Annotated in this window: 106 protein-coding genes, 2 tRNA genes and 4 pseudogenes (1 of these 112 only partly in view); 47 read left to right on the forward strand and 65 right to left on the reverse strand. The window is 68.2% G+C overall.

The features are described from left to right. The 3 genes from trpC to ABZ863_RS16765 all read right to left on the reverse strand — a co-directional run. On the reverse strand, nucleotides 1–747 hold the 5' portion of the coding sequence (trpC, locus tag ABZ863_RS16755; protein WP_358536134.1) for an indole-3-glycerol phosphate synthase TrpC. Its footprint begins 63 nt before the window's first position; only the first 747 of its 810 coding nucleotides appear in the window; its start codon is at nucleotides 745–747; the stop codon falls past the left edge of the window. Between the two features lie 154 nt (nucleotides 748–901). Beyond that, nucleotides 902–1,480, reverse strand: a complete 579-nt coding sequence (locus tag ABZ863_RS16760; protein WP_358536136.1) for a Trp biosynthesis-associated membrane protein — start codon at nucleotides 1,478–1,480, stop codon at nucleotides 902–904. Beyond that, complete coding sequence (locus ABZ863_RS16765; protein WP_358536138.1) at nucleotides 1,473–3,041, reverse strand: anthranilate synthase component I; 1,569 nt, start codon at nucleotides 3,039–3,041, stop codon at nucleotides 1,473–1,475. The genes ABZ863_RS16760 and ABZ863_RS16765 overlap by 8 nt, the downstream gene beginning before the upstream one ends. A 94-nt stretch (nucleotides 3,042–3,135) precedes the next feature. On the opposite strand from ABZ863_RS16765, the gene ABZ863_RS16770 reads away from it, so the two are divergent. Then, nucleotides 3,136–3,753 carry a TetR family transcriptional regulator gene (locus ABZ863_RS16770; protein WP_358536140.1) on the forward strand — a complete coding sequence of 206 codons (618 nt, stop codon included), beginning with the start codon at nucleotides 3,136–3,138 and terminating at the stop codon, nucleotides 3,751–3,753. Nucleotides 3,754–3,765: 12 nt separating this feature from the next. On the opposite strand, the gene ABZ863_RS16775 is transcribed toward ABZ863_RS16770, so the two are convergent. After that, complete coding sequence (locus ABZ863_RS16775) at nucleotides 3,766–4,668, reverse strand: MBL fold metallo-hydrolase (protein WP_358536142.1); 903 nt, start codon at nucleotides 4,666–4,668, stop codon at nucleotides 3,766–3,768. A gap of 190 nt (nucleotides 4,669–4,858) precedes the next feature. Between ABZ863_RS16775 and ABZ863_RS16780 the strand changes: the two genes are divergently transcribed. From ABZ863_RS16780 to ABZ863_RS16800, 5 genes are all read left to right on the forward strand, one after another. Further along, entirely contained in the window at nucleotides 4,859–5,176 is a 318-nt protein-coding gene (locus ABZ863_RS16780; protein WP_358536144.1) for a hypothetical protein, read from the forward strand. Continuing rightward, the gene (locus ABZ863_RS16785; protein WP_358536146.1) at nucleotides 5,176–6,825 is read left to right on the forward strand and encodes an alpha/beta hydrolase; all 1,650 of its coding nucleotides are present in this window, start codon (nucleotides 5,176–5,178) and stop codon (nucleotides 6,823–6,825) included. Before ABZ863_RS16780 ends, ABZ863_RS16785 begins: the two co-directional genes overlap by 1 nt. A gap of 101 nt (nucleotides 6,826–6,926) precedes the next feature. After that, on the forward strand, nucleotides 6,927–7,511 hold the full coding sequence (locus ABZ863_RS16790) for a hypothetical protein (protein WP_358536147.1): 585 nt from the start codon (nucleotides 6,927–6,929) through the stop codon (nucleotides 7,509–7,511). A gap of 76 nt (nucleotides 7,512–7,587) precedes the next feature. Next, a complete protein-coding gene (locus ABZ863_RS16795; protein WP_358536149.1) occupies nucleotides 7,588–7,872 on the forward strand; it encodes a hypothetical protein in 285 nt (94 codons plus the stop codon). Between the two features lie 163 nt (nucleotides 7,873–8,035). Then, on the forward strand, nucleotides 8,036–9,304 hold the full coding sequence (locus ABZ863_RS16800; protein WP_358536151.1) for a glycosyltransferase 87 family protein: 1,269 nt from the start codon (nucleotides 8,036–8,038) through the stop codon (nucleotides 9,302–9,304). 140 nt (nucleotides 9,305–9,444) lie between these two features. Here ABZ863_RS16800 and hisI read toward each other — a convergent pair whose 3' ends face one another. Genes hisI through ABZ863_RS16815 form a run of 3 tightly spaced genes read right to left on the reverse strand, consistent with a single transcriptional unit; the run spans nucleotide 9,445 to nucleotide 11,231 of the window. Further along, the gene (gene hisI / locus ABZ863_RS16805) at nucleotides 9,445–9,816 is read right to left on the reverse strand and encodes a phosphoribosyl-AMP cyclohydrolase (protein ID WP_358536153.1); all 372 of its coding nucleotides are present in this window, start codon (nucleotides 9,814–9,816) and stop codon (nucleotides 9,445–9,447) included. Next, nucleotides 9,813–10,586, reverse strand: a complete 774-nt coding sequence (gene hisF / locus ABZ863_RS16810; protein ID WP_358536155.1) for an imidazole glycerol phosphate synthase subunit HisF — start codon at nucleotides 10,584–10,586, stop codon at nucleotides 9,813–9,815. Before hisF ends, hisI begins: the two co-directional genes overlap by 4 nt. 9 nt (nucleotides 10,587–10,595) lie before the next feature. After that, on the reverse strand, nucleotides 10,596–11,231 hold the full coding sequence (locus ABZ863_RS16815) for a TetR/AcrR family transcriptional regulator (protein WP_358536157.1): 636 nt from the start codon (nucleotides 11,229–11,231) through the stop codon (nucleotides 10,596–10,598). 84 nt (nucleotides 11,232–11,315) lie between these two features. Between ABZ863_RS16815 and ABZ863_RS16820 the strand changes: the two genes are divergently transcribed. The 3 genes from ABZ863_RS16820 to ABZ863_RS16830 all read left to right on the forward strand — a co-directional run bounded on the left by ABZ863_RS16820 (nucleotide 11,316) and on the right by ABZ863_RS16830 (nucleotide 14,155). Beyond that, nucleotides 11,316–11,699, forward strand: coding sequence for a nitroreductase (locus tag ABZ863_RS16820; RefSeq protein ID WP_358536159.1), 384 nt, complete (start codon nucleotides 11,316–11,318; stop codon nucleotides 11,697–11,699). Nucleotides 11,700–12,016: 317 nt separating this feature from the next. Then, entirely contained in the window at nucleotides 12,017–13,759 is a 1,743-nt protein-coding gene (locus tag ABZ863_RS16825; RefSeq protein WP_358536161.1) for a hypothetical protein, read from the forward strand. A 9-nt stretch (nucleotides 13,760–13,768) separates the two neighbouring features. Then, a complete protein-coding gene (locus tag ABZ863_RS16830; protein WP_358536163.1) occupies nucleotides 13,769–14,155 on the forward strand; it encodes a PPOX class F420-dependent oxidoreductase in 387 nt (128 codons plus the stop codon). A 45-nt stretch (nucleotides 14,156–14,200) separates the two neighbouring features. On the opposite strand, the gene priA is transcribed toward ABZ863_RS16830, so the two are convergent. The 5 genes from priA to ABZ863_RS16855 form a co-directional block, all read right to left on the reverse strand. Continuing rightward, nucleotides 14,201–14,938, reverse strand: a complete 738-nt coding sequence (gene priA, locus ABZ863_RS16835) for a bifunctional 1-(5-phosphoribosyl)-5-((5-phosphoribosylamino)methylideneamino)imidazole-4-carboxamide isomerase/phosphoribosylanthranilate isomerase PriA (RefSeq protein ID WP_358536165.1) — start codon at nucleotides 14,936–14,938, stop codon at nucleotides 14,201–14,203. Between the two features lie 35 nt (nucleotides 14,939–14,973). Further along, on the reverse strand, nucleotides 14,974–15,603 hold the full coding sequence (gene hisH, locus ABZ863_RS16840) for an imidazole glycerol phosphate synthase subunit HisH (protein ID WP_358536167.1): 630 nt from the start codon (nucleotides 15,601–15,603) through the stop codon (nucleotides 14,974–14,976). 9 nt (nucleotides 15,604–15,612) lie between these two features. Further along, nucleotides 15,613–16,770 (reverse strand): MFS transporter, encoded by a 1,158-nt coding sequence (locus ABZ863_RS16845; protein ID WP_358536168.1) that lies wholly within the window; start codon nucleotides 16,768–16,770, stop codon nucleotides 15,613–15,615. 166 nt (nucleotides 16,771–16,936) lie between these two features. Continuing rightward, nucleotides 16,937–17,944 carry a PHP domain-containing protein gene (locus tag ABZ863_RS16850; RefSeq protein ID WP_358536342.1) on the reverse strand — a complete coding sequence of 336 codons (1,008 nt, stop codon included), beginning with the start codon at nucleotides 17,942–17,944 and terminating at the stop codon, nucleotides 16,937–16,939. A gap of 2 nt (nucleotides 17,945–17,946) precedes the next feature. After that, nucleotides 17,947–18,444 (reverse strand): metallophosphoesterase, encoded by a 498-nt coding sequence (locus tag ABZ863_RS16855; protein ID WP_358536169.1) that lies wholly within the window; start codon nucleotides 18,442–18,444, stop codon nucleotides 17,947–17,949. Nucleotides 18,445–18,696: 252 nt separating this feature from the next. Here ABZ863_RS16855 and ABZ863_RS16860 point away from each other — a divergent pair, with 252 nt between their 5' ends. Both ABZ863_RS16860 and ABZ863_RS16865 read left to right on the forward strand, forming a co-directional pair. After that, nucleotides 18,697–20,805: a VanW family protein gene (locus ABZ863_RS16860; RefSeq protein WP_358536346.1), complete on the forward strand. Its 2,109-nt coding sequence runs from the start codon at nucleotides 18,697–18,699 to the stop codon at nucleotides 20,803–20,805. A gap of 89 nt (nucleotides 20,806–20,894) precedes the next feature. Then, complete coding sequence (locus ABZ863_RS16865; protein WP_358536170.1) at nucleotides 20,895–21,086, forward strand: DUF5302 domain-containing protein; 192 nt, start codon at nucleotides 20,895–20,897, stop codon at nucleotides 21,084–21,086. 118 nt (nucleotides 21,087–21,204) lie between these two features. Here the strand turns inward: ABZ863_RS16865 and ABZ863_RS16870 are convergent, their stop codons facing one another. The 6 genes from ABZ863_RS16870 to ABZ863_RS16895 form a co-directional block, all read right to left on the reverse strand. Then, nucleotides 21,205–22,290: a Glu/Leu/Phe/Val dehydrogenase dimerization domain-containing protein gene (locus ABZ863_RS16870; protein WP_358536171.1), complete on the reverse strand. Its 1,086-nt coding sequence runs from the start codon at nucleotides 22,288–22,290 to the stop codon at nucleotides 21,205–21,207. A gap of 163 nt (nucleotides 22,291–22,453) precedes the next feature. Continuing rightward, nucleotides 22,454–23,242, reverse strand: coding sequence for a tryptophan 2,3-dioxygenase family protein (locus tag ABZ863_RS16875; RefSeq protein ID WP_358536172.1), 789 nt, complete (start codon nucleotides 23,240–23,242; stop codon nucleotides 22,454–22,456). A 148-nt stretch (nucleotides 23,243–23,390) separates the two neighbouring features. After that, a complete protein-coding gene (locus tag ABZ863_RS16880; protein WP_358536173.1) occupies nucleotides 23,391–24,233 on the reverse strand; it encodes a lysophospholipid acyltransferase family protein in 843 nt (280 codons plus the stop codon). Beyond that, the gene (locus tag ABZ863_RS16885) at nucleotides 24,230–25,000 is read right to left on the reverse strand and encodes a GNAT family N-acyltransferase (RefSeq protein ID WP_358536174.1); all 771 of its coding nucleotides are present in this window, start codon (nucleotides 24,998–25,000) and stop codon (nucleotides 24,230–24,232) included. Before ABZ863_RS16885 ends, ABZ863_RS16880 begins: the two co-directional genes overlap by 4 nt. Nucleotides 25,001–25,247: 247 nt before the next feature. Next, complete coding sequence (locus tag ABZ863_RS16890) at nucleotides 25,248–26,207, reverse strand: electron transfer flavoprotein subunit alpha/FixB family protein (RefSeq protein WP_358536175.1); 960 nt, start codon at nucleotides 26,205–26,207, stop codon at nucleotides 25,248–25,250. A gap of 18 nt (nucleotides 26,208–26,225) precedes the next feature. After that, nucleotides 26,226–27,011 (reverse strand): electron transfer flavoprotein subunit beta/FixA family protein, encoded by a 786-nt coding sequence (locus ABZ863_RS16895; RefSeq protein WP_358536176.1) that lies wholly within the window; start codon nucleotides 27,009–27,011, stop codon nucleotides 26,226–26,228. Between the two features lie 224 nt (nucleotides 27,012–27,235). Between ABZ863_RS16895 and ABZ863_RS16900 the strand changes: the two genes are divergently transcribed. Beyond that, nucleotides 27,236–28,075: a DegV family protein gene (locus ABZ863_RS16900; RefSeq protein ID WP_358536177.1), complete on the forward strand. Its 840-nt coding sequence runs from the start codon at nucleotides 27,236–27,238 to the stop codon at nucleotides 28,073–28,075. 71 nt (nucleotides 28,076–28,146) lie between these two features. On the opposite strand, the gene ABZ863_RS16905 is transcribed toward ABZ863_RS16900, so the two are convergent. Then, complete coding sequence (locus ABZ863_RS16905) at nucleotides 28,147–28,992, reverse strand: serine/threonine-protein kinase (protein ID WP_358536178.1); 846 nt, start codon at nucleotides 28,990–28,992, stop codon at nucleotides 28,147–28,149. A gap of 17 nt (nucleotides 28,993–29,009) precedes the next feature. Then, complete coding sequence (locus ABZ863_RS16910; protein WP_358536180.1) at nucleotides 29,010–30,854, reverse strand: ABC transporter ATP-binding protein; 1,845 nt, start codon at nucleotides 30,852–30,854, stop codon at nucleotides 29,010–29,012. Nucleotides 30,855–31,369: 515 nt separating this feature from the next. Between ABZ863_RS16910 and ABZ863_RS16915 the strand changes: the two genes are divergently transcribed. From ABZ863_RS16915 to ABZ863_RS16925, 3 genes are read left to right on the forward strand one after another with little or no spacing between them, the layout of a single operon-like run. Continuing rightward, nucleotides 31,370–31,543: a hypothetical protein gene (locus tag ABZ863_RS16915; RefSeq protein ID WP_358536182.1), complete on the forward strand. Its 174-nt coding sequence runs from the start codon at nucleotides 31,370–31,372 to the stop codon at nucleotides 31,541–31,543. A 35-nt stretch (nucleotides 31,544–31,578) separates the two neighbouring features. Then, a complete protein-coding gene (locus tag ABZ863_RS16920; protein WP_358536184.1) occupies nucleotides 31,579–32,328 on the forward strand; it encodes a class I SAM-dependent methyltransferase in 750 nt (249 codons plus the stop codon). Next, complete coding sequence (locus ABZ863_RS16925) at nucleotides 32,325–33,821, forward strand: glycoside hydrolase family 57 protein (protein ID WP_358536186.1); 1,497 nt, start codon at nucleotides 32,325–32,327, stop codon at nucleotides 33,819–33,821. The genes ABZ863_RS16920 and ABZ863_RS16925 overlap by 4 nt, the downstream gene beginning before the upstream one ends. A 1-nt stretch (nucleotide 33,822) precedes the next feature. On the opposite strand, the gene ABZ863_RS16930 is transcribed toward ABZ863_RS16925, so the two are convergent. Beyond that, complete coding sequence (locus tag ABZ863_RS16930; RefSeq protein ID WP_358536349.1) at nucleotides 33,823–35,583, reverse strand: sugar-binding domain-containing protein; 1,761 nt, start codon at nucleotides 35,581–35,583, stop codon at nucleotides 33,823–33,825. 124 nt (nucleotides 35,584–35,707) lie between these two features. Between ABZ863_RS16930 and ABZ863_RS16935 the strand changes: the two genes are divergently transcribed. Beyond that, nucleotides 35,708–36,961: a glycosyltransferase family 4 protein gene (locus ABZ863_RS16935; RefSeq protein WP_358536188.1), complete on the forward strand. Its 1,254-nt coding sequence runs from the start codon at nucleotides 35,708–35,710 to the stop codon at nucleotides 36,959–36,961. 6 nt (nucleotides 36,962–36,967) lie between these two features. On the opposite strand, the gene ABZ863_RS16940 is transcribed toward ABZ863_RS16935, so the two are convergent. Continuing rightward, the gene (locus ABZ863_RS16940; protein WP_358536190.1) at nucleotides 36,968–37,360 is read right to left on the reverse strand and encodes a DUF5313 family protein; all 393 of its coding nucleotides are present in this window, start codon (nucleotides 37,358–37,360) and stop codon (nucleotides 36,968–36,970) included. Between the two features lie 46 nt (nucleotides 37,361–37,406). Here ABZ863_RS16940 and ABZ863_RS16945 point away from each other — a divergent pair, with 46 nt between their 5' ends. Then, complete coding sequence (locus tag ABZ863_RS16945; protein WP_358536192.1) at nucleotides 37,407–37,850, forward strand: MarR family transcriptional regulator; 444 nt, start codon at nucleotides 37,407–37,409, stop codon at nucleotides 37,848–37,850. A gap of 6 nt (nucleotides 37,851–37,856) precedes the next feature. Here ABZ863_RS16945 and ABZ863_RS16950 read toward each other — a convergent pair whose 3' ends face one another. The 3 genes from ABZ863_RS16950 to aceA all read right to left on the reverse strand — a co-directional run bounded on the left by ABZ863_RS16950 (nucleotide 37,857) and on the right by aceA (nucleotide 41,315). Then, a complete protein-coding gene (locus ABZ863_RS16950; protein WP_358536194.1) occupies nucleotides 37,857–38,315 on the reverse strand; it encodes a nuclear transport factor 2 family protein in 459 nt (152 codons plus the stop codon). Between the two features lie 94 nt (nucleotides 38,316–38,409). Further along, a complete protein-coding gene (gene aceB / locus ABZ863_RS16955; protein ID WP_358536196.1) occupies nucleotides 38,410–40,017 on the reverse strand; it encodes a malate synthase A in 1,608 nt (535 codons plus the stop codon). Nucleotides 40,018–40,037: 20 nt separating this feature from the next. After that, nucleotides 40,038–41,315 (reverse strand): isocitrate lyase, encoded by a 1,278-nt coding sequence (aceA, locus tag ABZ863_RS16960; protein WP_358536198.1) that lies wholly within the window; start codon nucleotides 41,313–41,315, stop codon nucleotides 40,038–40,040. 216 nt (nucleotides 41,316–41,531) lie between these two features. Between aceA and ABZ863_RS16965 the strand changes: the two genes are divergently transcribed. Further along, the gene (locus ABZ863_RS16965; RefSeq protein ID WP_358536200.1) at nucleotides 41,532–42,962 is read left to right on the forward strand and encodes a short-chain fatty acyl-CoA regulator family protein; all 1,431 of its coding nucleotides are present in this window, start codon (nucleotides 41,532–41,534) and stop codon (nucleotides 42,960–42,962) included. A gap of 1 nt (nucleotide 42,963) precedes the next feature. Here ABZ863_RS16965 and ABZ863_RS16970 read toward each other — a convergent pair whose 3' ends face one another. Then, entirely contained in the window at nucleotides 42,964–43,731 is a 768-nt protein-coding gene (locus ABZ863_RS16970) for an acyltransferase (RefSeq protein WP_358536202.1), read from the reverse strand. Between the two features lie 47 nt (nucleotides 43,732–43,778). Here ABZ863_RS16970 and ABZ863_RS16975 point away from each other — a divergent pair, with 47 nt between their 5' ends. Both ABZ863_RS16975 and ABZ863_RS16980 read left to right on the forward strand, forming a co-directional pair. Continuing rightward, nucleotides 43,779–44,744 (forward strand): nucleoside hydrolase, encoded by a 966-nt coding sequence (locus ABZ863_RS16975; protein ID WP_358536204.1) that lies wholly within the window; start codon nucleotides 43,779–43,781, stop codon nucleotides 44,742–44,744. A 45-nt stretch (nucleotides 44,745–44,789) separates the two neighbouring features. Continuing rightward, nucleotides 44,790–45,968: a C40 family peptidase gene (locus ABZ863_RS16980; protein ID WP_358536206.1), complete on the forward strand. Its 1,179-nt coding sequence runs from the start codon at nucleotides 44,790–44,792 to the stop codon at nucleotides 45,966–45,968. Between the two features lie 162 nt (nucleotides 45,969–46,130). Here the strand turns inward: ABZ863_RS16980 and ABZ863_RS16985 are convergent, their stop codons facing one another. From ABZ863_RS16985 to ABZ863_RS16995, 3 genes are all read right to left on the reverse strand, one after another. Further along, the gene (locus tag ABZ863_RS16985; protein WP_358536208.1) at nucleotides 46,131–47,015 is read right to left on the reverse strand and encodes an aminoglycoside phosphotransferase family protein; all 885 of its coding nucleotides are present in this window, start codon (nucleotides 47,013–47,015) and stop codon (nucleotides 46,131–46,133) included. A 177-nt stretch (nucleotides 47,016–47,192) separates the two neighbouring features. Further along, entirely contained in the window at nucleotides 47,193–47,996 is an 804-nt protein-coding gene (locus ABZ863_RS16990) for an ABC transporter permease (RefSeq protein ID WP_358536210.1), read from the reverse strand. Then, nucleotides 47,993–48,955: an ATP-binding cassette domain-containing protein gene (locus ABZ863_RS16995; RefSeq protein WP_358536212.1), complete on the reverse strand. Its 963-nt coding sequence runs from the start codon at nucleotides 48,953–48,955 to the stop codon at nucleotides 47,993–47,995. Before ABZ863_RS16995 ends, ABZ863_RS16990 begins: the two co-directional genes overlap by 4 nt. Nucleotides 48,956–49,172: 217 nt before the next feature. On the opposite strand from ABZ863_RS16995, the gene ABZ863_RS17000 reads away from it, so the two are divergent. Next, the gene (locus ABZ863_RS17000) at nucleotides 49,173–49,907 is read left to right on the forward strand and encodes a helix-turn-helix domain-containing protein (RefSeq protein ID WP_358536214.1); all 735 of its coding nucleotides are present in this window, start codon (nucleotides 49,173–49,175) and stop codon (nucleotides 49,905–49,907) included. A 198-nt stretch (nucleotides 49,908–50,105) separates the two neighbouring features. Further along, nucleotides 50,106–51,572, forward strand: a complete 1,467-nt coding sequence (rox, locus tag ABZ863_RS17005) for a rifampin monooxygenase (protein ID WP_358536216.1) — start codon at nucleotides 50,106–50,108, stop codon at nucleotides 51,570–51,572. Nucleotides 51,573–51,580: 8 nt separating this feature from the next. On the opposite strand, the gene ABZ863_RS17010 is transcribed toward rox (ABZ863_RS17005), so the two are convergent. The 4 genes from ABZ863_RS17010 to ABZ863_RS17025 form a co-directional block, all read right to left on the reverse strand. Next, nucleotides 51,581–51,811 carry a helix-turn-helix transcriptional regulator gene (locus ABZ863_RS17010; protein ID WP_358536218.1) on the reverse strand — a complete coding sequence of 77 codons (231 nt, stop codon included), beginning with the start codon at nucleotides 51,809–51,811 and terminating at the stop codon, nucleotides 51,581–51,583. Next, a complete protein-coding gene (locus ABZ863_RS17015) occupies nucleotides 51,811–52,419 on the reverse strand; it encodes a hypothetical protein (RefSeq protein WP_358536220.1) in 609 nt (202 codons plus the stop codon). The genes ABZ863_RS17010 and ABZ863_RS17015 overlap by 1 nt, the downstream gene beginning before the upstream one ends. Nucleotides 52,420–52,516: 97 nt before the next feature. After that, on the reverse strand, nucleotides 52,517–53,176 hold the full coding sequence (locus ABZ863_RS17020) for a class I SAM-dependent methyltransferase (protein ID WP_358536222.1): 660 nt from the start codon (nucleotides 53,174–53,176) through the stop codon (nucleotides 52,517–52,519). Nucleotides 53,177–53,218: 42 nt separating this feature from the next. Then, the gene (locus ABZ863_RS17025; protein ID WP_358536224.1) at nucleotides 53,219–53,902 is read right to left on the reverse strand and encodes a TetR/AcrR family transcriptional regulator; all 684 of its coding nucleotides are present in this window, start codon (nucleotides 53,900–53,902) and stop codon (nucleotides 53,219–53,221) included. A gap of 130 nt (nucleotides 53,903–54,032) precedes the next feature. On the opposite strand from ABZ863_RS17025, the gene ABZ863_RS17030 reads away from it, so the two are divergent. Then, complete coding sequence (locus tag ABZ863_RS17030) at nucleotides 54,033–54,965, forward strand: NAD-dependent epimerase/dehydratase family protein (RefSeq protein WP_358536226.1); 933 nt, start codon at nucleotides 54,033–54,035, stop codon at nucleotides 54,963–54,965. 30 nt (nucleotides 54,966–54,995) lie between these two features. Here the strand turns inward: ABZ863_RS17030 and ABZ863_RS17035 are convergent, their stop codons facing one another. The 3 genes from ABZ863_RS17035 to ABZ863_RS17045 all read right to left on the reverse strand — a co-directional run bounded on the left by ABZ863_RS17035 (nucleotide 54,996) and on the right by ABZ863_RS17045 (nucleotide 57,095). Then, a complete protein-coding gene (locus tag ABZ863_RS17035) occupies nucleotides 54,996–55,589 on the reverse strand; it encodes a hypothetical protein (protein WP_358536228.1) in 594 nt (197 codons plus the stop codon). Nucleotides 55,590–55,749: 160 nt separating this feature from the next. Continuing rightward, nucleotides 55,750–56,223 carry a hypothetical protein gene (locus tag ABZ863_RS17040; RefSeq protein ID WP_358536230.1) on the reverse strand — a complete coding sequence of 158 codons (474 nt, stop codon included), beginning with the start codon at nucleotides 56,221–56,223 and terminating at the stop codon, nucleotides 55,750–55,752. Further along, on the reverse strand, nucleotides 56,220–57,095 hold the full coding sequence (locus ABZ863_RS17045; protein ID WP_358536232.1) for an NAD(P)-binding domain-containing protein: 876 nt from the start codon (nucleotides 57,093–57,095) through the stop codon (nucleotides 56,220–56,222). The genes ABZ863_RS17040 and ABZ863_RS17045 overlap by 4 nt, the downstream gene beginning before the upstream one ends. 85 nt (nucleotides 57,096–57,180) lie before the next feature. Here ABZ863_RS17045 and ABZ863_RS17050 point away from each other — a divergent pair, with 85 nt between their 5' ends. From ABZ863_RS17050 to ABZ863_RS17075, 6 genes are all read left to right on the forward strand, one after another. After that, complete coding sequence (locus ABZ863_RS17050; RefSeq protein ID WP_358536234.1) at nucleotides 57,181–58,185, forward strand: helix-turn-helix domain-containing protein; 1,005 nt, start codon at nucleotides 57,181–57,183, stop codon at nucleotides 58,183–58,185. A gap of 82 nt (nucleotides 58,186–58,267) precedes the next feature. After that, entirely contained in the window at nucleotides 58,268–58,801 is a 534-nt protein-coding gene (locus ABZ863_RS17055) for a YlcI/YnfO family protein (RefSeq protein WP_358536236.1), read from the forward strand. A gap of 75 nt (nucleotides 58,802–58,876) precedes the next feature. Next, nucleotides 58,877–59,725 (forward strand): DUF4097 family beta strand repeat-containing protein, encoded by an 849-nt coding sequence (locus ABZ863_RS17060; RefSeq protein WP_358536238.1) that lies wholly within the window; start codon nucleotides 58,877–58,879, stop codon nucleotides 59,723–59,725. 32 nt (nucleotides 59,726–59,757) lie between these two features. Beyond that, complete coding sequence (locus ABZ863_RS17065; protein WP_358536240.1) at nucleotides 59,758–60,729, forward strand: ATP-binding cassette domain-containing protein; 972 nt, start codon at nucleotides 59,758–59,760, stop codon at nucleotides 60,727–60,729. Continuing rightward, the gene (locus ABZ863_RS17070; RefSeq protein ID WP_358536242.1) at nucleotides 60,726–61,550 is read left to right on the forward strand and encodes an ABC transporter permease; all 825 of its coding nucleotides are present in this window, start codon (nucleotides 60,726–60,728) and stop codon (nucleotides 61,548–61,550) included. The genes ABZ863_RS17065 and ABZ863_RS17070 overlap by 4 nt, the downstream gene beginning before the upstream one ends. Before the next feature lie 24 nt (nucleotides 61,551–61,574). Continuing rightward, entirely contained in the window at nucleotides 61,575–62,825 is a 1,251-nt protein-coding gene (locus ABZ863_RS17075; protein ID WP_358536244.1) for a cytochrome P450, read from the forward strand. A gap of 39 nt (nucleotides 62,826–62,864) precedes the next feature. Here ABZ863_RS17075 and rox (ABZ863_RS17080) read toward each other — a convergent pair whose 3' ends face one another. Further along, nucleotides 62,865–64,286, reverse strand: a complete 1,422-nt coding sequence (gene rox / locus ABZ863_RS17080) for a rifampin monooxygenase (protein ID WP_358536245.1) — start codon at nucleotides 64,284–64,286, stop codon at nucleotides 62,865–62,867. Nucleotides 64,287–64,526: 240 nt separating this feature from the next. On the opposite strand from rox (ABZ863_RS17080), the gene ABZ863_RS17085 reads away from it, so the two are divergent. Next, nucleotides 64,527–65,105, forward strand: coding sequence for a carboxymuconolactone decarboxylase family protein (locus ABZ863_RS17085; RefSeq protein WP_358536247.1), 579 nt, complete (start codon nucleotides 64,527–64,529; stop codon nucleotides 65,103–65,105). Nucleotides 65,106–65,189: 84 nt separating this feature from the next. Here the strand turns inward: ABZ863_RS17085 and ABZ863_RS17090 are convergent, their stop codons facing one another. Then, nucleotides 65,190–65,933 carry an SDR family oxidoreductase gene (locus ABZ863_RS17090; protein ID WP_358536352.1) on the reverse strand — a complete coding sequence of 248 codons (744 nt, stop codon included), beginning with the start codon at nucleotides 65,931–65,933 and terminating at the stop codon, nucleotides 65,190–65,192. 765 nt (nucleotides 65,934–66,698) lie between these two features. Continuing rightward, the gene (locus tag ABZ863_RS17095; RefSeq protein WP_358536249.1) at nucleotides 66,699–67,169 is read right to left on the reverse strand and encodes a carboxymuconolactone decarboxylase family protein; all 471 of its coding nucleotides are present in this window, start codon (nucleotides 67,167–67,169) and stop codon (nucleotides 66,699–66,701) included. A 78-nt stretch (nucleotides 67,170–67,247) separates the two neighbouring features. On the opposite strand from ABZ863_RS17095, the gene sigJ reads away from it, so the two are divergent. Continuing rightward, nucleotides 67,248–68,114 carry an RNA polymerase sigma factor SigJ gene (gene sigJ / locus ABZ863_RS17100; RefSeq protein WP_358536251.1) on the forward strand — a complete coding sequence of 289 codons (867 nt, stop codon included), beginning with the start codon at nucleotides 67,248–67,250 and terminating at the stop codon, nucleotides 68,112–68,114. A 7-nt stretch (nucleotides 68,115–68,121) separates the two neighbouring features. On the opposite strand, the gene ABZ863_RS17105 is transcribed toward sigJ, so the two are convergent. Beyond that, nucleotides 68,122–68,727, reverse strand: a complete 606-nt coding sequence (locus tag ABZ863_RS17105) for a universal stress protein (RefSeq protein ID WP_358536253.1) — start codon at nucleotides 68,725–68,727, stop codon at nucleotides 68,122–68,124. 96 nt (nucleotides 68,728–68,823) lie between these two features. On the opposite strand from ABZ863_RS17105, the gene ABZ863_RS17110 reads away from it, so the two are divergent. Further along, entirely contained in the window at nucleotides 68,824–69,303 is a 480-nt protein-coding gene (locus ABZ863_RS17110; protein WP_358536255.1) for a histidine phosphatase family protein, read from the forward strand. 10 nt (nucleotides 69,304–69,313) lie between these two features. Here ABZ863_RS17110 and ABZ863_RS17115 read toward each other — a convergent pair whose 3' ends face one another. The 5 genes from ABZ863_RS17115 to glgP are packed head-to-tail and all read right to left on the reverse strand — an operon-like array spanning nucleotide 69,314 to nucleotide 75,705. Next, nucleotides 69,314–70,492 carry a class I SAM-dependent methyltransferase gene (locus ABZ863_RS17115; RefSeq protein WP_358536257.1) on the reverse strand — a complete coding sequence of 393 codons (1,179 nt, stop codon included), beginning with the start codon at nucleotides 70,490–70,492 and terminating at the stop codon, nucleotides 69,314–69,316. Next, nucleotides 70,493–71,470: a class I SAM-dependent methyltransferase gene (locus ABZ863_RS17120; protein ID WP_358536259.1), complete on the reverse strand. Its 978-nt coding sequence runs from the start codon at nucleotides 71,468–71,470 to the stop codon at nucleotides 70,493–70,495. 1 nt (nucleotide 71,471) lies between these two features. Then, on the reverse strand, nucleotides 71,472–72,251 hold the full coding sequence (locus ABZ863_RS17125; protein ID WP_358536261.1) for an enoyl-CoA hydratase-related protein: 780 nt from the start codon (nucleotides 72,249–72,251) through the stop codon (nucleotides 71,472–71,474). A 45-nt stretch (nucleotides 72,252–72,296) separates the two neighbouring features. After that, on the reverse strand, nucleotides 72,297–73,112 hold the full coding sequence (locus ABZ863_RS17130) for an ABC transporter ATP-binding protein (RefSeq protein ID WP_358536263.1): 816 nt from the start codon (nucleotides 73,110–73,112) through the stop codon (nucleotides 72,297–72,299). A 37-nt stretch (nucleotides 73,113–73,149) separates the two neighbouring features. Beyond that, entirely contained in the window at nucleotides 73,150–75,705 is a 2,556-nt protein-coding gene (gene glgP / locus ABZ863_RS17135) for an alpha-glucan family phosphorylase (RefSeq protein WP_358536265.1), read from the reverse strand. Between the two features lie 78 nt (nucleotides 75,706–75,783). On the opposite strand from glgP, the gene ABZ863_RS17140 reads away from it, so the two are divergent. Beyond that, nucleotides 75,784–77,241, forward strand: coding sequence for a neutral zinc metallopeptidase (locus tag ABZ863_RS17140; RefSeq protein WP_358536267.1), 1,458 nt, complete (start codon nucleotides 75,784–75,786; stop codon nucleotides 77,239–77,241). Between the two features lie 46 nt (nucleotides 77,242–77,287). On the opposite strand, the gene ABZ863_RS17145 is transcribed toward ABZ863_RS17140, so the two are convergent. The 5 genes from ABZ863_RS17145 to ABZ863_RS17165 all read right to left on the reverse strand — a co-directional run bounded on the left by ABZ863_RS17145 (nucleotide 77,288) and on the right by ABZ863_RS17165 (nucleotide 81,360). Beyond that, the gene (locus ABZ863_RS17145; RefSeq protein ID WP_358536269.1) at nucleotides 77,288–78,256 is read right to left on the reverse strand and encodes a tetratricopeptide repeat protein; all 969 of its coding nucleotides are present in this window, start codon (nucleotides 78,254–78,256) and stop codon (nucleotides 77,288–77,290) included. Nucleotides 78,257–78,320: 64 nt separating this feature from the next. Next, nucleotides 78,321–79,334, reverse strand: a complete 1,014-nt coding sequence (locus ABZ863_RS17150; RefSeq protein ID WP_358536271.1) for a MerR family transcriptional regulator — start codon at nucleotides 79,332–79,334, stop codon at nucleotides 78,321–78,323. After that, entirely contained in the window at nucleotides 79,328–80,014 is a 687-nt protein-coding gene (locus ABZ863_RS17155) for a HEAT repeat domain-containing protein (RefSeq protein ID WP_358536273.1), read from the reverse strand. The genes ABZ863_RS17150 and ABZ863_RS17155 overlap by 7 nt, the downstream gene beginning before the upstream one ends. A 24-nt stretch (nucleotides 80,015–80,038) precedes the next feature. After that, nucleotides 80,039–80,983, reverse strand: coding sequence for an endonuclease/exonuclease/phosphatase family protein (locus ABZ863_RS17160; RefSeq protein ID WP_358536275.1), 945 nt, complete (start codon nucleotides 80,981–80,983; stop codon nucleotides 80,039–80,041). Nucleotides 80,984–81,009: 26 nt separating this feature from the next. Beyond that, on the reverse strand, nucleotides 81,010–81,360 hold the full coding sequence (locus tag ABZ863_RS17165) for a VOC family protein (RefSeq protein WP_358536277.1): 351 nt from the start codon (nucleotides 81,358–81,360) through the stop codon (nucleotides 81,010–81,012). 78 nt (nucleotides 81,361–81,438) lie between these two features. Between ABZ863_RS17165 and ABZ863_RS17170 the strand changes: the two genes are divergently transcribed. After that, nucleotides 81,439–81,945, forward strand: coding sequence for a TetR family transcriptional regulator (locus ABZ863_RS17170; RefSeq protein ID WP_358536279.1), 507 nt, complete (start codon nucleotides 81,439–81,441; stop codon nucleotides 81,943–81,945). Nucleotides 81,946–82,423: 478 nt separating this feature from the next. On the opposite strand, the gene ABZ863_RS17175 is transcribed toward ABZ863_RS17170, so the two are convergent. Further along, the gene (locus ABZ863_RS17175) at nucleotides 82,424–82,744 is read right to left on the reverse strand and encodes a thiamine-binding protein (protein ID WP_358536281.1); all 321 of its coding nucleotides are present in this window, start codon (nucleotides 82,742–82,744) and stop codon (nucleotides 82,424–82,426) included. Nucleotides 82,745–82,833: 89 nt separating this feature from the next. Here ABZ863_RS17175 and ABZ863_RS17180 point away from each other — a divergent pair, with 89 nt between their 5' ends. Further along, entirely contained in the window at nucleotides 82,834–83,334 is a 501-nt protein-coding gene (locus tag ABZ863_RS17180) for a MarR family transcriptional regulator (protein ID WP_358536283.1), read from the forward strand. Nucleotides 83,335–83,341: 7 nt separating this feature from the next. On the opposite strand, the gene ABZ863_RS17185 is transcribed toward ABZ863_RS17180, so the two are convergent. From ABZ863_RS17185 to ABZ863_RS17195, 3 genes are all read right to left on the reverse strand, one after another. Then, nucleotides 83,342–83,704 carry a DUF3817 domain-containing protein gene (locus ABZ863_RS17185; RefSeq protein WP_358536285.1) on the reverse strand — a complete coding sequence of 121 codons (363 nt, stop codon included), beginning with the start codon at nucleotides 83,702–83,704 and terminating at the stop codon, nucleotides 83,342–83,344. Nucleotides 83,705–83,863: 159 nt separating this feature from the next. Then, nucleotides 83,864–84,958, reverse strand: a complete 1,095-nt coding sequence (locus ABZ863_RS17190; protein ID WP_358536286.1) for an ABC transporter permease — start codon at nucleotides 84,956–84,958, stop codon at nucleotides 83,864–83,866. Then, on the reverse strand, nucleotides 84,955–85,863 hold the full coding sequence (locus ABZ863_RS17195; RefSeq protein ID WP_358536288.1) for an ABC transporter ATP-binding protein: 909 nt from the start codon (nucleotides 85,861–85,863) through the stop codon (nucleotides 84,955–84,957). The genes ABZ863_RS17190 and ABZ863_RS17195 overlap by 4 nt, the downstream gene beginning before the upstream one ends. A 117-nt stretch (nucleotides 85,864–85,980) precedes the next feature. Here ABZ863_RS17195 and ABZ863_RS17200 point away from each other — a divergent pair, with 117 nt between their 5' ends. After that, nucleotides 85,981–86,967: a LacI family DNA-binding transcriptional regulator gene (locus tag ABZ863_RS17200; protein WP_358536355.1), complete on the forward strand. Its 987-nt coding sequence runs from the start codon at nucleotides 85,981–85,983 to the stop codon at nucleotides 86,965–86,967. Next, on the forward strand, nucleotides 86,964–88,013 hold the full coding sequence (locus ABZ863_RS17205) for a mannose-6-phosphate isomerase (RefSeq protein WP_358536290.1): 1,050 nt from the start codon (nucleotides 86,964–86,966) through the stop codon (nucleotides 88,011–88,013). Before ABZ863_RS17200 ends, ABZ863_RS17205 begins: the two co-directional genes overlap by 4 nt. 109 nt (nucleotides 88,014–88,122) lie before the next feature. Here the strand turns inward: ABZ863_RS17205 and ABZ863_RS17210 are convergent. Next, nucleotides 88,123–88,434: pseudogene (locus tag ABZ863_RS17210) on the reverse strand (methylmalonyl Co-A mutase-associated GTPase MeaB); the annotation flags it as partial. 32 nt (nucleotides 88,435–88,466) lie between these two features. After that, a complete protein-coding gene (locus tag ABZ863_RS17215) occupies nucleotides 88,467–89,654 on the reverse strand; it encodes an acetyl-CoA C-acetyltransferase (protein WP_358536292.1) in 1,188 nt (395 codons plus the stop codon). A 146-nt stretch (nucleotides 89,655–89,800) separates the two neighbouring features. Between ABZ863_RS17215 and mce the strand changes: the two genes are divergently transcribed. Further along, on the forward strand, nucleotides 89,801–90,238 hold the full coding sequence (mce, locus tag ABZ863_RS17220) for a methylmalonyl-CoA epimerase (RefSeq protein ID WP_358536295.1): 438 nt from the start codon (nucleotides 89,801–89,803) through the stop codon (nucleotides 90,236–90,238). Here mce and ABZ863_RS17225 read toward each other — a convergent pair. Both ABZ863_RS17225 and ABZ863_RS17230 read right to left on the reverse strand, forming a co-directional pair. Beyond that, the gene (locus tag ABZ863_RS17225) at nucleotides 90,235–90,849 is read right to left on the reverse strand and encodes a TetR/AcrR family transcriptional regulator (RefSeq protein ID WP_358536298.1); all 615 of its coding nucleotides are present in this window, start codon (nucleotides 90,847–90,849) and stop codon (nucleotides 90,235–90,237) included. The two genes, mce and ABZ863_RS17225, sit on opposite strands and share 4 nt — an antisense overlap. Before the next feature lie 65 nt (nucleotides 90,850–90,914). After that, complete coding sequence (locus ABZ863_RS17230) at nucleotides 90,915–91,283, reverse strand: SPW repeat protein (RefSeq protein WP_358536301.1); 369 nt, start codon at nucleotides 91,281–91,283, stop codon at nucleotides 90,915–90,917. A 229-nt stretch (nucleotides 91,284–91,512) separates the two neighbouring features. Here ABZ863_RS17230 and ABZ863_RS17235 point away from each other — a divergent pair, with 229 nt between their 5' ends. After that, nucleotides 91,513–92,601: a chromosome segregation protein gene (locus tag ABZ863_RS17235; protein ID WP_358536304.1), complete on the forward strand. Its 1,089-nt coding sequence runs from the start codon at nucleotides 91,513–91,515 to the stop codon at nucleotides 92,599–92,601. A gap of 166 nt (nucleotides 92,602–92,767) precedes the next feature. Here ABZ863_RS17235 and ABZ863_RS17240 read toward each other — a convergent pair. Then, nucleotides 92,768–93,742: pseudogene (locus tag ABZ863_RS17240) on the reverse strand (WYL domain-containing protein). A gap of 96 nt (nucleotides 93,743–93,838) precedes the next feature. Here ABZ863_RS17240 and ABZ863_RS17245 point away from each other — a divergent pair. Together ABZ863_RS17245 and ABZ863_RS17250 are read left to right on the forward strand one after the other, a co-directional pair. After that, the gene (locus ABZ863_RS17245) at nucleotides 93,839–94,234 is read left to right on the forward strand and encodes a RidA family protein (protein WP_358536358.1); all 396 of its coding nucleotides are present in this window, start codon (nucleotides 93,839–93,841) and stop codon (nucleotides 94,232–94,234) included. 215 nt (nucleotides 94,235–94,449) lie between these two features. After that, nucleotides 94,450–94,603: pseudogene (locus ABZ863_RS17250) on the forward strand (IS481 family transposase); the annotation flags it as partial. On the opposite strand, the gene ABZ863_RS17255 reads toward ABZ863_RS17250, so the two are convergent. The 4 genes from ABZ863_RS17255 to ABZ863_RS17270 all read right to left on the reverse strand — a co-directional run bounded on the left by ABZ863_RS17255 (nucleotide 94,600) and on the right by ABZ863_RS17270 (nucleotide 99,483). Then, a complete protein-coding gene (locus ABZ863_RS17255) occupies nucleotides 94,600–96,279 on the reverse strand; it encodes a DEAD/DEAH box helicase (protein ID WP_358536307.1) in 1,680 nt (559 codons plus the stop codon). The pseudogene ABZ863_RS17250 and the gene ABZ863_RS17255 overlap by 4 nt on opposite strands. 108 nt (nucleotides 96,280–96,387) lie before the next feature. Beyond that, the gene (locus ABZ863_RS17260; protein WP_358536310.1) at nucleotides 96,388–97,629 is read right to left on the reverse strand and encodes an aldehyde dehydrogenase family protein; all 1,242 of its coding nucleotides are present in this window, start codon (nucleotides 97,627–97,629) and stop codon (nucleotides 96,388–96,390) included. A gap of 137 nt (nucleotides 97,630–97,766) precedes the next feature. Continuing rightward, nucleotides 97,767–98,471, reverse strand: a complete 705-nt coding sequence (locus ABZ863_RS17265; protein WP_358536361.1) for a M50 family metallopeptidase — start codon at nucleotides 98,469–98,471, stop codon at nucleotides 97,767–97,769. Between the two features lie 97 nt (nucleotides 98,472–98,568). Next, on the reverse strand, nucleotides 98,569–99,483 hold the full coding sequence (locus ABZ863_RS17270; RefSeq protein ID WP_358536313.1) for a DNA-3-methyladenine glycosylase 2 family protein: 915 nt from the start codon (nucleotides 99,481–99,483) through the stop codon (nucleotides 98,569–98,571). Between the two features lie 409 nt (nucleotides 99,484–99,892). Here ABZ863_RS17270 and ABZ863_RS17275 point away from each other — a divergent pair, with 409 nt between their 5' ends. The 4 genes from ABZ863_RS17275 (at nucleotide 99,893) to ABZ863_RS17290 (ending at nucleotide 102,468) form a co-directional block, all read left to right on the forward strand. Continuing rightward, on the forward strand, nucleotides 99,893–100,687 hold the full coding sequence (locus ABZ863_RS17275; RefSeq protein ID WP_358536316.1) for an rRNA adenine N(6)-methyltransferase family protein: 795 nt from the start codon (nucleotides 99,893–99,895) through the stop codon (nucleotides 100,685–100,687). 47 nt (nucleotides 100,688–100,734) lie between these two features. Beyond that, the gene (locus ABZ863_RS17280; RefSeq protein ID WP_358536319.1) at nucleotides 100,735–101,676 is read left to right on the forward strand and encodes a trypsin-like peptidase domain-containing protein; all 942 of its coding nucleotides are present in this window, start codon (nucleotides 100,735–100,737) and stop codon (nucleotides 101,674–101,676) included. A gap of 36 nt (nucleotides 101,677–101,712) precedes the next feature. Then, the gene (orn, locus tag ABZ863_RS17285) at nucleotides 101,713–102,318 is read left to right on the forward strand and encodes an oligoribonuclease (protein ID WP_358536322.1); all 606 of its coding nucleotides are present in this window, start codon (nucleotides 101,713–101,715) and stop codon (nucleotides 102,316–102,318) included. Nucleotides 102,319–102,392: 74 nt separating this feature from the next. After that, nucleotides 102,393–102,468, forward strand: a tRNA-His gene (locus ABZ863_RS17290). Between the two features lie 57 nt (nucleotides 102,469–102,525). Here the strand turns inward: ABZ863_RS17290 and ABZ863_RS17295 are convergent. Then, nucleotides 102,526–103,566 (reverse strand): Ig-like domain-containing protein, encoded by a 1,041-nt coding sequence (locus ABZ863_RS17295; RefSeq protein ID WP_358536325.1) that lies wholly within the window; start codon nucleotides 103,564–103,566, stop codon nucleotides 102,526–102,528. 348 nt (nucleotides 103,567–103,914) lie between these two features. Between ABZ863_RS17295 and ABZ863_RS17300 the strand changes: the two genes are divergently transcribed. Together ABZ863_RS17300 and ABZ863_RS17305 are read left to right on the forward strand one after the other, a co-directional pair. Next, a tRNA-Lys gene (locus ABZ863_RS17300) sits at nucleotides 103,915–103,987 on the forward strand. 270 nt (nucleotides 103,988–104,257) lie between these two features. Next, on the forward strand, nucleotides 104,258–104,518 hold the full coding sequence (locus ABZ863_RS17305; RefSeq protein ID WP_358536328.1) for a hypothetical protein: 261 nt from the start codon (nucleotides 104,258–104,260) through the stop codon (nucleotides 104,516–104,518). Nucleotides 104,519–104,562: 44 nt separating this feature from the next. Here ABZ863_RS17305 and ABZ863_RS17310 read toward each other — a convergent pair. Continuing rightward, nucleotides 104,563–105,236: pseudogene (locus tag ABZ863_RS17310) on the reverse strand (hypothetical protein); the annotation flags it as partial.

The following is a 105,236-nucleotide window of genomic DNA, read 5'->3' on the forward strand; positions in this document are numbered from 1 at the left end:
CTTGGGGTCATCCGTCGCGACCAGGCCCTCGCCGACGAGCACGGCATCGGCACCGTGCCCGGCGTAGGCCATCAGGTCGCCGGGGCCGCGCACGCCCGACTCGGCGATCTTGTACGTCTCCATCGGCAGGCCAGGGGCCAGCCTGGCGAACACGTCCCGGTCCACCTCGAGGGTGTGCAGGTTGCGCGCATTGATGCCGATCACCGACGCGCCCGCCTCCAGCGCGCGGTCGGCCTCCTCGGCGTTGTGCACCTCGACGAGCGCCGTCATGCCGAGCGACTCGACGCGATCCAGCAACGCGACGAGCGCGTTCTGCTCCAGCGCGGCCACGATCAGCAGCACCATGTCGGCGCCGTGCAGCCGTGCCTCGTGCACCTGATACGGGCTGACGACGAAGTCCTTGCGCAGGACGGGCACGTCAACCGCCGCGCGCACGGCGTCCAGGTCGGCCAGCGACCCGCCGAACCGGCGCTGCTCGGTGAGCACACTGATCACTCTGGCGCCCGCGTCCGCGTAGTCGGCGGCCAGTTTCGCCGGATCGGCGATAGCGGCCAGCTGCCCCTTGGACGGGCTGCGGCGCTTGACTTCGGCGATCACGCCGATACCCGACTCGCGCAGGGCGGCCATCACGTCACGCGGCGGGCTGACCTCCGCGGCACGCTGCTTCAGCTCCTGGAACGGCAACGCGGCCTCTCGCTCAGCGAGGTCGGCTCGCACGCCCGCGATGATGTCCTCGAGAACGCTCACCGGACTGCCCTACCGGCGTTCGCGGCTGTTGGTTCACTCGCAAGGTGCCTCACAAAAACCTTCCCCTTCCCGCCGGAATGATGCTAACCCTCGCGCTTCCGGCCACCGGCTCCGGGTCGGATTTGTCTTGTCCACCAGCAAGAGCGCGCCGAGACTAACTGCGTGTGGTCGGATCCTCGCCGTCGGAGAGGGCATCCCACAGCTCCGTTTCGGCATCCCGCGCGGCTCGTTTCCCGGCCGGTGCGGCGTACTTGGCCCCCATCCGCGGCATCCGGTGACCACGCCAGGCGAGTACGGCACCGGCCAGCGCCATCAGCGCGCCGCCCGCGACCGCCGCGGCGGGCCCCCACAGCGTCCGCTCCGGCTGGGCGGTACTTCCGTCGTAGCCGGGCGCCCAGCCGGACCAGTGCACGGCGTAGGCATTGCCGTTCAGTGCGAGGTAGAGCGTCAAGACGCCCACGACCACGAGTAGCACGCCGAACACCCTGCGGACGACGCCGCGGGTTCCGAGCACGCCGGCCACCGCAGCCAGCGCGAACAACGCGAGCGGCACCTGCCAGGCAACCAGATCGGAGCCGGCGAGGTCACCGGCCAGCCTGCCGTCGATCGTCAGGCCTCTCGGCACCGTGATCCAGGTCAGCCTGGAGGACCCCCACAGTGCGGCGGCAGCGAGCAGCAACGCGACCACCACGATCCACAGTGGACGCTTGTCCTGCCCGCGCGGTTCAGACACGGCTGGTGTCCAATCTGGTGTCCAATGCTGCGGCGGAGGCAATCGTGTTGGCGGCAGCGACCGCCGAGAGGACCGTGCGCGCCTTGTTCAGCGACTCGTTGTCCTCGTAGTCGGGCACGGAGTCGGCGACCACGCCGCCACCCGCCTGTACGTAGGCGACGCCGTCGCGCATGAGGGCGGTGCGGATCGCGATCGCGGTGTCGGCGCACCCTGCGAAGTCGAGGTAGCCGACGACACCGCCGTACAGCCCGCGGCGCACCGGTTCCAGCTCCTCGATGAGCTCCATGGCACGGACCTTGGGCGCGCCCGACAGTGTGCCCGCGGGGAAGCAGGCGATCACGGCGTCGAAGGCCGTCTTGCCCTCGGCCAGCTCGCCGGTGACCGTCGAGACGATGTGCATGACATGGCTGTAACGCTCGATGGCGAAGAAGTCGACCACGTGCACGGTGCCGGGACGGCACACCTTGCCCAGGTCGTTGCGTCCGAGGTCGACTAGCATCAGGTGCTCGGCGCGTTCCTTGTCGTCGGCGAGCAGGTCCTTGGCCAGCTGCGCGTCCTCGTCGGGATCGGCGCCCCGCCAGCGCGTGCCCGCGATCGGATGCGTCGTCGCGCGCCCGTCGCGCACGGTGACCAGCGACTCGGGGCTGGAACCGACGATGTCGAAACCGTCCAGCCGCAGCAGGTACATATACGGGCTGGGGTTCGAGGTGCGTAGCACGCGGTAGACGTCCAGCGCATCGGCGCCGGTGCGCATCTCGAAGCGCTGCGAGGGCACGACCTGGAATGCCTCACCGGCGTGGATGGCCTCGCGCGCTTTTTCCACGGCCGCGTGGAAGTCCTCCTTGGCCCGGTGCCGAGTGAACTCCGGCGCCGGACGCTCGAACACCGCGTTGGTGGCCGGTTCCGGCACGGCGAGCTGCCTCGTCATCTCCTCGATCCGGCGGACCGCGTCGTCGTAGGCAGCGTCGACCCGTTCGGGCGAGTTGTCCCAGTTGACCGCGTTGGCGATGAGCGTGACCGTGCCCTCGTGGTGGTCGAAGGCGGCGAGATCGGTGGCCAGGAGCATCGTCAGCTCGGGGATGTCGATGTCCTTCTCGGCCAGTTCGGGCAGCCGCTCGATCCAGCGCACGGAGTCGTAGCCGATGTAGCCGACCATGCCACCGGTCAGCGGCGGCATTCCGGGCAGCGGCTCGGTGTGCAGGGTCGTGATGGTCTCCCGCAGCACCTCGAGCGGGTCACCCTCGGTGGGCAGCCCGACCACGGGGGTGCCTGTCCACACGGCTTTGCCGTCGCGGACGGTGAGCGCGGCGGGACTGCGCACGCCGATGAACGACCAGCGCGACCAGGACTGCCCGTTCTCCGCGGACTCCAGCAGGAAGGTGCCGGGACGATCACCGGCCAGCTTGCGGTAGAGCGCGACCGGGGTGTCCGCATCGGCGAGCAGCCTGCGGACGACCGGGATCACGCGCCGGTCCTCCGCCAGCGCGCGGAAGTCCGCGCGGCTGGGGCTGATCGCGCCGAGCCCGGAGCCACCGGTGTCCAGAGAATGGGCGGTTACCATGCGGTTATTGTGCCGCTGGGGCATTTCCCGGCGTGCACCGGGCACAAATTCAAGTACTGTTGAATTTTTGACCTGGGTCGTTCATCATGGGCACGTGACCACCGCGAAGGACGACAGCCCCGCACGGCGCCGCGGGCGCCGCCCTGCCGGCGACGACACCAAGGCCGCACTGCTCGAAGCCGCGCGAGGCGTTTTCGCCGAGACCGGCTACGACGGGGCGACGGTGCGCGCCATCGCTGCAAGGGCGGGGGTCGACGCGGCGATGGTCAACCATTGGTTCGGCGGCAAGGAGGGCCTGTTCGCCACGGCCGTGCTCAACGTGCCGTTCAACCTCGACGAGGTGCTGGAGTCTGTCACCGTCGACGGCCCCGACCGGCTCGGCGAGAACATCGTGCGCACGTTCCTCACCCGCTGGGACGGCGCGGGCGGTGAGGCCTTCGTCGCGCTGATCCGCAGTATCACCACGAAGCCCGAGGCACTCGGCACGCTGAAGAACCTGCTGATCAGCAAGGTGCTGACCGCTGTCATGAGCACCACCGGCAGCGACCGGACCGAGCTGCGCTCGGCGCTCTGTGCCAGCCAGATCGTCGGCATGGGCATGGCACGGTACGTCGCCCAGATCGAACCGCTTGCCTCCGCTGACATCGAGACGCTCGTCGCCGCCATCGCCCCCACCATGCAGCGCTATCTCACCGGCGACATCGACGGTTAGGGCGTTCGGTGATCAGAGCCAGCTGCTGAGAAGGATCTGGCCGACGTCCTCCTCGGGATGCTCGCGGACACCGTAGATGGCGCTGGCACCGGCCCAGAGCACCGTCCTGCCCAGGTGGTTCGGGTATCGCTCGACCATCGCGTTGAAGAAGTCGACGGCGGTGGTCTCGGTCCGCAGGACCGCGTCTGCGTCGTCCAGGTACTGCCGGGTCTCCGCGATGGTCCGGTCGGCGTCGTCGTCCAGCTGGTTGTTCTGATGCCCGCAGACGATGCGCCCGGGCGCGAGGGCCTCGACCTGGTCGATCGCCGCTCGCCAAGGCCCGAAGCCGCCTACGACAACGCTTTCCCCGAGGAACATGTGAACGCCGTTGTAGATCACATCCCCGGCGACGACCAACCCCAGATCCGGGACGTAGAGGACGCTGGTGTCGTCGGTGTCGGTGTGGCCGACCTCGACGATCACGAGATCGTGCCCTTCGAGGGTGAAACGGTTGCCAGGAACGGTCACAGCCGTGACAGGCGTTGGCGGGATCCCTGGGTAGACCTTGTCCCAGAGGAGCGGCCGCCGGGCGGCGTTGGCGTGCATCTGGGCGATCGTTCCCGCGGTGGCGACCACACGGGCACCGAACTGTTCCGCCAGCGGGCCGGCGGCGAACCAGTGATCGCCGTGGCCATGCGTGACGAAGATGTCGGTGACGTCCAGCTCCTTTTCGTCGACCCAGTCGCCGAGCGCACCCGCCTGAGCCGTCGTCATCCCCGGGTCCATCAGCACCGCTTCGTCGCGCCCGTAGATCAGCGTGCTGGCCTGGGGAGAGAAGCGCCTTGGCTCTCCGTTCGGCAGGAGACCGTTGTCCTGTGGCGGCGGTTCGTTGATGAAGACGTCGTAATCGAGCTGACCGGCTCCGGACGGGGGCATCGAGCCTCCCTTCTACGGGGCGAGCATCTCCCGCGCCGCCCGTAGAACGCATCGCCCGATGCGGGTGACGCCCGGCGCCACATTCGCTCAGGCGCTAGGTAGTCGTACTCATTTCGTGTCGTTCGGGAGCCGGCACGCGTCACGCCGCGCCATAGTGTGGTCGATCGATCACAGCAGGGAGGGGGACGCGGTGAGCGGCTACGAGGTCGTAATCGGGGCAATCGAACGGGCATCCGCCTGTGCGGGGCGCGCGGCCGATGGTGTGCGCGGAGTCGATCTCGGGGGGACGTTGACGGGGGTCACTCAGGGCATGCCCGGCGGGACGGCCGTGGCAGCCGCACGCGGGCTCGCCGACTGGTGGGGGCAGGCACTGCCGGCGTGGGTGGGCAGCATGACGGAGCACTCGGCCCAGCTGGCGACGGCGGCCCAGCGGTACCAGGCGGACGATGCGGCAGCTGCCCCTGACCTGCGGATGACGACTGGCACCGGTCACTCGCGGCCGATCTGATGGTCAGCTGGGGAGAGCTGCGCCGGTGGGATGCCGCAGCGGTCGGTGGCGTGGCCGATGGGTTGAACCGGCAGATCAGCACGCTGGTGGCGCTCAACGAGGAGGTGGCGGGCGCCGCGAAACCCCACGGCTGGAAGGGTGACGCGGCCATAGCCGCGAACAACCGCGGGACAGCGCTGATCACGGGGCTTGAACAGCGAGTCGCCGAGGCGGCGGCGGTACGCCGCGCAGCACACGAGGTACAGATCGCGCTGGAACGCCTGAGCTCTGTCGTCGCCGAGACCGACGAGCTGGCCCGGCGGAACTCCTGGCTGATCTCCGATGCCGGCGAGGTCGTCCTGCAGCCGGTCGTCATCGACCTCACCGATCCCGCGCTGGCGGCCGAGCGCGCGAAGATCCACGAGGAGCTGGTCGACCGGGTCGAGCAGATCGTGCGCCGGGCCAACGATGTCGACGCCGATCTCGCGGCCATCCTGACCAGGGCCGCGCGTGGAGAGATCACCGAGCAGGGCGCAGGCACACTCGCTCAGGCCGCGGATGCCGGTACCGCCCAGAGCGGGCTGACGATCATCGGCCCACCACCCGAAGGGACGCCGGCGGACAACAAGGCCTGGTGGTACAGCCTCTCCGACACCGCGAAGGCGGCCGTCTTCCGGAACAACCCCGAATGGATCGGCAACCTCGACGGAATCCCGTGCGTCGACCGGGACGCCGCTAACCGGATCATCCTGGACCGCGAGATCACCCGGCATCAGTCCGTTGTCGACCACAACCCCGGCGACGAAGATGCGAAGGGCAAGCTGGACGGCCTCAGGACCATCGAATCGCGGCTCAACTCGCCCCAGCCAGGCCAGCAGCAAGCGTTCCTACTCGGGCTGAACACAAGAGACGACGGCAAGGCGATCGTCTCCGCCGGAAACCCTGATACCGCCGCCGATGTCGCGACCTATGTCCCAGGAACCGGCTCGGAGCTGGCAAGCATCGGCGGCGACATCGACCGTTCCGACCGCATGGTGCGTGCCGCCCAAAGGGCGGGTTCGACCTCGACGGCAGTGATCACGTGGTTGGGCTATGACGCACCGGACTCCATTCTGGACGCAGCCAGTGAGAGTTACGCCGACAACGGCAGGGGCGCGCTGGCAGGTTTCACCGATGGCCTACGTGCGACCCACGAGGGCCCGCCCTCGCACAACACTGTGATCGGCCACAGTTACGGCACCACGCTCATCGGCCACGCTGCCAGCGATGGCGGTCTCAACACCGATGACCTGGTGTTCGTGGGAAGCCCCGGCGTCGGCGTGGACGACGTGTCCCAGCTCAAGCTGGATGGCGTCGATCAAGCTGACATCGGCAAGCGTGTGCACTCGACGGTCGCCGAACACGACATCATCAGACTCGCCAATATCGAGGTCGTTCCACCCGGAGCTGGCGAGTTTCCCGGCTATGGTCAGGAACCCATTGATATCGCGCATGGCCCCGATCCCACCGACCCGGATTTCGGCGGCCAGGTGTTCACCTCCGACCCTGGCACTGAAGGCCCCGTGTACCTGGGTGGCCTTTCCGGCGCGGCGCACAGTGAGTACTGGAATCTCAGGTCGACGTCACTGACCAACATGGGCCGAATTATCGCCGGTGAGCCGACGTCCTAGGAGGCAAGGTTTTGGGTAAGGGCACGGGGTGGAAGTTCAGCTTGACGGCCTTGCTCGTCGGTCTGTTCGCGTCTGGCGCATGCGGGAGTAACGGAGTCGAAATGCAACCAACGATCACGATCGACGAAGCCAACCGGCGCGTCGAGGAGTATGTCGCCCGCGCAGTCAAGGCCCTTCCGCCGGAGGCAGAGCTTCGACTGGGATACGAGGAGCGCAGTGGGGACTGCTCCGACCCAACCGATCACGGACCGAAGAACCGAGTGGTCGCGAACCGCGACTACAACGTGCTCGGCCTCCAGCCCGAGAAAATCCCCACCTACTTCGACGCGCTACGCACCTGGTGGCTCGCCAACAACTTCAGAATCCTCAACGACACACCACCCAACGAATTCCTCTGGGTCGAAAACAACACCGACGGTTTCCAGATGACACTGCAGGCAAACAGCAAAGGCGAATTGTTTCTCATCGCTGGGTCACCCTGCGTGTGGCCGAACGGCACACCCGAACCCGAAGCACTGGGCAACACGCCGGATACCGGCACCGCCGTCGCGCAGGACCGACCCACACCACCAACGATTCAGCCAACCACCCCACAGACGCAACAAAAGAAGCCACGACCACGCCGTGCGCCCGTCGACGACGAGGACTTCGACCAAACCGACTGGACCGACGACAACCACACCTGACGCGGGCACAAGGTTGAGAAAAAGTAAGCACCGGAGACAAAAGGCTCTCCACACATCCATCCTTATAGGACTCCTTGTGGGCGCATGCTCAACGGGAGCAAGGACACAACCAACAATCACCATCGACGAAGCCAACCGGCGCGTCGAGAATCTCGTGCCATCGCTGGACCGTTCTGCCCGAGAACCGGCATCGACCGACTGGATTTCCGTGACCTGCAATGAAGTCCAGCACCTGCTCGCCACGCTCGTCATCACACCGACCAAGGAAACGGCGTACGGCTGCGCTTCTCCATCTGGCGCAGACGACATCAACACCGGGCCCGACGGCTGGAGCACTAAGGTCAACTGTGAGTATGCTTGATCACTATGTCGACCAGGTGCACAGACCACATGGTGATCGAGCTACATTACGTCGCAAGAGAAGGAGCGGACCCCGGGTGAGGCTCAGCATATTGACAGATTGTATTCTAGCCCGCCTCCACGGCACCATTAGTTCATAATTCTCTTTGCATACTGGAGATAGCGTGGCGCGAAACGAACTCCCTGACCGTCTTAGTGGAAGTTCATTTATCGGAAGCACATCTCCGAACAGGGCAGCAAAGTTCGCCATTTTCGTAGCCACCTCGGTGGGAGTGCTCGTTATCGCACGCCCGGGGTTTCTCGATCTACACGTATACCGTAGCGGTGGATACGCTTGGCTTCACGGGGTCGGGCTGTATTCCGAATCATTTCCTGATCTTGTACCTGGCTCGAGCCCGCCTTTCACATACCCACCTTTTGCCGCCATAATTTTTTCACCTCTCTCGTGGCTCCCCTGGCATGCCTCGAAGATGGTTTTGACACTGGCAAGCGCAGGGCTCATTTACAGAATATTCGTTACAACGGGTCGCCGGATCGGAGTATTCGACCAGGAGGACCAGACGACCTGGAGGATGCTGATTGCATCACTACTGGCGCTCATCGCTATCGAGCCGATTCGTCAAACGTTATCATTTGGCCAGATTAATATAATACTCATGGCCCTTGTCGTGGTCAATTGCCTTTCTCGAAACGTCAAGTGGCCACGTGGAATGCTTGTAGGTCTAGCTGCAGCAGTAAAGCTCACGCCGGCAGTGTTTGTCGCTTTCTTCTTGATTCAGAAGAATTATCGGGCAGCCTTGGTTTCCGTCCTATCATTCGCCTCATTCGGAGTCATTGGGTTTATTCTCGCACGCCGTGACTCCATGGATTACTGGTTCTACGAATTATGGAACCCTGACAGGATCGGAGGCGCTGCTTACGCCTTCAATCAGAGCTTCATGGCTGTTTTGTCGCGACTGAGGATCGACGATCTGGAGGTCCGTAACACTCTCTGGCTCAGTCTTGTGCTCGGCACGTTCGTGTTAGCCGTGATTGGAGCTCGGCGCTACTTTCGCGCAGGCGACCCTGCTGGAGCGTTACTAGTGGTCGCGGCTTGGGGCCTCTTGGCATCGCCAGTGAGCTGGTCCCACCACTGGGTATGGGCCGCCCCGGGCCTACTCATGCTTGCATACCGAGCGATCAAAGGTACCCAGTTCGTCAGGATCGTAATGATCGCTGTGGCCGCGATCTTCGTGGTTGGGCCTCACGCACTTCTTCCGTATTCGGCGGATAACACCGCAGAGCAGCATTGGGTATGGTGGCAACACGTGGTTGGGTCAAGCTATGTCCTCGTCGCACTCGGCCTTCTGATCGTGTCAGTCACGCTTCGGCCGACAGGCATAAAGCGGTCGACTATCAGTGGAGACCCCGGCAAACGCGGCGAATCCAGGTAGTACCTACTGGCGACCTTGTTACGACCAGAACAGCACCAGCTACAGAGGTTTGCCGGTGCCAAGGTGTTTTCTTGGAGCACTGAGACCGGCGACACTCCGAAACTACAACACGGACGGACATGCGGGAACAACGACGCCGATCAAACCGGTGCGGCTCCCTCGTCGGCCAGCAGCAGCCGCTCGTCGGTGTCGAAGCAACTGTGGGCACCTGTGTGGCAGGCCGGTCCGGTCTGGTCGACACGCACGAGCAGCGTGTCGGCGTCACAGTCGACGCGGACCTCACGCACGTACTGCGTGTGACCGGAGGTCTCCCCCTTCACCCAGAGCCGCTGCCTACTGCGCGAGTAGTACGTCGCCTTACGGGTGGTGAGCGTCTGGTGCAGCGCCTCGTCATTCATCCACGCCACCATGAGCACCTGCGAGGTGCTGTGCTCGACGACGACAGCACACACCAGTCCATCGGGTGTGCGCTTGAGCCGGTCGGCGATCGCCGGGTCCAGTTCCGCGCTCACCGGACCTCCACCCCCGCGACCCGCAGCGCCTGCTTGACCTCGCCGATCTTGAGCTCGCCGAAGTGGAACACGCTCGCGGCCAGCACCGCATCCGCCCCGGCAGCGACGGCGGGCGGGAAATGCTCGATCGCGCCCGCACCGCCGCTGGCGATCACCGGCACCCGGACAGCCTTGCGTACCAGCCCGATGAGCTCCAGGTCGAAACCCGCCTTCGTACCGTCGGCGTCCATCGAGTTCAGCAGGACCTCACCCACGCCGAGCTCCTCGCCGCGCGCCGCCCACTCGACGGCATCGATCCCGGTACCGCGCCGCCCGCCATGCGTGGTGACCTCGAACCCGGACGCTGTCGGCTGTCCGCCCTCGGGGACCCTGCGCGCGTCCACCGAAAGCACGACACACTGCGCGCCGAACCGGTGCGACGCCTCGCGCAGCAACTCGGGCCGGGCGATGGCCGCGGTGTTGATGCTGACCTTGTCGGCACCCGCCCGCAGCAGCCGGTTGACGTCGTCGGTGCTACGCACACCACCACCCACCGTGAGCGGGATGAACACCTGCTCGGCGGTCCGGCGCACGACGTCGAAGGTGGTCTCCCGGTTGCCCGATGAGGCGGTCACGTCGAGGAAGGTCAGCTCATCGGCGCCCTCGGCGTCGTAAACGCGCGCCAGCTCCACCGGATCACCCGCGTCACGCAGGTCGGCGAAGTTGACGCCCTTCACGACACGCCCCGCGTCGACGTCGAGGCAGGGGATCACTCTCACCGCAACGGACATGTCCCCAGCTTAGGGTTCGCCGTCGCCGACCAGCTCAGCAGCCGTGACGGGACCGCTGGCGAGCGCCGAGCCCGGCCGGGTGCGCAGCCCGTCGAGCACCAGTTCGAGGAACCTGACGGGGACTGCGTCGGCCACCGCATCCGGAAGGCCGGGCAGTTCGCGCACGAGCATGCTGAGCAGCACGGCGATGTCGCCGGAGCCGACGTCGGTACGCAACACGCCATGAGCTTGTGCGCCCGCGACCATCCGGTCCAGCAGTCCGATCAGCTCCTGCCGTGCCGCACGCAGGGCCGGTCGACCGTGCGCGGCCTGCGGCAGCTGCGGAGTCAGCACTGACAGCAGCACACCAATGCGCAGCTCCACCGCGCGCCGCAGGAACCCCACCAGGGCGGTCCACGCGTCCGGGCCGGCGGACAGCTCCGTTTCGGCGATCTCGGTCAGTCTGCCGACGGTATCGATCGCAACAGCTTCGATCAGTGCCTCGCGATCGGGGAAGCGCCGGTACAGCGTGCCGATTCCGACCCCGGCACGGTGAGCCACCTCGTCGAGCGGCACATCGATGCCGCGCTCGCCGAAGAGGGTCCGGGCGGCAGCGACCAGATCGTCGCGGTTGCGCTGAGCGTCGGCACGGAGCCGCTTCGTCATGACACCCCACAAACTGGATGAATTTCCTCCGGTACTGTAGTGCTACTAACCGGAGGAAATTCATCCACTTGGAGGTGGGCGCTCATGCCAGGCAAGATCGCGCGGGGAATGGCGAAGGTGATGAACCCGTTGACGCTCAAGATCGCCGGCCGTCGTCTCCGCGCCTACTCGGTCGTCCGGCACATCGGGCGCCGATCCGGCCGCGAATACGCCAACCCGGTCGCCGCCTACCCACTCGGCGACGGTTTCGTCATCGCGCTCGCTTACGGCCGTGACTCGAACTGGGTCCGCAACGTGCTGAACGCGGGAAAGTTCACGCTCACCACCGCGGGCGCCGACCACGTACTGGAACGCCCTGAAATAGTTCCCGCAGCCACCGGCCTGCCCGCGTTCCCGCGCACACTGGCACTCATGCTCAGACTGAACCGCACCAAGGAGTTCCTCTGGGCACATGAGCCCATGTCCTGAGCAGGCTGCCGGAGATGTGCGTCGCCGGACGGCCGGCAGGCGGGCCGTGCGTATGATCCTCAACCCATGGGGCGAACCGGACATCTCAGCATCTTTCGCTGCACTGCCACGTCCGATGACGGGCAACGGGCAGTGGGACGGCGCCGTGGTTCGTCAGGTCCGTCCCACTATCGAGGGAACGCCGGGGTGCCCGATGATCCAGTACCACCTCAACGGCGGCCCGTCACTCGCGGTCCAGTAGCGTTAATCGCACGGTTTCCGGGGAAATCTCATCAGGTCGGAGACCAGTTGCCGCGAAGAGTTCCGAGGATGCCTGCATGACAACGGTCACCATGGGGGAAACGCTCGGGTCCGATTCCCCGGACGCCGAGCCAGCCACCCAGCAGCCGAAGCGCCGTGCGCGCCTGCTTCCCGCCGCCGCCGCGGTGACAGGCGGGACGACCCTCATCGGCATGCATGCGCTGTTGTACGGCAACTGGCTCATCGACGACGCTGCGATCACGTTCGCCTACGCGCGCAGCTTCGCCGACGGGCTCGGCCCGGTGGTCCAGCCCGGCGCTCCGGCGGTGGAGGGCTACTCCAACCCCACTTGGACGGCGCTGCTGGTCCTCGGGCGGCTGGTCGGGTTGTTCGATCACGGCACGATCTTCGGCATCCCCGACTACGTGCTGTTCCCCAAGGTGCTGGCGCTGCTGCTGTGCGCGGGAATCCTGGCCGCGTGTCACGTCGCCGCGGCCAGGGTGACGCAGCGCCCGTGGCTCGCGACGCTGGCGGTCGGCGGACTGCTGGCCATCACGCCGTCGTTCGTCATCTGGACCTTTTCCGGTCTGGAGAACCCGCTGTACGCCTTCCTCATCACGTGGATGGCGGTGCTGGTCTTCCGTGCCGTACTGGACGATCGGCTGCTGAACCCGAAGCTGGCACTGGCCATGGGCGGTCTCGCCGCGCTGGCCGCGCTGACCCGCCCGGAAGGGCTGATCTACGCCGGGGTGTACCCGCTCATCGTGCTCGGCACCTTGCGGCGTGCCATGTTCGGCGCCTGCGTACGCAACATCCTGCTGTCCGTCGCCGCCTTCGCGGTACCCGTCGGTGCGTACTTCGCCTGGCGCTACGCGACATTCGGCCAACTGCTGTCCAGCCCGTCCGTGGCCAAGAGCCAGGACCTGCCGACCCTGCAGGATTTCACCAGGGCGGGTGAGCTCGTCGACTACGCCGGTGCACCAGCCGTCCTCGTCGCCGTGCTCGTCATCGGCATGGCGCTTGCCAGACCGGCGTGGTGGCGGCGCGGGTTGCTCGCCCTGCTCGTACCGCTGGGCCTCGCCGTGATCGCCTACACCGTGCTGGAACCGGACTGGATGTCGCAGCTGCGGTTCGCGACACCGATCTGGGTACTCGGCGCGCTGACCGCCACCCTCGCCGCGGCCGACGCGCTGCGCCGGGCCCGATTGCGCGGCCGGGTCTGGATCACGGCCGGTCTCGTCGGCGTGCTGCTGCCGACGACCGCGTCGTTCGCGACCGCCACCGAGACCTTCCGCGCCCAACCGGACATCTCCGCCTGCTACGTGGCCGACCGCTTCGGCCGGATTTTCAACGGCTACGCCGACGTCCTCGGCCTTTCTGACGGCTCACTCCTGCTGCCCGACCTCGGCGGCTCGGCGCTGACGAGCAGGCTGCACCTGGTCGACATGGCGGGCCTGACCAACCATCGTTTCGCCGAACTGGTCAGTGACGGCGATCTGCAGGGCCAGCGCGACTACGTCTTCGACGAGGTCAAGCCGACATTCATCCACACCCGGGAACCCTGGACCAGGGGCAACGGGATAGGTCTCGACCCGCGCCTTGCGCGTGACTACTACCCGGTCCACTACGACATCTACCAGGGCACGCCCAACGGCGACTGGGTGCGCAAGGACGCCGTCCCCAACCAGGCGGCGCTGGATGGGCTGCGTGCCTACGCCACCGAGCACGCCACCGAGGTCGAACGCAACATCGGCGGCTGGCCACGCAGGCAGTGCGGCAACACCCTGGAACGCGGGCAGACCACCACCGGTCAGTCCTAGGTTGATCGGGTGGAAGCTCAGCTGGAGCGCCTGTCGCGCGAGAAGTACGTACTGCTGACGACGTTTCGCAAGTCCGGTGAGCCGGTGCCGACACCGGTGTGGGCGGCGCGGGACGGCGACGAGCTGGTGTTGTTCAGTGTGCGCACCGCAGGCAAGGTCAAGCGGATCCGGCGTAACCCGCGGGTCGAGCTCACCGCATGCGACCTGCGCGGCCACAGAACGCACGGCGAGACCGTCAGCGGTCTGGCCCGCATCCTCGACGACGCCGACAGCGACCGGGTCCGCAGGGTCCTCGCACGCAAGTACGGTCTCACCGGCCGGGTGACGATGTTCTTCAGCCGGCTGCGCGGCGGTCCGCAGCGCACGGTCGGCATCGCGATCGGCCTGGGGACCTGACGCTCCACGTGTGGGACCCCAGCACCGAAAGCGACTGACGCGCTATCAGGCGTCCGCGACCGCCGCGAGCGCCTCGGGCAGGGTGAACGCGCCCGCGTACAGTGCCTTGCCGACGATGGCGCCCTCGACACCGTCCCGCTCCAGTGTCGCCAGCGCACGCAGATCGTCCACACTGGACACTCCGCCGGAGGCGATCACGGCGGCGTCGGTGCGTGCGGTCACCTCGCGCAGCAGATCGAGGTTCGGACCTTGCAACGTGCCGTCCTTACTGACGTCGGTTACGACGTAGCGCTGGGCACCATCGCGGTCGAGCCGGTCCAGCACCTCCCACAGGTCCCCGCCGTCCTGCGTCCAGCCGCGCGCGGCCAGCCGGTGCCCGTCCTGGGTGATGCGCACGTCCAGACCGATCGCGACCCGGTCGCCGTAGGTCGACACGACCTTCGCGCTCCACTCCGGGTTCTCGAGCGCGGCCGTGCCGAGGTTGACCCGCCGCGCGCCGGTCGCGAGCGCGGCGGCCAGCGACTCGTCGTCGCGGATGCCGCCCGAGAGCTCCACCTGCACATCGAGCTTGCCGACGACCTCGGCGAGCAGCTCACGGTTGGACCCCTTGCCGAATGCGGCGTCGAGGTCCACGAGATGGATCCACTCCGCGCCGTCCCGCTGCCAGGCCATGGCCGCGTCCAGCGGCGAGCCGTAGGAGGTCTCGGTACCGGCCTCGCCTTGGACGAGCCGGACAGCCTGGCCGTCGGCGACGTCGACGGCGGGAAGGAGGGTGAAAGTCACCTGGTCACTATAAAAACCGCCGCTGCGCCGTGCACTCAGAGGGTACCGAGCCAGTTCCGCAGCAGTTGCGCTCCGGCGTCGCCCGACTTCTCCGGGTGGAACTGAGTGGCCCACAACGGCCCGTTCTCCACAGCGGCAACGAAGTCCTCACCGTGGTGAGCCCAGGTGACCTTCGGTTGCCGTCCGGTGAGCCCCGAGTCGAGCTCCCAGGTGCGCGCGGCGTAGGAGTGTACGAAGTAGAACCGCGCGCCGGCGTCCACACCGGCGAAGAGCTCCGAGCCGGCTGGCGCGCGCACGGTGTTCCAGCCCATGTGCGGCAGCACGTCGGCATGCAGGCGCTCGACCGTGCCCGGCCACTCGCCGGTGCCCTTGGCCTCGACGCCATGCTCGACACCGCGTTCGAACAGGATCTGCATGCCGACGCAGATGCCCAGCACGGGCCTGCCGCCGGCCAACCGGGTGCCGATGATCTTGTCGCCGCCGACGGCACGCAGGCCCTCACTGCAGGCCGCGAAGGCGCCCACGCCGGGTACGACGAGGCCGTCGGCCGCGAGCGCCGCGTGTGGGTCGGCGGTGACCTCGACATCGGCACCGACACGCTGCACGGCACGTTCGGCGGAACGGAGGTTGCCCGAACCGTAGTCCAGGATCACGACACGAGGCACATGCCCAGATTAGCCGCTGCGCCTGGCCAGCCACGCCACCGGCAGCAAGGCCAGCGCCCATGCCGCGAGCAGACCGAATGCCACCGGGAAGGTCGTGCCGGTGACGATGGCGCCGACCGCGACCGCGCCAAGCCCCTGCCCTGCGTCGAAGGCCACGTTCCAGGCAACGCTTGCCGGGCCCGCGGGCGCGCGGGCGAACATGGCGACCAGAGCATCGTTCTGCACCACACCGAAGCCGATGCCGAACAGCGCCACCGCCAGCACCGCTGGCAACGGATACGCCGCGAGAAGCGCGAACGCGGCCAGCCCGATCCCCGCGCAGGCCAGCCCGGCGGGCAGCATCCGCCCCGCACCCGCCATCCGGTCGCCGAGGTGCCCTGCGGCCCAGCGCGCGAGCATCGCGGCGCAGGGCACCACGAACAGGGCGAGCGCCGAAGCCGGTGACGTCACCACGATCGGCAGGAACGTCGCGAGCGCGCCGAACCCGGTCGAGGCCGCCAGCATCGGCAACCACGGCTGCCAGGTAGCGGCCACCACCGTGCGCAGCCCGCGTTCCCCCGTTGGCCGGTGCCGGGGCGTTACCCTGCGCAGCAGCACGATCGGCACGACCGCGCACAACGGCAGGGCCGTCGCCAGCACGAAGACCTGCGAGAAGCCCCAATGCTCGGCGATCCACGTGCCGAGGGGCAGGCCGAGTAGTTGTGGCAGCCCCGCGGCGAGGCCGTACAGCCCGGAGCCGCGGGCCACGGAGCCTGCCGGTAGGAGCTCGGCGATCAATGCGCTGCCGCAGACGGTGACCAGTCCGAACCCAATGCCGCGCAGCAGCGAGATGCCGAGGATCGCCGGTGCTCCCGTCATGGCGATCAGCAGCGGCGTCGGGATGACGAGGAACAGCGCGCCGCACAACAGCACCGTGCGGTAGCCGTAGCGCCGCACCAGCGCCGAGGTGGCGAACTGCGCCAGAACGCAACTGGTCATGAAAACGCCGGTGGCCGCCCCTGCCGCGACCGTGCCGGCTCCTTGCTGGACCGCCCACAGCGGCACGACCGGCAGCAGCAGTGCGTAGCCGGAGAAAGCGGTGGCCGAGGCGAGGAGGATGAGCCGGAAATCCCGGTGACGCAGTGGGGACACCGCGCGCGGTGCGACATCGGACCTCGCTGTGGACACGCACCCCGTTCTAGTACGCCCGTACCTGTCCTGTCCACGCCTCGGAGCGTGGAACGTCCCCCAAGGCCACCTTGGTTGCGGGAATCGAACACTGCGGCGCGAAGCGTCTCCGTTTGGGTGGTGGTGGGAGACGGGTGGGCGCAACCAAGGTGGCCTTCGGTGCTTCTCAGCGAGCGGCTGCCCAGGCGAGGAGGTCGTCGGCGGACAGGGTGTTGACGACATCGGCGGGCTCCACACCGCATTCGGTCGCCCGCACACAGCCGAACGGCAGCCAGCTGAGCTGCCCCGGCGCATGCGCGTCGCTGTCGATCGCGAACCGGCAGCCGATCTGCTTGGCCAGCCGCAACAACCGGCGCGGGGGGTCGAACCGTTCCGGCCGCGAGTTGATCTCCACGGCGACGTTGTTGTCCCTGCACGCGGTGAACACCGCCTCGGCATCGAACTCCGACTCCGGCCTGCCACGGCCGGTCACCAGCCTGCCGGTGCAGTGGCCCAGCACGTTGACCCTCGGGTTCGCCACCGCCGCCAGCATGCGCTGGGTCATCTCAGGCGCCGGCATTCGCAGCTGCGAATGCACGCTCGCGACCACGACGTCCAGCTCCGCAAGCAGCTCCGGTTCCTGATCGAGGGCGCCGTCAGCGAGGATGTCGACCTCGATGCCGGTGAGGATGCGAAACGGCGCCAGCGTGGTGTTGAGCTGGCGAACCAGATCCAACTGGCGGCGTAGCCGCTCCGCGCTGAGACCGTGCGCCACGGTGAGCCGGGGCGAGTGGTCGGTGAGCACGATGTAGTCGTGCGCGAGCCGGCGCGCCGCGTCGGCCATCTCGTCGACGGGACTGCCCCCGTCGGACCAGTCGGAGTGGGTGTGACAGTCACCGCGCAACGCCGCGTGCAGCGCGCCGCCGTCAGGGATGCCCGGCGCGCCGCGCGAGGCGAGGTCGGTCAGGTACGCCGGCTCGCGCCCCTGTACGGCATCGACGATCACCGCCGCGGTCGTCTTGCCGATCCCGCTGAGCGCGGTGAGCGTGCCCTGGTTGATCCGCGTCTCCAGCTCGCCCTCGGGCAACTCGGCCACGACGGTGGCGGCCCGGCGGAACGCGCGCACGCGGTAGCTCGGCTCCTCGGACCGCTCCAGGTGAAGCGCGATCTGCCGCAGTACCTTGACCGGATCCATCGTCACCTCGGCAGAGTATGCAGTTCGACATCGGTCAGCCGGCCATCGGCGATCCGGGCCGTCAGGTAGCTGCAGTGCGGCTGCCTGCGGCGATCCGTTGGCGAGCCCGGGTTGAGCAGGCGCAGCCCGCTGTCCGCGACGCTGTCCCACGGGATGTGGCTGTGGCCGAACACCAGCACATCGGCGTCCGGGAACGCACGGGCGCAGCGCTGCTCACGCCCTTTCGCCGCGCCGGTCTCGTGCACGACGGCGAGCCGCAAACCGTCCAGTTCCGCCCGCGCGACCTCGGGGAGCCGGGACCGCAACGACGGCCCGTCGTTGTTGCCGTGGACACCGATGACCCGCCGTGACCTCGCGTCGAGCTCGTCCAGCAGACCGGCGTCGACCCAGTCGCCCGCGTGCACGACGACGTCCGCCTGCTCCACCTCACGCCATACCTGCTCCGGCAGCCCGCCGGCCCGCTGGGGCACGTGCGTGTCGGCGATGATCAGCAATCGCATGGCACGCCCCTTCTGCCCACCCGGCGTCCCAGAGTAGCGCCGCACGGACGACGATCGAGATCTAATTGGAACATCGGCCATCCGCGGCGTGCGGCCTCACCCGCGACGGGGAAGGCAGCCCGGGAATGCTGCCGCCACCTGCGGAAACACTCCGCTGGACAAGGCACGGGGGGCATGCGGCCGAAGGGCGGAAGTCCGCGTATCTTGGCCGCGGAGTCCTGGCCCGTCGTCGCAGGACGTGGAGGGGTTGTGTTGCCACAGGATCACCAGTGGCCCGAGTCGCATGCCGAGAAGACGGACGTGCTGCCGGCCGTTCCCGCAGACTCCGGCACCGAAGCCACGGAGAATGCCAGCGAGGCCGCGCAAGCGCCGGCCGAAGCGACCGAAGCTACTCAGCAGATCGCACCGGCTGAGGCGACCCAGCAGGTCGCGCCCGCTGACAGCACCCCGCAGAGTGCTGCACCGGCCGAAGCGACGCAGCAGATCGCGCCGGTGGAGGCCACTCGGCACATCACCCCAACAGCCGAAGCGACCCAGCACATCGCGCCAGTCGAGGCCACCCAGCACATCGCCACACCGGCCTTCGGCCCAGCCGACCTTCCCACGCAGCGGATCAACCCGCTTCCCGGTGCGGGCGAGGGTAAGCAGACGAACGAGGACCTGTGGCGCTCGCTGCGCAGGCCCCTGCTGATCGCCGCCGGTGTGTTCGGCGTACTGGGCCTCGCCTACGTGACCGACCTGCTGGTCACCAGCGGTGACGTCCCCCGGGGTGTCGTCGTGGCCGGGGTCGAGGTCGGCGGCCTGAGCCACTCGGAGGCCGAGGCGAAGCTACGCGCCGAGCTGGAGCCGCGGCTGACCCAGCCGGTCAACTACACGGCCGGCGACGTCCAGGACTCGTTCCACCCCAAGGACGCGGGGTTGCGGCTGAACTGGCCCGCCACCCTGGAACAGGCCGGGGACCAGCCGCTCAACCCGTTCACGCGCATCTCGTCGTTCTTCAGCGACCGTGAAGTCGAGGTCGTCACCGAAGCCGAGCCCAACCAGCTCGAGAACGCGATGGCCGCGCTGCGGCAGAAGATCGACCACAAGCCGGTCGAGGGCAACATCGTCTTCGAGGGCGCCACGCCGAAGGCCGTGGAGCCGAAGAACGGCCAGCAGCTCGACGTCGCGACGGCGCAGGCCATGATCCTGACGGACTGGGCCGCCGGCAAACAGCTCACCCTGCCGGTCCAGTCCACCCCGGTGACCATCCCCTCCGAAGCCGTGCAGGCGGCATTGCGGGAGGTGGCGACTCCGGCCGTCTCCGGCCCGGTGATCGTGCACGGTGACGGTGCCGACGGCACGCTGACACCCGAGGAGATCGCGGCCGCGCTGACGTTCGCACCGGAGAACGGCAACCTGGTACCGAAGATCGACCAGAAGAAGATCATCGAGGGTGTCGGGCCAGACCTGGCCGCCACCGAGCGCGAGGGCAAGGACGCCGAGATCGTCTTCGACGGCGGTGCCCCCACGGTGGTGCCGAGCGAGGACGGCAACAAGATCAAGTGGGACACGACGCTCAAGCCCCTGCTGGACGTGCTCAAGCAGCAGGAGAACCGCGAGCTCACAGCCGAGTACGAGAAGAAGCCTGCGAAGGTGACGACCGAGGCGGCCAACCAGCTCGGCATCAAGGAGGTCATCGGAGAGTTCACCACCGGTGGCTTCAAGTCCGACTCCGGTGTCAACATCCGCAGGGTCGCCGAAGAGGTCAACGGCGCGATCGTCCAGCCAGGCGACACGTTCAGCCTCAACGGCCACACCGGCCCGCGCACCACGGCCGAGGGCTACGTCCCGGCCGGCATCATCCAGGACGGTGCGCCCGGTGAGGCGGTGGGTGGCGGCATCTCCCAGTTCGCGACGACGCTGTACAACGCCTACTACTTCGCCGGGATGCGGGACGCCGGTCACCAGGAGCACAGCTACTACATCTCCCGCTACCCGGAGGGCAGGGAGGCCACGGTCTTCCAGAACCCGGACGGCTCCAGCGTCATCGACCTGAGTTTCACCAACGACGGCCAGACCGGCGTGGCGATCCAGACCATCTGGACCCCGTCGGACATCACGGTGCGGCTATGGGGCACCAAGCGCTACGACGTCCAGTCGGTCACCGGCCCGCGTACCAACATGGTGCAGCCGGAGACCAAGGACGGCCCAGCCGACAACTGCCACCCGAGCAGCGGCGCACCCGGCTTCACCGTGACGGATACGCGGGTCCTGCGGGATGTGGGAAGCGGTGCGGTGGTCCGTGAGGAGAACAGGACCGTGAAGTACAACGCCCAGAACACCGTTGTCTGCAAGCGAAAGGATAGGGACGGCGACTGAGGGGTTCCAGCGCGGAAATCGGGTGGCCGTACGGACGGCTACCTGACAGGCTTGGACCGCTCGACACCGTCGTACCGGGAGGCATTTCAATGACCGACTCAGAACCGTCGCAGGACAACAACGGCTCGGACGACGACGTGAAGCGCCGGTTCCGCGAGGCACTCGAGCGCAAGCAGGCCAAGGCCAAGGCGGGTTCCGCACACGAGAGCGTGAGCTCCAAGGCCAGCCACGCGCACGGCCCCGCGGCCCACAAGCGCACTTTCCGCCGTAAGAGCGGCTGAGCCGAAGTGTCCCCCAAGGCCACCTTGGTTGCGCCCACCCGTCTCCCACCACCACCCAAAAGGAGACGCTTCGCGCCGCAGTGTTCGATTCCTGCAACCAAGGTGGCCTTGGGTGCTTTTACCGGGTGCTTTGCAGCGTGAGTATCGACCGCAGCCTCGGTACCTCGACCATGCGCCGTTCGGCGAGCCGGTCGGCGGCGGTCACCGGGGGCACGCCCTCCTCGGCCGAGAGCGCGAACACCGCCTTCGTCGTGTCGTAGATCTTCGTGACCCTGCGCTTGGCCCGCTCGAAGTCGAAGCCGTTCAGCTCGTCGCTGACCTGGACGACTCCTCCGGCGTTGACCAGGTAGTCGGGCGCGAACAGGATGCCGCGCTCGGCGAGCAGCTTCTCGACGCCGGGGTGACCGAGCTGGTTGTTCGCGGCGCCACAGACCACTCTGGCGCGCAGCGCGGGCACGGTGTCGTCATCGAGCACACCGCCCAGCGCGCACGGCGCGAAGACGTCCAGTTCGGCCCTGAGCAGGCTGTCGGCATCCTCGGCGACCTCGACCCCTGGATGTGCGGCGACGGCGCGTTCGATGGCCTGCTCGTTCACGTCGGTGATCACCACATCGGCACCGGCTTCGACGAGGTGCCCGGTCAGCACCAGCCCCACCTTGCCGACGCCCGAGACGCCGACCTGCCTGCCACGCAGTTCCGGCGTGCCCCAGGTGTACTCGGCGCTTGCCCGCATGCCCTGGAAGACGCCGTAGGCGGTCAGCACGGAGGAGTCGCCCGCGCCGCCGGAATCCGGTGAGCGGCCGGTGACGAAGCGGGTCTCGCGCGCGATCACGTCCATGTCCGCGACGTAGGTACCAACGTCGCAGGCGGTGATGTAGCGGCCGCCGAGCGACTGCACGAAACGCCCGTAGGCACGCAGCAGCGCCTCTGATTTGCTGGTCGCCGGGTCGCCGATGATCACGGCCTTGCCTCCGCCGAGGTCCAGTCCCGCGAGCGCGTTCTTGTAGGCCATGCCTTTGGACAGGGCGAGCACGTCATCGAGTGCGTCGCCCTCCGAGGCGTACGGGTAGAAGCGGGTACCGCCGAGTGCCGGCCCGAGCGCGGTGGAGTAGACCGCGATGATCGCCTTGAGCCCGGTATTGGCGTCATGGCAGAAGACAACCTGTTCATGGCCGCTTTCGCGGCCGAATACACCTTCGGTCACGGTGGTGACTCCTTATGATCTCCGGCTGACGTCTTGTGGGAGTAGCCGGCGATGTTGTCGGTTGTGTGACGGCGCCGGCCGCAGAGGTCGTCTCCGGCTGATCACCGCTGTGGCTCAACCTAAGCCAGCGAAAACGGAAAAGCCACTCCTCCATCGCCACGCCTCAGAGTTCCCTGCGCACCGCCCACAGATCGGGAAAAACCGGGGTGGACAGCGTGGTACGCAGGTAAGTCGCGCCGGAGGACCCACCCGTTCCCGCCTTGTCACCAATGGTGCGCTCGACCATCTTCACGTGCCGGTACCGCCACTCCTGCAGGCCCTCGTCAAGATCGACGAGCAGCTCGCACACCAGGGCCGGGCTCGTGTCGTCGCGATACACCTGCAGCAGCACCGCCTGTGTGGCTGGTGACGGCGCCAGCGGTGCGCGGACGTCCCGCTCACCGGGGATGTCGTAGCCGTGCGCCCGCAGGTAGATCAGGAAGGAATCGAACAGCGAAGGGCGCACCATGGCCGCGGCAATGCGTTCCCGCGCGGCGCTGCCCTGCGGATAGTGCTCGAACACCGCCCGGTCCCGCCTGCCCAGCACCGCCTCCAACTCACGGAACTGACCCGACTGGAACCCGCTCGCGGCGTCGAGCCGGGCGCGGAAAGTGGTGAACTGGCTGGGCGTCATCGTCTCCAGCACATCGATCTGCGCGACGACGACCTTCAGGATCGTGAGGATCCGCCGCAGCGTGCGGACCGCATGCGGGGTGTCGCCGTCCTCGAGGTGCCGCTGCAGGAACGCCAGCTCGTGCAGCAGCTGTTTGAACCACAGCTCGTACACCTGGTGGATGACGATGAACAGGAGTTCGTCGTGCTCGGCAGAGCGCGGGCGCTGCGCGCCGAGCACCTCGTCGAGTGCGAGGTAGGAGCTGTAGGTCAGCGTGGCCTGCTGATCGCTGTCGCTCATGCCTAGCCAGCTTAGAGGTCGCGCGGATAGGGGTCTCGGCTGAATTTCGGGGACACCCCGGACCCCGAGGCGTGGCGGCGATCCAGGTGGCGGGGTCCCGCAGGGACACAGCGCCGCCTGCCCGAACGTTCCCTATCTGCGTGACCTCCTAGGCAGCCTCGACCACCGCGTGGGACCTTGTCGCTGCCACGGTCACGGTGCCAAGCGCCGCGTGCACCGCGGCCTCGGCGAGCGCGGCCAGCTCCCGCCGGTCGGCGGCCCGGCCCGGCGCGATCTCCGGGCATACGAACACCTCCAGTACAAGGCCCCGCAGCCGGGCGACCCTGCGTAACGACTCGATCAGCGACTCCGGCCCGATGAACGCCGGCTGCGTGGTCTCCCTGCCGTCGCCGAGCCGGTACCGCAGGGCGAGCGGGCGCACGGGCACGCCGCCGTCGATCGCCGCCTGGAACGCCGCGGGCCGGAACCGGCCCGACGCGCGGCCACACCAGGTCGTGCCCTCCGGGGTCACGTTCACCAGTGAACCCGCGCGCAACGCAGCGGCGAGCTCGGCGACCGTCGCCGGCAGCGTCGACAGCCGCTCCCGGTCGAGGAAAACGTTCCCCGCGCCGGCAACCAGCCTGCCGAGCACCGGCCAGCCCGCGATCTCCTTCTTGGCCAGCGCTCGCATGGGCCGCACCGCGTTGACGGCGACGATGTCGAGCCAGGAGATGTGGTTGTTCACCACGAGCGCGCCGCGCCCGTCACCATCGAGCCTGCCGTGCACGACCAGCCGTACACCGAACGCGGCGAGCACACCGCGGAAGATCAGGCGGGCGACGCGTTCCCTGCGCGGGAGCACCGCCAGTAGGGGCAAGGCCAGCAGTGCCAGCAAGACGACACCGGCGGCAGCGGTCACCCGCGCGACGCGGCGCGGCAAGGCGACCACCGGCGCACCGGATGTGAGGCAGCCCGCGCCGCACGGCGACGTCGGCATCCAGGGGTGCGTCATGACTCGACACCGAGGAAGAACTTCAGGTAACGGGCGTCCATGCGCTGCAGGTCGAGCAGCACGAAGAAGTCGGCGACATCGAAGTCCGCGTCGTAGGCGGGCGGCCCGCACACCTGTGCGCCGAGGCGGATGTAGCCCCGCAGCAGCGGCGGCAGCACGGGCCGCGCGGGGCGGGCGATGTCGTCGCAGTCCCACGGTTTCCGCGGCGTGACCCGCTGCGACTCCGGGGCGTAGTGCTTGCCACGCACGATGTCCCACACGCCAGCGGCCGTGGCACCACCGTCGGCCAGCGGCACGGAGGCGCAGCCGACGAGGTAGCGGTGGCCGGACAGGAGCATGTAGCGGGCGATCCCGGCCCAGACCAGGCTCACCACGGCGCCGGTGCGGTGGGCGGGGTCGACGCAGGACCGGCCGGTCTCGACGAGGGATCCCCGCAGCCGCGCGAGGCTGCTCAGGTCGAACTCGGTGTCGGAGTAGAGCTGCCCGGCGCGCGCGGCCCGGTCGGGCGGCAGCATCCGGTAGGTGCCGACGATCTCGCCTGTGCTGTCGTGCCTGACCACGAGGTGGTCACAGAAGTCGTCGAAGTAGTCGGTGTCGAGGCCGGTGTCCGCGGAGCCGAGCCGAGCACCCAGCTCGCCGGCGAACACCCGGTAGCGGAGCCGCTGTGCGGCTGTGACCTCGTCGTTGTGGCTGGCGACGAGCAGCGAGTACCTCGCCGCGTCCTCGCCCGTCCGGTCAGTGCTGACAAGTAGCTGCGACCGCGTCATGCCCCAGATGGTCGCGGCGGGAGGGAAACCGTGCGGGGTGCCGGTCATGACCGGCGGCTGCACAATTCGTGAATAGCGCGTTCTCAGCTTTTTCTCAGCCGAGCCGTGGTTGGTGCGTCCCAAAAACCCCCAAGGCCACCTTGGTTGCAGCTGTCAAACACTGCGGCGCGAAGCGTCTCCGTTTGGGTGGTGGTGGGAGACGGGTGGGCGCAACCAAGGTGGCCTTGGGGGACGAAACGGCGGGCGGTCAGCCCTTTCGCTTGGCTACCTCGTCGGTGAGCTGCGGGGCGACGTTGAAGAGGTCGCCCACCACGCCGAAGTCGGCGATCTCGAAGATCGGCGCCTCGGAGTCCTTGTTCACCGCGACGATGGTCTTCGAGGTCTGCATGCCGGCGCGGTGCTGGATGGCTCCGGAGATGCCGAGCGCGATGTAGAGCTGCGGCGACACAGTCTTGCCGGTCTGCCCGACCTGGAACTGCGCCGGGTAGTAACCGGAGTCGACGGCCGCGCGGGACGCGCCGACGGCGGCACCGAGCGCGTCGGCGAGCTTCTCCACGACGTCGAACTTCTCCGCGGAGCCGACACCGCGGCCACCGGAGACGACGATCGAGGCCTCGGTGAGCTCCGGCCGGTCGCCGCCGACGATCGGTTCGATGCCGGTGATCTTCGTCGACTTCGCCGGGTCGACCGCGGGCAGCGACACCGGCTCCTCCGCAGCCGCTCCCGCGGCAGGCGCCGCCTCGACCGCGCCCGGCCGCACCGAGATGACCGGCGTGCCGCTGGCTACCTTCGCCTTGACGGAGAAGGCCCCACCGAAGATCGACTGGTCCACCGAGCCGTCGGCGTTGACTTCGACCGCGTCGACGAGCAGACCGCCGCCGAGCCGGATGGCGAGCCTGCCCGCCACCTCCTTGCCCTCGGCGGTCGCGGGCACGAGCACCGCGGCCGGGGACGCCTGCGCGGCGACGGTCGCGAGCGCGTCGACCTTCGGGGTCACCAGGTAGCCGACGGCGTCCTCGGACTCGGCGACGTACACCTTCGCAGCACCGTAGGAGGCGAGCGCCTCCTTCACCTTGCCCGCGGAGCCGGGGGCACCGACGACGACCGCGGACGGCTCGCCGAGCGCGCGCGCCGCGGTGAGCAGCTCGAGGGTGACCTTCCTGACCTCACCGTCGACGTGGTCGACGAGCACCAGTACTTCAGCCATGAGTGACGTCTCCTTGTCTCAGATGAGTTTCTGGCCGACCAGGTACTCGGCGACCTTCACGCCGCCGTCACCCTCGTCGTCGACCCGCCGGCCTGCCGTGCGCGGGGGCTTCGGCGAGGCCTCGACCACGGTCGACCACGCGTTGGCCAGACCCACCTCGCCCGCGTCGACACCGAGGTCGGCGACGGTGAGGGTCTCCACCGGCTTCTTCTTCGCGGCCATGATGCCCTTGAACGAGGGGTACCGCGGCTCGTTGATCTTCTCGGTGACACTGACGACCGCGGGCAGGCTCGCTTCCAGGTGCGTGAGGCCCTCCTCGGTCTCGCGGTCCACCCGCACGGTGCCGCCGTCGATGGTCAGCTGGCGAGCGTGGGTCAGCTGCGGGAGCCCGAGCAGCTCGGCGAGCATGGCGGGAATGGCGCCACCCCTGCCGTCCGAGGCTTCGTTACCGGCGATGACCAGGTCGCAGCCGTCGACCCTGCCCACCGCGGCGGCGATGACCTTGGCGGTCGCCACCAGGTCGGAGCCGTGCAGCGACCCGTCGGAGACATGGATCGCCTTGTCTGCACCCATCGAAAGGGCCTTGCGGATCGCGTCGGTGGCGCGATCGGGACCGACACACAGGACGGTCACCTCGCCCTCGCCGGCTTCCTTGATCTTGAGCGCTTCCTCGACAGCGCGCTCGTTGATCTCGTCGATCACCGCATCGGCGGACTGACGGTCCAGGGTGTGGTCACTCTCGTTGAGCTTGCGCTCCGAGTAGGTGTCCGGCACCTGCTTGACCAGGACAACGATGTTGGTCATGGATCTCCTTCGGCGCACGCAGAGCGTTACTGGGCAGTAGATTATTCGGAAACTCCGCCGTCGGCGCCCCGAGGTGACGGCCTTCACCCGGATTCGCAATCTACTGGGACCATAGTCCTAAAACTCGCTCAGCACTGCGAGAGCTACGTCCTGTGCCCGCTTGACCGCCGAAAGTCGCAGCGCGCTCCTTCTAACGGGTGGTTACAAGGTCTAACCTCCGGGAGGTGCCCGTTGCCGTGATCACCGATTCGACCGCCTGTCTGCCCGAACAGCTGGCGGCCCAGTGGGGCATCTCCGTCGTCCAGGTCCAGATCGTGGCCGGCGACCGCATCGACGACGAGTCCCGGTTCGAGCGGGCCGAGTTGATCGAGATGCTGCGCACGGGACGGGCCGTCAGCACCAGACCGCCCGACCCGGGCGCCTTCTTCTGGACCTACCAGGACGCGGTGAGCGCCGGCGCCGATGCGATCGTGAGCCTGCACATCTCGAGCAAGTTGTCGGCCACCATCGAGGCTGCCCGCGAAGCCGCCCAGCAGGTCAAGGTGCCCGTTTACGTTCTGGACAGTGGCACCACCAGCATGAGCCTCGGCTTCGCCGCGCTGTCCGCGGCACGCACCGCGGCGGCCGGCGGCAGGGTGGAACGCGTCATGGAGGCGGCCGACCGCCGCGTCCGCGCGTGCAGTGAGCTGCTCTACGTCGACACACTGGAGTTCCTGCGCCGTGGCGGGCGCATCGGGGCCGCCTCAGCGCTGCTGGGGAGCGCACTGGCGATCAAACCGTTGCTCACCGTCCAGAACGGTCAGGTCGCGCCACTCACCCGCGTACCGGGTTCTCGCCGGGCGCTGTCGAAGCTCGCCGATCTCGCGGTGCAGCGGGCAGGGGCGGCGCCGGTGGACGTCGCGGTGGCCTGTGTCGTGCCGTCGGACCGGGAGCTCACCATCGTGCAGCACCTGCGTTCCCGCATCCCTGCGCTCAAGGACATCCTGCTGGTGCAGGCCAGCACGGTCATCACAGCCCATGTCGGGCCACGGGCACTCGGGATTACGGTCGCCCCCACCCTCTAGCTCTAGCCCACAACCCGCGAGTCCCCCACTCAGTCCCGCGAGTCCCCCACTCAGGCCTGCGAGTTGCCCGCTCAGTCCCGCGAGTTGCCCGGTTCGTCGGCGGCGAGCGCACGCAACGTCGCGTGCATGTCCGCGATGGCGGGCCTGTCGGCCGGGTCCGGTGAGAGGCAGGCGTCGATCAACTCCCGCAACGGGCCCGGCAATCGTGGCCGCAGGGTCCGGATCGGCTCCGCTCGCCTGGTCAGCTGCGGGCACTCGCCCTTCTTCGCATCCGGTGTGTCGAACGGCGCGTGGCCGGTGGCCGCCTCGTACAGGGTCAACCCGATCCCCCAGCTGTCGGCGGCCTCGGTCACCCGATCGCCACGAGCCTGCTCGGGGGACAGATAGTCAGGGGTGCCCAGCCCCGGCGGGCAGGTGGCACCAATGGGACGGGTCAGGCTCAGGTCGAGCACCCGCGCGAACCCGGCTGGATCGGCGATCACGTTGCTCGGGCTGACGTCGAGGTGCAGGTAGCCGTGGTCGTGCAGGTAGCCGATCGCCGAGCACAGTTGCACACCGAGGTTGACGAGCTCGGCCGCGGGAAGTCTGCGGGCGCGCTCGTCCAGGATCTCCTCGAGGTCCGGACCGGTCAGCATCTCCAGCACGAGCACCGGCGCCCCCGTGTCCGGCACATGGTGCAGGGCGTAGGCACGCACCCAGTAGGGATGAGTGAACGACAGCAGCAGACGCGCTTCCAGCTCCAATGCCGCCACCACCTCCGCGTCGTCGAGTCTGTCGGGCCGCACCGTCTTGAGCACGCACGGGCAGTAGCGCTCGTGGCTGTAGGCGTCGTAGAGGACGAACTCGTCCCCCTCGTCCATGAGCTCGATCACGTCGTAGTCGGCTAGCAGTCGCGGGCGTGCAGCAGTCGTGGTCATCCGAGCCTCCCGGCCGTTCAGGAGCGCGCCACCGGCGCACCGTCAGTAGGCACCCGCTGGTGCAGCTGGAACTGGTGTGCGTAGCTGCCGGCCAGCGCCATCAGTTCTGCATGGGTACCCCGCTCGACGACCCGTCCACCTTCCAGCACCACGATCTCGTCGGCGTCACGCACGGTGTGCAGGTCGTGCGCGGCGAGGATCGTGCTGCGGCCGGACATCAGCCGGTGCAGCGGCCCCATGATCCGTTGCGCCGTGCCGGCGTCCAACCCTGTGGTCGGCTCGTCCAGCAACAACACGGGGGCATCGCGCAGTAGTGCCCTGGCGATGGACAGCCGCTGGCGTTGCCCACCGGAGAGCAGCCGACCGCGCGGACCGATGCGGGTGTCGTAGCCCGACGGAAGAGCACGGATGAACTCATCGGCCTCGGCAGCGGCAGCGGCCGCGACCACCTCGGCGTCGGAGGCCCCCGGCTTGCCCCACAGGATGTTGTCCCGGACGGTCCCGTCGAGCACCGCGGCATCCTGGAGCACGGTGCCGATGTGCGTACGAAGTTCCCGCTGCCGCACCGTTCGGAGGTCGTGGCCGTCGAGGCTGACCACCCCGGACGTGGGATCGTAGAAGCGCAGGATCAGGTTCAGCACCGTCGACTTCCCCGACCCGCTCACGCCGACGAGGGCCGTGGTCTGGCCAGGCCGGACGGTCAGGCTCAACTCGCTCAGCGCGTCCCGCGACGCGCCGGGGTAGCGGAAGGTCACCCGGTCGAAGGTCACGACTCCTCGGGCACGGTCAATGGGAACCGGCTCCGCGGGATCGGCCACAGTTGGCCGCTCGTCCAGCAGCTCGATGATCCGCTCAGCGCCGGCCAATGCCGTGAACACCTGGCTGCCGAGCTCACCGAGCCCGCGGATCGGTGCGTAGAGCTGGCTGAGGAACCCGATGAACACGAGCAACCCACCAAGGGTCAGCCCGCCCCTGGCCAACTGCCAGACACCGAGTCCGATCACCGCCAGCGCGCCGACCAGTTCAAGCATGTCGACCATCGGGCTGAACAGAGCACGGACGCGGGTGGCCGCCATCTCGGCGTAGAACGCGGCCCGGCTCTGTTCGTTGAACCTGTCCATCTCGGCCTGCTCGCGGCCGTACGCCCGGATGAGCGTGGCGTTGCCAAGGCTCTCCTCGGCGACCGCGCTGATCGCACCGGAGCGGCGTCGCTCTTCTCTGGTGGCGACCTTGATCTTCCGGGTGAACCACCGGGCGAGCTGGAAGAACACCGGCACGCCGATCAGTGCGGCCAATGCGAGCGGCCAGCTCAGGTAGAACAGGAACCCGGTGAACACCGCGATCGTCACGGCAAAGGAGAACGCCGAGGTGACTCCGGAGAGCACGAGCACTTCGATCGCCTCGGTGTCGGTGACGATCCGCGCGAGCGTGTCACCGAGCCTTCGGCGATTGAAGAAGTCAACGGACAGCTCGTGCAGGTGCTCGTACACGTCGTTGCGGAGCCGCCAGAGGAAACGCTCTGCGATCCATTCCGACAGATAGTGCTCGGAGAATCCGACGACGCCCATCAGCAGCGTCAGCACCACGTACGCGATGGCGATCTGGGGAAATATGTCGAAATCGCGGGGGACGACCACGTCGTCGACGAGGATCATGAAGATCCACAGCACACCCGCTTCGAGCACCGGCTGAATCAGGAGAAGACAGACTGCCGTAAAAAGTCGCGCCCGAAAGCCTCGAGTGTAGGGCCAGAAACGACGGAAGATCGAGACGAATGCGAGCGCAGGAGCCGCGGCGACGAGCTCGTCTTCTCGGCGAGCCGTCGCCGCGGCCGTTTGCTGGTCAGACGATGGCGACGTCATCGCGCTCCCATCGTTCGGGCACGAAAAGTTAGCTTGAACACCATCGTCAGCCCAACCTCAGGGTCCATCACCACCAGCGCCTGCAGGACCTGCGCCTACGACGGCTCTTGCGACGGCGGTGACGACGACGACGTCGGTGCCCATCGAATGACATGATTTTCTCCTCTGCATAGTTGTTTACCCCTCAACGTGAATATACGTATGGGCCCTCCGAGCGTTTCAACCTCGACTCATGATTTTTTCTTCCCCATAACCATTTCCCTGCCGGTGGCAGACTCTTTACCGCTCCATTAGCTGCCACTCACCGGAAATCGAGCCAAGGCGACGTTATTCGGTCACGAGGAATTGGAATTCCTAGGACGCAGTTGCCGACGAACTGTCAGATTAGGCTGCGCGCCCGCGTTAATTGCGCGTATGGCTCGGCAGGGGGTCAGGCCCGCAGCCCGCCGCCGGACGAACACGCCCTGGGTATGGTTGGACACGCGAAGCGGACGAGTGCGGCGGAAGGGACGACGATGGCATCGCTGTTCAGCAAGGTGGCGCGGTTCGCGGCGAGCCCGCAGGGCAGGCAGCTGATCGCGAAGGCGAAGCGGGTGGCCACCGACCCCAGAACTCGCAGGCAGGCCAAGGACGCCATGGACAAGCTCCGCAACCGCGGCAAGGACAACCCGCCTCCCGCCGGATCGTGATGCCACCGGGCCCCGGGACCGCACCAGCCAGGGCCATGACCTTGCACCTCACGGGCGAGCGCACGGTACCGGGTGTGCGGGAAGAGAACTACTGGTTTCGCCGCCATGAGGCCGCCTACGACGCACTGCTCCCCTACTGCGCGGGCGCGGTCGTGCTCGAGGCCGGCTGTGGTGAGGGCTACGGCGCCGCGTTGATCACGCAGGTAGCCGCACGGGTCGTGGCGCTGGACTACGACGAGGCCGCGACGGCGCACGTCGCCAGGCGGTACCCGCGGGCCCACGCCGTCCGCGGCAACCTGGCCTTCCTGCCGATCGGCACCGCCTCGGTGGACATCGTCGCCAACTTCCAGGTGATCGAGCACCTCTGGGATCAGGCCGGCTTCCTCGCCGAATGCCGCCGGGTGCTCCGTCCCGGTGGCAGACTGCTCGTCACCACGCCCAATCGGCTCACCTTCACGCCGGACAGCGACACCCCGCTCAACCCGTACCACACCAGGGAATTCGCACCGTCCGAACTGGACGAACTGCTCCGGGATGCCGCATTCTCCGTGGAGCTCCTCCACGGACTGCATCACGGTCCCGCCCTCCGGGCGCTTGACGAGAGCTACGGCGGCTCGATCATCGATGCTCAGCTCGATGTCGTCATGGGCGAGCTGCCGGGACAGGCCACGTGGCCCGCCGGACTGCTCGGCGACATCGCGGCCATCCGCGCCGAGGACTTCACCGTCCACGGCTCCGAACTGGAGGCGAGCCTGGACCTCGTCGCCGTGGCGGTGCGGCGATGAGCGAACGGGAAGGGACCTTCTGCCTGGTCCTGCACAGCCACCTGCCGTGGTTGGCACACCACGGGAACTGGCCGGTCGGCGAGGAGTGGTTGTATCAGGCGTGGGCGCACTCGTACCTGCCGATCGCCGGGTTGCTGCGGCGGTTCGCCGACGAGGGCAGGCGGGATGTGCTGACGCTCGGTGTGACGCCGGTGCTGGCGGCACAGCTCGACGATCCGTACTGCCTGCGCGGCCTCCACGACTGGCTCGGGCACTGGCAGCTGCGCGCCCAGCACGCCGCGGCGCTGTGGCAGGGCAGGCCGGAGCTCGCCGAGCTCGCGGCGGCGGAGCATCGCGCGGCCACAACCGCGCTCGGCGAGTTCGAAAACCGTTGGCGGCACGGCTTCTCACCCATCCTTCGCTCCTTTGTGGACAGCGATGTCATCGAGCTTGTCGGCGGGCCGCTGACGCATCCGTTCCAGCCACTGCTGGACGAGCGGGTCCGGACGTTCGCGTTGCGGGGTGGGCTTGCCGACACCGCGCTGCGCACCGGGCACCGGCCCGCAGGCATCTGGGCACCCGAATGTGGCTACGCACCGGGAATGGAGCACGGCTACGCGGCAGCCGGGGTACACCGCTTTCTCGTCGACGGGCCATCCCTGCGCGGGGATACGGCCGCCGCGCGCACGGTCGGCGAGTCCGATGTCGTGTGTTTCGGCCGCGATCTCGACGTCACCTACCGGGTATGGTCGCCGAAGGCGGGCTACCCAGGGCACGCCGCCTACCGCGACTTCCACACCTGGGCACACGAGGTGGGCCTCAAACCCTCTCGCGTGACGGGCAAGCACATCGCCCCGGCCGACAAGGCGCCCTACGAGCCAGCATTGGCCGCCGACACGGTGCGCGTGCACGTCAAGGATTTCGTGGACACCGTGGTCGCCCGCCTGCGCGCGCTGCGTGCCCAGCACGGGCGGGAGTCCCTCGTCGTGGCCGCCTATGACACCGAGCTGTTCGGCCACTGGTGGCACGAGGGACCGGCCTGGCTGGAGGGTGTGCTGCGCGCGCTGCCGGAGGCAGGCGTACGCGTGACGACACTGCGCGGCGCCGTGGGGGCAGGGCACGTCGGTGGTCCGGTGGAGCTGCAGGCGTCGTCCTGGGGTTCCGGCAAGGACTGGCGGGTGTGGGACGGCGAGCAGGTCGCCGATATGGTCCAGGCCAACGCCGGGCTCCAGCAACGCCTTCTCGCCGTGCGCTCCTCCCGCGCGCACCGCGACCGGATCGCCGATCAGCTGGTCACCGAGGCGATGCTGGCGTTGTCGAGCGACTGGGCCTTCATGGTCACCAAGGACTCGGCCGCCGACTACGCACGGCGCCGCGCCCGTGTGCACACCGAACGCTTCGACGAACTCGCCGCACTGCACCGCAGCGGCGACCCGGCGGCCGCGCAGCGCGCGGCGGAGTTCCGCACACTGACGCAGCCCTTCGGCCACCTGGACGCGCGCGCACTCGGTTAGCTCACCCGCCGTGCCCGTCGGTGGAGCCTGCGGCGATCACCGCCTGGTTGCACGCCGCGACCACGGGCACCGCCACCTTGACGACCCTGCGGTCGTAGGTGATCAGGCCGTTGACCTCGTTCTCCACGTCCGTGGTCTGCGTGTAGATGGCGCCGGACAACCCCAGCTGCCGCACCACGCCTTCCACATCCGCGATCACCTCGGTGTAGCGCCGGGTGAGATCGTCCCTGCTGCCGGTCATCTCGTAGGCCACCGGCGCACCCGGCCAGACATGCCCGTCGAGCACAAGGCCGAGGCCGCCGTACTCGCCGTCGACCGTGGCCCTGGTGTCGCGCACCAGCGGCCGGCCGGGGCCGACGTAGGTGTGGTCGTCGTAGATGTCGCCCGCACCGGAATCCGGATGGGAATGGCAGCAGTTCACCCCGCTGTCCGCGATGACCAGCCGGGCCGGGTCGGCGGCCTTGACCTCCTTGGCCAGCCTCGCCGTGTCGTACTCGCCCCAGCCCTCGTTGAACGGCACCCACACCACCAGCGCGGTAACACTGCGCAGCTGGTCGATGATCGCGGCCAGCTCCGCCTCGAACCGCTGGCGGGTCACGGCGACCGGCGGCGACTGCGGGCCCGGCGGGTTGTCCAGGACCACCGGCGGCGACGGGATGTCCTGCCATACCAACAGCCCCAGCCGGTCGGCCCAGTAGTACCAGCGCGCGGGCTCCACCTTGGCGTGCTTACGAACCGTGTTGAACCCGAGCGCCTTGGTCTGCTCGAGGTCGAACCGCAGCGCCTCGTCGGTCGGCGCCGTGTAGATGCCGTCCGGCCAGTACCCCTGGTCGAGCAACCCGTGCAGGAACGTGATGCGGCCGTTGAGCGCGATCCGCGGCCTGCCGTGGCCGTCGGTGACCAGGCCGACCGTGCGCAGCCCCGCATGGCTGCGCACCTCGTCGAGTACCTGCCCGGCATCGCCGAGCACGCGCACCGTCAGGTCGTAGAGGTACGGGTCGTCAGGGCTCCACAGGTGCGGGTCACGCACGTCGAGCCGCAGCGGCTCGCCCGGGTTGCCACTCGCGCGGGCGACCTCGGCGCCGCCCGGCTCCGACGCCACGACCTCGACCCGCTCCTCCCCCGCATGCGCGACTCCGGCCGTCACGTCGAGGCCGGTGAGGTCGGAGCCGATGTCGAGCCTGTCGACATAGACATCCGGTACGGCTTCGAGCCAGACGGTCTGCCAGATGCCCGATGCGCCGGTGTACAGGATCCCGGCGGGCTGATTGGCCTGCTTGCCGACCGGGAAGGTCCCCGCGTTGCCGAGATCGTCGGCACGCACCACGATCTCCTGTTCCGCGCCGTCGCGCAGCACGGCCGTGATGTCGACGCTGAACGCGGTGTAGCCGCCCTCGTGCCGGGTGACCAGTTGGTGGTTGACCCATACCGTGGCGATCTGGTCGACCGCTCCGAAATGCAACAGCACCCGCCCGCCGCGCCAGCGCTCCGGCACCTCGAACGTGCGGCGGTACCACAGCTGCTCGGCGCGCTGCCGGATGCCGGACAGGGCCGACTCAGGCGGGAACGGCACGAGGATCTGCTCACCCCTGCGCACCTCGCCGTCACCGATCCGGCTGGAGTACTCCCACCAGCCGTTGAGGCTGCGCCAACGCTCGCGCATCAGCTGCGGCCGGGGATGTTCGGCCAGCACCCGCTCGGGCACCACCTGGTCGGTCCACGGGGTGGACAGCGCGGGAAACTCCCGGCTCGCTACCGGCATCGTGTCGTGTTGTTCGTCATGGCCAGGCACACCACTGTTCTCAGGCGCTCCGTCGGTCATTGTCCCGATACTGGCAGATCGGACGCGTCGGCGAACACATGCGACCCGTGAGTAACCTCCAAGCATGCGCGTGCTGATGCTCTCGTGGGAGTACCCGCCTGTCGTGGTCGGCGGGCTCGCCAGGCATGTCCACGCACTGGCGCGTCATCTCGCCAAGGACGGGCACGAGGTGACGGTGCTGTGCCGGCACGTCGCGGGCACCGACGCCGAGACCCACCCGACGACCAACCGGATGGCCGAGGGTGTCCGGATCATCAGGGTCGCCGAGGACCCCATGCACGTGACCTTCGAACGCGATCTCGTGGCCTGGACGCTCTCGATGGGGCACGCGATGACCCGCGCCGGAACCGAGCTGCTGCGCACCTGGCGGCCGGAGGTCGTCCACGCGCACGACTGGCTGGTCACCCACCCGGCGATCGCGCTCGCGGAGGCCGCGCGGGTACCGCTCGTCGGCACGCTGCACGCGACCGAGGCGGGCAGGCATTCGGGGTGGCTGTCCCATCCCCTCAACCAGCAGGTGCATTCGGTGGAGTGGTGGCTGGCCAACCGCGCCGACGCGCTGATCACCTGCTCGCAGGCAATGCGCCGCGAGGTCGCGCAGCTGTTCGAGATCGAGGCCGACGGCATCACCGTGATCCACAACGGCATCGAGGAGCGCGGCTGGCAGGTGCCCGCCGACGAAATCGCCAAGGCCAGGGCAACGCACAGCACCGGCGGCGCCCCGCTGCTGCTCTACTTCGGCAGGCTGGAATGGGAGAAGGGCGTGCAGGACCTGCTGGCGGCGCTGCCGGCGATCCGGCGAAGGCATCCCGGAACACGCCTTGTCGTGGCCGGCAAGGGCAGGCATCTCGAGGAGCTTGTCGAGCAGTCCCGGCGGCTTCGCCTCGTGCGCGCGGTGGACTTCGTCGGGCACCTGTCCGACCGTGAGCTGCGTGCCGTGCTGGCTGCCGCCGACGCGGTGGTCCTGCCCAGCAGGTACGAACCGTTCGGCATCGTGGCGCTCGAAGCGGCAGCCGCACGAAGGCCGCTCGTCGCCTCCACCGCCGGCGGGCTCGGCGAGGTCGTCGTGCACGGGGAGACCGGGCTGGCGTTCACACCCGGCGACGTCAACGGCATCGCCGACGCCGTGGACGCGGTGCTCGCCGACGGCGGGGCGGCCGGTGAGCGGGCGCTGGCCGCGCAGTCCCGGCTGGCGGCCGACTTCGACTGGACCCGGATCGCGGCGGCCACCGCGCGGGTCTACCAGCGCACCCGCCTCGGGGAGCCACCGGTGCTCGGCCGCCCGAAGATCGCGACGGGTAACGCGTTCGAACCGTGAGCGCTCTCAGAGTTCGCGGCGGTACCGGGCGACGTAGCGTGCGCGGATCTCGGCTTCGGCGGCCTCCTGCGCCGCGGCGCGTGTCGCCCGCGCTGTGCCGTGCGGGTAGCCGTGCTTGACGATCCGGTGCTCGGCGCTTTCGTGCATGTAGGCGAAGGAATAGAAGTAGCCGACGAGTGCCGCCATCAGGCACAGGGCAAGGCGCAGCCCGAGCGGGCCGGGCAGTAGCAACCAGACCGCGGTCAGCGGCGCGACCAGCACGGTGCTGCGGGCGGCGTGCCGCCACATCCAGGCCTTGCTGGTGACGTCGTGCAGAACCCATTCCCGCAGGTTGCCCGGGAGCTTGCCACCGGCCGCGTACCACAGCCACTGCATCGGGTTCGGTCGTCGCCTCGGCATGTTTAGCAGTCTAATAGTTAGTGTACTAATTGATAGGGTGAGGCTCGTGACATCGATCGACCTGAGTGAGGACCCGCTGGCACTCGACCGGCAGGTCTGCTTCGCCCTTTCCGTCGCCTCGCGCAGCGTCATCGCCATCTACCGGCCGCTGCTGGAGCCGTTCGGGCTCACCCACCCCCAGTACCTGGTCCTGCTGGCGCTGTGGGAGCGCTCGCCCCGTTCGGTCCGCGACCTCGGCCAGACACTGCGCGCCGAACCGGCGACGCTCTCGCCACTGCTGAAACGGCTGGAGGCGCTCGGCTACGTCAGCAGGCAGCGCAGCGCGAGCGATGAGCGGGCGCTGGCGGTGTCGCTGACCGCCAAGGGCAGGCGGTTGCGGCGGGAGGCGGAGAAGATCCCGTACCGCGTCGTGGAACGGCTCGGCATGGAGGTCGCCGAGCTGGAACAGCTGCATGCCGTGCTGACGCGGGTCATCGAGGCCACCAGGTGACCCGCCCTAGAAAAGCGGAAGGAGCTTGCCGTACTCGCTTTCGGGACGCGGACCATGGATGCGCCGTTCCGATTCCGCGATGGGGTAGTCGTTGATGCTCGCCTCCCGACGGCGCATCAGGCCTTCGTCGGTGAACTCCCACAACTCGTTGCCGTAACTGCGCCACCATTGGCCTTCGCGGTCGTGGCACTCGTACTGGAAGCGCACGGCGATCCGGTCTCCCCTGAACCCCCAGAGTTCCTTGCGCAGGGCGTAGTCCAGCTCGCGCTGCCACTTCTCCCGCAGGAACGCGATGATCTGGGCGCGGCCGACGACGTGCCGGTCGCGGTTACGCCACACCGAGTCCTCGGTGTAGGCAAGCGCAACCCGATCGGGGTCACGAGTGTTCCAGGCATCTTCGGCCGCCTGGACCTTCTGCGCGGCGGTGGTCTCGTCGAACGGCGGGAACGGCGGTCGTGACGTCATTGCCTCAGGCTACGACCGCCAACGACTCCCGCCGTCCCGGCACAGGGGCATCGCCAGTGCCGCGGGGCGCACTGGCGATGCCCCTCCCGCTCCGTTACCTCCCCGAGCCGGTCAGGTAACGGGCGTAGCCCCCTGTGGTGAAGAAGCCGGGCAGCTTCTCCCCCAGCGCCGTATCGACGAAGATCTCCCGAGCGTCGGCCAGCCGGTTGTCCGTGCCGAGCTCGGCACGGACCGTGGCCAGTTCCTCGTCGAGCCACGCACGGACGACGTCATCGGTGAGGGCCGTGCCGTCGGCGAGCTTGGTGCCGTTGCGAATCCACTGCCACACCTGGCATCGCGCGATCTCCGCCGTGGCGGCATCCTCCATGAGGTCGGCGATCGCCGCCGCACCGGTGCCGCGCAACCATGAGTCGACGTAACGCAGCGCCACGTTGATGTTGGCCCGCACGCCGCCTGCGGTGACCTCCCCGCCGGCGCTGGCAACGTCGAGCAGGTCCACCTCGGTGACCACGACGTCCTCACGCAGCCTGCCGAGCTGGTTCGGCCAGCCCCCGAGCACGCTGTCGAACACCTTGCGGCACACCGGAACCAGACCGGGGTGCGCGACCCAGGAGCCGTCGAAGCCGTCCGCGGCCTCGCGCTCCTTGTCCTCGCGGACCTTGGCCAGCGCGATGGCGTTGACGTCCGGGTCCCTGCTCGGAATGAAGGCGGACATGCCGCCGATCGCATGTGCACCCCGCTTGTGACAGGTCCGCACCAGCAGCTCGGTGTAGGCCCGCATGAACGGCACCGTCATCGTGACCTGCGCGCGGTCGGGCAGCACGAAGTCCGCGCCCGCGTAGCCGAAGGTCTTGATGATGCTGAAGATGTAGTCCCACCGGCCCGCGTTGAGCCCGGCCGCGTGCTCGCGCAGCTCGTAGAGGATCTCCTCCATCTCGAAGGCCGCGGAGATGGTCTCGATCAGCACGGTCGCCCGGATGGTGCCCTGCGGCAGCCCGATCTCCCGCTGTGCGAACCGGAAGACGTCGTTCCACAGCCGCGCCTCGAGATGACTCTCCAGCTTCGGCAGGTAGAAGTACGGTCCGGCCCCCTTGGCGACGAGTCGCCTTGCGTTGTGGAAGAAGTAGAGCCCGAAGTCGACGAGACTGGCCGACACGGGACGGCCGTCGATGCGGATGTGCTTCTCCACCAGGTGCCAGCCACGCGGGCGGGCCACGATCGTGGCCGGGTCCTCGCCGATCACGTATCGCTTGCCGTTGTCGGTGAAGTCGATGTCACGCCGGATCGCATCGAACAGGTTGAGCTGACCGTCCACCACGTTGCGCCAGGTCGGGGACGTGGCGTCCTCGAAGTCGGCAAGCCACACCCTGGCCCCGGAGTTGAGCGCGTTGACGGTCATCTTCCGGTCGGTGGGACCGGTGATCTCCACGCGCCGGTCCTCCAGCCCTGGGGCCGGAGGGGCCACCTGCCACGACGGGTCGCTGCGGATCCAGCGCGTCTCGGGCAGAAAACCCAGTTGCTCGTGTCCCGAGGTGATCCGCTCCCGCCTGCGCCGCCGGGCGTCCAGCAGCTCCCGGCGCGTGCCGGCGAACGCGTTGTCCAGCTTGGCGACGAACTCCAGCGCCGCTGGCGTGAGGATCTCGTCGAACCGCTCGCCGACGGGACCGGCGACCTCGAGCCGGTAGTTGAGCGTGTCAGCCATCTCGTCGTCCCTTCACGAGGTCAGAACTGCGCTTCTTCGGTCGAGCCGGTGAGTGCGGTCGTGGAGCTCTCCGGGTTCAGCGCGGTGCTGACCTGGTCGAACCAGCCGGTGCCGACCTCGCGCTGGTGCCGGGTGGCGGTGTAGCCGCGCTCCTCGGCCGCGAACTCGCGCTCCTGCAGGTCGACGTAGGCGCTCATGCCCTCGGCGGCGTAGCCCTTGGCCAGGTCGAACATCGAGTAGTTCAGCGCGTGGAAGCCAGCCAGGGTGATGAACTGGAACTTGTAGCCCATGTGGCCGAGCTCGCGCTGGAACTTCGCGATCGTGGCGTCGTCGAGGTGCTTGCGCCAGTTGAACGACGGCGAGCAGTTGTAGGCCAGCAGCTGGTCCGGGTACTTGGCCTTGATGGCCTCGGCGAACGTGCGCGCCACCTCGAGGTCCGGCTCGGAGGTCTCCATCCACAGCAGATCCGCGTACTCCGCGTAAGCGAGGCCACGGTCGATGCACGGATCGATGCCGTTGCGCACCTTGTAGAAGCCTTCGGAGGTGCGCTCGCCGGTGATGTACTTGCGGTCGCGCTCGTCGACATCGCTGGTGATCAGCGTTGCGGCCTGCGCATCGGTGCGGGCGACGACGATCGACGGCACGTTGAGCACGTCGGCGGCAAGCCGCGCGGCGTTCAGCGTGCGCTCGTGCTGCTTGGTCGGGATGAGGACCTTGCCGCCGAGGTGGCCGCACTTCTTCTCCGACGCGAGCTGGTCCTCCCAGTGCACACCGGCTGCTCCGGCGGCGATCATCCCCTTCATCAGCTCGAACGCGTTGAGCGGGCCGCCGAAACCGGCCTCGGCGTCGGCGACGATCGGGGCGTACCAGTCGATGCCGGTGCTGCCCTCGGCCCAGGTGATCTGGTCGGCGCGGGCGAGCGCGTTGTTGATCCGGCGGACCACCGCGGGCACCGAGTTCGCCGGGTAGAGGCTCTGGTCCGGGTAGGTCTGCCCGGCGAGGTTGGCGTCGGCGGCGACCTGCCAGCCGGAGAGATAGATGGCCTTGAGCCCGGCGCGGACCTGCTGCACCGCCTGGTTACCCGTCAACGCGCCCAGCGAGTGCACGTACTCCTCGGTGTGCAGCAGCTTCCACAGCCGCTCGGCACCACGGCGGGCCAGGGTGTGCTCCTCGACGACACTGCCACGCAGCTTCACCACGTCAGCTGCCGAGTAGGACCGCCGCACACCCTGCCAGCGGGGGTCGGACTCCCACTTCTTGGCCAGCTCGGCCGCTTCCTGCTCGAAGGACACAGTCATCGGGTCACTCCCACGTTTGCGAACTTTGCGATTCCTCGCTTGTGCACCTTGACCATGACATGAGCTGGGAAAGCTCTGCTAGATCTCCAATTTGCCAACTTGTGCTAATTTTTCCTAGCATGTTGTGAAGCTTGCGAACGTCGGATTGGCAGCGCAGGCTGAATGTGCCGACTGGATCGGTACGGAACAGAAAACCCTGCGGGAGGGCCGGTCATCGTGGACAAAACCTTCGCCGGAGCGCGGCTACGGCATTTGCGGGAGAGTCGCGCCATGAGCCAGGCCGACCTGGCCAGGCTCCTGGAGATCTCACCCAGTTACCTCAATCAGATCGAGCACAACGCCCGGCCGCTGACCGTGCCGGTGCTGTTGCGCATCACCGAGGCGTTCGGCGTGGACGCGGAGTTCTTCGCCGACAACGACACCTCGCGACTGGTCGCCGATGTCAGGGAGGCGCTGCTGGACGAGGCGATCGCCGCGCGGGTCTCTCCCGGCGAGATCACCGACCTCGCCAAGAACCTGCCCACGGTCGCCGAGGCACTGGTGAAGATGCACCGCCGCTACCGCGACGCGGTGGAGAACACCGCCGCGCTCGTGGCCGAGGATGGCCGCGGCGTGCACGGCAGCGCCGCAGCACCGCTGCCCCACGAGGAGGTCCGCGACTTCTTCTACGAGCGGGAGAACTACGTCGGCGAACTCGACGAGCGCGCCGAGAGGATGTACGAGCAGCTGGACCTGCGCCGCGGGGAGGTGGGCAACGGGCTACGCGACCGGCTGACCGGGTACTACGGCGTGACCATCACGACCGAGGGGATCAACGAGGCCGCCGGCGAGCAGCACCGCTACGAACCGGAAGGCCGCGTTCTGCGGATGGCGCCCACGTTGCGGATCGGCCAGCAGGCGTTCCGGATGGCCTCGCAGATCGCGCTGCTGGAGTACGACGACCTCATCACCGGGCTGGCCGACTCGTGGGACTTCTCGGGGCAACCCGCCCGCTCACTGGCGCGGGTGGGGCTCGCCAACTACTTCGCAGGCGCGCTCATCCTGCCGTACCGGCAGTTCCACGGTTGCGCCGAGCGGTTCCGGTACGACATCGAGCTGTTGTGTGACCACTTCGGCGTCGGCTTCGAGACCGCATGCCACCGACTGTCCACATTGCAGCGTCCGAAACTGCGGGGCATCCCGTTCTCGTTCGTGCGTGTCGACAGGGCAGGCAACATGTCGAAACGCCAGTCGGCAGCGGGCTTTCACTTCTCCCGGGTCGGTGGCGCGTGTCCACTGTGGGTGATCTACGAGGCGTTCACCCAGCCCGGCAAGATCGTCACGCAGGTGGCGACGCTGCCGGATGGCAAGAGCTACTTCTGGATCGCGCGGACGGTGTCGCGCAACATCGGCGGCTTCGGCAGCCCCGGAAAGATGTTCTCGGTCGGACTCGGCTGCGAACTGCGGCACGCACGGCGGCTGGTGTACTCGGCCGGGCTCGACATCGACGACCGGTCGGCGGCCACCCCGATCGGCATGGGCTGCAAGGTGTGTGAGCGTCCCGCCTGCCCGCAGCGGGCGTTCCCCACCATCGGCAAGCAGCTGACCGTCGACGAGAACACCAGCACCTTCGTGCCCTACCCCGCGGTCCCGAAGGCGGAGCCGTGAGTCAGCGCACGTCTGTGGACTCGCCGAGCGTCTTCTGCAGCGCTTTGCCGGCCTTGCGGGCCATGTCCGCGATGGCCGCGCGGCGTTCGGCGCCCGCCTCGTAGTCGGCCTTGCGGTCGCGTACCACGCGGGCCGGCGAGCCGACCGCGATCGCGAAGTCGGGGATGTCGCCACGCACCACGGCATGCGCACCGAGGACGCAGCCCCGGCCGACGCGGGTACCACGCAGCACCGAAACCTTGGTGCCGATCCAGGTGTCGGGGCCGATCCGCACGGGGGACTTCACAATGCCCTGGTCCTTGATCGGCAGGTTGATGTCGGCGGTCACGTGGTCGAAGTCGCAGACGTAGACCCAGTCGGCGACCAGCGTCGCGGCACCGAGCTCGATGTCGAGGTAGCAGTTGATGACGTTCTGGCGCCCGAACACGGCCTTGTCACCAATGCGCAACGAGCCCTCGTGGCACCGGATCGCGTTGCCGTCGCCGATGTGCACCCAGCGGCCGATCTCCATGCGCCCGTACCCGGGACGGCAGTGGATCTCCACGTTCTTGCCGAGGAACACCATGCCGCGCAAGATGATGTGTGGGTTGGCGATGCGGAACTTCAACAGCCGCCAGTACCGCACGAGGTACCACGGCGTGAAGGCCCGGTTGCGCAGCACCCAGCGCAGCGAGTCGGCGCTCAGAAACCGCGCCTGCCGCGGGTCCTTACGCATCCGGCGCCAAGCCTGCATCCGGGACAGCACCGGTGATCCCCACATGGATGTCATGAGCTGACCGTAACCTGTCGTAGCACGCGCAGACCGAGGGAGTGACCGTGGGGACGAAGCTCATCATCGACACCGATCCGGGCGTGGACGACGCCTTCGCGATCGCGCTCGCGGCACTGAGCGAGGACGTGGACCTGCTCGCCGTGACCACCGTGTACGGCAACGTCGCACTCGCCGACACCACCCGCAACGCCCAGCGGCTCCTCGCACTGTGCAAGCGCGACGACGTGCCCGTCGCCGCCGGTGCGTCACGCCCGCTCGTCCATCCGCAGGCACACCGGGCCAGCCGGATACACGGCCCGGACGGGCTCTCCGGCAGGTCGGACATCCTGCCCGAGCCCGCGCGCGAGCTGGTCTCCGGCGGTGCCGTCGCGCTGCTGGCATCGGTACTCGAGGCGGCCGACGAACCGGTGACGATCGCGCCGATCGGACCGCTGACCAACATCGCCGCTCTGCTCGCCGCTCACCCCGGCATCGGCGAGAAGATCGCCCGCGTGGTGATCATGGGCGGGGCGCTGGCACACGGCAACACGACAGCCGCCGCGGAGTTCAACATCTGGAGCGACCCGGAAGCCGCGCAGCGGGTGCTCGCCGGCGGCGAGGTGCACTGCGTGCTCGTGCCGCTGGACCTGACGCACCGCTGCGCGATCGACGCCGCGTGGCTGGCGCAGCTGGCGGCCTCCGGCCCGATCGGCGCCGCGCTCGATGCGCTCACCCCGGACTACCGCGCCCACTACCGCACCGTGCTGGGCTACGACGGGATGATGGTGCACGATGCGGTCGCGGTCGCGGAGGCGATCCGGCCGGGCATACTGCGTACAGAGGCCGTGCCGGTCCAGGTGGAGTGCTCGTACGGGCCCGCCCGCGGTGCCACGCTCGCCGACCTGCGCAGCCCTGGGCAGCGCGCTGGTGATGCACACCCGGAGGCGGTTCTGACGGATGTCGCCGTCGACACCGAACTGGCAGAGCTCCAGACGTTTCTGCTGGAACGGCTCACGGGCACGCCTCGGTAACCATGGCCTCACGCGCGCGCCACGCCCGCTCTCTATTCTGAGGCCATGAAGCTGGGGGACGGCGCCGAGCGCGACGATGCCACACCACGGCCCAAAAACCGCAGGCGCACGCTGCTTCTGACGATCGCCACGGTGCTGGTCGCGCTGAGCGGACTCGTCACCGCGCTGCGCTTGGGCCCCACCGAGGACGATGTCACCACGGCCGCCTCCGCTGAAAGCGCGGGGACGACGACCACCCGGCAGGCAACGGCGGCACCCACCTCCGCGCCGCCGACCCGGCAGCCGAGCGCCGTGCCGCGGCAATCCGGTCCCCGCTTCGAGGCCTGGGTGGACGAGGTGGCGCAGTGGCTGGACATCCCGCAGCGCACCATGCATGCCTACGCCGCGGCGACCGTACGACTGGGTGAGGAGCAGCCCGACTGCAACCTGTCCTGGGTCACGCTGGCCGGCATCGGCAAGACCGGGTCCGACCACAGCCGCGCCGAGGGCGGCCGCGTCGCCGAGAACGGCGCGGTGTCAGAACCGATCGGCACGGTCGAGCTGCGTGACTTCGCGGGCAAGGTCGTGTCGGAGACCGGGGCGGCGGGCCCGATGCAGCTGTCCCCCGCTGTCTGGGAGCGGTGGCAGGTCAGCGCCTCGGGCGGCACGCCGGACCTGCAGAACGTCGACGACGCGGCGTTGACGACGGGGCGCGCGCTGTGCGCGGAAGACCGCGACCTCAGCAAGGGCGACCAGTGGCTGGCCGGGGTGTCGGCGGTGCAGGACGCGCCGCTGTTCCTGCACCGAGTGCTCGCCACGGCCAACGTCTACGGCACGGTCGGGATGGCGGACACGCCGCCGAACCGCGCGGCGCTCATGGCCGTCAACTTCGCCATCGAGAAGATCGGCCTGCCCTACGAGTGGGGCGGCAACGGTCTGGAGAAGGGCGACGTCGGCTTCGACTGCTCGGGGCTGACCACCGCGGCCTACGCCTCGGCCGGGGTCACGTTGCAACGGACGGCGCACTGGCAGTACAACAGCGTGCCGCTCGTCCCGGCGGGGCAGGAACCGCGCCTCGGCGACCTGATCTTCTACGGCAACCCGGCGACGAAGATCCACCACGTCGGCATCTACATCGGCAACGAGCAGATGATCGACGCGCCGACGTTCGGCCAGGCGGTGCAGGTCCACAACTACCGCGAACCCGACGACGACTTCGCCGGCGCGGGCCGCCCGGCGGAATAGGATTTAGGTAGTTTCCGCACACTTGACCGATTCCACGTGCAGATGACCACAACATGACCACTTGATCAGGTCTCGCGGAACGGGGCCTGGCCGGTTCGCCCTCCGAAGTGATCAATTACCACAAAAGCCACAGGCACCACCTCTGACACGGAGTCCGTGCGGTCAGTTCACGGCCAAGGCGCGTTCGAGCGCAGCTCGGCCTGCTGGCTCCCAGGTCGGTTTGCCCCCGAGGAGACCGAGCCTGCCGTTGCGTCCGATGCTGATCATGCCCACGGCGCGTAGGACGGCCCAGCCGCGGGCCCGCGCAATGGTGGCATCGTCCGCGACTTCGTAGGTGCCGAAGAACCGGCTGGCCGTGCCCGCGGGCAGCAGGACCCAGGCGGCGGACAGGTCGGTCGCGGGATCCCCTGCGCACATCTCGCCGAAGTCGATCACTCCGGAGAGCGTCCCGTCCTGCACGACCACGTTCGCGGGATGCAGATCGCCGTGCAGCCACGTCGGCGCCCCGTGCCACGCGGGCGCCGCGACGGCCTTCTCCCAGATCTCTCGGACATCAGCGCTCGCGTCGTCGGCTATGACCTCCAACGAGCGAGTGAACCCGTCCTGCATCCCGGCCAGCGGGATGCCGCGCGTGGGATTGGCTGGGGCGTCCGCGGGTGCCTGCTGATGCAGGGCCTTGAGAAAACCCGCGAGGGTCTCGGCCGCGTCAGCGCAGGTGATCGGCGCGTAGTCCGCCGGCTCGCCCTCGACCCAGCGTGTGATCGTCCAGGTGTGTTCGAACAGGGCCGACGGTTCGCCGATGCGCACCGGGGTGGGCGTCGGCAGCGGCAGGCGCTGCGCGAGAATGGGCAGCCACTTCTGCTCGGTGCGCAGCAGCGCCGGGGCGCGCTCGGTACGCGGCAACCGCACGGCCAGCTCCGCCCCAAGGCGCCACTGCTGGTTGTCCCAGCCACCAGCGACGTCTCGGAGTTCGAGGTCTGCGAGATCTGGATGCTGTTCCCGCAGCAGCGCTCGCACCAGGTCCTGCTCGAACCTCAACTCAGCCATGGATGAGCCTCCAACCGCCAGCGTCTGCCGGCAGCTAGCACCAGCCGAATCTTGCGGCGGCGTTGCGCCCGTGCACGATTCCATATGCCCTGGTTCAACGCCTCGAAAACCGACATCGCCGGCACGCTCTATCACCGTGAAACCGTTGCCGACCTGACATACCGACCACGAAGACGGTCACTTGGTGGGCTCGCGGTTGTAGACCTTCTTGGCCCACAGGTAGCCGCCCAACGCGATCAGGGCGCACCAGCCGATGGCGAGAATCGCGCTATGGCCGATCGGAGCGCCCATCAGCAGTCCGCGCAGGGTCTCGATGAACGGGGTGAACGGCTGGTACTCGGCGAACCATTTCAGCCCGGCGGGCATCGAGTCGGTGGGGACGAACCCGCTGCCCATCATGGGCAGGATCATCAGCGGCATCAGCATGTTGCTCGCGGCGGCGACGTTCTCGGCGACCATGGCCAGTGCGACCGACAGCCAGGTGAGCGCGAGGATGATCATCACGAGAACACCGACCGCGCCGAGCCATTCGCCGAAGTCCGCGGTCGGCTCGAATCCCACCAGCAGCGCGACCCCGATCACGGCAGCGATACTCAGCAGGGTCTGGATCAGGCTGCCCAACACATGACCGGTGAGTACCGACACCCGGGCGATGGCCATGGTGCGGAACCGGGCGACGATGCCCTCGGTCATGTCCATCGCTACCGAGATCGCCGTGCCCTGGGCCGCGGTCGCCACAGTCATCAGGATGACGCCAGGGACGACGTAGTTCACGTAGGCATCCCGGCCGCCGGACGGCCCGCCAAGGCCATTACCGAGAGCGCCGCCGAGAACGTAGACGAACAGCAGCAGCAAGACCACCGGAACCCCGGCGGCCGTCAGGATGAGCGTCGGATAACGCAGCATGTGCCGCAACTGGCGGCGCAACATGGTCGCCGAGTCGGCAAACGCGTTGGAAACGGTGCTGGAAACGGTACTCATCGGGCGGGTTCCTGTTCCGTGACTGCGTTCCCTGTCAGGGCGAAGAAGACGTCATCGAGATCGGGTGTGTGGACCTGGAGTTCGTCCACCGCGATCGAGGCGTGGTCGAGCCAATCCAGCAGCGCGCGCAACGACCGGACATCGCCCTGGCTGGGGATCTGCAGGGTGCATGCCTCGTCGTCGCGGGACACCACGCCCAGCTCCCGGGCCGCGTGGTCGTAACCGCTCGGGTCGGCGAACCGCAGGGTTACATGGCCGCCGCCGACCTGCCGCTTGAGCTCCTCCGGCGAGCCTTTTGCGACCAGCTTTCCCTGGTGCAGCACCGCAATCCGGTCGGCGAGCTGGTCGGCCTCCTCGAGGTACTGAGTGGTGAGGAAGATCGTGACGCCCTCGTCGGTCACCAGCCCGCGAATGATCTCCCACATGGTCCGCCTGCTGCGCGGGTCCAGCCCGGTGGTCGGCTCGTCGAGGAAGATCACGCGGGGCCGGCCGACCAGCGTCATCGCCAGGTCCAGGCGGCGGCGCATCCCACCGGAATATGTCACCGCAGGCTTTCGGGCCGCGTCCACCAGATCGAACCGCTGCAGCAGGTCAGCTGCACACTGCTGCCGTTCCCTGCGGGGCAGCCGGTTCAGGTCGGCCATCAACAGCAGGTTCTCCTCACCGGTGAGGAAGCTGTCCACCGCCGAGAACTGGCCAGTGACACCGATCGCGGCACGCACAGCGTCCGGATCCCGCACCACATCATGGCCGGCGACCCGCATCTCGCCCGCGTCGGCACGGATGAGCGTCGACAGGATCTGCACCATGGTGGTCTTGCCCGCGCCGTTCGGGCCGAGCAACGCGAAGACAGATCCCGAGGGGATGTCGAGGTCGATACCGCCCAGCACCACATGGTCGCCGTACGCCTTGCGTATCGCGGTCGCCGCGAGCGCGGGTTGACCGAGATCGGTAGTCATGGGCTTCGCTCCGTTGGTGAGATCCAGTGTCAGTGAAAACCTTCACGACTCGGCAAAAGTTACGTTGCATACACAAAATCGTCAATCTTATCTTCGTGAAGCAACAACATAATTGCAGGTAGATGCCGACGAATTGTTGCATGATCGATGGCGACTAATGCAATGGCAGTCGCGTTGCATTAAGCTGAACGCGACGCCGACAGCGGAGGACCACCCGATGCCTGGTGAAAGACTCACCCCCCAGGACCGACAGCAGATCGCTGCGGGACTGCGCGAGGAGCTGACCTACGCCGCCATCGGCCGCCGCATCGGGCGGCCGACCTCCACCGTCACCCGTGAGGTGATGCGCAACGGCGGGCCGCGCGGCTACCACGCCGAGGCGGCCCACCGGGCCAGCACGCGACACGCGCGTCAGCGCAGGACCATTGCGCCGACACCGTCACCGGGCAGGGCCGACCTCGGCGGGCGCGATCCACGGCTCGTGGACGAGGTGGACGCGCAGAGCATGGAACTGATGATTCAGGCCGGGCTCCCGCAGATGATGGCCAGGGTGCTCGCCTCGCTCTTCACCACCGACAGCGGCAGCCTCACCTCCGCGGAACTCGTGCGACGCCTGCACGTCAGCCCCGCCTCCATCTCCAAAGCCATCGGCTATCTGGAAAACCAGGCACTCATCAAACGTGAACGCGACCCCCACAGCCGCGCCGAACGCTACGCCATCGACGACGACGTAGCGTTCCAGTCCATCATGGCCAGCGCGCGCAACCAAACCCAGATCGCCGAGGTCTGCAAGATCGCAGCCCAGAAACTCGGCCCCATCACCCCTGCCGGCGCCAGACTGGAGAACACCAGCCAATTCCTCCTCCACGTCATCGACGACCTAGTGCGCTCAGCCCAGCACTGGCACAAGATCTACTCCACCCGCCCTCCCAAGACGTCCGCAACCGACTGAGCGGATCACGTTGGCCGGGGCTGGACGGGGTAATGCTCGGGCTTGTAGCCTGCGATCGACCGCGACACCACCCGAGGAGGTGAGACCCATGAACGCAGTATCGATGTGGGTGCTCCCCCTCCCCGTCACGGTCGGGCGATTGACGTAGGTGTCGCCGGGAGCGCCTCAACAACAAGGCACTCCCGAAAGGCGCCCCTCATGTTCGACGTGATCATTGCCGGGTGCGGGCCGACTGGCGCGATGCTGGCCGCCGAACTGCGGCTGCACGATGTGCGGGTACTCGTTCTGGAGAAGGAAACCGAGCCCGTGTCGTTCGTCCGCATAGTCGGTCTGCACATTCGCAGTCTCGAGCTGATGGCAATGCGCGGACTGCTGGATCGCATTCTCCAGCATGGAAGACAGCGTCCGGCCGGCGGATTCTTCGCCGGCATCAACAAACCCGCGCCACAGGGCCTGGATTCCGCGCACGCCTATCTGCTGGGCATCCCGCAGCCGGTCATCGTTCACCTGCTCGAAGAACATGCGATCGAACTGGGTGCGCAGGTGCGGCGCGGTTGTGCGGTGGCCGGTTTCGAACAGGACGACGAGGGTGTGACCGTCGAGCTGGCCGATCAGGAGCGGCTGCGTTCGCGCTACCTCGTCGGCTGTGACGGCGGGCGCAGTGCGGTGCGCAAACTGCTCGGCGTCGGCTTCCCTGGTGAGCCCTCGCGGACCGAGACGTTGATGGGCGAGATGGAAGTGGGTGTGCCGCGGGAGGAGATCGCGGCCAAGGTGACCGAAATCAGCGAGACCCATAAACCATTCTGGCTCAGGCCCTTCGGGGAAAGGGTCTATAGCGTCGTAGTCCCCGCCGCGGGAGTCAGCGATCGCGCGGAACCGCCCACCCTCGAGGATTTCAAACAACAGCTGCGCACCATCGCCGGAACCGATTTCGGCGTGCACTCCCCGCGCTGGTTGTCCCGCTTCGGGGATGCCACCCGGCTGGCCGAACGTTATCGGGTCGGGCGGGTGCTGCTGGCCGGCGATGCGGCACACATCCATCCACCCACCGGCGGACAGGGACTCAACCTGGGCGTTCAGGACGCATTCAACCTCGGTTGGAAACTGGCCGCACAGATCCGCGGCTGGGCGCCGGAAACGCTGCTGGACACCTACCAGGCCGAACGTCATCCGGTCGCCGAGGATGTGCTGGACAACACCCGCGCCCAGATGGAACTGCACTCCACCGAACCGGGCCCGCGGGCCGTGCGCAGGCTGCTCACCGAACTGATGGACTTCGACGAGGTGAACCGCTATCTCATCGAGAAGATCACCGCGATCGGCATCCGCTACGACTTCGGCGAAGGCCCCGACCTGCTCGGCCGCCGCCTGCCCGACATCGACGTGAAACACGGCCACCTCTACGGTCTGCTGCATCGCGGCCGCGGCCTGCTGCTGGACCGCACCGAACGCCTGACCGTCGGCGGCTGGTCAGACCGGGTCGATTACCTCGCGGATTCCACTGCGGCACTGGATGTTCCGTGCGTCCTGCTACGCCCCGACGGCCACGTCGCCTGGATCGGCGACGATCAGCAGGACCTGGACGACCACCTCTCCCGCTGGTTCGGCGATCCCGCCAACGCACCCGGGCCGACCGAACCGACCGGCGGAGCCGTCCCGTTCTGAGGGGGTTGTCATGGTGTGCTGGGCTGGTGGCGGAGGAGGTCGCCCGGTTGGCAGCCGAGAACGTGACAGAGCCGGGAGAGCGTGGAGAATCGAATTGCCTTGGCGCGACCGTTCTTGAGTACCGACAGGTTCACGACGGTGATGCCGACCTGCTCGGCGAGTTGGGTCAATGTCATTTCGCGCGCGGCGAGCAGGTCGTCAAGGTGCACAGAGATCTCGTGTGGTTCCTCGGGTGGCATCAGATGGTGCCTTCGAGGTCCTCGTGCATCCGCACGCCGACCCGCAGGATGTGGGCGAAGGTCAACGCGGCGACGCCAGTGGCTATGGACCACCAGGGGAACGCTTCCCGCCACTCGGCCAGCCAGTCCGATGAGGACACACCGGAGATCAGGCTGGAGCGCAGGAAGTGTTGTGAGACCGCGAACAGCAGCTCGCTGACCGGGCCACCGATGAGCACGAACCAGCCGAGTGCTGACAGCCTGCCGGGCACAGTGGCCGCGTAGGGACCTTCCTGGGACGCCGTGCGCAGGAATCGCAGGAGCAGGAACAGCGCGCCCAGTGCGAACAACGCCTGCGGGACCTGGTCGCCCACGCCGGCGATCCGTTGGGCGACGCTGGGGCTGTCCACACAGACGCTCGTGCCGCTGGGAATCGCGGGCGCGCCTTGCTCGAGTGGCCCGGTGTGGCCAGCGATCTCGACACAGGTCGGATTCGCCCCAGTGCCCGGCAGCCAGCCGAGCGCGGCAATGTTGGCTATCACGACCGCCATGGCAGCGATGCCGAAGACCCAGGTGACCAGACGCGTGACGGTGGTCAGCGATCCCAGGGGGTTCCACTCGGCGCGCATGACCTACACCTCACTACCTATCGTTTTTCGATGTTATCGATAAACGATAACATCGATGGTCGGTGTGCGCCCGCACGATGACGGCCTGGTGGGACGATCAGGGTTCCTGGGGCCTGCGAACCAGCAGCTGGGCCTGTTGGAACTGCCGCTCGTTCTCGTGAGGCTCGCGCAGCATCCGGGCGACCTCGACGAACCCGGCCTGGCGCAACAGTTCCGCGAGACTGTCGGGCGACCATCGATAGGCGAGCGTGACTTTGTGGTCGAATTCCCGCGGCAGCGGGTCGTCACCGGCGAAGAATCCGAGCAGCAGGTGGCCGCCCGGTGCCAGCACTCGCTGGAACTCGGTGAACACGACTGGCAGTTGCTGCGGCGGTGTGTGGATGGTGGAGTAGGACGCAAGAATGCCGCCGAGAACTCCGTCGGCGAGATCCAGGGCGGTCATCGACCCCTCGTCGAACCGCAGGTCCGGATGGGCTCGACGGGCGAGGGCGATCATCTCTGAGGACAGGTCGATACCGAAGGTGGCCAGCCCGAGCGCGTGCAAGTGTGCGGTCACGTGGCCGGGGCCGCATCCGATGTCGGCGACCGGTCCGGCGCTGTGGGCCTGCACGAGTTCGGCGAACGCGGCCAACATCGCACGTTCCATCGGCAAGGTCTCGAGCACGTTACTGAAAAGGTCGGCATAGAGTTCCGCGACGGCGTCGTAGGCAGCCTTGGTGTCGTGCAAGACGGACGGTTCGGTCACAGCGGAAACCATAGTCGGTTGCCGGTGCCCCAAGTGACCTGCGCAAAGGCATGGTCAGCGCGGAATTCCGGCAAGTTCCGCCATCAGGGCCATGTGGTGATCGAAGTAGTCGGCACGCGCCTCGATCGTGCCGTCCAGGCGACCGAACACTTCAAAGTTGACTAGGCCGAACAGGTGAGTCCAGCCGAGGAACACGCGGTCGAGCCGTTCTTCCGGCAGGTCACCCGGCTGCTGGTCGATGAGCCGACGCATGTCCGTGCGGACGCGTTCGGGCACCGGCGACGTGACCGGCTCCAGGCGCTCCGCACCGTCGATGATGATGTCCACGAGCAGCAATACCACTCTCGCCGAGAGCGCGACGGTCTCCTGCGGCGCCGCGTAACCGGGCACCGGGTTGCCGTAGAGCAGGCCGTATTCGGCCGGATGCGACAGCGCCCATGTCCGCACCGCATGGCAGACGGCGAACCACCGGCCACGAAGGTCGTCGCGAGGTACGGCCGCTTCGGCGTCGGCCGCAGCCGTGCCCAGCGCCTCGTAGCCATCGATGATCAAGGCGGTGAGCAGGGCGTCACGGCTCGGAAAGTACCGGTACAGGGCCGAAGCGACGATGCCCATGTCCCTGGCCACAGCACGCAGGGAGAGGTTCCCGCCTTCCGTGGCCAGACGCTTGCGCGCGACCTCCTTGATCTCATGGCTCATCTCGAAGCGGACACGGGCGCGCAGCGAAGATGCGGACATGCCCACAGTGTCGCACAGCTCCGAGAACACCTAAACCAGACGAGAACAGCGTTCTTGACCCACGATCTCTCGTACGAGTACAGTGCACCTATCAGAGAACATTGTTCTCGATTGGAGATGGTGATACCACATGTCCCTTCACGTCATCACCGGAGCAGGCCCGGTCGGCTCAGCCACCGCACGGCTGCTCGCTGCCCGAGGCGAGCACGTCCGCCTTCTCACCCGTAGCGGCCACGGCCCGGAACAAGACGGCATCGACTGCATCGCGGCGGACGCCGCGGACCCCGCCACCCTCGCCCGGTACGCCGAAGGCGCCGTCGCTCTGTACTGCTGCGCGAGCCCGGCCTATCACCGCTGGTCCACCGACTGGCCAGCGCTGGGCGCCGCCTTCATCCACGCCGCGGAGACCACCGGCGCGGTGCTCGTCACGACGGGCAACCTCTATGCCTACGGCCGGGTCGACGCCCCAATGACCGAGCAGCTGCCGCTGCGTCCCAACTCCGTGAAGGGCCACGTGCGAGCCAAGCTGTGGACCGACGCATTGGCCGCGCACGAAGCCGGGCGGCTCCGCACCGCCGAGGTTCGCGGGTCGGACTATGTTGGCGCGGGCGCGGTCTCCCCGTTCACTGTCATGGTCCTCCCCAAAGTGCTCGCCGGCCGGCGCGCTTCGGTGCCGGCGGACCTGGACGCGCCGCACAGCTGGACCTATGTCGGGGACGTGGCGCGCACGCTGGTCGTGGTCGCAGCCGACGAGAACGCGTGGGGCCGAGCATGGCATGTGCCCACCGCACAGCCGCTGTCCATCCGCGCGCTCGCCACCCGAGCCGCCGAACTCGCGGGAGCCCCGCCGGCCCGGGTAACGAGGATGCCCGGATTCGCACTCCGCGTCGCCGGGCTTTTCAACCCTGCCGCCCGGGAGATGATCGAAATGCAATATCAACTGCAACGACCATTCGTTCTCGACTCGTCCGCCGCCAGCAACGCCTTCGGGATCGAACCGACCTCGACCGACGACGCCCTTCGGGAGACCATCCAGACCTCGCCCGCACCAACCGCGAGCTGACGGCGCGAATATGACACCGTTCGAAACGGCTTACCTGATGCCAACCTCGCCGTAGGCGGCGAGGATGTCCTTTGCGTCCTCGCGGAGCTGGTGTGGGGGATCCTGCCGAACGATCTGCTCCAGCAGTGGCAGGTAACGCTCGCAAGGGGTGTACGAGGTCGCATAGATCGCGGCTTCCCGCACGTCCTCTGCCGGATCGGTCAGCGCGGCAGAGATCAGGGCCACGTTCGTCTCGTCGAACTCCTGGGGTGCGCCGAGCGCCACCATCAGGAGCAGGCCCGTACGCTCGTCGACCTCGACGGCCTGGCCATAGACCGCGAGTAACTCCTCCCTTGAGAAGACATCCAGGTGTTGCTCGGCATGGGCCAGGAATGCCTGGCACTGGTTGCGGTAGGCGGCGGTGACGAACACGTACGGTGACCCGGTTGCGTCGTCCACCGAGTACCGCACATCCACCGTCGACGCGATCGCCCAGACGACCTCACGCGGAATACCTGCTTCTTCGTCAGCCGGCACCTCAGTCCGCGGCCACCCAAAGCTCGCGGCGTAGCCGGCGACCTGCTCTTCCGCTGCCGCGGAGCGGTGGAAGAGCAGGCGTCGAGACCGGTACTCGAAGGGCGACATCGCGAAGCTCCCGGAGCGGTCTTCGTCCAAGCTCGGCCACGTCGACCATACATCCCGGTGATCAAGTTTTCGGCCCTCGGAACAGGAAAGCATCCCGGAACGAAGACCGAATGCGCACGGGCGTTGAAATCCCGGCCGCACGGCCCACGGTGTCCGCCGATCACTGACCCGCGCCTCTGCCCGAGGCATCACGCCAGCCACCTAGGATTTCTAGCTTCGGTCTGCCCACCAGATTCGGCTGCGCAGGTCGATGCCTCGGATGACCTGGATGCGCCATGGCGTAAGGCGGAGCACGTGCAGCTGCGGATCTGCTGGTGTCGTCCAGAAGTTGCCGAGGGGGTAGCCGGCACCACGGGGGCTCGTCCTGCGGTAGAGGTCCCACACGTGCTCCTTGGTCGGCAGGGTAGAAGTTGGTGTGTGGGTTGCCGGCTATGTGTGCCGCTTTGACCGGGGTCTTGTAGGTGGCCAGCCAGCCGCCCGGTTGACCGTCGACGTTCTCCCATACCGGGATGAGTACTCGGGTCCGCGGGCGGTTCCTGGCGTCGACGGTGACCATGGTGGCGTAGTTGATGGTGCCGACATATGCGTTGAACTCGGCTTCCAGATCAGCGAAGTCCTGCACCGTCGTGGTCATGCGCCGCTCCTCAGCGATTCGACCGCTCGTGCGAAGCTGGCGGCGCCGTGGCCGGCGGCGACCTGCTGGTCGATCAGCTCCTTGAGTGGGGCGAGGGGTGACGCCGGGATGCCGTGCGACGTGCTGGCAGTGATGATCGTGGCCAGTCCGGACTGGTTCATGACCAAATTGGACTCTTCGGTGGTGTAGTCCCCGCTGTCGATCTCCTTGGCGAAGGTGACGAGGGCCGGGAAGACATCTGTCAGCCAGGACACCAGCATCGGGGTGAGCTCGGTTGCGCTGATGCCGGCTGCGCGCGCTATCGCGGCGGCATGCAGGAACCCGCCGAGCATGCCGTACATCCCTGCGAGGATGGCCACGTCGTAGCCCGAGGCACGGCCTGCGTCGGTGCCGACGAAGGTGGCCTTGCCCAGGATCTCCAGCTGGGCCTGCCAGCGCTGGTGAACGGCGGCCGAACCGCTGTAGTTGATCGAAGACTCGGTGGTGCCGATCGTTTGCGGCACCGCATAAACGGCGCCGTGGAGGTACTCCGCACCGTGCTCGGCCGCCCAGCCGGTCAGCTCCCGCGCGTCCTGCGGGCCACCGGAGGTGAGGTTCACCAGCGCGCGCCCGCGAACGGCATCGGCCGCACCTGCCAGTACCTCCCGGGCGACCGCAGGGTCCAGCAACGCGACGACGACGAGTTCGCTCGCCGCGACCGCGTCGGCAACCGTGCCCGCCGCCGTCGCACCGCCCGCGACCAGCGTCTCGGCTTTGACAGCGGAACGGTTCCATACCGTGGTGGGATGGCCGTTGGCGAGGAAAGTCTCGGCCAGCGCGCGACCCAGGTTGCCCAGTCCGATGATGGTGACGGGTTCCCGTGTTGTGCTCATGCGTCCAGGCTCGCGGCACTCGGCCACCGCGGCCAGTGACACTGATGCCCGGTACCACCAAATTCCTGCCATTACGATGGTGGCCATGAGCGCCGGTTCCGTCGCCCTGGTCGTGCCCGAGGAAGTCGGGGTCACGTTCTGGGACCTGTACGAGGTGAGCATCCCCGCCACGGTCTTCGGGATGCCGCAGCCCGACCTCGCCGACCCGTGGTACGAACTGCGGATGTGCGGGATCCGTGCGCACGGACCGGTGGACGTGCCCGGATTCGCGTTGCGCACCCGGTACGGACTCGACGACATCGTCGGCGCCGACACTGTCATCGTGTCCTCGGTGCCGGAAGAGGTCGTCGAGGACGGCGAGCCAGTACCGGCCGAGCTCGTCACCGCGTTGCGTCACGCATATGACGCTGGTGCCCGGATGGTGTCGCTGTGCACCGGCGCGTTCGCCCTCGCGGAGGCGGGCCTGCTCGACGGCCGCCGGGCCACGGCGCACTGGATGCACACCGCGACGCTGGCCGAGCGCTACCCGAAGGTGCAGGTCGACAACTCCGTGCTCTACGTGGACGACGGCGACGTGCTCACCAGCGCCGGGATGACGGCAGGGCTCGACCTCTGCCTGCACCTGGTCCGCCGCGACCTCGGGGCGCACGTCGCCAACCAACTGGCCCGCCGGATGGTCGTCCCCGCGCACCGGCCCGGCGGGCAGGCACAGTTCGTCGACCTGTCCGTGCCCGCGACCGACGACCAGGGGCTGGCACCCGTGCTCGAGTGGGCACGAGCCCGCCTCGACCAGCCACTGACCATCGACGACCTGGCACAGCAGGCCATGGTGAGCCCACGGACCTTCTACCGGCGACTCCAGCAGGCCACCGGCACGACCCCACTCCAATGGCTGCTCCACCAACGTCTCGCCAGAGCCCAGAGCCTGCTGGAGACAACCGGACTCCCGGTGGAGAAGATCGCGCAACTCAGCGGCCTCGGCACCTCGAACAACCTGCGCCACCACTTCCTCAAGCAGATCGGGATCTCACCGAGCGACTACCGCAACGCCTTTCCCCGTCACCTGCGGGAATCCCTCTCCGACACGTGAGCTGCGCCAGCTGGTGCCACATTCGACGCGCGCTGAGCCATAACGGCTTGATCAAGTGCCACTCGTGTGCCATAGTGGCACCATGGATTTGACCTCGTATGTGAACAACATCGGACGTGAGTTCGCCACGCTTGCCGAAGCCGGCGGTGACGAGGCGCGTGCGCTGGTCGAGCGCCTGACCGGGCCACTCGAGTCGGCGATCCGGATGACACTGCTGGAGGCGCTGTCGGGCGCCGCGGACGAGATCACCCGGGATCTGGCCCCTGGCTCGGTGCAGCTGCGCCTGCGCGGACGCGATCCGGACTTCGTCGTGACCTCGGCCCCCGCCGAGCCGAGCCACGACACCGCCGAGAGTGGCCCATCGAGCGGCGAAGCCGCATCGATCAGCGGCCCGCTGATCGACGAGGACGGCCCGACCGCGCGGATCAACGTGCGCCTCCCTGAGCAGCTCAAGGCCGCGGTCGAGGAAGCCGCCGCCAAGGAGGGGCGCTCGGTCAACGCCTGGCTGGTCCGGGCGGCCTCTGCCGCACTACAACGCTCCGATCGCGACCAGCGCGCCGAGCAGCACAGCGGCGGCAAACGCACCAGGCAGGGCTTCACCGGCTGGGTGCGCTAGCCACCCCGTACCGGTTTCCACCACACATCCCCGACCTGCGGGGATGCCTTACCGACCCGAAATGAGGGGACAACCATGCCAAAATACGAGACACCCCAGCCAATTTCCGTCACGCTCGACCTCGGCGCCGCCGGTGAAGTGCGGTTCATCGCGAGTGAGCGCGCCGACACGGTCGTCGAGGTGCGCCCGAGCGACGAATCCGACGAGTCCGACGTGAAGGCCGCGCGCCAGGTCAGCGTCGAGTACGCGAACGGCCTGCTGCAGGTCAAAGGACCACGGGTGCGCGCCTTCAACTTCTCCCGCGAGACCAGGTCGGTCGATGTGACCGTCGAACTGCCCAGCGGCTCGCAGGTGTCCGCCGACGTGCAACTGGGGAACTTCCGCGGGGCCGGCCGGCTCGGCGAGTGCCGGTTCAAGACCTCCGCCGGGAACTTCCGGCTCGAACGAACCGGCCCGCTGCGCCTGGACACCCCGGCCGGTCACGCCACCGTTGACGGTGTCGCGGGCAACGCCGAGATCTCCACCGGATCCGGGAAGGTCCGGATCGGCGAGGTCGAGGGCTCCGTGGTGGTCAAGAACTCCAACGGCGGCACCGAGATCGGCACGGTCACCGGCGATGTGCGGGTGCGCACGGCCAACGGCGACATCTCCGTCGAGCGAGCGGGTGCCGGTGTCGACGCGAAGACGGCCAACGGCGGCATCCGCCTCGGCGAGGTGGTCCGCGGTTCGGTCGCGCTCGCGACCAAGATGGGTGATCTGGAGGTCGGCATCGCCGAGGGCACCGCCGCGTGGCTGGAGGTCAACACCGGATTCGGGCACGTGCGCAACCAGCTGGAGACCCCCGGCAGCCCCGGAGAGTCCGGCGAGACCGTCGAGGTCCGCGGCCGCACCTCCTATGGCGACATCACGATCCGCCGCTCCTGACCCGCTTTTTCTTACCTCGAAGGGGAATTTGCATGCGCACCCAGCAATCCGCGATCGCGGCGACCGGCCTACGCAAGTCGTTCGGCGACCAGGTTGTGCTCGACGGTATCGACCTCAACGTGCAACGGGGAACGGTCTTCTCACTGCTCGGCGCGAACGGCGCCGGGAAGACCACCACGGTCAAGATTCTGTCCACTTTGATCAATGCCGACGCCGGTGCCGTCCAGGTGGCAGGGCACGACCTCACCAGCGAACCCGATGGGGTGCGCGCCGCGATCGGTGTCACCGGTCAGTTCTCGGCAGTCGACAACCTGCTCACCGGCGAGGAGAACCTGCTGCTGATGGCGGATCTGCACCACCTCGCCAGGGGCGAAAGGCGGCACCGCACCGCCCGGTTGCTCGAACAGTTCGACCTGGTCGACGCGGGCAGGAAGCCGGCATCGACCTACTCCGGGGGCATGCGGCGGCGGCTCGACCTGGCGATGACCCTGGTCGGCAGCCCGCAGGTGATCTTCCTCGACGAGCCGACCACCGGACTGGACCCGCGCAGCCGCCGGAGCATGTGGCAGATCGTCCGGGACCTGGTGGCCGACGGAGTCACCATCTTCCTGACCACGCAGTACCTGGAGGAAGCCGACGAGCTGGCCGACCGGATCGCGGTCCTCGACCACGGCCGGGTAGTCGCCGAGGGAACCGCGGACGAGCTGAAGCGCCGCATCCCCGGTGGACACGTTCGCCTGCGGTTCGCCGACCCCCAGGGCGTCGACACGGCCATGAGCATGCTCGGTCAGGTCACGCGCGACAACGACGCGCTCGCCCTGCGGGTGCCCAACGACGGCAGCCTGCGCTCGCTGAAGACCCTGATCGACCGGCTCGACGGCCAGGCCATCGAGGTCGACGAGCTGTCCGTGCACACCCCCGATCTCGACGACGTCTTCCTCGCCCTCACCGGCAACTCCAAGAACTCCGAGAACTCCCAGAACGAGAAGGTGACCAACCGATGAGCACCCCCGCCCTCACCAGCCCCGCCCCGGCGGCCCTGAAGTTCCACCCGCTGCACGATTCGGCGACGATGTTGCGCCGCAACCTCAAGCGCATGGTGCGCTACCCGTCGATGACCGTGCAACTCGTCGGGATGCCGATCATCTTCCTGCTGCTGTTCGTCTACGTCTTCGGCGGCACGCTCGGCGCCGGGCTTGGCGGAACCTCCGGCGGGCGCGCCGACTACGTCAACTACGTGGCGCCCGGAATCATCCTGATGACGATCACGGCCACGGTCCAGGGGACGACGATCTCGGTCGCCATGGACATGACCGAAGGCATCATCGCCCGGTTCCGCACCATGCACATCGCCCGCGTCTCGGTGCTGACCGGACACGTCCTCGGCAGCGTGATCCAGGCGATGATCAGCCTGGCGATCGTGATCGGTGTCGCGCTGCTCGTCGGCTTCCGGCCCACCGCGGGGCTGGGCGCGTGGTTCGCCACCGCGGGTCTGCTGCTGGTCGTGACGTTCGCGCTCGTTTGGCTCGCGGTCGCGCTCGGCCAGGTGAGCAAGACAGTCGAGTCCGCGAGCAACGTGCTCACGCCATTGATCCTGCTTCCCTTCCTCGGCAGCGGTTTCGTCCCCACCGACTCCATGCCGGCCGGGCTGCGCTGGTTCGCCGAGTACCAGCCGTTCACGCCGATCATCGAAACCCTGCGCGGCCTGCTGATGGACGAGCCGATCGGGAACAACGCGTGGATCGCGCTCGGCTGGTGCGCCGTGATCGCCCTTGGCGGCTACCTCTGGTCGAGGCGACTGTTCAACCGCGAGTTCTCCCGCTGACCCGTCCCTGTAAAGGAGTTCACGATGCAGCACGAACCGGTTCCCGGTCTGACCGAGCTACCCCTGGCGCGTCCCGTGGGTTGCCCGTTCGACCCGCCGACCGAGCTGGGCCGGATCCGTGAGCAGCACCCGCTGGTCCGGATGAGCTACCCCGACGGGCATGTGGGTTGGCTGGTCACCGGCTACTCCCTGGTCCGCGCGGTCCTGGCCGACCAGCGCTTCAGCTCACGGTACGAACTGGCGCACTACCCGATGCCCGGCCTGGAGGGCCTCACCGAACTGCCTCCCGCGCCGGTCGGCGACCTGACCGGGATGGATGCCCCGGAGCACACCCGCTACCGGAAGCAGCTCACCGGCAAGTTCACCGTTCGCCGGATGCGCCTGCTCACCGAGCGCGTCGAGCAGATCACCGCCGAGCACCTGGACGCGATGCAAGAGCGGGGCCCTGAGCTGGACCTGGTCCAGGCCTACGCGCACCCCATCCCCGCGGTAGTGATCTGCGAGCTGCTCGGGGTGCCCTACGCCGACCGCGATTCCTTTCAGGGCAATGCGGCGACGACAACGAGTGCGGACGCCGCCCCGGAGGAGCGGTTCGCCGCCTACGGCGCGCTACAGGAGTACATGCACCAGCTGGTGCTGGCCAAACGCGCCAAGCCAACGGACGACCTGCTCAGCGACCTGGCCGGCAGCGACCTCACCGACGAGGAGCTGGCCGGAGTCGGTACCTTCCTGCTGGGAGCCGGGCTCGACACCACCGCCAGCATGCTCGCACTGGGTGCCTTCGCCCTGCTGCGAAACCCCGAGCAACTCGCCGCCCTGCGCGCTGATCCTGGCATCGCCGACCAGGCCGTCGAGGAGCTGATGCGTTACCTGAGCATCGCCCACACCGGGATGCGGGCGGCGCTGGAGGACGTCGAGCTGGGTGGACAACTGATCAAAGCAGGCGAGTCGGTCACCATCTCCATCCAGGCCGCCAACCGCGACCCGGAGAAGTTCGCCGATCCCGACACGCTCGACCTGAACCGGAAGGCCACCGGGCACCTGTCCTTCGGTCACGGCATCCACCAGTGCCTCGGCCAGCAACTGGCCCGGGTCGAGATGCGCGTCGCCTTTCCCGCGTTGTTCACCCGGTTTCCGACGCTGCGCCTCGCCGTCCCGCCCGAGGAGGTGCCGCTACGCCCCGACCACCAGAACATCTACGGCGTGCACCGGCTCCCCGTCACCTGGGATCAGCCGGTGACGAGACCCGAAGCCGCTTCGCTTCCGGGGCGGTGACATCGATGACGGCGGGTATCTCGTCGCGCCAGCTGAGCATTACTCAGCGCCGAACCACGTGGGCAGCCGGCTGAGCAGGTCCTGCTGGTCTTCACCGACCCAGGCCACGTGGCCGTCCGGGCGCAGCAGCACGGCGGGCACATCCAGTTCGTCGCTGACCTCGATGACGTGGTCGACGCGGTCCGCCCAGCCGGCTACCGAGAGCCGGCCGGTCTGGTCGAGCAGCAGCCCACGGCCGCCGTGCATGAGCTCGTAGAGGCGGCCTCGTTTCAGCCCGACATCCCGCAGGCGCCTGCCGACGAGTGGATGCTCGTCACCGAAGTCGTAGCGGATCCCGATCGCGATGATCTTCTCGGTCAGGTACCGGCTCACCTCCTCGAAGTCCATCAGCTCCGACAGCAGCCTGCGCACTGCCTGTGGACCCGGCTCGGTGGACAGCAGCTGCATCTGCGCACGAGTGTTGTCCAGCACGGCGGCGGCCACCGGGTGCCGTTCGGTGTGGTAGCTGTCGAGTAGCCCCTCCGGTGCCCAGCCGTCGACCGCGGCGGCCAGTTTCCAACCGAGGTTGAACGCGTCCTGAATACCGAGGTTGAGGCCCTGTCCGCCGGTCGGCGGGTGGATGTGCGCCGCGTCGCCCGCCAGGAACACGCGCCCGACCCGGTAGCGCTCGGCCTGCCGGGTGGCGTCACCGAAGCGGGAGAGCCAGCACGGCGAGTGCACGCCGAAATCGGTGCCGGCGACCGCCCGCAGCTGCTGCTTGACCTCCTCGAGGGTCGGCGGGACGGAGCGGTCCTCGGCCACCCCCGCGGCGGGCACGCCTACGCGGTACCCCCCGTCCTCGAGAGGCATGACGCCGAACCGCAGCTGGGTCTTGCGAACCTCGGCCACCACGGCGGTGACCGTCTCCGGCGGGGCGGTCAGCTCCATCTCGCCCAACAGCGTCTCGACCCTGGTGGGCTCGCCGGGGAAGCCGACGCCGAGCAGCTTGCGTACCGTGCTGCGGCCGCCGTCGCAGCCGACGAGGTACCGCGCGCGCAGCTGCGTGCCCCCTCTGACCTCGACGGTCACCCCGTCGTCGTCCTGGCTCAGCCCGACCAGTTCGCAGCCACGCCGGATCTCGGCACCGACCTCCACGGCGTGCTCGGCCAGCAGGCGATCGGTGGTGGTCTGCGGTATGCCGAGGACGTAGGCATGTGCCGTATCGAGCCGGTCCGGCGCCGGCTTGGCGATGCCGGCGAAGAAGCCACCGACCGGGTACTGCTTGCCGCGCGCGAGGAACCGGTCCAGCAGACCGCGCTGGTCCATCACCTCGATGCTGCGCGCGTGCAAACCCAGCGCGCGGACGAACTTGGGTTGCTCAGCCTCCTTCTCCAGCACGAGTACCCGCACCCCGTGCAGCCGCAGCTCGGCCGCCAGCATCAAGCCGGCCGGTCCACCCCCCGCAATGATCACGTCGAACATGAGCCCCCCTTTTCCGCAGGTCCTGACTTCGGACGGAGATTCTGCGGCATGACCCGGGTCTTGCCACAAGACCCCCGGTGCGCTATATCTTGAAAGTAGCAGGAGGTGGATGTTTTTCCCTGCCTTTTTGGTCCGTTGTGGACGGACGGCTTCTTCCCTCAGGAAAATTTCGCCAGAACTGTCACACACGGTTCCCGGCCGGTGTCTCCATGCCGAAGCGATGAGAAACCCGGAGGAGACATGGCTGGCAACAACCGGATTCCGAAGGCCGAGCTGACCGGCATCTACGGCGCGATCCTCAAGCGGATGTCCCGCAAGATGCTCGGTGACGTCGCCGAGCCGCTCGCGGTGATGTGGCACAACCGAAAGGTGCTGAACTTCAGCTTCAGCATCAGTCGCAAGGCACAGCAGTGGGACCAGTGTGACAAGAACTTGAAGTCGTATGCCCACATGGCGGTGGCCAGCCTGGTCGGCTGCAGCTTCTGCCTGGACATCGGCTACTTCCAGGGCAGGAACGAGGGACTCGACATGACCAAGGCGCGCGAGGTGCCGCGCTGGCGCGAGTCCGACGTCTTCACACCGCTGGAGCGCGACGTCATGGAGTACGCCGAGGCGATGTCGCACACCCCACCGACGGTGACCGACGAGATGTCCGCGCGGCTGCTGGATCAGCTCGGCGCGCCCGCCCTCGTGGAGCTGACCGCGTTCATCGGGTTGACGAACTTCATGACCCGGACCAACACCGCGCTCGGCATCGAGTCGCAGGGGTTCTCTGCGGCCTGTGGGCTGCCTCCGCTCGCCGCACGCTCGCCGGCCTGAGCATCGAAATCGGATTGCCTGCTTGCCGATCCACGCGGGCCGCGCCATCGGAGTTCTCGCCCGCCGCGGCCCGCTCGATCCGACTCAGATGTTGAATCCGCCGTCCACGGCGATCGTCGCTCCAGTCAGGTACGCGCCGCCGTCACCCGCGAGATGGGCCACGGTCGCCGCGATCTCGGCAGGTACCCCGTAACGCCCCAAGGCTGTGAAGCCCGCGGCCGTCGCCGCAAATGGGCCGCTGGCCGGATTCAGATCAGTGTCGATCGGTCCTGGATTGATTTGGTTGACAGTGATCCCACGCGCCCCCAGTTCCCGGGCAAGCCCCTTTGTCAGGCCGATCAGTGCGGACTTGCTCAAGGCGTACAGCGAGAGCCCGGGGAACACCACCCGCTCGGCCACGTTGCTGCCGATGTTGATGATGCGACCGCCATCCTGCATGTGCTTGATCGCGGCCTTCGACGCGACGAACGGGGCTCGCACGTTGACCGCGATCGTCTCCTCGAACTCCGCCTGCCCGAGTTCCTCCACCGGCGCGACGTGGTAGGCCCCCGCATTGTTCACCAGGATGTCGAGCCGTCCGAGCTGTGCGGCCACCTGGTCCACCGCGGCGACGACGGCCTCCGGATCGGCACTGTCGGCCTGCAGGGCCACTGCGCGCCGTCCCATGGCCTTGATCTTCTCAACCACTGCCGCGGCAGCGTCGGTCCCGCGCTGGTAGGTCAGTGCCACATCGGCGCCATCCTCGGCCAAACGAACCGCCACAGCCGCGCCGATCCCACGACTGCCGCCGGTAACCAAAGCCACTTTGTTGTCGAAAACGTCGTTCATGCCGACCAGCATGTCCAACTTCCAGCCGTCGATCCGGCGGAAATCGGACCCTGCATTCCCGACGAACATCAGTGTCGCTACGTTCCCGAACGACTGACCGGACCGGTCAGGAATCGAGAAGCGGCGGCGCCGAGCCTCACCTGGCGTGAGAGGTACGAACATCATGCTCTCGCTCGACGTCATCACTGTCGGAGCGCCGGAGGTGCAAGCCGCACACGCGTTCTACACAGCTGCGTTCTCGCCCACCGTCACCGACCACGGCGACTATGTGGACCTCGACATGCCCGGGACCGGACACCTCGCTGTGTACGGGACCAAGGCGCTCGCCGTGGACGCGGACGCAGAACCCACGACATCGGGCTTCCGCGGTTACCTCGTGTCCTATGTGGTCAGTCAGACCAGCGAGGTCGAAGCCCTGCTGGATGCCGCTGTCCAGAATGGAGCGAAGGTCCTCAAGCCCGCGAAGAAGTCACTGCTCGCCGATCCGAAGGCACCCGCGAGTCCCCCGCCCAGGCACGCGAGTCCCCCGCCCAGGCACGCGAGTTGCCCGTTCAGGCGCACGAGTTGCCCGTTCGAGTCGGAAACACACCGGGAACGGCTCGCCCATTCACAGCTGGGCGAACGCCCCCAAGGCCACCATAGTTGCGTTCAACGCAACCAAGGTGGCCTTGGGGGCACATCAGCCGCCGGTTCGAGCAACCGGGCACGGCGCACAGAAGCACCGGCGCGGAAGCCAACCGCCAGTCACGGGCCAACAGCGCCGCCTCAGGCAGCCTCCCAGCTGGGCCGGTCGGCTGGCTCTTTGACCGTGACGTTGACCCGGTTGAACAGGTTGACGGTGCCGATCGCGAGGACGACGGCAGCAAGCTGCTGCTCGTCGTAGTGCTTCGTGGCCTCCTCCCAGGGGTCGTCGGGCACTGCCTCTCCCGATCGATCGGCGAGCCGGGTGACGGCCTCGGCCAGCGACAGCGCGGAGCGTTCGGCGTCGGTGAAGAAGGGCGTGTCCCGCCATGCGGCCACGGTGGCCAGTCGCTCGTCGGTCTCGCCTGCCTTCCTGGCCTGCCGCAGGTGGCTGTTGAGGCACGCCGCGCAGCCGTTGATCTGGCTCACCCGCAGCCCGATCAGCTCGACGGTCGACTGCGGCACCCCGCTCTTGCCAATGGCCTTGAGCAGGTGCTGGATGCCGGTCAGGGCATCGGGAAGGATCATTGCCGGGTTGGTCATGCGCTGGGTCATGTGTTGGTCCCGTCTCGTCACGTCGCCGCAGTGTCGCGGGTCATTGCCCTGACACATGGCAGCGGGAGGATGTGACCCATGCAGGAGCGGGAGTTTTTGGCGGGACAGTTCGAGGAGCACCGGCCGCAGCTGCGGGCCGTCGCCTATCGGATGCTCGGCTCGCTCAGCGAGGCCGACGACGCCGTACAGGAAGCGTGGCTCCGGTTCAGCCGAGCCGACTCCAGCGCCGTCGAGAACCTCGGCGGCTGGTTGACCACGATCGTCAGCAGGGTGTGCCTGAACATGCTGCGCTCACGTACCCAGCGGCGCGAGGAACCACTGAGCTTCCACGTGCCCGACCCGATCGTCAGCAGCGTTGACGACAACGACCCGGAACAGCAGGCCCTCCTCGCCGACTCGGTCAGCCTCGCGCTGCTCGTCGTACTGGAGACCCTGACCCCGGCCGAGCGGCTCGCCTTCGTCCTGCACGACCTGTTCGCCGTGCCCTTCGACGACATCGCCGCCATCGTCGACCGCACCCCGGCGGCGACCCGCCAGCTCGCCAGCCGCGCCCGCCGCCGGGTACGGCACGAGGCACCGAAGCCGGACCCCGATCTGACCAGGCAGCGCGAGGTCGTGGACGCGTTCCTCGCCGCCGCACGGGGTGGCGACATGGAGGCGCTCGTGGCGCTGCTCGACCCCGACGTCGTCGTGCGCTCGGATGGTGGCACCCGAGGCCCCACCACGATGCTCCGCGGTGTGCAGGCTGTGGCACAGGGTGCGATGGCGTTCGCCCGCATCGCCGAACTTGCCCGGCCCGCGCTCGTCAACGGCAACTACGGCGCCATCGGGATGGTCGACGGCAAGCCGCTCTCCGTCGCGGCGTTCACCGTGGTGGACGGCAAGATCGTCGCGCTGGACATCCTGACCGATCCCGAACGCATTGCCCGCCTCGACCTGGAATGAGTACGGGTCACAGGGGCTCGACCACGAGCACCGGAACCCTCGCGTGCCGGACCAGGTCCTCCGCCACCCTGCCGGGCAGCCGGTGTGACAGTCCCCGGCCGCCCCGTGCCACGACGAGCAGGTCCACGCCCTCCTCCTCGGCGAACCGGCTCAGGGCCTCGGCGGGGGGTCCGGCCAGTACCGCGCGGCGCACCGGCACGTCGGCCACCAGCGCGGCGGTACGGGCCAGCCGCTGCGCCGCCGCATCGATCAGCTCGTGTGCGCTGTCGTCGGTCGCGTCGTAGGGCACCACCTCGGCGACCAGTACCTCCACGCACCGCGATCCGAGCAGGCGCAGCACCGTGTCGAGTGCCTGCTCGGAATCCGCCGACCCGTCGACCCCCACCAGCACCCGGGTGCCGCCGGCTGCCTGGTGGGCTGTGCCCCGCCTGGGTGCGGTCCGCCGTGGACGTTCCGCGGCCCGCTCGAACGCGATGGGCACGAACAGCGGCCCGAGCGCCACCGCGATGGCTGTCCACTTCGGATCAAAGCCCCGGTGAGCCAGCCACAGCCCCGTCCCAAGACCCACCAGCAGCCAGGCGGCCACGAACACGACGAACACGACGACGTTCACGAATCCACGATGCGACTCGGCCAGCGGCCCGCGGTAGGACCCTATGGCCACGGCGCACCGGTACCTTCGCCCCTCGCACGGGGTGAGGATGGAGGGATGCGACGTGAACTGGTGATACTCCGGCACGCCAAGTCCGATTGGCCGGTAGGTGTTCCCGACCGGCAACGGCCATTGGCCGCGCGCGGCCGCCGCGACGCCCCGGTGGCGGGGCGGTGGCTGCGCGCGCACGTGCCCACCATCGACCTGGTGCTGTGCTCGACAGCCAAACGGGCACGGCAGACCTACCAGCTCGCGCGCAAGGAGCTCGCCGGCAAGCCGACGGTCCGGCACGAGGGACAGCTGTACGCCGCCTCGGCCGAAACACTCGCCGGGGTGATCAGGAACCTTCCACGCGATGCGCACACGGTGTTGCTGATCGGCCACAACCCCGGCCTGGAAGACCTCGTCGAGCTGCTGACGGGTCAGCCCTGCACTCTGAAGACCGCTGCCGTCGCGGTACTGACCGGCTCCGGCGGCTGGACAGGCATTGGCCCGGGCTGGGCGAAGCTGGCCACGCTGGCCAAGCCCCGCGGCTGAAGCGGCTCCCTCACCCCGCCGGGATGCGTTCCGCCTCGCACAGGAACGCCACCGGGGTGCGGCCCATACGGGTGAGCACCACGCTCGCCTCCCGCGCTCCTTTCGGTTTGAGCCTGCGCCGCAACGCGTTGGGGTCCACATCGAGTCCGCGCACCAGGATCTCCACCCTGCCGACCTCATGCCGGCGCAGCGTGGCACGCAGGGACTTCTCGCTGTAGTTGCCGAACTCCAGCACCCGGAAGGCCCGCACGCCCGGCGGCGGCTCGTCGCCGGTGAGGTAGGCGATCCGCTCGTCCAGCTGCCACAGACCGTGCCGGGCCGCGTAGTGCCGCACCAGCCCGGCGCGCACCACCGCACCGTCCGGGTCGACGATCCACTCACCCGGCTCGCCCACCGCCACCTCGTCCGGCTCCGCGTCGGTGACCGTCCACTGTGTCCCATCCGAGCGCAGCACGGTCGCCCGGCGAGTCACCTCGGCGAGTCCCGCACTCCACAGGCACGCCTCACGCACCTGCCCGTCGAGCGAGACGAGCTCCACCTCACGAGCCCATGGCACCACGGCGGGATCGATACCGGGAGCGCATTTCACAACGAGGTCCCGGCCCGGGTACGCCTTCGCGAGATCGTCCAGCGCGGGGACGAAGTCGGCAGGGCGCCACGTCCGCCTGCCTGTCGCGTCCCGCCGCGCTGGGTCGGCCACCGCGACGCAGTCTCGTGTCACCGGTCGCAGCGCATCCGCCCGGACGAGCAGTGGCGCGACGTCGGCCGTGGCACAGTTGTGCCGCGCCATCGCCAGCCGGACAGCGTCCACATCGGAGCCGACACAGCGGCGGGCGGTCCGCGCCAGCTCCACAAGGTCGGCACCGATCGAGCAGGTCACGTCGTGCACGTCGCGGCCGGCCAGCCGCCGCGCCCGGTGTGCCGCGACGGGCGCGGCACTCGCCTGCTGCAGCGCGTCACCGGTGAAGAGCCACCGGTCCGCCTGCTCGACCTTGGCGGCGGCCTTTCGCCGCAGCACCACCGTTTCCAGCACGGCGGCATAACGCTCCCCCACGGCGCGCCGCGCCGCCGCGACATCGGCGATCCGGCTCGCGTCGGTCAGCGGCAGCGCCGCGCACGTGGCGAGGGCCTCCTCGCCCTCGGCCGACCGCAGGAAGGCGACATCATCGAGCGAGAAGGCGTAGGGCACTTACGGTTCCGTCGGTGGAGCGGGTTTGACCCCGGTGATCATCACGTTGTAGAAGAGCTCACGCGGCAGGACACGGGCGAGCACCTTTTTGTCCACTGCGGACAGTCGAAGCCACGTGTGGTAGGCGAACATCCGCCAGCGCACGGTCAGCTTCTCCTGCGGAACAGCAGCCTCGAAAGTCCGGATCGGCCAGCCGGCCAGCGCCGCGCTGAACTCCTCCGTCACGGCCTTGACGTCCACCGCGCCCGCGGCGAGCGCCTTGCGCTCCAAATCGGACGGATCGAACGTGTGCAGGTCGACCACCGCCTCGAGCGCAGCCGCACGAGAGGACTCGTCGAGTTCGGCCTGCGGCCGCCGCCACGCGCGCAGCGCTGGAAGCCTGGTGACGTTGGTGGTGAGCCACCAGGTGATCCGGCCGAGCCTGCGCGCGTACCAGTCGCCGATCTTGGTGGGCTCACCGGCGAACACGAAGCGCCCGCCCGGCTTGAGCACGCGCAGTACCTCGCGGAACGCGGCGGGCACGTCCGGGATGTGGTGCAGCACCGCGTGGCCGACGACGAGGTCGAAAGTGTTGTCCTCGTAGGGAATCCGCTCTGCGTCGGCGACCCGGCCGTCCACATCGAGGCCGAGCTGCTCGGCGTTGCGCAGCGCAACCTGCACCATGCCTGGAGAGAGGTCGGTGACCGAGCCCTTCTTGATCACCCCGCCCTGCATGAGGTTCAACAGGAAGAAGCCCGTGCCGCTGCCCAGTTCCATGGCCGTGGCGTAGGGCTGCCCCTCCGTACCGGCGACGGCGGTGAAGACGTCGGTGGCATAGGAGATGCAACGCTCGTCGTAGGAGATCGACCACTTCTCGTCGTAGCTGCCGGCCTCCCAATCGTGGTAGAGCACGTTGGCCAGCTTCGGGTCGGAATAGGCCGCCTGAACCTCGTCCGCGCTCGCGTGCGGGTTCGGGGCCGGATCCGTCGCGTGCGTCACGTCATTTCCCCTCGAAGGTGGCCTTGCCGGGACCGTTCTCGATGAACGACTGCATGGCGGCCCGCTGGTCCTCCGTCGCCCACAACGCGGTGAAGAGGTTCGTCTCCAGCTTCAGCCCGTTGCGCAGGTCCATGTCCAGCCCACCGTCGATGGCAGCCTTCGCGGCCTTGAGTGCGACAGCAGGCCCGTTCACGAACTGGGCGGCCCATTCGCGTGCGGCGGCGTACACGTCGTCCGGCGCGACGACCTCGTCCACGAGGCCCATCGCGAGCGCCTCGTCCGCCAGGACGAAACGTCCGGTGTAGATGAGATCCTTCGCCTTGCTCGGGCCGATCAGCCGGGTGAGCCGCTGGGTACCGCCACCGCCCGGGATGACGCCGAGCTGGATCTCCGGCTGGCCGACCTTGACGTTGTCACCGGCGATGCGCCGGTCGGCGGTCAGCGCGAGCTCGAGCCCGCCGCCGAGCGCGTACCCGGTGATCGCGGCGACCGTCGGCTTGGGCAGCTCGGCCACCACCAGCAGCGAGGCCTGCAGCGCCGCCCCGAACGAGGACATCTCGACGTAGGACTTTGCGGCCATCTCCTTGATGTCCGCGCCGCCCGCGAAGGTCTTCTGGCCGCCGTAGAGGATCACGGCGCGGACGTCGGCCCGATCGGCCGCCTCCGTTGCGGCCTCCCGCAGCTCAGCCTGCACCTGGTTGTTCAGCGCGTTGACCGGCGGCCGGTCCAGCCGGATCGTGCCGATGCCTGCCTCGACCTCGAGACGTACGAACTCGCCCACGCCATCCTCCCTTTCCCTTTTACCGCAGCTCCGCGGGTCGCAAGGTTACCGGCGCCGGGCGAAGAAGCGATCACCCGAACGCTGCAGAATCAGGTCCTGGCCGAAGGTTGCGGACAGGTTCTCGCTCGTGAGCACGTCATCCAGCAGCCCCGCGGCCACTGCGCGTCCCTCCGCCAGCAGCAGCGCGTGGGTGAAGCCAGGCGGAATCTCCTCGACGTGGTGGGTGACGAGGACCATCGCGGGTGCGTCCGGATCCAACGCGAGCGTCGACAACCGCGCAACCAGGTCTTCCCTGCCGCCGAGGTCGAGGCCGGCGGCGGGCTCGTCGAGCAGCAACAGTTCCGGGTCGGTCATCAGCGACCGGGCGATCAGCGTGCGCTTGCGCTCGCCTTCCGACAGCGTTCCGTACAACCGCGTCGCGAGGTGGCCGATCCCCATGGCGGCCAGCAACTCGTCGGCCCGGTCGGTGTCGAGTGTGTCGTAACTCTCACGCCAGCGGCCCAGCACGGCATAGCCGGCACTGACCACGACGTCGCGCACCTTCTCCTCCGCGGGGACGCGCCCGTTGATGGCTGCGGACGTGAAGCCGATGCGCGTACGCAGCTCGAACACGCTGACCCGGCCGAGCCGCTCGCCGAGCACGTGCACGGCTCCACTGGTGGGATGCATCTCGGCCGCGGCCAGCTTGAGCAGCGTCGTCTTGCCGGCACCGTTCGGGCCGAGCACCACCCAGCGTTCGTCGAGTTCCACCGCCCAGTCAAGATCGGTGAGCAGTTTGTTGCCACCCCGCCGCACCTCGACGCCGGACAGCTGGATCACGAGATCGTCAAGGTTCTCCTGCACCGAATTCACGGAGGTCATTGTCACCGACTCACCTCCGCCGCGGTTGCCTGGCCCCTCACGGAAGCACCACCTTGCCGAGCTCGGCAGGCGTGGCCAGCAGCCCGTGCCGCGGGAGCACGCGAACCGTGTAGCCGAGGGCGCCCGCATGTGGCAGTCGCAGGGTGGTCTCGAACACGCCACGGGCGCTCGGCGGCATGGACACGGTGACCGCGTCGTGCAGGTCGTCGGTGTCCCCCACCTTGCCGACCACAGCCTGAACCTCCACATCGGACTCGCTGAGCCCTGCGAGCTCGACGCCGGCCCGCACCCGCACGTCCGTGCCGACGACGAGCGAGTCGGCGCCCTCGACGATCAGCTCGGTGTCGCGCACCCGCACCCGCGGCCAGGCGATGTCCAGCCTCGTCCGGTACTCGGCCAGTGACCGCGAACCCGCATAGCCGTCCGCGCTCGCCAGCGCGACCATCGTCGCGGCAGGCAGGTAGCACGACTCGACGTACTCGCGCACCATGCGCGAGGCCTGCACCCGCGGGCCGAGTGTGCGCAGCGTGTGCCAGATCATCGACATCCAGCCCTGGGGCACCCCGCCGGCATCGCGGTCGTAGAACAGCGGCGCGATCTGCTGGCCGAGCAGGTCGTACAGCGCGGCGGCCTCCAGATCGTCACGCAGCAACGGATCGGTCACACCGTCGGCGGTCGGGATGGCCCAGCCGTTGCTGCCGTCGTAGTACTCGTCCCACCAGCCGTCGCGGATGGACAGATTGAGGCAGCCGTTCAGCGCGGCCTTCATCCCGGACGTGCCACACGCCTCCAACGGCCGGGTCGGGTTGTTGAGCCAGACGTCACAGCCGCGGTAGAGGTAGCGCGCCATGGACATCCCGTAGTCCGGAAGGAACACGATCCGCTCACGCACCGCGGGGTCGTCGACAAAGCGCACGATCTGCTGGATGAGCGCCTTGCCGCCCTCGTCGGCAGGATGCGACTTGCCCGCGACGACGATCTGGATGGGATGGTCCTCGTCGAGCAGCAGCGCCCGCAACCGCTCCGGATCGCGCAGCATCAGCGTGAGCCGCTTGTAGGTGGGCACCCGCCGGGCGAAACCCACCGTCAGCACGTCCGGATCGAAGATCCGCTCGGTCCAGCCCAGCTCCAGCGCCGAAGCACCACGCTGCAACCAGGCGTCGCGCGCACGCCTGCGCACCTCCGCCACCAGGTTCGTGCGCAGCTCGCGGCGCAACGCCCACAGCTGCTCGTCGGTGACGTTCGGATCGATGCCCGAACCATCGCCGTCGTGGCCCCACTCCTCGTCGCTGCCGCCCAGCAGCGCGCTCATCTCCCTGGCCACCCAGGTCGGGCCGTGGACGCCGTTGGTGACCGAGCGGATCGGCACCTCGGCGTCGTCGAACCCCGGCCACAGCTTCGCGAACATGCGCCGCGACACCCGCCCATGCAGTGCGGAGACACCGTTGGCGCGCTGCGCGAGCCGCAGCCCCATGTGCGCCATGTTGAACATGCCGGGGTTGTCCTCCGCGCCGAGCGCGAGCACCCGGCGCGGATCGACGTTCGGCAGCAGCCTGCCGTCGCCGAAGTAGTGCTGCACGAGGTCGACGGGGAACCGGTCGATCCCGGCCGACACGGGAGTGTGGGTGGTGAACACGGTGCCCGCGCGCACCGCCGACAGTGCCTCGTCGAAGGTCAGGCTGCCGGCGCCCAGTATCTCGCGCATCCGTTCCAGACCAAGGAAACCGGCGTGGCCCTCATTGGTATGGAACACCGTGGGCTGTGGGTGCCCGGTCAGCTCGCAGTACCGGCGGACGGCCCGCATGCCGCCGATGCCGGCGAGGATCTCCTGCCGGATGCGGTGGTCGGCATCGCCGCCGTAGAGCCGGTCGGTCACCCCGCGCAGGTCGTCGTCGTTGCCCTCGACGTCGGTGTCGAGCAGCAGCAGCGGCACCCTGCCGACGCTCGCCTTCCAGATCTGCGCCCGCAGCTCGCGACGACCCGGCATCGCCACGTGCACCAGCACCGGTTCACCCGATGGCTCGGTCAGCAGCTCGAGTGGCAGCCCGCTCGGGTCGATCACCGGGTAGTGCTCGACCTGCCAGCCGTCCAGCGACAGCGACTGGCGGAAATACCCGGCGCGGTAGAGGGGCCCGACGCCGATCATGGGGACGCCGAGGTCGGAAGCCGCCTTGAGGTGGTCGCCGGCGAGCACGCCGAGCCCGCCGGAGTAGTTCGGCAACGCCTCGTGGACCCCGAACTCCAGCGAGAAGTACGCGATCGCCTCGGGCACGCGCTCCTCATCGCCGTTGTCCGCCGCCAGCCGCTGGTACCAGCGCGGTTCGGTCACGTAGCGCTGGAGATCCTCGATCGCCGCTCGCGTGCTGGCGAGGAAGCCGGCGTCGGCGGCGAGTTCGTCCAGGCGCGCGGCCGGGATGACCGTGAGCATCCGGAGCGGGTCACGAATGCGCCGGAACAGCGCGTTGTCCATGGACGCGAACAGGTCGCGGGTCGGTGGGTGCCATGTCCAGCGCAGGTTGGTCGCCAGCGCCGTCAGGCCCGACAGCTGATCCGGCACGCGTGCGTGCACCGTGAACCGGCGGACTGCTCTCATGCTTTGCGACCATAGCGAGTTGCCCGGTTCGGCGATTCCGTACGTGTGCGTTGACGCCACTCAGTAAGGTGCCGTTTCATGAACCACTCAGGGGGACGAACTGCCCGGCGCAGGGCCGTGCTGGCCGGCGTTACCGTCGCCGCATTGCTGGTGAGCGCCTGTGGCACGGAGACGCAGGGGCAGTTGCAGACCGCGGGCGACATCGCGGGCCTGCCCGTCACCCACTTCGAGAGCGGCCTCAAGCGGAACGCGCCGACCCCACGGCTGAACGTCCGCAACGCCGGCTCCAGCCAGGAGGACCGGCTCGCGATCGCCGCCATCGCCGACGTCAGCGACTACTGGGCCGAGGAGCTGCCCGCCGATTTCGGGCAGGAGTTCGAGCCGGTGAAGTCGCTGCTGTCCTACGACCCGAACGGTCGCGAGATCGAGGTGTGCGGCTCCAGCACAGCCGAGGTCCCGATGAACGCCTTCTACTGCCCGTCCGAGGACCTCGTCGCCTGGGATCGCGGCATTCTCCTGCCGCTGCTGAAGGACCGGTTCGGCCCGATGGCGATCGTCACGGTGCTGGGGCACGAGTTCGGGCACGCGATCCAGTTCCGGCTCGGCGACAAGGCCGGCGTGGACGAGTCGACCTCGACGATCGTGAAGGAGCAGCAGGCGGACTGCTTCACCGGCTCCTACTTCCGCTGGATCGCCGAGAACAAGAGCAAGTACTTCACCGTCTCCACCTCCGAAGGCCTGAACCAGGTGCTCGCGTCGATGTACTTCATCCGCGACGAGCCGGGCCAGTCGGCGGAGGAACAGGGCGCACACGGGACGGCCTTCGACCGGACCTACGCGTTCCAGCTCGGCTTCGAGCAGGGCGCAAAGGAATGCGCCGCGATCAACCAGGCCAACGTCGACGCGCGGATCACCGAGCAGCCGTTCGACTCCCGCGACCAGGGCGAGGGGGACGTCCCGATCAACGAGGAGACCGTCGGCCTCCTACAGCAGAGCCTCGACGAGGCCTTCGCGGGTGCCAACGTGGAGAGCCCGCAGATCGTGAGCAACGGTGGTAGCTGCGACAGCGGCGTCTCGACCCCGCCGGCGTCCTACTGCACCGACGACAACACCGTGAACATCGACATGGACACGCTGGCCGAGATCGGGCAGCCGGTCGACCGGCAGGCCGAGTTCGAGGGCACCGAGTCCGCGGGCGGGCTCGGCGACTTCGCGGCCTTCGCCGAGATCGCCTCCCGCTACGTGCAGGGCATCCAGAAGGGTGTCGGCGCCTCGCTGGACAACGCCAACGCCGGCCTGCGCACCTCGTGCCTCGTGGGTGCATGGGCGGGCGCGATCAGCACTCCGGGCAGCGGCAACGTGCTGCTGCTCTCGCCTGGCGACCTCGACGAGGCGATCGCCGAGCTGCTGCAGCCGCGCAGCCTCCTGGCGGCCGACATCAACGGGCAACGAGTGGCGAACGGTTTCGCGCGGGTGGAGTCCCTGCGCCTCGGCTACTTCGAAGGCTCTTCCGCCTGCACCCAGAACTACGGCTGAGTTGCCCGGCGACGCGGTGAGCCTTCACCGCGTCGCCGGGCAGCCGTCAGAACAGCGCGCTGGCGAGGTCCCGGCGTGCCTTGATGACCCGCTCGTCGGCGGGGTCGAACAGGTCGAACAGGCTCACCAGGTGCTCACGGACCCGGTTGCGGTCCTCACCGCTCGTGCGCCGCACGGCTGCGATCAACCGCGCGAACCCGTTCTCGATCGCCTGCTGCGCGACCTCGAGATCAGCGGCCGCCAGCTGTGCGTCGAGGTCGTCGGGATCCGCCTCGGCCCTGGCCACCGCCGACGGGTCGGCCTCGCTCGCCCGCGCGGCGAACTTGACCTGCACCAGCGCGGCCTTCGCCAGCTCGTTACCCGGCTCGGAGTCCAGGATTCGCTGGTAGGCCGCCTGCGCGGCGGCGAAGTCGCCACGGTCGAAGGCTTCCTCCGCCTCGGTGAACCGCAGGTCCTCCGGCTCCTCGACCGGCCCGCCCGCTGCCTCCTCGGCCGCACGGATACCGGGCAGCTTGTCGCGCAGAGCGTCGAGCAGCTGCGTCAGCCACTGCCGGATCTGCGGCTCCGGCAGTGCACCGGAGAAGGCGTCCACCGGCTGCCCGCCGGCGATCGCGACGACCGTCGGGATGGACTGCACCCCGAACAGCTGGGAAATGCGCGGGTTGGCGTCCACGTCGACCTTGGCGAGCACCCACGAACCGTTGCCCTCGGCGGCGAGCCGTTCCAGCACCGGGCTCAGCTGCTTACACGGACCGCACCAGTCGGCCCACAGGTCCACGACGACGAGGGTCTCCAGCGACCGGTCCACGACCTCCGCCTGGAAGGTCGCCTCGGTGACGTCGATGACCGCGGCTCCGGCTCCCGCGGGCGGCGCGTCCCCGGCGGGCCGTGAAGGAGCCTGGCCCTGCTGCCGTGCCGCATCGGCGCGAGCTTTGAGCCCGGACAGGTCGACCGCCCCGGAAAGTGCGGCGGACACCGCTGGTGAGTTGGCTGCTGTTCCACGTGGGTGTGTCACGGTTCCATCCTGGCACGGACGCTCGGCTACTTCATCGCTGGTGGGACCGTACCTCGCCTCGGGTTCAGTCGTGGGACCGCTCGTCGAGCATTCCCACGAGGGCCGAGGCGATGAGGGCGACAGCCCGATCATCGTCGTGGGCCAGTTGCCGCAGGACGCCCTGCGCGACCGTCCCTGGCATCTCGACGAGTGCCTGGGTCAGGCGTATCCGCACCGCGGAGTCCGCAGTGTGTGCGGCGAGCTCGTCGACCAGCGCACTCATGATCCGGTCCACGCACCCGGGGTCCACCGACAATGCTCCGAGGACCTCTGCCGCCTCGACGTCGTTCGTGCCCTCGACCACCATGCCGACAAGTGTCGGCACCGCTGCGGTCGCGCCACGCCTACCCGACGCCAGAGCAGCATGTCTGCGCACCGTCACGTCCGAGTCCCCGAGCGCGTCCGCGAGCACCGCGGTCGCCTCGTCGCCGGGCAGCTCGGCGATCGCCAGGACCGCGCGCCGCCGGACGTCGACGTTCTCCGAACGCATGCCGGACGCCACACTCGCCACACCGTCACCGCCCGCCCGCGCGAGGGCCCACCGCAAGGCGCCTGCGACATTCGGATCGGATTCGGCGAGGACCGCCCCAGCCAGCAGTTCGGTGGGAACCGGCACGTCCTCGGCGGGCGCCAGAACGGTCTGCTGTCGGCGCGCGGCACCGGGCGAGTTGAGCCCGTGCAGGAGCTCGACGATGCGCAGGACGCCCTGCCAACCGGAGGGCGCCGAGGCATCGACCGTACGGAGTCGCTCGAGTAGCTCCTGCTCCCACCTCAGTCGGTCTTCGGTCCGTCGAATGAGGTCGCCGACCAATCCGGACGGCGTGAAGGCGGGATCCTCCAGAGCGCGTCCGATCTGTCGCAGCGACAATCCCAGGGACCGCAGACTCTCCACGTGGAAGATCCGGCGAATGTCCTCAGCGGAGTACTCACGGTAGCCGCCGACGGTGCGGCCTGTTGGCCGCACCAGCCCGAGGGAGTCGTAGTGCCTGAGCATCCGGGTACTCACCCCCGAGCGGCGGGCCACCTCGCCGATCAGCACGCTGTTTCCCTGCCCCGTTCCGAGCCGAGCGCGACGATCCGCTTCGCCTCGTCGACGGCTGGGTCGAAACCGGCATCCGGGTCGCGTAGGAGCCGCTCGGTGGCGCGGACATGCGCACGCACCATCGGGTCGTCACTCGCCAATCCCTTCTGCAGGGCCGGCTCGATCACGTCTCCCAGTGCGACGAGTGCTCGGCTGAGGCTCAGTTGGACGTTCCGGTCGCCGCGACCGAGCTGTGCGGCCAGCTCCGCGGCCAGCTTTTTCTGTTCCCCGGCCGGCACGAGGACGACGGCAGCACGCCACGCGCTCCGCGCGACCTCGTCGTCGGTGTCGTGCAGCAGCGACCGCGTGATCGCGGGCCACGCATTTCCGTCCCCGATCTTGGACAGCGTGTGCAACGCCTGGCTTCGGGCCTGAGCGCGCTCGGAACGGAGCTCCGCGCGGAGTCTGGGCACCGTGATCTCCGACGGGAGGCGGGTCAGCGCCCAGGTGAGCATGTCGCGCACGAAGAAGTCCGGCTCGATCGCGCACCGTGCCACGAGCGCATCGACGAGGCTCGGGTCGGCGTGCCTGCCAACCGCCAGAGCAGCCTGGAGCCGCGTCGACGAGTTTCCGGCGCCCAACGCGTCGAGCAGGCGATTGTCCTGTGAGTTCCTGTGTGTCGAGTTGATCGGGATCACCTCCTGCGACCAGTGAAGACCTTGTCACAGTGTCAACGTCAAGCGTGTGATGTCCCGGGCGAGCGCCATCGGCCTCCCCACGCTGACACGGAACCTGAGCGAGCGAGTCCATACCGACAACGGAGCGCGGCCCGCCGGGCAGGTGTTGCCGGGCGGGCCGCGCGGGTTCGTGGTCGCTCTCGCGGCTACTTGTGCCGTGGGATGGTCAGCTGGCTGACCACGGCACCGTGGTCGGAGTAGAAGACACCCCGGACCATGCCGGCGCATCCGCTGGTCAACGATGCGTGACTGTTCTGTCCGGACATCGCCCTTGGCGAAGATGAGGGTCGTGGTCGCGGTGAACGGATAGTTCATGCCGAAATGATTGCGGCACTTCGACCACTCCGGAGCCCAGTCGGCGGCGGGCAGGGTGTTGAAGTCGCCGCCGATCAGCACGGGATCGGTATTACCCGCCAGCATCGCGGGCAGTTGGCGCTGCACCACGTCGGTGAGTACCTCGGTCTGCTTCCGTTCCGCGTACGCGACATCCTGCGCGGAATGCCGGGGCTGCAGGCCGGAACGGATGGCGGCCGCATTCTCATCGACGAGGTAGCCGTCCCACGGGTCGGTGTAGGGCAGCCAGATGGTGAACAGGTTGACCTGGCGCCCGTTGGGCAGCAACACCCTGGCGCCACCGAAGTTGAAGTCGGTCGTCACGCCACCGCTGGGCTTGGGATAGACCTTCGTAACCGGATAACGGGTGAACAACCACAGGTTGTCGTCCCCGGCGGGACGTGAGGTGATCTGGATGCCGGTATACGTGCCCTTGCCGCTACGGCGGCTGAGGTCTCGCTCGATCTGTTTGCCGGAGCCATAAGTCTCCACCGAGAAGAAGACGTCCGGACGTATCTCGGCTACCTGGTCGAGCAGGTTCTCGAGGTTGTTCGGTGCGAACTCCCGACCACCGTGGTAGATGTTCCAGCTCAGCACCGTGAGCTTCGCGTCTTGACCAGTGCTTACGCGGTGGCGGAGTCCGTCGACTGGTCCATGACGTAGAGGGTGGCACCGCCCGGGTCTCGGTAGGAGGCCAGGAAGCCGCCCGGGATCTCTGCTGGCTCCGCAACCACGGCGAGCGTCTCCGGCCTGGCAGCGTGGAACTTCTCGACGCTGTCGACGATGAACAGCGGCCCGACCGGAGCGTCGGGGTCATTGGCGTCAAGCATCAGCTGGAGCTCGCTGCCGGGTATGGCCAGCGCAACGGTCGAGTCGCCCTCGCGCCACAGCTCCGTGTAGCCGAGTCCGTCGCGATAGAGGGCGAGCGATGCCTTCAGGTCTGAGGTCGGGACGAGCAGGAACTCAAGCTTCATCGGAGCCATCCTCCCGTGTCGTAACTGGACTATGCTGAAGCGTAACGCAATTATGGTGGGGTGCGCGAGTGGATCCCTGTGTCGACCTCTCCGAAGGGCAGACTGGCGCTCGCTGCCGTCAAGAAGTTCGGAGATCGGCCGTTCGACGAGGTCACGGTCGGCGAGCTGGCGGCGGCAGCCGGGGTCACCACGGGTGCGCTCTATCACCATTTCGACAGCAAGCTTGGGCTCTACGCCTTCGTCCGCGAGGACGTCGAGCGACGCCTACTGGATCGGATGGAGGGCGCGACAGCGGCAGCCGGCGAGGGGGCGGATCGCTCCGCGGCAGTGGCAACCGCGCTGCTCGTCGGGTTCGACTTCGCGGTGCGTGAGGGATTCCTCCACATTTTGGGGGCGCCACCCTCGGGTGCGGAACGCGATCGGCTGGCCGACTTGCTCAGTGCCGCCACCGCCCCGGCGCCTGCTGTTCTCGGTCAGGTGCTCGCGGCGGCGTGGCGAGCCGCGCTGGCAGCAGTTGCCACTGGTACGGAGCCGCAGCAGGCCCGGGCTGCACTCGTCGCGCTCCAGTTCCATATCCCGTCGTGACCTCGCGGGTAAGGGTTGCAGGCCACGGGCTGAATGATCAACGGCGAGAGAAATTTCGCCACTATTCAAAAGGGCCATGGCATGCATTCGACGTGACGTTTGATTAGCACTAGAACCGGTGAGCGGCTTTTATTGGCTGGATTTTGCGTCGCTGCGACATCTGCAATTCTGGGAGGTTTTGGGAAACTTCCTCGTGACGGGGGTGGCAGGATTTATCTCGATTGTTTCGTTCCTAAACTATTGGTTGTCGAGAAGAAAATGGAACACCAAAAAGTGAGGCGTGCTTCGTAGTTGGTTAGCCTTGATCCACGATTGTGTCCTGTCCGCGTGTAAGGGCTCAGATGTTAATCTTCAGTTCGGTGGTTGTGACTGAGCGCGACAAGCAGGACTTGATCGCTGCCGCGCAAGCGAGGCAGGACGTGTGTGTTGGCTGCCCACACGTGAGATGCCGCACCGCCTCACTCAGCGCGTCATACGGCTACTCCATCACTGGTGGGACCGTACCTCGGAGCCGCTCCTCCACACGCTCAACCTTCGCCTCCAACTGCCCCTCGTAACCCGGCCGGATATCGGCCTTCAGCACCAGCCCCACCCGCAGGCTGCCTTCACCAGCCGCCGCCACGGCACGCTTGACGACGTCCATCACCTCATCCCACTCACCCTCCACGTTGGTGAACATGGCATTCGTGGAGTTCGGCAAACCAGACTCACGGACGACCCGCACGGCGCGGGCGACCGCCTCGCTCACCCCACCTTCGGAATCGCCTCGCGATGGGCTGACGCTGAACGCGACGATCATGAAAGGCTCCTTGTCCGGGTTGCGCTGGCAGGCCCGTTCGGCCGTGCCGGTACCAAGCTTGCCCAGGGGCGCTGATAACTTCGAGGCCCATGAACCGTCCGTTGCAGTTCGACCCGATCGCCCGCGCGGCGCAACTGTGGGAGGACCGCATCGGGCCCTCCGAAACGATGGCCGCCGTGACCGGGCTGATGCGGGTTCAGCAGATCGTCCAATCCGCCGTCGACGGGGCGCTGAAGCCGCACGGGCTGACGTTCGCCCGCTACGAGGCGCTCGTGCTGCTCACCTTCGCGCGCAGGTCGAGCCTGCCGATGAGGGTGATGGGGGAACGGCTCCAACTGCACCCGACGAGCGTGACCAACATCGTGGACAGGCTCGAGAAGGACGGGCTGGTCAAGCGTGTGCCGCATCCGACGGACCGGCGTACCACGCTCGTGGAGATCACTGAGGACGGCCGCACGCGGCGGGAGCAGGCGACCAAAGCCGTCACAGCGATCGACTTCGGACTGGTGGGATTGACCGAGCGGCAGGTCGATCAGCTGATCGACCTGCTGACGAAGGTGCGGAAGGCCGCAGGCGACTTCGCCGAGTGAACGCCGCTCAGGCGTTCACCGGCTCCTTGCCGACGAACAGCCCGGTACCGCCATGGGCCAGGCGTTCGGGCCCGTCCAGCCTGCCGCGGCGCAGCGCCCACTTCTCGAACACCCAGGTGAACAGCGGCGGGATGCTGGCGAGCAGTGCGACGAAAAGCGTCCCCGGCCGCCAGCCGAGCGGGCGGAACACCGCGAGCGTCACGGCGAGGTAGAGGACGAACATCACGCCGTGCACCATGCCGAACACGGGCACGCCGCCCTCACCCAGCTCGACGACGTACTTCAGGAACATGCCGACGAGCAGCCCGGCCCACGAAAAGGCCTCGGCGACGGCCACCACGCGGAACAAGACGGCAGCCTTGTTCGACAAGGGTTCCTCCTCAGGTGACAAAACCGCCCGAACCAGCGGTCGCAAGCTTCAACTGACTACTCACGTCAACCACGCTGTCGGACGTATCTGTACCCAGTGTGAGGGGTGACGGCCATCACCGGGACACCGGGGCCGGTGATCATTCTCACGACCTCGAACTCAGTCCTCCCAGCGGAACACCCGGATGGCGATGAACCCGACAACCGCGGTGAAACCGACCAGCACGAGGGTCGGCAGCAGCAGCGCCTCGGCACCCTGACCGCGGACCATGACGTCGAGCATGCCCTCGTTGAGATGGCGCATCGGGAACGCCCAGGAGATCGACTGCAACCACCCGGGAATGGCGTCGAGCGGCAGGAAGACACCGGAGAGGAACGCCATGGGCAATGTGATCAGATTGGACACACCGCTGGCGGCCTCTTCCGTTTTGCAGAAGGCGCCCACGAGCATGCCGATCGAGAAGAACGACAGCGTTCCCAGTAGCAGCAAGGGAACCGCGAGCCACCACTGTCCGGACAGCTGCAAGCCGAACACCGGCAACAGCGCGACACCCATGAAGACGGCGAACTGCAGCAGCGCCACCCCGAGCGCGACGAGTACCCGCGAGCCGAGCACGACCGCCGGCTGCACCGGAGCCAGTCGCAGCCGCCGCAGCACCTGCTTCTTGCGCCAGCTCACGAAGGTCAGCGCGGCGCCGAACACGGCTCCGATCGAGATGGCCCAGGAGATGATTCCGGGGGCAAGGAACTGGATGGGCTTGAGCGACTCGTCTTCCACCCTCGTGGCGTCCAGCGTGAACCGGGGTGGCTGACCGGTCGCGGCGAGGTTGGCCTGGTTCACGATGCCGCTGACGATGCCGAGAACGGTCTGCGATCGGGTCTGGTCGCTTGCGGCGAAGCGCAGTGTGACCGTGTCGCCCTGCTGTGAGATGTAGGCGGGCAGATCGCCGGACCGCACCTGCTCGGCCGCCGCCTCGACCGAGTCGATCGGCGTCAGCTGCAGCGCCTCGGAGCGTTCCAGAGCCGAGATCACCGGCCCGTCGCCCACCACACCGATCTCGGTTTTCGACGTGTCCTGGTTGCCGAAGATCAGGCCGAAGATGACCAGGAACATCAGCGGGAACAGGAAAGTGAAGAACAGCACGATGCGATCGCGGACGTAGCCGAGGAACATCGCCTTCGACAGCGCCTGGAACGCGGCGGGACGCCCGGCCGGCGTCTCGGTGTTGCGCTGCTCTGGCTCGGTGATGGTCACGCCCGGTACTCCCTGCCGGTGAGGTCGAGGAACACGTCCTCGAGCGTCGCTGTACGGACCTGCAGGCCGTCGAGGGTGCCGAGTTCGGCCAGTGCCGACAGCAGTGGTGCAGGGGTGCGGGTGGAGATGATGAGCGACAGCTCGTCCTCGGTGACCTGGTCCGCACCAGGTAGCGCACGTGCGCGCTCCTGTGGCAGCACACCTCGCTCGATCGTCACGCGGGTGGCCGCGTCGAGGTCGCGGACCAGCCGGGCCGGTGCGTCCAGCGCGAGGATGCGGCCCCGGTCCATGATCGCCACCCGGTCACACAACGCTTCGGCCTCGTCCAAATAGTGGGTGGTGTAGACGATGGTCTTGCCGCGGGCCTGTACCTCACGGAGGACGTCCCACAGGTTGCGCCGTGCCTGCGGATCGAGCGCGGCCGTGGGCTCGTCGAGGAAGACGATGTCCGGGTCGTGCACGAGTGCACACGCGATGGACAGCCGCTGCCGCTGTCCGCCGGAGAGCTTGGTCTCGGGAGTGGCCGCCTTGTCGGTGAGGCCCACCAGTTCGAGCATCTCGTCGACGCGCGCGGAGGTCACCCCGTAGAGCGCGCCGAACGTCTCCAACTGCTCGCGTGCGGTGAGCTTCTCGAAGAACGCCGACGCCTGCAACTGCACGCCGATCCTGGGCAGCAGTGCGATGTTGCGCGGCCAGGGTTGCTCACCGAGCAGGCGCACGGAACCGGAATCGGGCTCCCGCAGGCCTTCCGCGATCTCCAGCGTCGTGGTCTTGCCCGCCCCGTTGGGGCCCAGGATGCCGAAGAACTCGCCTTCCGCGACCTCGAAGGACACGCCGTCGACGGCACGCAGGTCCCCATAGCGCATGTGGATGTCGGTCACGGCGAGCGCCGCGCGCAAGGTCATGGCAGAAGGCTAGCGGGCTCACCGTGGCGAACCTTGACATGCCCCGCCCACCGATTGTTGGATATGCCCATCATGACAACGTTGTCACCCGTGCCCGACAGCTCCCGCCGCGCCACGATGCCCGACGTGGCCCGGCTCGCCGGCGTGAGCATCAAAACCGTCTCGCGGGTGGTCAACGGCGAGCCCGCTGTGCATCGGGACACCGCGGCGCGCGTCAACGCGGCCATCGAGCAGCTCGGCTTCCGGCGCAACACGGGCGCCCGCAACCTGCGCCGGGGCACGGCCACAGGGACGCTCGGGTTGATCGTCGAGGACGTCGGCAACCCTTTCTACTCCGAGCTGCACCGGACAGTGGAACGCGTGGCGACCGGGTTCGGCAGACAGGTACTCGCCGGGTCCTCAGAGGAGAGTCCCGACCGGGAACGGGAGCTGGCGCTGGAGTTCTGCGGCAGGCGGGTCGACGGCATGCTGATCGTTCCGGCGGGTGCACGGCACGGCTATCTGGAACCCGAACTGCGCTCGGGAACACCCATCGTGTTCGTGGACCGGCCGCCGGGTGGGCTCGCGGCCGACACCGTGCTCGCCGACAACGTCGCCGGAGCGGCGCAGGCGGTCGCGCACCTGGCTGCACACGGACACCGCCGCATCGCGTTCCTGGCTGACCGTCCGGAGATCTTCACCGCCACCGAGCGGCTGGAGGGCTACCGCGCCGGCTGCGCGCTGGCAGGCCTGCCGGCCGACGAGCGGCTCGTGATCATGCGCACCCCGACCGCGGACAGCGTCGTCGAGGCGTTGCGCGGGCTGCTCGACGGACCGGCCGCGGCGACCGCCGTGATCGCGGGCAACAACCGGGTCACCACCCATCTGCTGCGCGCGCTCGCCCATGCCGCGCGACGCCCGGCCGTGCTCGGTTTCGACGACTTCGGACTGGCCGACCTACTGGACCCGCCAATGTCGGTTGTGGCGACGGATGTCGGCGCACTCGGCCGGACGGCGGCGGAACTGCTGTTCGCCCGGCTGCGCGGAGATGCGTCACCGCCGAGAAAGGTTGTCCTGCCAGTGCATCTCGTTCCCCGTGGTTCTGCGGAGGTACCACCATCATGACCATCGCCCAGCCGTTCACTCCCGTCCACCTCGCGGTGAACCAGCCACCCCAGTTCTACCGGGGCGGCCAAGCCATCGCCGCTCTGCGCGGCGCGGACCACAGCGCGGACTTCGGTCCCGAGGACTGGGTCGCATCCACCACCACACGGTTCGGCCACGAGGAGTCGGGGCTGACCCGGCTGCCGGATGGCCGCTGGCTCCGTGACGCGGTGCGGGCCGACCCACGCGGGTGGCTTGGCGCCGCGCACGTCGAGGCGTTCAGCGACTCGACGGCGTTGCTGGTCAAGCTCCTCGACGCCGGGCAACGGCTGCCCGTGCACTTCCACCCCGGCGACGCGTTCGCACAGCAGCACTTCGACTCGCATTTCGGCAAGACCGAGGCGTGGGTCGTCGTGGGCACCACGGACACCGACCCGACGGTCTACGCCGGGTTCCAGCGGACCTACGAGACGGCCACCATCGGCGAGTGGGTCCGCGACCAGGACGCACCGGCGATGCTCGGGGCGCTCAACGCGATCCAGGTCCGCTCCGGTGACACCGTCCACATCCCGGCCGGCCTCCCCCACGCCATCGGAGCCGGGGTGTTCGTCGTGGAACTGCAGCAGCCGACGGACTTCTCACTGACGCTGGAGTGGCGGGACTTCCTCGCCGGTCCGGACAAGGGCCACCTCGGCATCGGCTTCGACACGGCGCTGGCGGCGCTGGACACCTCCGGCTGGGACGAGCAGCGCCGGCGGCAGCTCATCCGGCACACCGCCGAGGACGACTCCGCGACGGTCGATCTCCTCGCCGCCGACGCCAGCCCGTTCTTCCGCGCCGACCAGCTCCGCCCTGGGCTCGGCATGCTGGGGCTGGACCCGTCGTTCGCGGTGCTCGTGGTCCTCGACGGCGCGGGCACCCTGCGTACCGCGCACGGCGACGAGTATCCGGTCGCCAAGGGTGACACGCTCGTCGTCCCGCACGGCGCCGGGGAGCTGGAGTTGACCGGCGAGGTCACCGTGATCCGTTGCCGCCCACCGGAACCACCACGCAGGCACCATCCCTAAAGGTCAGGAGCGGCGCAGGTCGGCCACGAGTGCGTCGGCTGCCGCGTAGGGGTCCAGTTCACGGTCGACGACCCGGTGGGCGAGCAGCGCGAGCCGGTCACCGCCGGACCACACCGCAGGCCGTGGCGTGCTCGGCCATCCGGATGCGGTCGCCGAGCAACGCTCCGCCGCTGAACGGCGACGAAGGATCGATCGCCAGCACCCCGACCCGCTTCCCGCCGCCGCGCAGCACCGGGACGAGCATCGACAGCGAGGTCGACTTGCCGGGACCTGGCGAGCCAGTGAGCCCGAGGATCTCGGCGTTGCCGGTGTAGGGCAGCAGCGCCGCCGCGACCGCGCGCAGCGCGGGGTGACCGTCCTCCACCAGCGAGATCAACCGGGCGATGGCACGGTGCTGCCCCTCCCGTGCCCGCCCGACCAGCTCAGCGACCTCGCTGACGGCCTGCCCGGCGGCTAGCTCTTCGGGACGCGCAGCAGCAGGGCATCGCCCTGGCCGCCGCCACCGCACAAGGCGGCCGCGCCGAGCCCGCCGCCGCGGCGGCGCAGCTCGTGGACCAGGTGCACGACCAACCGCGCCCCCGAGGCGCCGATGGGGTGACCGAGCGCGATGGCGCCGCCATTGACGTTCACGATCTCCGGATCCACCCCGAGCTTCTGCGTCGACACGACGCCGACCGCGGCGAACGCCTCGTTGATCTCCACGAGGTCGAGTGCGCCGGCGTCGAGCTTCGCCTTGGCCAGCGCGGCCTTGATGGCGTTGGCGGGCTGCTCGTGCAGGCTCGCATCCGGGCCGGCGACGACGCCGTGGGCGCCGATCTCCGCGAGCGGAGTGATGCCGAGCTCCTCGGCCTTGGCCCTGCTCGCCACCACCACCGCGGCAGCGCCATCGGAGATCTGCGAGGAGGAGCCCGCGGTGATGGTGCCATCGGCGGCGAACGCGGGCCGCAGCGCCGCGAGACCGTCGACGGTCGTATCGGCGCGCACACCCTCGTCAGTGCTGAAGACGATCGGGGCCTTCTTCCGCTGCGGGATCTCCACGTTCACGATCTCGTCGGCGAACGCCCCATTCGCGATCGCCTTGGCGGCCCGCTGGTGCGACCGGGCGGCGAAGGCATCCTGTTCGGCACGGGTCAGGCCGTAGCGGGCGTTGTACTTCTCCGTCGAGGCGCCCATGGCGACCTGGTCGAACGCGCAGAACAAGCCGTCGTGGGCCATGTGGTCGACGAGCGTCGTGTCGCCGTACTTGAAGCCGGAGCGCGACTTCGGCAGCAGGTGCGGGGCCTGTGTCATGGACTCCTGCCCACCCGCGACCACGAGATCGAACTCCCCCGCGCGGATGAGCTGGTCCGCCAGCGCGATGGCGTCGACACCGGAGAGGCACACCTTGTTGATCGTGAGCGCGGGAACGTCCATCGGGATGCCGGCGGCCACGGCGGCCTGCCGTGCCGGGATCTGGCCCGCGCCCGCGGTGAGGACCTGCCCCATGATCGTGTACTGCACCGCATCCGGCGCCACGCCGGCACGCTCCAGTGCCGCCTTGATGGCGAGGCCGCCCAGCTGAGCCCCGGAGAAGTCCTTCAAGGAGCCGAGCAGCCGACCGATCGGCGTGCGGGCCGCACCCAGGATCACGGAACCGGACACAACTGCCTCCTGACTGCCCAAGGGCGTGCTGCCTCATTGCGATGTGACTCACGCTGACGATACCGGCCGGGTACCGATCTGAATCGTGTGCGAAACCGCAATCACACTTTGTGAACAAACGCACGTCCCACCCCTATCCTGCCGTTATGCAGGAGGAACTGAAGCCGTTCATCACCACAATCGACCATGTCGGCATCGCCGTCGCTGATCTCGATGCGGCCATCGCGTTCTACGCCGAGAACTTCGGCCTCGAGGCCACCCACACCGAGGTCAACGAGGAGCAGGGTGTGCAGGAGGCCATGCTGCGTGCGCCCGGCGACAGCGCGGGGCCCGCCATCCAGCTGCTCGCGCCGTTGCGACCGGATTCGACGATCGCGAAGTTCCTCGACACCAAGGGACCCGGCCTGCAGCAGCTGGCCTACCGGGTCACCGACGTCGACGCGGCAGCAGAAGCCTTGCGCAGCAAGGGCCTGCGCCTGCTCTACCCGCAAGCACGGCGGGGCACAGCCGGCAGCCGGATCAACTTCGTCCACCCGAAGGATGCCGGCGGCGTGCTGGTGGAACTGGTCGAGCCCGCTCGCTAGTGCTGGGCCACCCGTGCGGAGAGGGCGCCGGCGATGAACGTCAGCTCGCGCTCCATCCGGTCGTGCGAGGCGTCCCCCGTATGCCGCGCCACTGAGTGCCGGTAGCTGACGGCCAGTGCGAGCAGCGCCGCCGCGCTGTCGACGTCGGCTGCCGGCAGGGCGCCCTCCCCTGCCGCGGCGATGATCACGGAACGAACCTGCTCAACGAGCACCTCGTACCGGGACTGCAGCGCCTCACGCACCGCGCGGTGGGTGTCGGCCTCGCGCCACAGCAGGTGAGACAGTACCCGGGAGGCGAACAGGCGGCGGTCGAGCTCGGCGACGAGCCTGCGCAGGCTCTCCCCCATGTCGCCTGGCACCACAACGTGTGCGGGTTCGATGCGCTCGTCCGGCAACTGCTCGACGAGCGCCGTCAGCAGGTCGCGCTTGCGGCGGAAGTAGTAGTGCACGAGCCCCTTGGGCACACCGGCGACCTCGGCGATGCGCGAGGTCGGGGTCGCGTCGAAGCCGAGCTCCGCGAAGAGGCGCTCAGCTGCGAGGAGGATGCGGTCCCGTGCCGAGGGATCGTCGGCTCCACGGCGAGCCATCTCTCCCCCTTCGGTCTGAGCCATTGGCGCCACGATAGCGCGGAGGGCGCCCACGCTGGCCCCAGCGAGGCCGGGGCCAGCCGGTCCGCTCAGTGCTGGCCGACCATGCGGTGCGCGGCGGTGGCGACCGGCAGGGCTGCCGCCCCAGCCAGGATCGTCAGCGCGCCGATGATCCAGGTCGTCCACGCGGCACCGGTGAAGGACATGTAGCCGATGACCCACGGCGAGATGAAGGCGAGCACGCCGAGGACCACCTGCACGCCCTCGCCGTAGACCAGGCCGGGCATCGCGAGCGAGAGCAGACCGTCGAGCGCGATGAGTACACCGAGCACGATCATCGTCCACATCGCGGCGGTACTCGTGGTCATCCAGATGGGCGAGAGCGCCAGCACCACACCAAGGACGACCTCTGCCCAGTCGTGGGGACGCGTCCAGGGACGTGCCGAGAGCTGAGCCATCGTGATCACCTCCATGAGTCACAACGGACGCGGTGAACCCGCTGGTGAACTCACCGCGGGAAACCGTGAAACGCGGTCCCGCTCCTATGGTGCGCCTTGATTGGCCAGCCGGTCAAACTTCTGCTGAAACAAGACCACGGCATCCGCGACCACCACTCCACGCCAGGCACATCCAGGCCATACCGACGTTCCGCGGCAGGTAGTCCACCGGGCCCGTTAGGGTGGGGACATGAGCCTTGGCGAGGAACGGGAGCTCGTGCCGCTGGGGGCAGGCTTCGACTTCGAGAAGCGTGGTTACAGCCGGCCGCAGGTCGACGAGCATCTGGAGCGACTGGACGGCGAGCTCAAGATGCTGGCGTCCGACCGGGATGCTGCCATCTCGCAGGCCGGGGATCTGGCGCGCCAGCTCGAGGTCGCGCGGATCGAGATCGACGACCTGCGCGGACAGGTCGAACGCCTCGCCCAGCCGCCGACGACGATCGAGGGACTTTCCGAGCGCCTGCAGCGGATGCTCCGGCTGGCGCAGGAAGAGGCCAACGACACCAAGGCACGGGCCGAGGCGGAGGCGGGGCACATCCGCGCGAAGGCCGAATCCGATGCCAGCGCCATGCGCGCCCGCTACGAGCAGTTGCTCACCGAACTGGCCGAGCGACGCAAGCAGATGGAAGCCGAGCATCGCAAGGTACTCGCGGACGCGCGCGCAGAAGCCGAGACCATCACGACCGATGCCAAGAAGGAACGCGACCGTCTCGACCGCGAGTCCGAGGAACGCCGTACGCAGGTCGAGGAAGACTTCGAGATCGCGATGGCGACGCGGCGCACCGAGGCGATGCGCGTGCTGGCCGAGCAGGAGGCGGCGAGCAAGGCGGAGGCCGAACGGCGTGTGCGCGAGGCCACCGACGAGGCCGCCGCCATTCGCAAGGAGGTCGCCGACGAGCAGGCGAAGGCTCGGAGCGAGATCGAGCGCAGGCAGCGCGAATCCATCGAGGATGCCAACCGGCGCAAGCAGAACTCGATCAGCGAGGCGAACGCACGCGTAGCCGAGGCGACCGAGGAGGCCAACCGCCGGGTCCGGGAGGCGACCGAAGAGGCCTCCCGCAGGCTGCGGGAGGCAACGGAGAAGGCCAACCAGCGGATCACCGAGGCCAGGGCCAGGGTGCAGGCGCTGCGCACGCTCCGCACGAAGATCGCCGACCAGGTACACGCCGCGCGCGGGATGCTCGCACAGGCGAACTCGGCACTCAACGGCGCAGACGAATCCGCGTCCACCGAACAACGGGCCACCGCGTCGGTCGGCGCCGAGCCGCACCGCGAGTAGGTAACAGCGCGAGTGCCGATCGGCCCCACGTCTCGCCGCTGACGATTCGGGTCTGGCCGGCGTGCGAGGCAGTGGAGGCGGCGGCCACGCACGGCGAGCGCCGGGTTTGAACTCCACGCCGGTGTCGCGTAGTGGTCGAGCCGGCGCCGGGTTGGCTAGTAGCTGCTCAGGATGACACTCCGTAGCAGGTGGCGATCGCGGCGGCACGGTTGCGCAGGGAGGTGCGCAACCACTGCGGGGCGAGGGCCTCCGCGTTCGTGGTGAGCTGCCATAGCGCCCATTCGGCGTGTCTCGAATCTTGGAAGGTCACCTCCAGTCGCAGCCAGCCGTCCGCGTCGGTTTCTTCGGCGCGGACGGCCGGCGCGGTGCCCACCAGGTCCTCACGCCGCGCCGGGTTCACCCGCACCAGCACGGCGACTTGGTCGCCGCCGGTCCGAAACCGTGTGCTGCGTTCCTGCCAGGCCCGGTCCAGATCGACCCGGTCTGGTCGCTGTGCGGGTTCGTCGATTTCCTCGGCGGCCAACACCCGGGACAGCCGGTAGGTGCGGTCCGCGCCAGATCTCGTGGCCAGCAAGTAGCCCTGGTCGCGTACGGTGACAAGGCCGATCGGGTCCACGGTGCGCCACTTCGGGGTCTGGTCCACAGCCGCCTAGTGGATGCGCAGCTTGTGTCCGGCGAACACCGCGCGCCGGACCTCGGCCACTACGGTGTCGGGCATCTCCTCGGCGACCATGCGCCGCGAGAGGAGGTCAGTCTCCGGATCGATGAGCAATCGCTGCGCCGCGCCGGCTGCGGTGTCCCGATAGCCCTCGGGCAGCGCGTCAACCACCTTGAGCATGGCCGAAGCGAGCGCCGAGCCGAGGCCGAATACCTGCGCGCCACGCCGTGATCCGGCGACCAGCAGGGCGAGCGCCTCGTCGTGGTTCAGTCCGGTGAGCTCTGTCTGGAAACCGGGCAGCAACGCGAAACCACCGTGCCGGCCGCGTTCGGCGTAGACCGGGACACCGGCTGCGGACAGCGCCTCGATGTCACGCAGCACGGTGCGGGTGGACACCTCCAGCTCGCGGGCCAGCGTGGCCGCGGACAGTCGACCGCGCTGGCGCAGCAGCAGCACCAGCGAGACCAACCGGTCGGCGCGCATACGGAAACTCTACGGGAATACACGACACAGGATGTCGTGATTCGTTGGGAGGCTTTCGTATGTACGCCCAATGAATCGAATGGAGCTGATGTGGCATTGGAACGAACGGCAGTCAACCCGGTGACGTGGTCGGTGGAGATGGGATTCAACCAGGGTGAGATCGTCTCCGGGCACACCCGCACCCTGTGCTGCTCCGGGCAGACCGCGATGAGCAGCGACGGTAAGCCCCAGCATGACGGTGACATGACGGGCCAACTGGCGCTGAGCCTCGACAACCTGGAGGCCGTGCTCGGCGAGGCCGGAATGTCCGTCACGAACCTCGTACGGCTCAACGTCTACACCACCGACGTCGATCTGCTTTTCCAGCACTACGGCGTGCTGGTGTCGCGCTTGGGCGCCGCCAGGGTGGCGCCGACCACCACGATGCTCGGGGTGGTACGGCTCGCGATCCCCGGTCAGATGGTCGAGCTCGAGGGGACCGCCGTCGCGTAAACCGACCTCGCCGCCTCCCCTGCTCGTGCCGGTTGAACCGGCACGAGCAGCCGGCAGCCGGCGTCTATGGCTTCGACGGCGTACGCCAACGCCGCGATTGCCGCGGACCCGAGTACGCCTGGGCGAACTCACTCCGGCTGCCGACGGCCCTCGCCCATGCCCGGATCACTGCTCGCTGGCCTGGGCACATTGCCCACCTTGACGTCACAAGCCCCACCCCTCGACGCAACGGGAAAGTCGAGCGGTATCAGCGCATCCTGGCCGAAGAACTCCTCTACGCGTGTGAGTTCACCAGCGAGGAAGCCCGGTCAGCCGCCCGCTTCACGGCCCAAGCTCGGCGTCACCAACGTTCAGCGCTCCTACAGCTAGAAGCGCTCCCGGCGGATGGTCGCCTTCCGGCCCTTGATGGTGGTGCCCTTGAGGGCTGCGATGACATCGTCTGCGGCGGCTTCCGGAACATCGACCAGCGAGAACCGGTCGGCGATGTCGATGGCGCCGATGTCGCGGCCGCGCAGCTGGGACTCTCCGGCGATGGCACCCACCAGATCCTGTGGCCGGACCCCGGAAGTCCTGCCGACACCGACAAAAAGCCGGGTCATGCCACGTGCAGCAGCCCGTCCGCGGCGCTGCTCCCGGCCACCGGGCCCCTCGCGCCGGCCACGCTTTCCCTCGGTGGGCGGCCACACGGCGACCTCGGGGATCTCCTCCTCGTCGTTGACGGTGCCTGCCGCCTCGTGGGCCAGCTTCACCGCCGCCAGCGCCACCTCGATGACGTCGTACTCCTCGGCGAGCGGCTCCACCACGGTGCGGTAGCGGTCCAGCCCGTCCTCGTCCTGCAAGCTCTCCCACAGCGCGGCCCTGGTCTGTTCGAGCCGCTGCGCCCGCAGGTCGGCGATCGTCGGCAGCTTCTGCGCCGCGATCCGGTGTCCGGTGACCCGCTCTATCGTCTTGAGCATGCGGTGTTCACGCGGCTCTACCAGGGTGATGGCGGTGCCCTCGCGCCCGGCTCGGCCGACCCGGCCGATGCGGTGCACGTACGCCTCCGGCGCGCTGGGGACGTTGTAGTTGACCACGTGGGTCAGCTGCTCGATGTCCAGACCGCGCGCGGCGACGTCCGTGGCCACGACGAGATCGGCGGTGGCTGCCCGCAGCCGCTCCACGACGCGGTCGCGCTGCTGCTGGTTCATGCCGCCGTGCAGCGGCTCCGCGCGGTAGCCGCGGCCGTTGAGCGTCTCGGTGAGCTGGTCGACCTCCTCGCGCGTACGGCAGAACACGATCGCGGCGACCGGCGCCTCGACATCGAGCACGCGCCCGAGCGCCGCCGGCTTGTGCCCTCGCGGTACCACGTAGGCGCTCTGCTGGATCGGCGACGGCTGTCCCACCGCGGATTCCTTGCGGCCCAGCTCGATGCGCACCGGGTCACGCAGGTAGTGCTTGACCATCCCGCTGATGCGCGGCGGCATCGTCGCCGAGAACAGCATCGTCTGCCGTTCCTGCGGGATTTCGGCGAAGATCGCCTCGATGTCCTCGGCGAAACCCATGTCGAGCATTTCGTCGGCCTCGTCCAGCACGACCATGCCCAGTTCGCTGAGCGACAGCGTTCCCCGTGCCATGTGGTCGAGCGCGCGGCCAGGCGTCGCGATGACGACGTCGACGCCACGCTCCAGTGCCTTCAGCTGCCTGCCGATCGGCTGCCCGCCGTAGATCGGCAACACCCGGGTCCCGAGCTCGTGGCCGTAGCGGTGCATGGCTTCGGAGACCTGAACGGCGAGCTCGCGGGTCGGCGTGAGCACGAGCGCCTTGGGTTTACGGCCCTCGCCATGCTGGGTGATGCGCTGCAGGATCGGCAACGCGAAGGCCGCGGTCTTACCGGTGCCGGTCGCCGCCTGCCCGACCAGGTCGCGGCCCTCCAGCAGCGGCGGGATGGCGGCGCGCTGGATGGGCGTCGGCTCCTCGTAGCCGAGCCCCGTCAGTGCGTCGACCAGTTCCTTGCGTAGCGCGAGGTCGGCAAAGGTTGCGTTGTTGTCCTCGTCGTTCTCAGCCATGGTGGGACCTCCTGATCCAGGGGGATGGGTTCGGCGACGCCACGCCCGTCGAGCCCCTGGGCAGGTACGAGGTGTCGAGGGTACTGACCGGACAGAGTGCCGATCTTCTCAGCGCTCAGCGGGCTGCACCGCGTACTGGCGGACATACAGGTCGGTGTAGGTGACCGGGCCGCGGGGGCCTGGCACCTTGTCGAGGTTGATGCCGGTCTCCGGCACCGCAAGGAGCTTGAAGCCGTCCAGCAGCCGGGTCGGCGCGTTCCAGAACACACCGGTGCCCTGGTAACCGTCGAAGAAGGCCTCTGCTGCGGCCGCGTCCTCCGTAGCGATCCCGGCCGCGAGTCCGGAGGTCTGCTCGTTGGCGATCGACACTGCCTCGGCGATGCTGTCGACCTGCGCCACGGTGACGGTGGCCTCCCGGTCGGAGTCGAGTGCCCACTCGTAGCCGATCGGGTGCTCGTGGGGCGGCAGGGAGGGGCTGACCCCGCGCTCGGCGAGCGCATCCGACACCCGCGGCCAGATCTCGTCGTACACCGCGGAGTTGATCAGCAACAGGTTCAGCCGGTTACACACCCCGAGCCGGTCAAGGCTGCGTTCCACGAGCGAGCGCACCGTCGTGGGGTCGGCAGCGGCGTCGACGTACAGCACACCACCACCGTCAGCATGCGCGAGCGTCCGCACACCGTGCGTGGCCGCCTCGGTGGCCAGCGCCCGCGTACTCTCACCACTGCCGCGCAGGATCACCAGCGGCACCAGGCCCGGCAACCGCACCAGTGCGGCCGCCGCGGAGCGCTCCACCCTGGGTACCAACTGGACGACATCAGCGTCGATGCCGGCCTCGGCCAGCGCCGGAGCGATGACCACTTCGAGCAGGCGCTGTGCCGACCCCAGTGCAGCCGAGCCGGTCCGCAGGACACCCGCGTTGCGCGACTTCACCAGCTGCGAGGCCACGTCGACCGTGACGTTAGGCCGCGCCTCGTAGTTGGCGCCGATGACGCCGACCGGACGCCTGCGCTCCACCAGCCGCAGCCCACCGTCGAGTGTGGACACCTCGATGGACCGCTCCTGGTGCGGTGCACCTGCGAGCAGCCGCAACTGCTCGGCCATGCCGGTCAGCCGCTCCTCGGTGATGGTGAGCCGGTCGAGCAGGCCGGCGCTCATCCCGTCGGCGCGGGACCTGGCGACATCGGCGGCGTTGGCCTCGAGCACCTCAGCGCGGTGGTCCAGGAGCCGCTGCGCCATGAGGCCCAGCGCGGTATCGATCGCGTTGTCAGACGCCGCGGCCAGCGACGGAGCTGCCCGCTTCGCCGCCCGTGCGCATTCTTCGACAGCCTTGGCGACCTCGTCCGTCACAGCACAGCCCTCTCCACCGCTCGTCGCGACGCGCGACTCACAACTGCCTCCCCACACGGGGTGTCAGCACATCAGTCTGCCGCACGTCCTGAAACGGCTTCCGAGCTGGTCCGCCTACCCGTCGGCGCGGTCCGCTGTTACAGCGGACCTGCCATCGCGGGCTCGATGAGCAGCATCCCGCCGAGCACGAAGCAGGTGCCCGTGAGGACTCCGAGCACGAGAAGCCAGATCGCCGCGGGGACCCCGGTCAGCCGCGCCAGCTGGTCGGCATCGGAGTCGCGGGCAGCACCCCGTCTGCGTTTCGCCTGAAGCTCGAACACGGGCCGGATCGCGCCGAGCAGCAGGAACCACGCCATCAGGTACACGAATGCTGCCTGCACGCCGGGACCGGCGAGCAGAGCGACACCGCCCAGCACCGCAGCCGAGACGACCACCGCGAACACGCCGTAGGCATTGCGCACCATGACCAGCACACCCAGCAGCAGCGCCGCCGCGATGGCCAGAACCGCGCTCAGGTTCCCCACCGAGACCAGGCCCGCGAAAGCAAGGCCCAGTACTGCCGGCGCCGGATACCCGGCGAGTGTCGTGAGCACCATGCCGGGCCCTTCGGGCTTGCCGCGGGAGACGGTCACACCGGAGGTATCCGAATGCAGCCGGATACCCTGCAGGCGGCGGCCCGCCAGTACCGCGATGACGGCGTGGCCCGCCTCGTGCACGATCGTGACGACATTGCGCGCGAGCCGCCACGGCGTACGCACGAGCACGACGAGCAACGCGACCACACCGGTGACCAGCGCGATGTTGCCGGTGGTACCCGCGTCGAGTCCGAACGCTCGCAGGATTTCGCTGTCGTTGAGGGCCCACTGCACGCGGGTCAGCTCACCACAGCACCTGTCAGCTCTTCGTCACCCCCTTTCCTCGGTTCGCTTGCGCGCCCCGCTATCGTTCGCGGCTTTGCCCGCCGAACGGCGCGACCGCGCGAAGCAGGAACGAGGCCCAACTGCGGTACGGCTGCCAGCGCTTCGCGATCGCCTCGAGTTCGTCCAGCTCGTGCGTGCGGTAGGCAGCGGCCATGACCGTGTGCAAGCGGGTCTCGTATGCGGGGAACACATCGGGATGCCCGGCTCCGCGCGAGACGATCAGCTCGGCCGAGAACGGGCCGATACCCGGCAGTTGCCGCACCAGCGTCAGGGCGTCCTCGGCTGCCATCTCGCGCAACGCCGCTCCGTCGAGTAGACCCGCTCGCGCCGCCCCGGCGATCGCGACGAGCCGCTGGGTCCGCTCGTGTGACAGCCCGGGCGGCTGATCGAGATCTCGCAGGACGTCAGGAGCCGGGAAGGAGGTGAGCCGCCGGTCACCCACCTCGACGCGTCGCCCGAACCGCTCGGCGAGCTGCTGCATGAGCCGCGCGGCCTGGCTCATCCGATTACGCTGGCAGAGGATCGCCCAGCACGCGGCCTCGTACGGCGAGTGGAACAGCATGGGCCGGAGTCCGGGGTTTCGTGCGCGCAGCACGCCCAGCACCGGATCGCCTGCGGCGACCACGGCGAACCGGTTCCCGTCGAGATCGAGAGACAGCATCCGGCGAACCTGCGAGACGGCGGCCAGCACGGTGTCCGGCGGCGCCACGAGCTCCACACTCACCACATCGGGTGCCCGCTGCCGTACGAGCACCCCGACGTGGTCCCAGCTGCCCTCCACAGCGAACGCGAGGCCGAGCGTCCCCGGCTCGCTGTCGGCCACCGCGGCGTCGGGTACGAAGCCGGGACGGAAGGCCGCGCAGCGAGCGAGGTCGATGCCGCCGGGGACCGTTATCTCCACAGTGGTCGGTGCTACGGCAGTGGTCGTGATCATCGCAATGTCCTTTCGGTGAAGCCGGATGAACCTGTTGAAGGCGACCGTAGGACCGATCACCGACATCCGGGAGTGCTAACTGTGCCAACGGATCCGTTCGTGCCCGATCCCCGTACGAACGGGCACTTTCCGCCGCTTCCAGCCAAAAATCGGTTGCGCGCACTGCTAGCGTCTGCGCCATGGGAACTTTGGGCCACAGCTGCGTGGCGTTCGTGCGGCCTCGGCCGCGCCGCGCCTGAACGCAGCGGCTGTAAGTCTTTTTCCGGCACCATTCTTGGCGTCCCGCTGAGCAGCGGGCGCCACGTGCCGTTCTTCGCATCGCCTCTGTGACCGGCTTCGGTCGCTGCGCCATGACGTCCGCGCGCGCCCCGTGTGGCGCGCTCCCCCTCGTTCATGACGGAGCAGCACCATGCCGTATTCACGACCGCGCCGCCCTGCCCGGAAACAGGCGTCTCCCAACCCTTCCGGCGTCCATTTTCTGGCCTCCGCCCGCATCGCGGACGATCTCATCCGATCCTGCGCACCCCGCCCCGTCGACCTCGTCGTCGACTTCGGCGCCGGGCTCGGCGCAATCACCGGGCCGCTGGCCAGAACAGGAGCGCGGGTGATCGCCGTCGAACGAGACGCCGCGTTCGCCAACCAGCTCAGCAAGCGCCTCGCGGGCAACGACAACGTCCGGGTGATCAACGGTGACGCACGCACCTACCCCTTACCGCGCAAGCGATTCCTTGTCGTGTCGAGCATTCCGTACTCGATATCGACAGTCCTCATGCGCCGCCTGCTCGGTGATCACGCCACGGCACTGCACCGCGCGGCACTCATCGTGGAGTGGGGTTTCGCCAAGCGGCTCGCCACGTCCCTGCCGCGCTCCAGGGAACAGGCCTGGTGGGCCGCCAGGTTCGACATCGGCCTGCGCCAGCGTGTCCCGGCGCGGCACTTCCGCCCCGCGCCCACCGTCGATTCCGCGCACCTGCTCATCCGGCGTCGCGAAGGGCTCAGCCGCGACGCCGAACGGGTGGTGTGGGCGCTGCTGGATGGCGCCTACCGGGCACCCCGGCGCAGCACTCGGGCGATCGTCTCAGCGGTGACGGGCAGCAGGGCGCACGGGATTCTGCGCGGCTGCGGGGTCGATCCGGCGATGCCCGCCGCGACCGTGCGCCCCAGCCAGTGGGCCGCGATCGCGATCGGACTCTCAGCGAAGTGATTGGCACCCCTCAGCCTGCTCTCACGAAATCGCGACAACCTCGAAGTATGGACGAGAACCCACAGGCAAACCAGCAGCGGCCGAACCCGTTGTTCGCGCAGCAGCCCGGAGGGGCCCAGCAACCGTACGGGCCGCCGTATCCGGCGCCGGCCCCGGCGAAGAAGCGGACGATATCCGGCAAAGTCGGTGTGCTCGTGACCAGCGCAGCCGTTGTCGCCGCGATCGTTGGCGGGGCGAGCGGGGCGGCGATCGTGTCGGCGACCGATGGCGGTTCCAACACGAGCACCAGCGCGCTCGGTTCTGCCACCGGGCAGACAGTGTCCAACGCCAGCGGAGACGTCAGCTCGGTAGCGGAGAACCTGCTGCCCAGCGTCGTCCAGATCAACGCACAGACCCAGAGCGGCGAGGCCATCGGCTCCGGCGTGATCCTCAGCGCAGACGGCAAGATCCTCACCAACGCACACGTGGTGAACAACGCGGTCGGCGACGTGACGATCACGCTGTCGAACGGCACGAAGTACCAGGCCGGTGTGCTCGGCGCCGACAGCACAGCGGACATCGCCGTCCTGCAGGCCCAGGGTGCCAGCGGGCTCACCGCGGCCAAGCTCGGCGACTCGAGCAGGGTCCAGGTGGGCCAGCAGGTCGTGGCCATCGGCTCTCCCGAGGGCCTGCAGAACACCGTGACCTCGGGCATCGTCAGCGCGGTGGACCGCAAACTCTCCGACATCGGCAGCGGCCAGCAACAGCAGACGCCGTTCGGCAGGCAGACTTTCAACTCGGCCAGCAACACCCCGAGCTACACGGCCATCCAGACGGACGCCCCGATCAACCAGGGCAACTCCGGCGGTCCGCTGGTGAACATGGCAGGCGAGGTCGTCGGCCTCAACTCGGCCATGTACTCACCCTCGGGCGGCAGCGTCGGACTCGGCTTCGCAATCCCCATCAACGATGCGAAAACCATCATCAACAACATTGAGAACGGCACGTGACGGGCGGGCCCAACCGCGCCACGTTAATGTTGCCGCGTGACCGACCGTCTTGTCTGGATCGATTGTGAGATGACGGGGCTGGACCTCGCCAAGGACGCCCTCATCGAGATCGCTGTGCTCGTCACCGATGCCGAGCTGCGGATACTCGGCGCGGGGCTCGACCTCGTCGTGCACGCCAGCGACGAGATGCTGGCGAACATGCCCGATGTGGTGCGCGACATGCACGCACATTCCGGGCTCACCGAAGAGGTACGCCGCTCGACGGTCACGCTGGAGGAGGCGGAGCAGCAGGTGCTCGCCTACGTCCGCGAGCACGTGCCCGATCCGCAGACCGCGCCACTTGCCGGCAACTCGATCGGCACCGACCGGGGGTTCATCGCCCGCGACATGCCTGAGCTGGACGCCTACCTGCACTACCGCATGGTGGACGTGTCGTCGATCAAGGAGCTGGTACGACGCTGGTACCCGCGGATCTACTACGCCAAGCCGGAAAAGGGGTTGGCCCACCGGGCACTCGCTGACATCAGGGAATCGATCGGCGAGCTGGAGTACTACCGCAGGACCGCGTTCGTCCCGCAGCCCGGGCCGACCACCGAGGAGGCCAGGGCAGCGGCCGAGGCTGTGCTCCGCACGAACTCTTGACCGACCCCGCGCGACCCGGCTGAGGCGGCACGCTACGATATTGCAGCCGAGGTGCTCAGGCAGTTCCTCGCATGGTGGGTGTAGCTCAGTCGGTAGAGCACCTGGTTGTGGTCCAGGGGGCCGCGGGTTCAAGTCCCGTCACTCACCCCAATGTTTTCCAGGTCGAGGCCACCGGAACCGCTCCGGTGGCCTCGCTGCTTTCCCGGATCAGCGACCGGCCGCGTTAGCCAGCCATTCCTCCCACGACAGCTGCCAGACACTCCAGCCGTCGGTCGGCTCGAGAACCTGATCACCCGCGTTCAGCACCGTCAGCAGATCCCCCGGCTGCGAGAGCTTCATCAGCCAGGCGGCGTTCTCGGTCGAGAGGTTGATGCAGCCGTGGCTGGTGTGGGTGTTGCCCTGCTGAGCGAGCGACCACGGCGCCGAGTGGTAGAAGATGCCGCTGTCGGACATCCGTACCGCGTAGTCCACCACGAGGCGGTAACCGGCACTGCTGTTCACGGCGACGCCGTAAGTACTCGAATCCATCACGTAGCCGGTGTGTTCGCTCATGAGGGTGTAGGTCCCGTTGGGCGTCGAGGTCGACGGCTTACCCATCGAGACCGGCAGCGACCTGACCTCCCGGTCGTTGACATACACCTTCATCTGGTAGGTGTCGCCATCCGCGACGGCAACCAGCTTGTCGCCGATGGTCATCCGCGCTGAAGTGTCCGCGGTGCCGAAGACACCGTCGCCGAGGTGTTTGCCGTAGATCGCCGCGTTCACCGACACCGTGGTGCCGGAGGGCCAGTACTCCTTCGGCCGCCAGATGACCCGCTCGTCACCGAACCAGCGGAAAGCGCCCTCGATCTGCGGCTCGGTGGTGACCTCCAGCGCCTTCTCCGCCGCGACCTTGTCGGCGACCGCGCCGGTGAAGGTGAAGATCAACGGCATCCCCACGCCGACCGTCTGCCCGTCCTGCACATTCATCGAAACGGCGACCTCCCGCTCGGGGGTCGCCGTCGTGAAGGTCGACTTCGTGGTGGCCGGCTCACCATCCGCACCACGCGCGGTCGCGGTGAGCGTGTAGGTCTTGCCATAGCCGAGCGGCTCGTTCGACTGCCACGAGGCACCATCCGGGCTGATCGCACCCTTGACGACGGTGCCGTGCTTGCCGACCAGCGAAGCTTCCATGATCCGGCCGTTCGCCGCGGTGGCGATCACCGGCTGACCAGGCTCCACCTCGTCAGCACCCTGATGGACAGACAAACTCAGCTCCACCGGCTTCGGTGGAGCTGAGGTCGGTTCCGGCGCGGATCTGTCTTCCGCCGCCGACGTACAGCCGGCGAGCAAAGCTCCCCCTACTGTCACGATTGAAACCAGCCGGGCCCCCAAGATCGGCCTACGCCCCCGACGTTCCATCACCAACCATCCATTTCTTGATCAAACATTGCCCCAGAAGTGGGACCAGTCTGCCCCATTCGTCGCAGTGTGTGGAGGGGTCAGCCACGCTCCCCCAGCTAGACCGCTTGTCCAGCCCCCCGTCTGGGACTCCGGGCAGGCGTGCTACTGTTTTGCTCGTCGCCGGGGCACGAACACGCGCCCTCGACAGGACAAGCGCCATTAGCTCAATTGGCAGAGCAGCTGACTCTTAATCAGCGGGTTCGGGGTTCGAGTCCCTGATGGCGCACTTCCACCCCAGGTCGCTGACCTGGGGTTTTTCGCTATCTTGCTGCCATTTTGCTTGGCGGTGGTCCTCGCTGGTGTCTCCGTTGTGTCTCCGTTCGTCTTACGGTGCTCAACGGATGCCAGGAGGCCTGGCCAGTTGGGTTCAGACCGCCGGACAATTCCGTCGGCAGGCGGTAGAACGACTCGATCAGCGTGACGACGTCGGGCAACCGTTTTGCCGGACCTTCGTGCGTTAGTCAGTCAACGAGGTAGTCGGCTTCAGAATCGCGGCGTGGTGATCACATATGAGTGGCGGGGCAAGTTCGAAAACGCGGTGGTCAACGTGCTGCACGCCGAGGGCTTCGACCACCGGTTCCTGGACATCGACTGGCATGCTCAACTGAACCGGCACAGTCTCGGCTGGGCGTGCGCTCGCGAGGGCGACACACTGGTGGGGTTCGTGAATGTGGCGTGGGACAGCGGGGTGCACGCTTTCATCCTCGACACCGTGGTGGCCAAGTGGGCGCGGACCGCAATATTGGCACCGAGCTGATCGCGACTGCTGTGCAGCATGCCCGTGCCGCCGGCTGTGAGTGGCTACACATCGACTTCGACGACCACCTGAGCGGGTTCTACTTCCAGTCCTGCAAAGTCCTTTATGGACGGACACGCGTGCTGCCGGAGGGAGCCGTGGTACGCCTTCATCGCGGCGGCCAGGCCGCTCACCGGATGACTGACGGGCACCTCGTCTACGCAGAGATCACGGTGGTTTTGCCTCATGATCGACATCGTTGTGGCTCTGTGCTCGACGTTGCCGCCGCTGGCGGGAATCTTGTTGCTGGACTTGCCAAACGCGGTGCTGACGGACCTGTGCTCTGAGGACAGCGAAGGTGCCGGGCCTGACGCGCCGCCACAGTCGCTGGTCAGAACGGTTGCGATCAGCCGTGGCAACAGGCAGCCGGCCTGATGGGAGAGGCTGGCAACGGCAACGAGTTTCCCGCCGCTCAGCACCGGCGCACCCGCGTCGCTCTTGCAGATACTGGTGCTGTCGGCGGTTCCCTGCAGGCTCACCGTGGTGTCGATCGACTCGACGGTGAAGTCTCCGGTATGTGCCTGATCGGGGACCCACTGGTTCTCGGTCCGTCCATAGCCCGACACCGGGTCTGTGCAGCGAACGGCTCTGGCGCACTTCCGGTGGTGGTTATCCGAGGAGGATGCGGTGGCGCAGGAGAGCGAAGCCGGCTCTTCCGTACATCTGCCGCTTGAGCAGC

It is taken from the genome of Saccharomonospora sp. NPDC046836, from assembly GCF_040645195.1.
Lineage (GTDB): Bacteria > Actinomycetota > Actinomycetes > Mycobacteriales > Pseudonocardiaceae > Prauserella_A.

Excerpts from the sequence above, each read along its gene's own strand:
- ABZ863_RS16935 (WP_358536188.1), top strand. The coding sequence starts at position 35,708 with ATGCGCGTGCTGATGCTCTCGTGGGAGTACCCGCCTGTCGTGGTCGGC.
- ABZ863_RS17010 (WP_358536218.1), bottom strand. The coding sequence starts at position 51,811 with ATGCCACCCGAGGAACCACACGAGATCTCTGTGCACCTTGACGACCTG.
- ABZ863_RS17095 (WP_358536249.1), bottom strand. The coding sequence starts at position 67,169 with ATGACCCAGCGCATGACCAACCCGGCAATGATCCTTCCCGATGCCCTG.
- sigJ (WP_358536251.1), top strand. The coding sequence starts at position 67,248 with ATGCAGGAGCGGGAGTTTTTGGCGGGACAGTTCGAGGAGCACCGGCCG.
- ABZ863_RS16980 (WP_358536206.1), top strand. The coding sequence starts at position 44,790 with ATGAAGCTGGGGGACGGCGCCGAGCGCGACGATGCCACACCACGGCCC.
- ABZ863_RS17275 (WP_358536316.1), top strand. The coding sequence starts at position 99,893 with ATGCCGTATTCACGACCGCGCCGCCCTGCCCGGAAACAGGCGTCTCCC.
- ABZ863_RS16995 (WP_358536212.1), bottom strand. The coding sequence starts at position 48,955 with ATGACTACCGATCTCGGTCAACCCGCGCTCGCGGCGACCGCGATACGC.
- ABZ863_RS17030 (WP_358536226.1), top strand. The coding sequence starts at position 54,033 with ATGTCCCTTCACGTCATCACCGGAGCAGGCCCGGTCGGCTCAGCCACC.
- ABZ863_RS17280 (WP_358536319.1), top strand. The coding sequence starts at position 100,735 with ATGGACGAGAACCCACAGGCAAACCAGCAGCGGCCGAACCCGTTGTTC.
- ABZ863_RS16855 (WP_358536169.1), bottom strand. The coding sequence starts at position 18,444 with ATGCGATTGCTGATCATCGCCGACACGCACGTGCCCCAGCGGGCCGGC.
- aceB (WP_358536196.1), bottom strand. The coding sequence starts at position 40,017 with ATGGCTGACACGCTCAACTACCGGCTCGAGGTCGCCGGTCCCGTCGGC.
- ABZ863_RS17015 (WP_358536220.1), bottom strand. The coding sequence starts at position 52,419 with ATGCGCGCCGAGTGGAACCCCCTGGGATCGCTGACCACCGTCACGCGT.
- ABZ863_RS17075 (WP_358536244.1), top strand. The coding sequence starts at position 61,575 with ATGCAGCACGAACCGGTTCCCGGTCTGACCGAGCTACCCCTGGCGCGT.
- ABZ863_RS17090 (WP_358536352.1), bottom strand. The coding sequence starts at position 65,933 with ATGAACGACGTTTTCGACAACAAAGTGGCTTTGGTTACCGGCGGCAGT.
- ABZ863_RS16765 (WP_358536138.1), bottom strand. The coding sequence starts at position 3,041 with ATGGTAACCGCCCATTCTCTGGACACCGGTGGCTCCGGGCTCGGCGCG.
- ABZ863_RS17110 (WP_358536255.1), top strand. The coding sequence starts at position 68,824 with ATGCGACGTGAACTGGTGATACTCCGGCACGCCAAGTCCGATTGGCCG.
- ABZ863_RS16910 (WP_358536180.1), bottom strand. The coding sequence starts at position 30,854 with ATGACGTCGCCATCGTCTGACCAGCAAACGGCCGCGGCGACGGCTCGC.
- ABZ863_RS17085 (WP_358536247.1), top strand. The coding sequence starts at position 64,527 with ATGGCTGGCAACAACCGGATTCCGAAGGCCGAGCTGACCGGCATCTAC.
- ABZ863_RS16775 (WP_358536142.1), bottom strand. The coding sequence starts at position 4,668 with ATGCCCCCGTCCGGAGCCGGTCAGCTCGATTACGACGTCTTCATCAAC.
- ABZ863_RS17040 (WP_358536230.1), bottom strand. The coding sequence starts at position 56,223 with ATGACCACGACGGTGCAGGACTTCGCTGATCTGGAAGCCGAGTTCAAC.
- ABZ863_RS17055 (WP_358536236.1), top strand. The coding sequence starts at position 58,268 with ATGGATTTGACCTCGTATGTGAACAACATCGGACGTGAGTTCGCCACG.
- ABZ863_RS17200 (WP_358536355.1), top strand. The coding sequence starts at position 85,981 with ATGCCCGACGTGGCCCGGCTCGCCGGCGTGAGCATCAAAACCGTCTCG.
- ABZ863_RS16970 (WP_358536202.1), bottom strand. The coding sequence starts at position 43,731 with ATGACATCCATGTGGGGATCACCGGTGCTGTCCCGGATGCAGGCTTGG.
- ABZ863_RS16905 (WP_358536178.1), bottom strand. The coding sequence starts at position 28,992 with ATGACCACGACTGCTGCACGCCCGCGACTGCTAGCCGACTACGACGTG.
- ABZ863_RS16920 (WP_358536184.1), top strand. The coding sequence starts at position 31,579 with ATGACCTTGCACCTCACGGGCGAGCGCACGGTACCGGGTGTGCGGGAA.
- rox (WP_358536245.1), bottom strand. The coding sequence starts at position 64,286 with ATGTTCGACGTGATCATTGCGGGGGGTGGACCGGCCGGCTTGATGCTG.
- ABZ863_RS17175 (WP_358536281.1), bottom strand. The coding sequence starts at position 82,744 with ATGATCGTCGCGTTCAGCGTCAGCCCATCGCGAGGCGATTCCGAAGGT.
- ABZ863_RS17270 (WP_358536313.1), bottom strand. The coding sequence starts at position 99,483 with ATGATCACGACCACTGCCGTAGCACCGACCACTGTGGAGATAACGGTC.
- ABZ863_RS17020 (WP_358536222.1), bottom strand. The coding sequence starts at position 53,176 with ATGGTTTCCGCTGTGACCGAACCGTCCGTCTTGCACGACACCAAGGCT.
- ABZ863_RS16985 (WP_358536208.1), bottom strand. The coding sequence starts at position 47,015 with ATGGCTGAGTTGAGGTTCGAGCAGGACCTGGTGCGAGCGCTGCTGCGG.
- ABZ863_RS17070 (WP_358536242.1), top strand. The coding sequence starts at position 60,726 with ATGAGCACCCCCGCCCTCACCAGCCCCGCCCCGGCGGCCCTGAAGTTC.
- ABZ863_RS16790 (WP_358536147.1), top strand. The coding sequence starts at position 6,927 with ATGCAACCAACGATCACGATCGACGAAGCCAACCGGCGCGTCGAGGAG.
- ABZ863_RS16815 (WP_358536157.1), bottom strand. The coding sequence starts at position 11,231 with ATGACGAAGCGGCTCCGTGCCGACGCTCAGCGCAACCGCGACGATCTG.
- rox (WP_358536216.1), top strand. The coding sequence starts at position 50,106 with ATGTTCGACGTGATCATTGCCGGGTGCGGGCCGACTGGCGCGATGCTG.
- ABZ863_RS16940 (WP_358536190.1), bottom strand. The coding sequence starts at position 37,360 with ATGCCGAGGCGACGACCGAACCCGATGCAGTGGCTGTGGTACGCGGCC.
- ABZ863_RS17180 (WP_358536283.1), top strand. The coding sequence starts at position 82,834 with ATGAACCGTCCGTTGCAGTTCGACCCGATCGCCCGCGCGGCGCAACTG.
- ABZ863_RS17050 (WP_358536234.1), top strand. The coding sequence starts at position 57,181 with ATGAGCGCCGGTTCCGTCGCCCTGGTCGTGCCCGAGGAAGTCGGGGTC.
- ABZ863_RS16885 (WP_358536174.1), bottom strand. The coding sequence starts at position 25,000 with ATGACGCGGTCGCAGCTACTTGTCAGCACTGACCGGACGGGCGAGGAC.
- ABZ863_RS16875 (WP_358536172.1), bottom strand. The coding sequence starts at position 23,242 with ATGAGCGACAGCGATCAGCAGGCCACGCTGACCTACAGCTCCTACCTC.
- ABZ863_RS17035 (WP_358536228.1), bottom strand. The coding sequence starts at position 55,589 with ATGTCGCCCTTCGAGTACCGGTCTCGACGCCTGCTCTTCCACCGCTCC.
- ABZ863_RS16820 (WP_358536159.1), top strand. The coding sequence starts at position 11,316 with ATGCCAGGCAAGATCGCGCGGGGAATGGCGAAGGTGATGAACCCGTTG.
- mce (WP_358536295.1), top strand. The coding sequence starts at position 89,801 with ATGCAGGAGGAACTGAAGCCGTTCATCACCACAATCGACCATGTCGGC.
- ABZ863_RS16825 (WP_358536161.1), top strand. The coding sequence starts at position 12,017 with ATGACAACGGTCACCATGGGGGAAACGCTCGGGTCCGATTCCCCGGAC.
- ABZ863_RS17000 (WP_358536214.1), top strand. The coding sequence starts at position 49,173 with ATGCCTGGTGAAAGACTCACCCCCCAGGACCGACAGCAGATCGCTGCG.
- ABZ863_RS16930 (WP_358536349.1), bottom strand. The coding sequence starts at position 35,583 with ATGCCGGTAGCGAGCCGGGAGTTTCCCGCGCTGTCCACCCCGTGGACC.
- ABZ863_RS17165 (WP_358536277.1), bottom strand. The coding sequence starts at position 81,360 with ATGAAGCTTGAGTTCCTGCTCGTCCCGACCTCAGACCTGAAGGCATCG.
- ABZ863_RS16785 (WP_358536146.1), top strand. The coding sequence starts at position 5,176 with ATGGTCAGCTGGGGAGAGCTGCGCCGGTGGGATGCCGCAGCGGTCGGT.
- ABZ863_RS17060 (WP_358536238.1), top strand. The coding sequence starts at position 58,877 with ATGCCAAAATACGAGACACCCCAGCCAATTTCCGTCACGCTCGACCTC.
- ABZ863_RS17065 (WP_358536240.1), top strand. The coding sequence starts at position 59,758 with ATGCGCACCCAGCAATCCGCGATCGCGGCGACCGGCCTACGCAAGTCG.
- ABZ863_RS17045 (WP_358536232.1), bottom strand. The coding sequence starts at position 57,095 with ATGAGCACAACACGGGAACCCGTCACCATCATCGGACTGGGCAACCTG.
- ABZ863_RS16890 (WP_358536175.1), bottom strand. The coding sequence starts at position 26,207 with ATGGCTGAAGTACTGGTGCTCGTCGACCACGTCGACGGTGAGGTCAGG.
- ABZ863_RS17025 (WP_358536224.1), bottom strand. The coding sequence starts at position 53,902 with ATGTCCGCATCTTCGCTGCGCGCCCGTGTCCGCTTCGAGATGAGCCAT.
- ABZ863_RS17255 (WP_358536307.1), bottom strand. The coding sequence starts at position 96,279 with ATGGCTGAGAACGACGAGGACAACAACGCAACCTTTGCCGACCTCGCG.
- ABZ863_RS17130 (WP_358536263.1), bottom strand. The coding sequence starts at position 73,112 with ATGACCTCCGTGAATTCGGTGCAGGAGAACCTTGACGATCTCGTGATC.
- ABZ863_RS16865 (WP_358536170.1), top strand. The coding sequence starts at position 20,895 with ATGACCGACTCAGAACCGTCGCAGGACAACAACGGCTCGGACGACGAC.
- ABZ863_RS16850 (WP_358536342.1), bottom strand. The coding sequence starts at position 17,944 with ATGGATCCGGTCAAGGTACTGCGGCAGATCGCGCTTCACCTGGAGCGG.
- ABZ863_RS16915 (WP_358536182.1), top strand. The coding sequence starts at position 31,370 with ATGGCATCGCTGTTCAGCAAGGTGGCGCGGTTCGCGGCGAGCCCGCAG.
- ABZ863_RS17205 (WP_358536290.1), top strand. The coding sequence starts at position 86,964 with ATGACCATCGCCCAGCCGTTCACTCCCGTCCACCTCGCGGTGAACCAG.
- ABZ863_RS17195 (WP_358536288.1), bottom strand. The coding sequence starts at position 85,863 with ATGACCTTGCGCGCGGCGCTCGCCGTGACCGACATCCACATGCGCTAT.
- ABZ863_RS17225 (WP_358536298.1), bottom strand. The coding sequence starts at position 90,849 with ATGGCTCAGACCGAAGGGGGAGAGATGGCTCGCCGTGGAGCCGACGAT.
- hisF (WP_358536155.1), bottom strand. The coding sequence starts at position 10,586 with ATGTCCGTTGCGGTGAGAGTGATCCCCTGCCTCGACGTCGACGCGGGG.
- aceA (WP_358536198.1), bottom strand. The coding sequence starts at position 41,315 with ATGACTGTGTCCTTCGAGCAGGAAGCGGCCGAGCTGGCCAAGAAGTGG.
- ABZ863_RS16990 (WP_358536210.1), bottom strand. The coding sequence starts at position 47,996 with ATGAGTACCGTTTCCAGCACCGTTTCCAACGCGTTTGCCGACTCGGCG.
- ABZ863_RS16895 (WP_358536176.1), bottom strand. The coding sequence starts at position 27,011 with ATGACCAACATCGTTGTCCTGGTCAAGCAGGTGCCGGACACCTACTCG.
- ABZ863_RS16950 (WP_358536194.1), bottom strand. The coding sequence starts at position 38,315 with ATGACGTCACGACCGCCGTTCCCGCCGTTCGACGAGACCACCGCCGCG.
- ABZ863_RS17230 (WP_358536301.1), bottom strand. The coding sequence starts at position 91,283 with ATGGCTCAGCTCTCGGCACGTCCCTGGACGCGTCCCCACGACTGGGCA.
- ABZ863_RS17140 (WP_358536267.1), top strand. The coding sequence starts at position 75,784 with ATGAACCACTCAGGGGGACGAACTGCCCGGCGCAGGGCCGTGCTGGCC.
- glgP (WP_358536265.1), bottom strand. The coding sequence starts at position 75,705 with ATGAGAGCAGTCCGCCGGTTCACGGTGCACGCACGCGTGCCGGATCAG.
- ABZ863_RS17235 (WP_358536304.1), top strand. The coding sequence starts at position 91,513 with ATGAGCCTTGGCGAGGAACGGGAGCTCGTGCCGCTGGGGGCAGGCTTC.
- ABZ863_RS16880 (WP_358536173.1), bottom strand. The coding sequence starts at position 24,233 with ATGACGCACCCCTGGATGCCGACGTCGCCGTGCGGCGCGGGCTGCCTC.
- ABZ863_RS16925 (WP_358536186.1), top strand. The coding sequence starts at position 32,325 with ATGAGCGAACGGGAAGGGACCTTCTGCCTGGTCCTGCACAGCCACCTG.